Raw genomic sequence first — 115,343 nt, forward strand, 5'->3', positions numbered from 1 at the left:
CCTTAAGGTGGTTATTGCGGCGGGGCTCACCTCTTCCCATCCCGAACAGAGAAGTTAAGCCCGCCTGCGCAGATGGTACTGCAGTTATGTGGGAGAGTATGTCGTCGCCTTTCTTTTGAAAAACCCTATCCAAATCGGATGGGGTTTTTTGTTTTTGGACCTTTTCTGTTTTTTCGGATGCGCGCCGAATACCTTAATAGGCAGTCTTCTTCAAAGCCTTATTTTCTCCTAAATCTTGTTCTCAAAAATATATAACGTGAAACACTACAATTGTAAAAAGATCTTAGATTTTATAACTGTTAAATTATGGTCAATTGTTAAGCTTAAATATGGATACCTTAGAGTATTTGAATAGGATTAAGTATTTTTGTGTTCAAATTATTTATTTAAACATGAAGAAAAGTATTTTACTGTTGACGCTTTTTGTTATTACAAATTTAAGTGCACAGCAACGTCCCAAATTAGTCGTAGGTATAGTAGTTGATCAGATGAAAATGGAATATTTATATCGATTTTCAGATGATTTTTCGCCAAATGGCTTTAAAAGATTGATGAATGATGGATTTACTTTCCAGAATATGCATTACAATTATATGCCAACTTACACTGCTCCTGGACATGCTTCAATTTACACTGGTACAACGCCTGCTACTCATGGAATTGTAGGTAACGAATGGTTTAGCAGAACTCTTGGTAAAGAAATGTATTGTACTGATGACGCAGGCGTAAAAACTATTGGAGATGGTACAGTTGAAGAAGGGGCTATGTCTCCTAAGAATCTTCAAGCTACAACTATTACGGATGAAGTTAGAATGGCTACCAACTTTAATGGAAAAGTAATAGGAATGAGCCTTAAAGATCGTGGTGCGATTCTTCCAGCAGGTCATTTCGCCAACTGGGCATTTTGGTTCAGTAAAACAGGTTCATTTATTTCTAGTACCTTTTATGGAGAGAAATTGCCGGAATGGGTAACAGAATTCAATAATGAAAAAAACTATTTAAAATATATAAATAAAGGTTGGGATTTGTATAAGCCTGCCTCTACTTATAATGAAAGTCTTCCAGACAATAACCCATATGAAGGGAAGCTATTTGGAAGTGCTGCTCCAGTTTTTCCATACGATTTGAAAAGTATGTATGAGAAAAATGATGCGGGAATTATTCGTTCTACTCCTTATGGAAATGATTTACTAGCAGAATTTGCTAAAAGAGCAATAGAGAAGGAAGAATTAGGTAAAGACAATATTACCGATTTCCTTACAGTAAGTTTTTCTTCTACAGATTATGTTGGGCATTTGTTAGGTCCTAGATCTATGGAGCTTCAAGATACTTACTTAAGATTAGATCAAACTATTGCTGATTTTTTAGCTTATCTTGACAAAACAGTAGGAAAAGGAAATTATCTACTTTTCTTAACCGCTGATCATGCTGGTGCAGAAAATGTCATTTATTTAAAAGACCGTAAGTACAATGTAGATAATTATCCATCGAAAGAGGTTAGAAAAAGTTTACAGGATTTTTCAACGAAGACTTTTGGTGTTGATTTGATTCAAAATTATTCAAACTTTAATATTTTCTTCAATAAACAAATTATAAAAGATAAAGGACTTGAGTTAGCGAAAGTAAAGCAATCTTTCAAGGAATTTCTTATTTCGCGACCACAAGTTAAAAAAGTTTACACAGAGGAAGAAATATTAGCTAACGCTGGAAATGATTATTCTTTAAACTTTGTTGCGAAAGGTTATGATGTAACTCAAAATGGAGATTTAGTTGTTGTGGACAAACCTGGAGATATTGAGTATTCTACTACGGGAACATCTCATGGAACTATTTATTCTTATGATACCCATGTTCCGGCTATTTTTTATGGATGGCATATTAAAAAAGGAGAATCTTATGATAAAAAAGCCATAACAGAGATCGCTCCAACAATTGCTCAGAAAATTAAAGTTACTTTCCCAAATGGAACGGAAGCGAAAGTATTGACTGAAGTTCTTGATAATAAGAAATAATAAAATTTACTATTTTGAAACCTGTCTTCATGACAGGTTTTTTTTATGCAATAAAAAAAGGCTTTTCAATTAAGAAAAGCCTTTATAGTAGTGACTTAGTAAGCACTTATATAAGTATTAGCACTATGCGTTTGCTAATACTATTTCTTCGTTAAAAGGAAGATTCCAAGCTTCTGCAACTCCTTTGTAAAGGATTTTTCCATTCGCTACATTTAGTCCTTTTTTCAATTCTTCATTTTCAGCACAAGCTTTTTCCCATCCTTTGTTTGCTAATTGTACAGCATATGGCAAAGTTGCATTTGTTAATGCTAAGGTAGAAGTGTAAGGAACAGCTCCTGGCATATTAGCTACACAGTAGTGAACGATATCGTCAATAATGAAAGTTGGGTTTTCGTGAGTTGTAGGAGTACAAGTTTCTATACAACCACCTTGGTCTACTGCTACGTCAACAACAACAGTTCCCGGACGCATTAATTTAAGCATATCACGAGTAATTAAGTGAGGTGCTTTTGCTCCTGGAATTAAAACTGCTCCAACAATTAAGTCAGCCTCTTTAATTGCTCTTGTAATATTGTAGTGGTTAGACATCTCTGTATTTACGTTAGCAGGCATGATATCATCTAACTGACGTAAACGAGGCAAGCTTAAGTCCATGATAGTTACCTGAGCACCTAATCCAGCAGCCATTTTAGCAGCTTGAGTTCCTACGATTCCACCTCCTAAAACTAATACTTTTGCTGGTGGAACACCTGGAACACCTCCTAAAAGAATTCCTCTTCCTTTTAATGGTTTTTCAAGGTATTTTGCTCCTTGTTGAATTGCCATACGACCTGCAACTTCAGACATTGGTACTAATAATGGTAAACTTCTATCTGTTTTTTCTACAGTTTCGTAAGCTAAACAAATAGCTCCTTTTTCCAACATTGCGTGTGTTAGTTCTTCAGAAGAAGCAAAGTGGAAATAAGTAAATAATAATTGATCTTTTTTGATCAACGGGTATTCAGAAGCAATTGGCTCTTTTACTTTGATGATCATTTCTGCAATAGCATAAACTTCTTCAATAGTTGGTAGAACAATTGCACCAGCTTCTGCATATTCAGCATCAGCAAAACCACTTCCTAAACCAGCAGTAGATTGAACATAAACTGTATGTCCGTGTTTTTTCATTTCAGAAACACCTGCAGGAGTTAAAGCAACTCTGTTTTCGTTATTTTTTATTTCTTTAGGAACACCTATAATCATTTTGTTATATTTTTTTGTTTTTTGTTGAAATTGTTTTACAAATCTACAGATAGAGAATAAATTATGGTTTCGCGCTTAATAAATAAGAAAATATTATTTTATTTTTTATTTTTACAGAAAAATATTCTGTTTGAAGGTTGAAATTATTCTTCAAAAAGAAAAAATGACTAAATAGAGGTTATTTTAATCAAACGTTTTCGTTATGGCTTTAGATGAAATTGACAAAAAAATCTTACGGTTGTTGCAGGAAGATGCGCACTACACATTAAAAGACATTGCAAACAAAATAAATTTGTCTTTGACTCCTGTTCATGATCGTGTGAAACGTCTTGAAAAAGATGGAATTATAGAAAAATATGTAACCATTTTAGACAAGAAAAAGCTCGGAAATAATCTCACCGTTTATTGCCAAGTGACACTTACTAAACAAACTTATGATACTTCGGAAGGTTTTAATCAGTCAATTTTGAATTTGCCGGAGGTCGTGGAATGTAATTATGTTTCTGGAAATTTTGATTATATGTTGAAAATTATAATTCCAGACATGGAAAGCTATCATCATTTTCACCAAAAAAAATTATCAGTTTTACCTGAAGTCTCCTTGATTAATACCGTTTTTGTCATTTCTGAAGTAAAAAGTACTACAGTGCTACCAATTTAAAAATAAAAAAACCATCAAGATTCATCTTGATGGTTTAAAGAAAAAAGTTAGTTTGGTTGAATTAATAATAAGTATAACGTCTCACTTTGGCAATATATTTTGCTAAACGAATTACTTGATGACTGTATCCATATTCATTGTCGTACCAAATGTACAGTACAATGTTTTTTCCGTCTTTTGAAACAATTGTTGCATTGCTGTCATAAATCGAAGGGGCAGATGTTCCAACAATATCAGAAGAGACCAATTCATTATTTAGTGAATATTTAATCTGTTCGACTAACTCACCTTCCAGTGCATATTTCTTCATTGCCTTATTAACTCCGGCAATTGAAGTCGCTTTTTTAACTTCCAGATTTAAAACGGCTAAAGATCCATTTGGAACGGGAACTCTAATGGCATTTGAAGTTAATTTTCCTTCTAAAGATGGAATTGCTTTTGAAACGGCGCTTCCTGCTCCAGTCTCTGTAATAACCATATTTAAAGCAGCAGCTCTGCCACGACGGTATTTTTTATGCATATTATCAACCAAATTCTGGTCATTTGTATAAGCATGAATGGTTTCTAAATGCCCTTTGCTAACACCAAAAGTTTCCTCAATTACTTTTAAAACTGGAGTAATAGCGTTAGTTGTACAAGATGCTGCTGAAAAAATATCTAATTCATCCGGATTAAAATCATTTTGATTTACACCGTGAACAATATTTGGAACTCCTTTTCCAGGTGCTGTCAATAAGACTTTACTAACACCATTTGATTTCAGATGTCTTTTTAATGCTTCTTCTGTCGTAAATGCGCCTGTATTATCAATTACTAAAGCATCGTTGATTTCAAATTGTGTATAATCGATTTCTTCAGGTGAATTTGCCGTAATAACATGAACTGTTGTTCCATTAATTATTAATGCATTGTTTTTAGAATCAGCAATTACAGAACCATGAAAATCTCCGTGAATCGAATCATAACGCAATAGAGAAGCTCGTTTCTCTAAACTTGTTGCATCATTTTTATCACGGGTCACAATTGCTCTCAAGCGCAATTGACTTCCTTTTCCTGTTTTAGACATCAGCTCTCTTGCTAATAACCTGCCAATTCTTCCAAAACCATATAATACAACATCTTTTGGCTGAATTTCTTTGGAAGTTTTTGATTTCTTCAATTTTTCAATTACAAAATATCTTGCATCAGGATATTTTTCATCTTCTAAATGATATTCATAAGTTAGTTTTCCAAGATCTATTTTCGCAGGCGGAAGATCTAATGATAAAACTACTTTTGCGATTTCAACTGAATCAAAAATCGTGATTGGTTTTCCAACAAATTCTCCAGCGTATTGATGAAGATTAATAATGTCACTGACATTTTTATCCAATAATTGATTTTTAAATAAAACCATTTCAATGGATTTGTCATACCATAAATCACTTATGATTTTGATTAATTCGACTCCAGCTCTTCTTCGGTCGACTTGTAAGGATACCTCTTTTTGGTATAATGATTTGTTGTTCATAATTGAAAAAATAAAATGCTCACTATTTTAAAATTTTGGGCAAAAGTATCTATTTCAATCGATTTCGTAAACTATTTTAGCATTTATTTTTAAAATGAAAAAGCCACCTTTTTAAGATGGCTTTTTTTAGTTTTTAGTCGCAGTCTCAGTTTTCAGTTTTGGTAACTGTAAACAGAGACTGCAAACTGAGACTTATATAATAATTCTGAAAATCTCTCCGTTTCTGTTGATCATTTCAATTCGAACGCTTTGGCCTTCGTCTTTTTTACTTAAAAGTTTGGAAACTGTTTCAACGTTTGTTGCTTTTACATTATCAATGCTCAAAATGATGTTTCCTAGTAATTCGTTTTGATATTGCATTAAATTCTCATTAGTGATGTTTTTGATTTTAACACCATAATCAATTCTGAATTTCTTCTTGTCAGCAGCATCGATATTTTCTAATTCAATCCCTTTGACTTCAGCACTGTAAAATTCGTTTTTACTTAATGTTACAGGAACCGTTTTCGTTTTTCCGTCTTTTATGTAAGTCACTTTTACAACATCGTTTGGACGTTTGGTATTAATATAACCTGATAAATCTGCATAAGTTGAAATATTTTGCTCGTCCAATTTCACGATAATATCCCCTTTTGCTAAACCAGCTTTTTCTGCTCCAGAATTTTTAGAAACTCTATTAATATAGAATCCTTGAGTTTCTGTAATACCTAATTCTTTAGAAGCTGTGCTATTCAATTCGCCACCTTCAACGCCTAAAATTCCTCTTTGAACATTTCCATATTCCATAATATCCTCGATAATTTTTCGAGCAATATTAGAAGGAACCGCAAAAGAATATCCAACATAAGAACCAGTCATAGAAGAAATCATGGTATTGATTCCAATTAATTCGCCTCTTGCATTTACTAACGCTCCACCACTATTACCAGGGTTTACAGCAGCATCAGTTTGAATGAAAGATTGGATTCCGCTTTGGTCTAAATTTCTGGCTTTCGCCGAAACAATTCCAGCAGTTACAGTTGAAGTCAAATTATACGGATTCCCTACTGCCAATACCCATTCTCCAACTTTTACTGTGTCCGAATTTGCAAAGGCCGTATAAGGAAGTTTTTCGTCAGCATTGATTTTCAAAAGAGCAATGTCCATTTTAGAATCAGTACCAATTAACTTCGCTTTGTATGATTTTTTGTTGTTTAAAGTGATTTCAATATCTGTAGCATCTTTGATTACGTGATTATTCGTTACGATATATCCGTCTTCAGATATGATTACACCAGAACCAGTTCCTACTTGTTCTTGTTGTTGCTGTCCACCGTATCCGTAAAAAAACTCAAGCATTGGGTTGCTTACAGTTCTCCTTGAAACATTTTTAACGTGAACAACGGTATGAATTGTTTTGTCTGCGGCTTCGGTAAAATCGACTGTCTCAGCACCCAAACCAACATTTTTTCCATATGAGTTAGGGGCAAGAGTTACAACAGAATTTCCTTTTCCAAAAAAAGAATTGTTGCTTTCAAATAATAACTTGTAAGCACCAAGAGTAATAGCACCACTTAATAATGACACTAAAAATAAGGATGAAAATCTTTTCATATTAGAATTTGTAATTAAGTTATTAGAATTTATGTCATGTTATTTAACGTAAATTTACTTCAAAAAATTATTCGTAAAAATGGTTTAACGCTCTTTAACAATGATTAACATTTCATTAATTAATAGTTCGTACTTTTGTACTTCTAACAACTAAAAAATGCAAGTAGAATTTTATAAATATCAAGGTACCGGAAACGATTTTGTAATGATTGATAATCGTTCCAATTTTTTTCCAAAAGAAGATGTAAAACTTATTGAACGACTGTGCGACAGACGTTTCGGAATTGGAGCAGATGGATTAATTCTTTTAGAAAATGACTCTGAAACCGATTTTAGAATGGTGTATTATAACTCAGACGGAAACCAAAGTTCAATGTGCGGAAACGGCGGTCGTTGCCTTGTAGCCTTTGCCAATCAATTGGGAGTAATTGATGATAAAACGACTTTTATTGCTACAGACGGATTACATCACGCTTCTGTAAATGCAGATTCAATTGTTTCTTTGCAAATGATTGATGTTAATGAAATACAGAAAAAAGATTCTTATACTTTTTTAAATACAGGTTCTCCTCATCATGTTCAAATTGTAGACGATTTAGAACATTATAATGTAAAGGAAAATGGAGCAGCAATTCGTTACGGAGAATTGTATGGAGAAAAAGGTAGTAATATCAATTTTGTGAAAAAAGTGGATAATGATACTTTTTCTTTGAGAACTTACGAAAGAGGTGTTGAAGACGAAACTCTTGCTTGTGGAACCGGAGCTACTGCTGTTGCAATAGCTATGAATGCAATTGGAGAAACAGACAAAACTTCAATTAACTTAAATGTCGAAGGCGGAAAATTAGTAGTTTCTTTTGATAAAGATAATAATGGATATACCAATGTTTTCTTGACAGGACCTGCAAAATTCGTTTTTAAAGGAACAATTGAGATTTAATTTATATATCTCAATTTATAAATTCCAAATTCCAATTGATATTCTAAAATCTGAAATCAAAAATCTAAAATTGTAAATGATAACATTAAAAGGCGATTCTGTTTATTTGCGTGCACTCGAACCTCAAGATTTGGAGTTCATCTATTCTATAGAAAATGACGAAAATATCTGGGAAGTTAGTAATACGCAAACTCCGTATAGCCGTTTTTTGATTAAACAATATTTAGAAAATGCCCATCAAGATATTTATGAGGCAAAACAACTTCGTTTAGCTATTTGTCAAGACGAAGATTTTCCTGCTATCGGGTTGATAGATTTGTTTGAATTTGACCCTAGAAATAATAGGGCAGGGATTGGTATTGTAATTCAAAAAGAAGAAAATCAAGGAAAAAATATTGGTTCTGAGGCTTTAGAACTTTTAATTAAATATTCTTTTACCAATTTAAATCTCCATCAATTGTATGCAAATATTGGCGTACAAAATGTAGCGAGTATTGCACTTTTTACTAAATTTGGTTTTAAGAAAATAGGAATAAAAAAAGACTGGATTTTGTATCATAACCACTATCATGATGAAGCAATTTTTCAGCTAATTAATAAACAAATTTAAAACTTAAGCTTTGAGTCTAAAAAAAATAATCACAATAAGTGCCGTAGCTATAATTTCAGTTTTGCTGGTTTATGGTTTTATTTTAATCAGTAAAATTTTTAGTTCTAATACTAAATTTGAAGAGAAAGAAGTATATGTATATGTACCAACAGATGCAAATTACGCAGACGTAAAAAAGATTTTGACTCCTTATGTAAAGAATTTCGACAACTTCGAGATGGTTGCAGAAAAGAGAGATTATCCGCAAAATGTAAAATCAGGTCGTTTTCTTTTAAAGAAAGACATGAATAATATCGACTTAGTGCGAGCAATGCGTTCTAATATTCCCGTAAAATTGGTTTTTAATAATCAAGAACGTTTAGAAAATTTTGCAGGAAGAATTGGTGCAGAAATTGAAGCAGACAGTTTATCATTATTGAAAGCCATTAAAGACCCAGCTTTCTTACAAGCGAACGGTTTTAATGAAGACAATGTTTTTGCGATGTTTATTCCAAATACTTATGAAATTTATTGGAATACTTCAGCTGAAAAATTCCGTGATAAAATGATTAAGGAATATCATAATTTCTGGACAGCTGAAAGAATTGAAAAAGCAAAAGCACAAGGGTTAACTCCGGTTCAAGCAACAATCTTAGCATCGATTGTTCATAAAGAATCAGTTAAAAAAGACGAAAGACCTCGTATTGCGGGAGTTTATTTAAATCGTTTGCGTTTAGAAATGCCTTTACAAGCGGATCCAACGGTTATTTATGCTTTAAAATTAAGAGATAATGATTTTGACCAAGTTATTAAAAGAGTTTTTTATAATGATTTGGTAATGAGATCTCCATATAATACTTATGTAAACAAAGGACTTCCTCCAGGACCCATTGCAATGCCGGATATTACAGCTTTAGAAGCGGTTTTAAACCCAGAGAAAAACGATTACATCTATTTCTGTGCAAGTGTTGATCGTTTCGGATATCATGAGTTTGCAGCAACATTAGCAGAACATAATGTAAATGCAAAAAAATATTCTGACTGGATCGCTAGTCAGGGAGTAACGAGATAATTTATTTTAAAAATATAAAAGTGAAAACCGAAGTTAATTTTACTTCGGTTTTTTTGGATCTAAATTTTCAAGTAAAATTGACTTTCTTTTGAAAATTATTGAATTCGTATTTAGGTCATTTTTCGACTTCAAAGTTTTCAAAATTTAAACATTTTTTGACTTGAAATGTTATAAAATTCAAAAACTCATTTTCAAAATTGGCACAAAAATCACGATTTTATTGTAGTCTATTTCTTTCTTTTTTGATAAATTTGCTTAAAATTAATATAAAATTGATTTTTTTTTGACCCAAAATTTCCATTTTCAAGGTTAAAAAATCGTTACCAAATTCTTTCGGAATCCATTAGTATAGTTGGGATTATAGCGAATCTCACTTTTTCTCTAAAAATGTTAAAATGCTGGTTTTTAGCATATTTTGAAAATGTCTTATCTTTGCACCGTAGAAATTTCAAGAGGGTGACAGCGTTTTGAAGAAAAACAATTTATGATAAAGAAATGGTATTTTTATGCGAGTTTAGTCGTTATTATTACATTTTTAAGTTTGGGATTTATTCCCAATAAAGTAGAAACCAAACCTTGGTTTTTAGTTGAAAAAACAGATGGATCAGAATACATTTTTCCATCAAAAGAGAAGGATGATTATCCGAACACCAACGTCCCATACACAGGAAATCATCTTATAGGATTTAAAGAAGCAGTTGCTTTTAAAGAATCACAAGGGAAATACAGATTAGTTAATTCTCTTGGTTACATGGGTAAATATCAATTTGGTTCTAAAGCTTTAAGAGCAATCGGAATTAATGATAACAAAGCCTTTTTAAAAGATCCTGCTCTACAAGAAAAAGCTTTCATGGCCCTACTAGCCAAAAATAAATGGATTTTACGTAGCGAAATCCGAAAGTACGAAGGCAAAATCATTAGCGGTATTGAAATTACCGAATCTGGAATTTTAGCTGCAGCGCATTTAGGTGGTGCAGGTTCAGTAAAGAATTTTTTCAAAAACAAAGGAAGCAGACATTTTAGAGATGCTTTCGGAACTTCTTTGAAAAGCTATATGAGAGATTTTGCAGGTTACGATCTTTCTTTTATAGAAGCAGATAGTAACGCAACAGTAAACGACTAAATTAAAAGAGGTTGTTTCACAACAGTGAAACAACCTCTTTTTCTATTTTTTATTCTCTTTCATGAGTAGTAAATCTCAATCCACAACTTTTTTCTCATCATTAATAACTGAAAACCGAGACTGAGACTGTAAACGCTAATCTATTAAGGCTTCTAAGATTTTAATTGCGGCTTCGCTTATTTTAGTTCCTGGACCAAAAACTGCTGAAGCTCCGGCATCAAAAAGAAATTGATAGTCCTGAGACGGAATTACACCGCCCACAATTACCATTATATCATCTCGTCCATGTTTTTTTAATTCTTCGATAACTTGCGGAACTAAAGTTTTATGACCTGCTGCAAGAGATGAAACTCCTAAAATGTGAACATCGTTTTCTACAGCTTGTTTTGCTGCTTCAGCAGGAGTTTGAAATAATGGACCTATATCAACATCAAAACCTACATCGGCGTAGCCTGTTGCGACTACTTTTGCACCGCGATCATGACCATCTTGTCCCATTTTGGCAATCATAATTCTAGGGCGTCTTCCTTCTTGTTTGGCAAAAACATCTGCTAGTTGTTTTGCTCGCTCAAAATTCTCGTCATTTTTTATTGCTGCGCTATACACTCCGCTAAAAGATTTAATTTGTGCTTTAAAACGGCCAAAAACAGTTTCCAAGGCATTACTGATTTCGCCAAGTGTCGCTCTGTTTTTAGCAGCTTCAATTGCGATTTCTAATAGATTGCCTTGTCCCGTTTGTGCACAAAGGATTAATTTTTCTAGTGACTTACTTACTTTTTCAGAATCTCTGGTTTGTTTTATTTTTTCAAGACGGTCAATTTGCTGCTTACGTACCAATTGATTGTCTACATCTAAAATATCTAACGGATCTTCTTTTTCTAAACGGTATTTATTTACGCCGACAATAATATCTTGTCCGCTGTCAATTCTGGCTTGTTTTCTTGCAGCTGCTTCTTCAATTCGAAGTTTCGGAATTCCAGCTTCAATCGCTTTTGTCATTCCGCCCAATTCTTCTACTTCTTCAATTAGTTTCCAAGTTTTTTCAACGATTTCCTTGGTCAAACTTTCAACATAATAACTTCCTGCCCATGGATCTACTGTTTTAGTTATTTTGGTTTCTTCTTGAAGGAATATTTGAGTATTTCTGGCAATTCTAGCAGAGAAATCTGTTGGAAGTGCAATTGCCTCGTCTAATGCATTGGTATGCAAAGATTGTGTTCCCCCAAAAACTGCTGCCGAAGCTTCAATACAAGTTCTCGCTACATTATTAAAAGGATCTTGTTCAGTTAAACTCCATCCGCTAGTTTGGCAATGAGTTCTTAAAGTTAAAGATTTATCACTTTTTGGATTGAATTGTTTCAGCAACTTAGCCCAAATCATTCGTCCGGCTCTCATTTTGGCAATTTCCATAAAATGATTCATTCCAATTGCCCAAAAGAAAGATAATCTCGGAGCAAATTCATCAATCGTCATTCCGGTAGATAATCCGGTTCTAATGTATTCTAAACCATCTGCCAAAGTATATGCCAATTCGATATCTGCCGTTGCACCAGCTTCTTGCATATGATAACCCGAAATAGAGATCGAATTGAATTTCGGCATTTTTTTGCTCGTAAATTCAAAGATATCGGCAATAATTTTCATTGACGGAGTTGGAGGGTAGATATAAGTATTTCGTACCATAAACTCCTTTAAAATATCATTTTGGATTGTTCCTGCTAATTTTTCTGGGCTAACGCCTTGTTCTTCAGCGGCAACAATGTAAAAAGCCATAATGGGTAAAACAGCGCCATTCATGGTCATAGAAACTGACATTTCGTCTAATGGAATCTGATCGAAAAGCACTTTCATGTCTTCGACAGAATCTATCGCAACGCCAGCTTTTCCAACATCGCCAACAACTCTTTCGTGATCTGAATCGTAACCGCGATGCGTTGGAAGATCAAAAGCTATAGAAAGTCCTTTTTGACCCGCTGCTAAATTTTTTCTGTAAAAAGCGTTACTTTCTTCTGCCGTAGAAAATCCTGCATATTGACGAATCGTCCACGGACGTCTCACATACATTGTTGCGTAAGGTCCACGTAAATTTGGTGCAAAACCAGCTCCGAAATCCAGAAATTCTAAATCTTCGATATCTTGTTCAGAATAATTTCTTTTGATTTCAATTCCTTCAGCGGTCATAAAGTTATCTGCCAAGTTTTCTTGACTTTCAACTTCCGACTTTTGATTTTGAAGTGTAATATGTTTAAGGTCTTTTCTCAATTGTAAAAATTGTTGTTTAAAATTGGTTCAATTCACTGTTCCTAGATGTATGATAAATAGATTTGATAACTATTGTATCTTCATAAATAGTGTAGTGTATAGCGTAAGGAAAAGTTTTAAAAAAGATGATTCTAGTATTATCATATTTTATTTGAAATAGAAATGGATCTTTTGAAATAAATGCAATACTTCTCTTAAAAGAATCATTAAATCTGATAGCTAATTTTGGATTTAAATCTTTATAAAATAATAATGACTCTTTATAATCCGCTTTAGCTTCTTCAAGAATAACTATTTTATAACTCATCTTCAATTTCTTTTAAAAAATCATCAATGTCTGTAACATTCTTTGGATTTTTTAAATAGTTTTCCGTTCTTTCTCTAACTTGATCAATTTGCCATTGAGGAACTTGATATTCATCATTTTGAACTGGTAAGATAATTACTTCTACTTTATCTGCTGTAAAATCATCTGGCAAGACAACAGTTACAGAATGATTTTTAACGGATATAATTTGTCTAATGGCTTCCATAATTATTTAGTTTGTATTAAATATAGCAAATTGAAATTGGTTTTATTCCAATTCTAATCGTTCTTGCTCCATTTTTTCTGCCAATCTTTTTTCGATTATTGGCGTAATTAATGTTTTTCTTGGTTTGATTTTTACAAAAGGAAACAATTCTAAATCATGTTTCATTCTGTCTTCTTTATTCGGATATTTATTGGTGCCTAATAAAATTTCTTTTTTAGAATCGAATAATTCTTGCTCTTTATTGGCACTTTCTTGAATTTTCTTTTTGATAGTTCCATCATTCAAAAGTTTCAAGAAACCTCCGTTGGCTTCGATATCTTTAAATAAAGCCAAAGCTTTTTCAGCCAATTGCATGGTTAAACTTTCAATATAATAACTTCCGTCTGCTGGATTATTTACTTTATCAAAATAACTTTCGTGTTTTAAAATCAAAAGCTGGTTTCTGGCAATTCGATCTCCAAATTCATTGTCTTTATGATACAACGCGTCATAAGGTAAATTGGCAATTGCATCCGCACCTCCCAAAATTGCCGACATGCATTCTGTTGTGGTACGTAACATATTTACATTATAATCGTAAATGGTTTTATTTCGTTTGGTCGGCGTTGCTAATAAATGACATTCGATATTTGAATTGTATTCTGCAGCAATTAAATCAAAAAGCATTCTGAGTGCACGAAGTTTGGCAATTTCGAAGAAATAATTTGTTCCAACAGAAACTTGAAAAATAATTGATTTTGCATTTTCAGAGAAACGGTTTAAATATTCGTTTGCGTGGGCTAAACTATACCCAATCTGTTGGGTAATATTTGCTCCAGCATTTTGGTATAAACCTAAGTCTACACTTAATAGATTTAAATTGGTTGTATTTTTTAAAAGTAAATCTAAAGTTTCAAAGTTGTTTTTCTCTGAAGTTGTAAACCAATTTCCATCTTTTGCTAATTGTCCGATTGGATCAAAATTGCAATAAAAATTTGCTTTTTTCTGGATTGAAATAGTATCTAATTTTTTAACGAAATCGATTGAGATGAAATTGAAATTAAAGTAAACGGTTTTGTTTTCTAAAGGAAGATTGTTTAGTAATTTTTCAATATCAATTTTGTCATTTTCAATAGTAAAACGAAGACTTTCTGCACCTCTTTCTAAAGTGTTTAAAGCACGTTCGATAGATTTTTCTACATCGAAAACAAAGATATTCTGGCAGATTTTAAAATCTGAGGCTTGCGTATTTACATTGGCTGCTTTTGTAAATTCGTCAATATGATAAAAAGGTTTTACCTGAATGTCTTCTGGCGAATTCCAAATAACAGTCTGATTGTAATCGGCTCCATCTAATTCAAACTGAATTTTTTGTTTCCATTGTTTGGATGAAATCGGATTAAAATCGTCGAATAGGTTAGTGGCCATTGTATTTTGTTTGATTATTCTTTTTCCTGGATGGTGTCTCCTTCAAATTGTATGATATAAATATCTTCGCTGTCTTTTTTCATGAAATACTTTTCGCGAGCGTATTTCTCAATTTGTTCCGGATTTTTGAGCTGTTTGATCTGCTCTTGATCTTTTTTGATTTCTTCCTGATAATACTTTTTATTATCCTGAAGTTCATGAATTTGCTCATCTAAAAAACGATGATCAAAATAGGAGTAATTGTCTAGAAATAGCATCCAAACTATAAAAAACAGCAAAACCCAAACGTATTTGTTTCCTAGGTATTTGAACCATTTTTTGTCTTTGTATGGAATTTTAAATTTCATTTTAACGAATATTTCTTTTGAATTTGAGTGTTGTCTCTAGCCCCGATAGAGCCGGTATCCTTTTTATGGCTTTTTCTGCCATAAAAAGATAAAGGCGAAAGCGGGAATCAGCTCCTAATTATTATGGACTAAATTTACGATAAAAATTATGAAATCCTCTGATTAATTACAGCGCGAACAACATCAATTGCTACCGTATTGTATTTGTCATTTGGGATTATGATGTCTGCAAAAGCTTTAGACGGTTCGATAAACTGCTCATGCATAGGTTTTAAAGTCGTTTGATAACGGTTTAAAACTTCATCGATATCACGTCCGCGTTCTGAAATATCTCTTTTTAAACGACGAATTAATCTTTCGTCAGAATCTGCGTGAACGAAGATTTTAATGTCAAACATATCTCTTAATTCTGGATTTGTTAGAATTAAAATTCCTTCCACAATCATTACTTTTCTCGGGTGAGTTGAAACAGTGTCGTCTGTTCTATTGTGCTGTACAAATGAATAAACAGGCTGATCGATTGTTTCTCCTGCTTTTAAAGCTTTTAAATGACTTACCAATAAATCAAAATCAATCGCTCTTGGGTGATCAAAATTGATTAATGCTCTTTCGTCAAAAGATAAATTGCTTGTTTCTTTATAATAAGAATCTTGAGAAATTACCCCAACTTCTGTATGTGGCAATTCGTTCATGATTTGGTGTACTACTGTTGTTTTTCCACTTCCTGTTCCTCCGGCGATTCCTATAATGAGCATATAATTTTTGTTTGATATTTGTTTCGCAAAAATAATAATTTAACTGAATCGCTAAACATTTAAAATAATTTAACCATATAAGTAATGTAAGTAAATTTAAGCTAGAAAATATTTAAACAAAATGTTACTTAACTGAAATAATTGAAGTTAAATTGATAAAAGAGCGAATTATTTATTTTTTAAACCATTTAAGTAATATACGTTCATTTAAAAACATTCCAGAAAAACTTATAATCTCTTAAATGAACTTATATGGTGAAAAAACATAAAAAAATCCCGAAAGTAAACCTTCGGGATTTCGTGCAATCAGTATAGTTTTAAAAAAATATTCTGAATTTAGTAAGCACTTGTAATTATTTATTCTTTTTTGCTTTTATCATCATTTCAAGCTGATCCCAAAGTTCCTCTGGAATTGCTTCTAATAAATTGAATTGTCCAGCGCCTTTTAACCATTCACCCCCGTCAATCGTGATTACGTCACCGTTGATGTAAGATGAAAAATCAGAAACTAAATAAGCAGCTAAATTGGCTAATTCTTGGTGATCTCCAACTCTTTTTAATGGCACTTTTTTAGCCATATCAAATTTCTCAGAAAGATCTCCAGGCAATAATCTGTCCCAAGCTCCTTTTGTTGGGAATGGTCCTGGAGCAATCGCATTAGAACGAATTCCATATTTTGCCCATTCTACTGCAAGACTTCTTGTCATTGCTAAAACTCCTGCTTTTGCTGTTGCGCTAGGAACCACATAAGCAGATCCTGTCCAAGCATAAGTTGTCACAATATTTAAAATCGTTGCCGAAGTTTGTTTCGTATCAATCCAGTGTTTTCCAAAAGCTAGCGTACAATTTTTAGAACCTTTAAGTACGATATCTATCACAGTATCAAATGCATTTGCAGATAAACGCTCTGTTGGAGAAATGAAATTTCCTGCCGCATTATTTAAAAGAACATCCACTTTTCCGAAAACTTTTAACGTTTCCTGAAGCATATTTTCTACTTCTTCGTAATGACGAACATCACATTGAAGCGGTAAACATTTACCTCCAGTTTGGCTTTCCAGTTCGGCAGCTGTAGTTTTTAACTTCTCTAAATCTCTAGAAGTTATCGCTACTTGAGCTCCTAATTCGAGAAAATATTTGGTCATAGCTTTTCCTAGACCACTTCCGCCGCCTGTAACGACAATGACTTTGCCTTGTAAAGCATCGTCACGTAACATTTTATCTGTGTAGCTCATACTTTTTCTTTTTTTGCAATATTAGTTAAATAAAATAGGATGCGCGCATAATAATGTTATAAAATTTTGAAAAATTTTATATTTCAGATAATTTTTTTGCTGCAGACTCTAATGTAGCATCATCTTTTGCGAAGCAGAAACGGATTAATTTTTGATCTTTATGATCAGAATAAAAGGTAGATATCGGGATTGCAGCCACACCATGATCGATGATTAGATTTTTGCAGAAAGTAACATCGTCATCGTTTGAAATGTTGGCATAAGAAGCAACTTGGAAATAAGTTCCCTCGCAAGCTTTTAATTCAAAACGGCTATTTTGAAGAAGTTTCTGAAAATAATCCCTTTTTTCCTGATAGAATTTTCCAAGTAAATTGACATCAACAACATCAAGATATTCACTAATTGCAAATTGTGAAATACTATTTACACTAAAAACCAAAAACTGATGTACTTTCTTGATTTCTTTCATTAAATGTTCTGGTGCAATTGTGTAGCCAATTTTCCACCCAGTTATATGAAAAGATTTTCCGAAAGAAGAAACCATTACGCAACGGTCTAAAAGAAAATCTTTGGTATGTGCAGAAATATGTTTTTCTTCGAAAGTAATGTATTCGTAAACTTCGTCAGATAAAATAATAATGTCTGGATATTTTTCAAGAAGATTTTTTAATTGAATAAAATCATTTTCGGTTAAAATCTTGCCAGTAGGATTATGCGGATTATTGATAATCATCATTCTGGTTTTAGCAGAACAAGCTTTTTCAATTCGCTCCCAATTTGGCGTATAATCATCGTTTAAAGGAACTCGAACAGGTTTTGCTTTGCAAAGTAAAACAGGAGATTCATAAGAATCATAACTTGGATCTAGAATAATTACTTCATCATTTTCTTTTACTAAAGCCAAAATAGTGGTAAAAATTCCCTGTGTCGCTCCAGCTGTAACCAATAGTTCTGTGTCTGGATTGATTGTTCTATTATAAGAACTCTTGGTTAATGAAGTGATTTTATTCATCAATGGAGGATAACCAGCCATTGGTGTATATTGGTGAACATTTTCTTTTGATAATTTCGCTACAATATCAGTTAATCTTTCATCAACAGGAAAATTTGGAAATCCCTGAGAAAGATTTATGGCATTGTATTCGGCTGCCATTTTTGACATTACTGTAAAAATGCTTGTGGTTACGTTTGGTAGTTTGCTCATGAAATTGAATTAAGAAAAAGATGAATAATAGAAGGCTATTGCTGTACAGGCACAACAAGAGAATATAAAGTTCTTACTTCTTTACCATATAATTTTCCTGGATTCCATCTAGGGGATAATTTTAAAACTCTAACTACCTCCTCTCCAGTGCCATGTCCAATATCTCGGAGGATTTTTATATCACTTAAGGAACCATTTATTTCAACGATAAAAGTAGCAAATACTTTTCCTTGAAGAGTAGGTTTCTTGTTTGGTTTTTTATAGTTTTCATCTATGAATTGGTAAAGTTTTTGAATGCCACCAGGAAACTCTGGTTTTACGTCAATTGCACTAGAATAATAAATGTCGATTTCGTTAGGAGGAATAATATTTCCATTTAAATCTTTCTGAGGTTCAGGCGCTCTTCTACTTTCTTTTTGAGAGAATACACTTTGAGTAAAAACAATTAAAACTAAAATTAAAAGCTTTTTCATAGATGACGGATTTAAAGCCAATTTACATTTTATGAATAATAAAAATAGTCGGTCGCTTATCAATATCAATTTTTAATTTTTTCCAGTCAGCTACTTTCAAAGTTTTGATGAACTCTGTTGGCAAAGTAATATCTGTTGCAATGCAAAGATGCGTTGCAGGACTTAAGATCTGTAAAAGATCTTCAATCAGTTTATTGTTTCTGTATGGTGTTTCAATGAATAGTTGTGATTGATTTTTATCATAAGATAATTTCTCAAAATGACGAATTGCCGATTTTTTCTCGTCCTTATCTATTGGTAAATAGCCGTTGAAAGTAAAACTCTGGCCATTCATTCCAGAAGCCATCATTGCCAATAGGATAGAAGAAGGTCCAACTAAAGGCACAACTTGAATTCCTTTTTCATGAGCCAATTTTACAATTACTGCACCTGGATCTGCAACGCCTGGGCAACCTGCTTCGCTCATTAATCCCATATTTTTACCTTCTAATAAAGGTTGGATGAAATCTAAGTGTTCGCTGGTTTCAGTTCTTTTGTTTAAAGTGAAAAGCACTAATTCCGATTGTTTTTTTTCTGGATAAACTGCCTTAATAGATTTTCGAGCAGTTTTGTCATTTTCAACTATATAATGGTCAATAACTTCAATTGTTCTTCTTACAGTTTGCGGTAAAACATCCATCGGATCGCTTTCGCCCATTGTAGTTGGAATTAAATATAGTTTTCCGAGAAGTTTCATGTGTAAGTATTTAAAATTAAAAAATTCAATTATTTCAGTTTCTGAAACAATTGAATTATATTATGCGTGTTTTTTTATCAGTTTATCCGCGATGATATCGGTTACTTCATCCAGCATTTGATATACATTGTTGAATCCGTTTGATGCGCCGTAGTAAGGATCTGGTACATCGACATTTTCGTCTGGGAATAATTCATTCAAAATTAAATGAATTTTTTGTTTGTGTTCAGGAGTTTTAGCAAGATGGTTTACATCGTTGAAATTGGAATTATCCATAACATAGATGTAGTCAAACTCATCAAAATCAGAAGTTTTAATCTGTCTTCCTTTTTGTTCGCTAATATTGATTCCGTTTTTACGGGCTACTTCAATCGAACGTTTATCTGGACAATGGCCAACATGCCAAGAACCTGTACCTGCCGAATCGACAAAGAATTTATCTTTAGGTAATTTAGAAGCTAAAATTCCTTCTGCTAAAGGAGATCTACAGATATTCCCTAAACAAACCATTAAGATTTTTACAGGCATGGTGGGTCTTAAAGCGTTAGTTTTTTATTAATGTCTTCAACAAACTTTTTAAATTGTTTGTCTGTAGAAACTAAATTGTCAACTGTTTTACAAGCATGAAGAACCGTTGCATGATCGCGGTCTCCAATTTGTGAGCCAATATTAGCCAATGAAGCTTTGGTGAATTTCTTTGCAAAAAACATAGCCAATTGTCTAGCTTGTACAACATGCCTCTTTCTAGTCTTAGATTGAAGTGTTTCTATATCTAACTGGAAATAATCTGAAACGATTTTTTGAATATAATCGATTGAGATTTCTCTCTTTACGTTTTTAACAAATTTCTCTACAACGCTTTTTGCTAATTCGATCGTAACTTCTTTTTTGTTGAAAGAAGACTGAGCGATTAACGAAATAATAGCACCTTCCAATTCTCTAACATTAGATTTGATATTACGAGCGACATATTCTAAAATATCTTCTGGCATTTCTACACCATCACGGTACAAAATGTTTTTTAAGATCGAAATACGAGTTTCGTAATCAGGCTGATGCAATTCTGCAGATAATCCCCATTTAAAACGAGACAATAATCTTTGTTCGATATCCTGCATATCAACAGGAGCCTTGTCAGAAGTTAAGATTACTTGTTTTCCGTTTTGATGCAAATAGTTGAAGATGTGAAAGAATACATCCTGTGTTCCTGATTTTCCAGATAAAAACTGAACGTCATCAATAATTAAAACGTCAATCAATTGGTAAAAGTGAATAAAGTCATTACGATTATTCTTTTTTACTGAATCAATATATTGTTGTGTGAAAATCTCCGCTGAAATATATAAAACGGTCTTTTCAGGATATTTGTCTTTTACTTCTACGCCTATAGCATGCGCTAAGTGCGTTTTTCCTAAACCAACTCCTCCAAAAATCAATAATGGGTTAAATGAAGTTCCTCCCGGTTTGTTGGCAACAGCCATACCCGCAGAACGAGCCAAACGGTTAGAATCTCCTTCTAAGAAATTATCAAAACTGTAGTTCGGATTTAACTGAGATTCAATTTTTAAATTTCTGATTCCAGGAATTACAAACGGATTTTTTAATTCAGGATTTAAATTTTTAAATGGAGCATCAACTTCTTGCGGTTTCATCGGAACTCTATTAGAACTTGGCAGCTGCTCGGTAAACGGCTGTTTGTTTCCATAAGTGTTCTCCATTTTAATTTTATAGAGTAACTTTGCGTTTTTTCCCAGTTCTTTGGTAAGCGCAACTTTCAACAATTTTACATAGTGCTCTTCGAGCCACTCGTAGAAAAATTTACTTGGAACTTGAATATATAATGCGTTATCGGTTAGTTCAACTGATTTGATTGGTTCAAACCAAGTTTTGTATGCTTGATCTTGAATATTATCCTTAATAAAGGACAAACAGTTTTCCCATACCGATTGAGCAGTTTTAGACATAGATTCAGATAAATTTTTTATTATTGTTATAAAGATTCTCCTAATAAATAAGGAGCAATTTTATTCCGTATTTCGGGATAACAAATATGTGAACAAATTTCTGTAAAAAAAAATATTTTGGTATCTAATTTTATAAAAAAAAGTTGTAAAAGGACTTTTTAAATTCGAATTTTTTTAATATTTTATCAATGAAAAATCACCAGACTCAAGTACGAGTTCGTTACTCAGAAACCGACCAAATGGGAGTCGTTTATCACGGAAATTATGTTCCTTATTTTGAGATCGGACGCGTGGAATGGCTTAGAAATAAAGGAGTTTCCTATAAAAGTATGGAAGAAAGCGGAATTGGTCTTCCAATTGTGAATATGAATATTAATTACAAAAAGTCGGCACGATATGATGAACTTTTAACAATTCATACCACTTTTAAAAGTCACTCTTCTGTCAAGATTGAATTCGACTGTGCAATCTATAATGAGGCAAATGAGTTATTAACAACTGCGTCGTTTATTTTAGTATTTGTTGCGTTAAAAACTGGTCGTCCGACAGCTCCTCCAGATTATATTTTGGAAATATTTAAAACGCTTGAATAATTGTGAAAATGAATGAGATTTTGATGTTAATTTATACTAATTTAATATCAATTTCGAACATTAAATCAAAAATGCTGAACACGGTTTCGGCATTTTTTTTTCGCGTTTTTGTAATGATTTTTCCAATTGGGAGACCTGAAACCTCATCAATTTCCATTTCCTGAGAGATGATTTCTAGTTTTTTCTCCTTAATAACCCGCATTACTTTATTCATGTTTTTGTAATCAAAAGAGATTAAAAACGCTACATCAATTGTTTTTTCGACAATTTCGCAAACTTCCAAAGTCATTTGAGCAGTTGTTCGATAAGAAGAAATTAATCCTCCGACTCCTAATTTTACTCCACCAAAAATTCGGACTACCACAACTAAAACGTTCGTTAACCCGAAAGATTGTATCTGGCCATAAATTGGAGCACCGGCTGTATTGCTTGGTTCGCCGTCGTCGTTGGCGCGATACGAAATTTTATTTCCAACACCTATTTGATAGGCATAACAATAATGTACCGCATGAGGATGTTGCTTTTTTAAATCTTCAATAATGGGTTTTACTTCGTCTTCATGGTCTATCGGAAAAGCGTAACCAAAGAATTTACTGCCTTTTTCTTTAAACAGTATTTCTTCAGATGCAGATGCAATAGTTTGATAAGTATCGTTGATTTCCAAAAGCAGTAATCTTAATTGTAATTATTTTCAGCTACAGACTAAAAGGGCTTTAAAGGATTTCTTTTTTTTAAAATCTGTGTAAATCTATTAATCTGTAGCTTTTTGTTTTCTTAAAGTATGTTTTTTTTATAAAGATCAACCACATCTTCTTTTCCAACTTGAAGATTCCAAACTTTAATTCCTAAAGCTGCTGCACTATCTGTGTTTTCTGTTTTGTCATCAACAAATAATGTATTTGCAGGAATTAAATTATGTTCATCCAGTAAGGTTTGATAGATTTTAGGATCTGGTTTTCTGAGTCCCATATCAAATGAAAAATGAACTTTTTCAAAACAGTTATAGAAGTCCTGATAAAAAGAAGGATTGTTCTTCTCAAAAGTATTAATGTGAATAGAATCGGTATTGCTCAATAAAAACAAACGATATTTTTTAGATAGTTCCTGAAGAAATTCCAGACGATATTTTGGAAAATCGGCTAAAACGGCATTCCATGCTTTTAAAATTTCTTCTTTTGAAGTATTTGGAAGTCGTTTCTGAAAACCACCAATAAAATCTTCCGGAGATATAGATCCTGTTTCGAAAGAAAAATTTAATTGATCAAATTCAGAATTCCATTCCGTCATTCCTAATTTTTGTAAACCTGTAATTGTGGCAGCTTTATCTAAATTGATAAAAATATCTCCAAAGTCAAAAATTATAGCATCAATCATAATTTCTAAGTTGTATTAATTCGTCTGTTAGAATGTTGGTTTTAATTGTGTGTTTTTTAGAAATAAAGGGAGCTTTTGTTCCGTTTTCAAAATTTGCTTTTCCAATAAAAATTCGAGCTTCATCCCATATATTCTCATCTATAAAGGATTGTAAAGTTTGTCTTCCGCCTTCAATAATAATAGACTGAATTTGATTTTGATATAAAACATCCAAAATTTGTGGTATAATATTTTTTTCAAAATCAATAATTTCAAATTGAGTATTTTCTTTTGACGGTTTTTGTGTTTTAGAAAAAACAATCGTTTTTATAGTATTGTCAAAAATAAAACTGTTTTCCTCAATTCGATTATTTTGATCGATAACGACCCGTACAGGATTATTTCCGTCCCAATCTCTGGCATTTAATTTCGGATTGTCATCAACAACAGTTTGTGTTCCAACTAAAATTGCCTGCTCTTCTGTTCTCCATTTATGAACCAATTGTCGGGAGTATGGGTTGGTAATCCAAATTGGTTTACGTTCCTGGCCGGTTATTTTTTCAGGAGCTAAAAAGCCATCCAGACTTTCGGCCCATTTTAAAATAATATAAGGTCTCTTTTTTTTATGAAAGGTAAAAAAACGTTTATTTAGTTCGTTACATTGGTCTTCTAAAACGCCAACGGTAACATTTGCTCCAGCTTCAATTAATTTCAAAATCCCTTTTCCCGCTACTTTTTCATTCGGGTCAACCGTTCCGACAACTACGTTAGGAATTTTATTTGCAATAATTAAATCGCAGCAAGGCGGTGTTTTGCCAAAATGACTGCAAGGCTCTAGACTTACATATATAGTAGCTTTTTTTAGCAGTGATTTATCTTTTACGGAACGAACAGCATTGACTTCAGCATGTGGTTCTCCAGCTTTTTTGTGCCAGCCTTCGCCAATAATTTGATCTTCATAAACAATTACGCTTCCAACCATTGGGTTTGGATATGTTGTTCCAAGCCCATTTTGTGCCAGTTCGATACAGCGTTTTATGTATTTTTCATGTATATTCACGGTGCAAAAATAGTTAATTTTAAAGTTTTTGTCTAATGTTTGTTGTTAAGTTGTGAAACAATCCAAATAGTTGTAATACTATCAGAAAAGTATTTTTATTTTTGTGTAGATAAAGATGTAAAAGAAAAAATGGAAAATCGGATTATCAGGAAAATTAGAAAAGAAGACAATCAGGCTGTTGCAAGTTTAATAAGATCAGTTTTTGATGAGATGGAAATTCCTAAAGTCGGAACTGCCTACGAAGATCCTTACCTGGATTTAATGTTTGAAGAATATGGTAAACCAAAGTCGGCTTATTTTGTGGTGGAAAATGAAGGGGAAATTGTTGGATGTGCCGGGGTTGCACCTTTAGAAAATGGTGATCCGCAAATTTGTGAATTGCAGAAAATGTATTTTTTGCCCAAAACCAGAGGATTAGGAATCGGAACTGAAATGATGGAAAAATGCCTAGAACAGGGACGAGAATTTGGGTTTGAAAAATGTTATATAGAAACGATGCCTTTTATGCACGCTGCGCAAAAGTTGTATAAAAAATCAGGTTTTGAATATTTAGATAGACCACTAGGGTCAACTGGACATAGTTCGTGTCCGGTATGGATGTTGAAAGTTTTATAATTAAAGTTTGTAACAAATCTTTAGGATTAAGACTTATGGAGGATAAAATCAGTTTTGGGCTGACGAAATAATGTTCAAAAAATTAAAATGAAAATTAAACAATACCGCACTCAATTTATTAAAGAATTATCGCCTTTTTACGATGCGTACGAAGCGGAAAGTTTTTTTTATTTGATTTTGGAAGATAGACATAAACTTCGCCAGATTGATTTGGCTTTGAACCATGAATTGGCTTTTGAGGAAAACGATTTTGCCATGTGGGAAGAATTGGTAAATCATCTTAAAAATGAAGTTCCGATTCAGTATTTACTTGGAAAGACTCATTTTTATGGTTTGGATTTTGAAGTAAATGAAAATGTTCTGATTCCGAGACCTGAAACCGAAGAATTGGTGGAATGGATTATTAATGAAAATGCGTCTCAAGAAAAGTCAAAAAAAATAAAGATTCTAGATATTGGTACCGGAAGTGGTTGTATTGCTATTTCTTTGGCAAAAAATCTCCCAAATGCAGAAGTTTTCGGAATTGATGTTTCTAAAAAAGCAATTGAAACAGCCAAGAGAAATGCGGTAAGAAATAATGTTGACATGACTTTTATGTTTCTTGATATTTTACAAACGGAAGAATTTACATGTCAGTTTGATATTATTGTTTCTAATCCTCCTTATATTCGAAATCTAGAAAAAGTAGAAATCAAAAAAAATGTGCTGGACTACGAACCTCATTTGGCACTTTTTGTAGAAGATAACGATGCATTGATTTTTTATAGAAAAATAGCATCATTGGCAAAAGCAGGCCTTAAGAAAAATGGGAAATTATATTTCGAAATCAATCAATATCTTGGAAAAGAAATGATTGAGTTGCTTGAAAATATGGATTTTAAAAATATCGAACTCCGAAAAGATATTTACGACAACGATCGCATGTTGAAAGGGAATGTTTAGAGTTTTCAGTCTCAGTTTTCAGTCTCAGTCTCGGTCTTCAGTAACTAGATCGCTGAGACTGAGACTGAAAACTGAGACTAAAAATTATTCATAGCGCAAAGCTTCAATTGGATCTAGTTTTGAGGCTTTAATTGCTGGATACAGTCCAGATACCAATGCGACACAGAAACTTGTTGCAAAAGCGGCAAAAATTGCCATCCACGGAATCACAAAAGCAAAATTCATTACGCCTGCAAACGCAGCGCCGACCAGAATTCCCAGTACAATACCTACTAAACCGCCAATTTGTCCAATTAGTAAAGTTTCTATAAAAAACTGTACAGAAATAGTCGTTTTAGTTGCACCTAAAGCTTTTCTAACGCCAATTTCGCGAGTACGTTCAGTAACCGAAACAATCATTATATTCATTAAAGCGATTGAAGATCCTAAAATCGTGATAACACTGATAATCCATGCCGCCCATCCTAAGTATTGTGTAATTCCTAAAATACGATTTATTAAATCGTCACTTCTTCCAATTCCAAAATTGTTATCACGTACAGGACTCAATTTTCGAACCTTTCTCATCGTAATGGTCGCGTTGTCAACAGCTTCATCCAGAAGTTCCTTTTTGGCAACCATAACACTAATGGTGTAATTAATGTTTGGGGCCGTAAATAATGATCTTGCAACTTGAATCGGAATCAAAACTCTTAAATCCTGACTGTTTCCAAAAGTAGAACCTTTTTCTTTTAAAACACCAATTACTTTAAAACGCGCGCCGCGAATGGAAATTATTTTATCAATCGGATTGACATCTTTCAGTAGACCTTTTTCAAAGTCAGAACCTACAATGCAAGAATACGTATTGTTTTCAATGTCGAATTGATTAAATGAACGGCCTAAAGTAGTTTCTAAACCTGAGTTTGAAATAAAATGTTCATCAACTCCAACTATTTTGATTTCTGGATCTGTTTTACTGTCCAGATATTTAACTTCAGCTTTTGAAGTGGCTGTAAAAGACAGAGACGTTTCTGTAAAAGGATATTTGTATTTGTTTTTAAAAGCAACTGCTTCAGGGTAAGAAATAATCGGATTTATGATTTCACGTTCATTTCCACCACGATTTTTAAGGTTGTTTTCGTATTGATTGATGTTGAAAGTATTTGCTCCCATTGAAGCAAAATTGGTAGAAACAGTATTTTCAAGTGCAGTAACAACTGTCAAAATTCCAACCAAGGCCGTAATACCGATAGCAATAATTAAAACGGTAAGAATGGTACGCAGAAGTTGGGTTTTGATGGAACCAAACGCAATTCGGATATTTTCTTTAAGTAATTTTAGCATCATGACCAATTTGTCACGAAAATACGTTTTTTGTTACAAGTTTGTTTTCGAAGTGTTATTATTTATTTTAAAAAGTAAGATATTTGCAGACTTAATAAGTCGAAAGTTGGAAAGTTTTAAAGTCGAAAGCCAAAAGAACTAACAACCTAAAAAAATCTAGAAATAAATTAATATTATAAGATTTTTAGATAAAGATTGGAACAATCTAAAATCTAAAATCAGAAATCTAAAATAAAAAAGATGGCTTCAAAACCAAGTATTCCAAAAGGAACCAGAGATTTTTCACCTGCAGAGGTGTCAAAGCGTCAATATATTATTCAGACAATAAAAGCGAATTTCGAGAAATTTGGTTTTCAGCCAATCGAAACTCCTTCGTTTGAAAACTCAGATACTTTGATGGGGAAATATGGAGAAGAAGGAGATCGTTTGATTTTTAAAATTCTTAATTCTGGAAATTTTTTCTACAATAAAAGTAAAATTGAATTGCCAGCTTCAATTGAAGAATTACAACTTAATTCGGCTGAAAAAATCAGTTTAGAACAGAGAATTGAACTGAATAAATTCACGGGGAAAATTTCAGAAAAAGCGTTGCGTTACGATTTGACAGTTCCGTTTGCAAGATACGTGGTACAACACCAAAGCGAAATTGAATTTCCTTTCAAAAGATATCAAATCCAACCCGTTTGGAGAGCAGATAATCCACAAAAAGGACGTTTTAGAGAATTCTTTCAATGTGATGCCGATGTTGTAGGTTCAAAATCTCTTTGGCAGGAAGTTGAATTAGTTCAATTATACGATACTGTTTTTACCTCTTTAGGTTTAGAAGGCGTAACCATTAAAATTAATAATAGAAAAATTTTATCTGGAATTGCTGAAGTAATCGGCGCTTCAGATAAATTAATCGATTTTACCGTAGCGCTCGATAAATTGGATAAAATTGGAGAAGACGGCGTTAAAAAAGAAATGATCGAAAAAGGAATTGCTGAAGAAGCTTTGGTAAAAGTACAGCCACTATTTAGTTTTTCAGGAACTTTTTCAGATAAAATCAATCAGCTTTCAACATTATTGTCTTCTTCTGAAGAAGGAATGAAAGGTGTTGAAGAACTTAAATTTATCTGTGACAATGTTGCAGAATTAGGTCTTTCAACGGCGATTCTAGATTTAGATGTGACTCTGGCTCGTGGTTTAAATTATTACACCGGAGCTATTTTTGAAGTTGCAGCTCCAAAAACGGTTGCCATGGGATCTATCGGCGGTGGCGGAAGATACGACGATTTGACGGGTATTTTTGGTTTGAAAAATATGAGTGGTGTCGGAATTTCTTTTGGATTGGATAGAATCTATTTAGTTTTAGAAGAATTACAATTATTCCCAGAAACAGTTGCCGCAACTTCAAAAGCGATGTTTATTAATTATGGAGACAAAGAAGCGTTGTATGCTTCGAAAGCAATCCAGAAGTTAAGAAAAGAAAATATAAAAGTAGAATTATATCCTGACAATGTAAAAGTGGGGAAGCAATTTCAATATGCAGATAAACGACTTATTCCATTTGCAGTAATTGCTGGCGATCAGGAAATTGCGTCAAATACTTTTGCGCTTAAAAATTTAGTGACAGGAGAACAGGTTTCTGTTGATTTTGAAGGATTGAAGAATGCTTTGCTTTAAAAGCTAAAAAAAGTTTTTAAGCTATAGTTTTGATTTCTAATTAGATTCGTCTGTACTGATTTGAAACTTTAGAAATTGAATGCGAAATAGTTGCGGGTAAAGAAAAAAACCGTTTAATTTGCGACCTCAAGTTACGGGCGTAGTTCAAGGGTAGAATAGCGGTCTCCAAAACCGTTGATGGGGGTTCGAATCCCTCCGCCCGTGCAAAAAAGTCAAAAGGCTTTTGAGAAAATAAAAGAAAAAAGCAAAAAAAAAGCTTCGTCTCTATAGGCGAAGCTTTTTTTAATATAAGGTAAATTTGAATTAATAATTATTTTGAGGCCAAAGCCAACCCTTAAATTCAATTTTGGTGGTAATGATTTTTGTTTTACGCTATCAAAGATAAAATAACTATAACGTAATAGTCTTAAAATTGTATTAAATTTTTAAAGCCTAATTTTGGTTTTTAAAAGGCTCATAATTAATAAGGTGACAATTTGACATTTTATAAGATTTGGCAGTACTTTTGCAATCCAACAGAAAGAAATAAAAATGAAGTTTAAAAATATTTTTAAAAATAAAAGTAATATGACTACGGAAAATACAGAATTCGATCAGGAATTAGACGATGCAACGATAGAGACTAACGCTAATGGAGAGCAGTTAATTGTTGAAGAATTAAGTGTTGAGGAGCAATTAGCTCAAGACTTGGCTAAAGAAAAAGATAAGTTTTTGAGATTATTCGCCGAATTTGAAAATTACAAAAAAAGAACTTCAAAAGAGCGTCTTGAATTATTTAAAACAGCAAACCAAGAAGTTTTATTGGCAATGCTTCCAGTTTTAGATGATTTTGACAGAGCTGCGGTAGAAATTAACAAATCTGAAGACGAAAACCTTAAAAAAGGAGTGGAGTTGATTCATGAAAAACTAAAAAGTACTTTAGTTTCTAAAGGTTTAGAGCAAGTTGAAATTCAGGCAGGAGATGCTTTCAATGCAGATATCGCAGAAGCAATTACTCAAATTCCAGCTCCATCTGATAAGTTAAAAGGGAAAGTTGTTGATGTTATTGAAAAAGGATACAAATTAGGTGACAAAATTATTCGTTACCCTAAAGTTGTTGTTGGAAACTAAAATACAGTAAGGTTCAGGAATTCAGTTTTTTAAAATTGGAATTTGGAATTTTAGATTGGAATTTAATCTAGATTATGAAAAAAGATTTTTACGAAATACTAGGCATTTCAAAAAATGCTGATGCTGCTGAAATTAAAAAAGCATACAGAAAAAGTGCTTTAAAATACCACCCTGATAAAAATCCAGGCGACAAAGAGGCAGAAGAAAACTTCAAATTGGCAGCAGAAGCTTATGAAGTTTTAAGTGATCCGCAGAAAAAAGCGAAATACGATCAATATGGTCATCAAGCATTTGATGGTTCTGGCGGATTTGGCGGTGGTCATGGCGGTATGAATATGGATGACATTTTCAGCCAGTTTGGTGATATTTTCGGAGGCGGATTTGGAGGTTTCGGAGGCGGAGGCGGAGGTCCTCGCCGTGCTAAAGGAAGTAATCTTCGAATTAAAGTTAAATTGACTTTAGAAGAGATTGCAAATGGAGTGGAGAAAAAAGTAAAAGTAAAACGTAAAGTTCAAGCAAAAGGTGTTACGTATAAGACTTGTACGACTTGTAATGGTCAAGGACAAGTAATGCGTGTTACCAATACCATTTTAGGAAGAATGCAATCTGCGTCAACTTGTCCTACTTGTGGCGGTTCAGGTCAGATTTTAGATAAAAAACCTTCTGAGGCAGATTCACAAGGAATGGTTCAGGAAGATGAAACAGTATCAATCAAAATTCCTGCGGGAGTGGTTGACGGAATGCAGTTAAAAGTTTCTAATAAAGGAAACGATGCGCCAGGAAACAGTATTCCTGGAGATTTAATTGTTGCCATTGAAGAAATTGAGCACGAATTCCTGAAACGTGAAGGTGAAAACGTTCATTTCGATTTATACATCAGTTTTCCTGAGGCAGTTTTAGGAGCTTCAAAAGATATTGAAGCTATTAACGGAAAAGTACGTATTAAACTAGAAGAAGGAATCCAATCTGGAAAAATCTTAAGATTGAAAGGAAAAGGAATTCCAAGTTTAAATGGTTACGGAAGCGGAGATTTATTAGTTCACGTAAATGTTTGGACTCCAAAAACATTAAACAAAGAACAAAAACAATTCTTTGAAAACGCTCTAACTGACGAGCATTTTGCTCCAAGTCCAGAGAAATCGGAGAAATCATTCTTTGAAAAAGTAAAAGATATGTTTTCATAAAACAGAACTTTTTTTAAATAATATATTGAAAACCCATTCTAGCGTAAATTAGAATGGGTTTTTTGCGTTATATGACACAATTTTGCTTCGAATTATTTACTTTTACATTCGCTGAGCCGTTATAGGCGAAGTGACGCAGTAAATCCTTAAAAAAAACATGAGCAACTTACTTGAAGTACGTAACGTCGTAAAAAAATATGGCGATTATGTAGCGCTTAACGAAGTTTCATTAAATGTGCCGAAAGGTAGTATCTATGGACTTTTAGGTCCAAATGGAGCCGGAAAAACTTCCCTTATCAGAATCATAAACCAAATTACAATGCCCGATAGTGGCGAAATAATTTTGGATGGTGAAAAACTACAACCAAAACACGTACAGACTATCGGATATCTTCCGGAAGAAAGAGGTTTGTATAGTACTATGAAAGTGGGCGAGCAATGCTTGTATTTGGCTCAAATGAAAGGACTTTCTAAGGCCGAAGCCAAAAAACAACTGGATTATTGGTTTGATCGTTTAGGAATTCAGGGTTGGTGGAATAAAAAAATCCAAGAACTTTCTAAAGGAATGGCACAAAAAATTCAGTTTGTAGTTTGCGTACTGCATAAACCAAAACTTTTGATTTTGGATGAGCCTTTTTCAGGATTTGACCCCGTAAATGCAAATGTCATAAAAGACGAAATTTTAGCTTTGAAAGAACAAGGTTCGACGATTATTTTCTCGACACACAGAATGGAAAGTGTAGAAGAACTTTGCGAAAATATTGCTCTTATTCATAAATCAAATAAATTGATTGAAGGTAAAGTGAGTGATGTAAAACGCCAGTTTAGAACTCATAGTTTTGAAGTGGGAATTTTGACGAATAATGTAGAAGGTTTGATGTATGATATTACACAAAAATTCACTGTTTCACCTGCTAGTTTTAAATCTTTAAATGACGATTTGAAATTAAATATCGAAATTGGAAATGCATCGCCAAATGAGTTGCTTCATATTTTGACACAACGTGGACAAGTAACACATTTCGTGGAGAAAATTCCAAGCATAAACGATATTTTTATTCAAACTGTAACAGAAAACAAAAAATTAAATTCCAATAATTAAATTCCAAATTCCAAATTTTTGACGTCGAAGTTGGAATTTGGAATTTGTGATTTGAAATTTAAGATATAAATGAGTATAATTTCATTAATTATAAAAAGAGAATTTATTGCCAAAGTCCGCAATAAATCTTTTGTTGTCATGACTTTTTTGAGTCCGCTTTTGTTTGTAGCAATAGCCGTTTTTATTGGCTATTTGAGTTCAATGAAAGCTGAAACAAAATATATTGCAATTCATGATGAAACTGGACTTTTTGCTTCCGATTTTTTAAAAGAAAATAAAAAAGGAGCAGAGTTCAACTATCTTAATTTGTCTGAAGCCAATGTAAATGCTTTAAAAGACAGCATTACAAAAGAAAATTTCGATGGATTAATTCTAATTCCGAAAACGGAAAACGTTAACGATTTAAGTGGTAAAATAGAATTTATTTCAAATAATAGTCCAAGCATTTCTTTTATTGAAAATACTCAGGATGTTATTGCTTCAAAGATTACAAAGATAAATCTTGAAAAACTAAAGTTAGATACTTTGGCCATTCAGAAAGCACAATCAAATGTAAATATTCATTTAGTTAAAGCTTCTGGGGAAGAAAGTTTGAAAGGTTTAAACGAAATTAAAATCGGAATTGGCGGCGCATTCGGTTACTTGATTATGATGTTTATTATCATTTACGGAAACATGGTAATGCGAAGCGTAATCGAGGAAAAAACAAACCGAATTATCGAAATCATTATTTCATCTGTAAAACCATTTCAATTGATGATTGGAAAAATTATAGGAACTTCATTGGCAGGAATTCTACAATTTATGATTTGGGCGATTATTGGTTTAGGATTAATGTTTGCAGCTTCGGCATTTTTTGGTGTGAATGTTGGGCCAGGAACAAACATTCCTCCAGCAATGGCTCAATCGATGCAGCAGGATTTTTCAGGTATAGTACAAATGGGACTTAAAGAAGCATGGAATCTACCAATTGCCAGCATTCTAATTGGTTTTGTAATTTATTTTATCGGAGGATATTTTCTGTACAGTTCATTTTATGCCGCAATTGGAGCCGCAGTCGATAATCAAACAGATTCACAGCAATTTTTGTTGCCAATCATAATGCCGCTTATTCTAAGTGTTTATATTGGATTTTTTACTGTCGTAAATGATCCACACGGAACTGTTGCAGTTGCTTTTTCAATGATTCCGTTGACATCGCCAATCGTAATGTTAATGCGTATTCCGTTTGGAGTGCCGTGGTGGCAAATTGCAATTTCGGTATCATTATTGTTTGCTACATTTTTCCTTGTAGTTTGGTTCGCAGCCAAAATTTACCGAGTAGGTATTTTAATGTACGGCAAAAAACCAACGTGGAAGGAATTGTATAAGTGGCTTAAATATTAATTTTTTTGAAGCTGCTAAGTGGCTAAGATTCTGAGATGCTAAGTTTTTTAGCCATCAAAAGAAAAACTTAGAAACTTAGCATCTTAGAATCTCAGAAACTTAAAAAAGAATGAGTAAAATACTAATTATCGAAGACGAAGCAGCGATCAGAAGAGTTTTGGTAAAAATATTATCAGAAGAAAATGATTCGTATCAGGTTGATGAAGCGGAAGATGGCGTTGCGGGACTTGAAAAAATAAAAAATAACGATTACGATTTGGTTTTGTGCGATATCAAAATGCCAAAAATGGACGGTGTTGAGGTTTTAGAAGAAGTGAAAAAAATAAAGCCAGAAATTCCGATGGTGATGATTTCGGGTCATGGTGATATGGAAACAGCAATTCATACGATGCGTTTGGGTGCTTTTGATTATATTTCTAAACCGCCAGATTTAAATCGTTTATTGAATACCGTTCGTAATGCTTTGGATAAAAAGCAATTAGTTGTTGAGAATAAAATTCTAAAGAAAAAAGTCAGCAAGAATTACGAAATGATTGGAGACAGCGAATCAATTAATCATATTAAATTAATGATTGATAAAGTAGCTCCAACCGAAGCCAGAGTTTTAGTTACAGGTCCAAACGGAACAGGAAAAGAATTGGTAGCGCATCAATTACATGAAAAAAGCGAACGTGCAGGTTTTCCTCTAATTGAAGTAAACTGCGCAGCGATTCCAAGCGAATTGATTGAAAGCGAATTGTTCGGGCACGTAAAAGGCGCTTTTACATCTGCAGTTAAAGATCGTGCAGGAAAATTCGAAGCGGCAGATAAAGGAACTATTTTCTTAGATGAAATTGGAGACATGAGTCTTTCGGCGCAAGCCAAAGTTTTACGAGCTTTACAAGAAAGTATGATTACAAGAGTTGGAGCCGATAAAGACATTAAAGTTGATGTTCGTGTTGTAGCTGCAACAAATAAAGATCTGAAAACAGAAATTGCCGAAGGTCGTTTCCGTGAAGATTTATACCATCGTCTGGCTGTAATTTTAATCAAAGTACCGCCATTGAATGAAAGAAGAGATGATATTCCAGCGTTAATTAAACACTTTGCAGAAAAAATTGCTTCAGAACAAGGGAATGCTGTCAAAGTATTTTCAGCGCAAGCGATACAATTATTGCAGGAATACGATTGGACAGGAAATATTCGTGAACTTCGTAATGTAGTTGAAAGATTGATTATTTTGGGAGGAAACGAAATATCTGAAACAGATGTAAAGCTGTTTGCAAGTAAATAGATGCTGCGCGCTTTAGGCTATAAGCTTTAAGTAATGAGCTTTTAAAAAATCCTATAGCATATTGCCTAAATCTTACAGCATTTGAAAATATGAATAATTTTTGCTTATAGCGTAAAGCTTAAAGCTTAAAGCTAAATTGAAATGAAACTAAAAAAAATAAACGAGAAATTACAAGACGCCTTAATTGAAAACGGTTTAACAGAAGCAAATGCTTTACAGCTTGAAACTTTTTCAACCATAAAAAGTGGTGCCGATTGTGTCATTATTTCTCCAAAGGGAAGTGGAAAAACAACAACGATTGTTTTAAATGTAATTCAGCAATTGGCTGGTCAAACAGAAGAATCACCTCGTGCTTTAATCATTGTTGAAGATAAAGCGAAAGTGCTGGAAATGGTTGATCTTTTTGAGAAGTATGGAAAATATACCAACTTAGAGGTTTACGGTGTGAATGAGAAAGGCGATATGGATTACGATAAAAACTACGTTTCTACAGGAATCGATGTTTTAATTGGTACTCCAACCAAATTAAACGATATGTTTAGTACGGCAGGTTACAATGTAAACCGTCTTAAAATGTTTATTTTGGATGATGCAGATCCGATTTTGAAATTACGTCATGAACCTAAAATTATGCGTATTTCTAATAGTATTGCCAAAACACAGCGAATCATTTTTGCTGAGACACTGACAGAACGCATTGAAATTTTGGCAGACAAAATGCTAATTGAACCGTATTTGTTTGATATGGATGAAGAAGGCGAAGAGCTTTACGAAGAAGAAGAGGATATTGAAGAAGAATAAAAATCTGAAAATCATATTTTACAAATGATGAAAAAAATACTTTTGATTGCTTTGCTTGTTTTTTTGTATAATTCAACATATTCTCAAAACTTATATCCTGAAAAATATGAAAATTGTCATTTGTCTAATTTTTGTCTTGATTGTGGAGATACTAAAGCAAATCCGCCTAAGACATTTTTAGATGAATTGAAGAATAATTTAGACAAGAAAAAATTAAGTGAAATAAAAGGTATTATAGAGGTTCAAATTTTAATTGATGAAAATGGTAAATCATGTTTATTGAGTTCAGTCAATAAAACTAATGTTTCATCCAAAAAAATAAATTTGCAAAAGGCAATCAACAATATGTCTTTTTGGGAACCTGCTATTTCTAAAAATAAACCTCAAAATAGTTCAGTTTCTTTGATTTTTGAATTTGAAAATGGAATTGTTTCTGCAAAAAGAAGAGTGTTTGATTTTAAAAATCAAGGAAACATGAAATCTGTCGGAAATCCTGAAGTCAAAGGAAGTGATAAAAATAATCTTTCAGTAAAGTGGGGTGTTTTTACACAACAAAACTCAGAACTGCCTTGGGATATGACAAGAGCAATTAGTAAGGATCTGGATGATAATATCTGGATTGGAACTGATAATGGAATTGTTAAAATTGAAAATGGCAAATGGCATCATTTCAATTCGAAAAATACAACACTTCCGGGGCCACCTTATAACAAGGATCGGACACAATCGGTGAGGAATTTAGAAGTTGATAAAAAAAACAATAAATGGTTTCTAATCGGTTGGGATGCGTATAAATATGATAATAATACGTGGACTAAATATGATTCTGTAAACTCTCCTATTAACTGGGCAAGGGAAATTTTTGTTGATCATTCCAATAATGTTTGGTTTACTTCCTGGAGAGGTGTTTCAAAATTTAATGGTAAAGACTGGACAGTAATCAATAAACAAAATTCGAATCTTCCAAGTGATAAAATATTAGGGGTTTATGTTGATAAGAAAGATCAAATTTGGATTGGCTCTTCAGAGGGAAATGTTATAATTGAAAATGGAAAGACCAAATTATTAAACGATAAGAATTCTCCATTATCAAAAGCATTTATTTCAAAAATGTACGAAGACCAGAAAGGGAATCTTTGGTTTAGTTTATATAATGATAAATCAGACGATGCTGGAATGTATGTCTTAAATACTGTTGGGAAATGGACAAAAATTGAACATCCTAATTCTAAAATGTTTAGTGAACATACTATTAATGATTTTTACTTGGATGAAGATGGCAATTCTTTGTGGCTAACGCTGAATGCGGTTGGAGTTCTGAAATATGATTTAGGTACTAAAAAATGGGAAGTTTATACTAACGAAAATTCGAATGTACCAAGCATTCATTGTGAAAGAATAACAAAAGATAAAAACGGTTCTATTTGGATTGCAACTTATGCAGGTGTTATAAAAACAGAATAAAATAATTTATGGAAATTTTAAAAACACTTAAATTCTTGTCAATTGTGCTTTTGTGCTTTTTTCTAGTTATTTATGTTTTAATGATTTCCTATTTTTATTTCAATCAGGTTGAATTGGTTTTTCATGCGTCAAGACTTCCGAAGGATTTTAAATTCGATTACCAGCAAAAGTTTGAAGAAATAAATATTCCTTCTTTCGATGGTAATAACCTTAATGGATTGTTGTTTAAAGCAGAAAATTCTAAAGGGTTGGTTTTTTATCTTCATGGAAATGCTGGAACACTTGAAACTTGGGGTAAAATTGCCAAAATATACACTTCGTTAGATTACGATATTTTTATTTTAGATTATAGAAGCTTTGGAAAAAGTGAAGGCGAAATTGAAAATGAAGAGCAATTAAGCAAAGATATTTCGATCGTTTACAAAACAATTGCTAAAAGATATTCTGAAGACAAAATTGTTATAGCAGGCTATTCCATTGGTTCTGGTTTTGCAACAAAATTGGCTTTAGAAAATAAACCTAAAGCACTAATTCTTCAGGCACCTTATTACAATTTTTTAGAATTGTCAACTTCAAAAGCGCCATTTTTTCCTGACTTTATGAAAAAGTTTAGCTTGGAAACAAATCTATATCTTCCGCAAATAAAAGCGCCAGTTTATATCTTTCATGGAACAGATGATCAGTTAATTCCTTGTGAAAATTCGATTAGATTGAAAAAGCTTTTGAAATCTAATGCGTATTTTTATCCTTTGAAAAATCAGGGACATATTGGGATGAATGAGAATGATGACTTTCAAAAACAATTAAAAAGAATATTAGAATAAATTATAAGTCGCAGTCTCAGTTTTCAGCATGTAAACTGTAAACCACGACTGCGACTGAAAACTTTAAAAAAATAGATTAACATGGGATTAATGAAAGTGTTTTCAGGAAGTGAGGTTTTAGCAATTGCTTTGCAAGAAAGATTAGAAGAAGCAGGAGTAGAAACAGTAAAAAAAGATAATATTCAATCGGCTCGTTTGGGAGGTTTTGGTCAAACAGATTTGGCAATTGAAATATTTATTCAAGAAACAGATTTTGCAAAAGCAAACCCAGTTATCGAAGAATTTAGAATGAGCCTTTAAAAAAAGTGTTCAGTATTCAGTCTCAGTTTACAGTCTTAATGCTGTAAACTGAGACTGAGACTGAGACTGAAAACTGCGACTGAAAACTGCGACTAAATACCGCGACTGAAAACTAAAAATATGCAATACAAAATGTTAGTGCTCGACATGGATGATACTTTGTTGAGAGATGATCATGCAATTTCAGATTTAAATAAAAAAGCAATTCTAGAAGCGCAGGCAAAAGGCGTTTATGTTGTTTTGGCTTCTGGACGACCGACCATTGCCATGATAGAATATGCCAAAGAATTGCAACTCGATGTAAACGATTCCTATATTATTTCGTTTAACGGAGCTATAATTACCAAAGTGAAAGAAAATCTAGATTTTTTTGAGCAAAAACTGACTGTAGAACAAATTCACGATTTGTACGATTACAGCGTTAAAATGAATACGGATATCATTACGTATTTAGATAACGAAATTATCAGCGAGACAGACTCTGAGTATATCGAAGTAGAAAAAGAAATTACGAAAATGGTACATCGTAAAGTGGCTAATTTTAAAGAATATGTAAATCGACCATCTGTAAAATGTATTTTATTGCAAAATCCCGACTATTTAAAAACTGTCGAAGAAGATTTAAAAGCAACTATGCCGCATTTGAGTGTAGCTATGTCTAAACCATTTTTCTTAGAAGCAGCGCAGCAAGGAATTGATAAAGCAGCGAGTTTAAGTCTTCTGGCTGAAAAGCTAGGGATTCATCAAAATGAAATTATCGCGGTTGGAAATGCAGGAAATGACTTGACAATGATTCAATATGCTGGATTAGGCGTCTGGGTTAATAATGTAACTCCCGAATTGCGTGATAAAGCCGATGTAATCGTAGCTTCAAATAATAATGATGGCGTTGCTGAAGTTATTACTCGATATATTTTAAACTAAATTAAAAATGAAAAATCCAATTGAAACAGAGCGTTTGCTTTTAAGAGAATTAGAACTTTCTGATGCAGAAGGAATGTTCGAATTGGATTCTAACCCGAATGTGCATTTGTTTGTTGGGAATAGGCCAGTAAAACATATTGAAGAAAGTATTGAATATATCAAATTTGTTCAAAAACAATATAAAGACTTTGGTATTGGTCGTTGGGCGGTCATTCTTAAAGAAACCAACGAATTTATTGGCTGGTCAGGAATAAAATACATCACAGACGAAATCAATAATCATAAAAACTTTTACGAGTTAGGATATCGTTTCATCGAAAAACATTGGGGAAAAGGTTATGCCACTGAAGCAGGAAAAGCTTTTATTGATTACGCTTTTAAAGAAATGAAAGTAGAAACACTTTATGCCTATGCAGATGCGGGAAATGAAGGTTCTAGAAAGATTTTGGAGAAATTAGGCTTTCACTTTGTAAATTCTTTCGAATACAATGAAGAACTGGAAGTTTGGTATGAACTTAAAAATCCAAACTTGATATAAAAAACGAATTCCAAATCTTTACATACTTAAAAAGTCAGTAAAGATTTGGAATCAATTAAAGAATAAAATTCTTGAAATATTATTTTTTAGCTACAGAAACAAAATATTTATTTCCGTCACCCATTGTTAATTTTACACGTTCGTCGCAAAGATCGATTGCAAAATTTGCACTTTCGTAACAGCTGCAAGTTGTGTTTTTGTCTTTAGACATTTCTGTTTTACAGTTGTTGTTTTTGAAAGTTGTTAATTGAGGAGTGTATAAACTAACTAAATCTGTAGAAGCAGTTACCAAAGAAATGATACTAGCCGAATTGTTATTCGTAATTCTGTATACAATTCTGTCTGTATAGTTTACTTCGTTTACAGTTACTTTACGAATGTATGTGTAAGCTGTAGATCCTTCCCCTGGTTCTTTTACTTCAAACTTAAACCCAACAGCACGAATAGCAACATCAAATTGTTGTTGTGAGTTAAAGCTCGCCCAAGTTGTCAATGTACTGATAGTAGGAAATGGATTTGCATTGGCAGCTGGAGCGTTAGTTTGCGCTTGCGAACTAAAAAGGGTTAAGAACATCAAGCAGATCGTGGGTAAAAATGCTTTCATAAAGCGTGGTATTTGTAATTTAATTTTGCCTACTCTCTTTGGTTTTCGGCTTTCCCATTTCATTTTGTAACACAAAACAACAACATAACGACTAAAATTCAAAATTGTTATGTTCGAATTATTATTAAATTAATTAAAGCTTCCTAAAATTCTCAAATAACAATTTATTTTACCAAAGTAACATAACAAAGGTAAATGTAAGAAATTTTGAATTTAAAACATTAAAAAATGTATTTAATCGGTAAAAAATGCATTTAATCGATTATTTTGTCATTTAATTCTTATTGAAACGTTAAAAAAGTGACTTGCAGGATGTATTTTTGGTAGGTATTTGAAAGTTAAAAAATATGTTTTTGATATTTTAAAATTTACATTAACGCAAAATATTGATTCGAAGTAAATTAATCGCTTTCTTTTAATGAATATTGTTCGTAAATTTGCAGCCTTAAATTTTTTGACAACGATTTCATTAATTTAAGACAGATTATGGAAAATAGAAAGAAAGTTGCCTTTTATACGCTGGGTTGTAAACTGAATTTTTCAGAGACTTCTACAATTGCCAGAAATTTTAATGACGAAGGTTTTGATCGCGTCGATTTTGAAGAAATAGCAGATATTTATGTTATCAATACTTGCTCTGTAACCGAAAATGCAGATAAGCAGTTTAAGCAGGTAGTAAAGAAAGCAATGAAGCTAAATGAAAAAGCTTTTGTTGCTGCTGTTGGTTGTTATGCACAATTAAAACCAGAAGAATTGGCGTCTGTTGATGGAGTTGATTTGGTTTTGGGAGCAACAGAAAAATTCAAAATCACAGACTATATCCATGATTTGAGCAAAAACGATATGGGTGAAGTGCATTCGTGCGAAATTGCCGAAGCCGATTTTTACGTAGGAAGTTATTCTATCGGAGATCGTACAAGAGCCTTTTTGAAAGTACAAGATGGTTGCGATTATAAATGTACGTATTGTACAATTCCGTTGGCGAGAGGTATTTCTAGAAGTGATGCATTGGAAAATGTATTAAAAAATGCCAAAGAAATCTCAGCTCAAAATATCCGCGAAATTGTTTTAACGGGTGTTAATATCGGAGATTACGGAAAAGGGGAGTTCGGAAACAAAAAACACGAACATACTTTTCTAGATTTAGTTCAAGCTTTGGATAAAGTAGAAGGAATTGAACGTTTACGAATTTCTTCGATTGAACCGAATTTGTTGAAAAACGAAACTATCGAATTCGTTTCTAAAAGCCGCACTTTTGTACCGCATTTTCATATTCCGTTACAGTCTGGAAGCAATGATATCTTAAAATTAATGAAGCGTCGTTATTTGCGTGAAGTTTATATTGATCGTGTAAACAAAATTCGCGAAGTAATGCCTCATGCGTGTATTGGTGTTGACGTAATCGTTGGTTTCCCTGGAGAAACAGACGAACACTTTTTAGAAACATATCATTTCTTAAATGATTTAGATATATCTTATTTACACGTTTTTACGTATTCAGAAAGAGATAATACAGAAGCGGTAGATATGCCTGGAGTTGTTCCTTCAAATGTAAGAGCAAAACGTAGCAAAATGCTTCGTGGTTTATCGGTTAAAAAACGTCGTGCTTTTTACGAGAGCCAATTAGGAACCAACAGAACGGTTCTTTTTGAAGGAGAAAATAAAGAAGGTTATATTCACGGATTTACAGAAAACTACGTAAAAGTAAAAACACCTTGGAATCCGGAATTGGTAAATACATTGCAAGAAATCAACTTAACCAAAATCGACGAAGATGGAAGTGTTCGTTTGGAATTTTTGAATAAGCTTGCTGAGGTTTAAAAAATATAGATTTTCAGAACTTTGTCAAAGTTTCAAACTTTGACAAAGTTGACAAACAAAAAATATACACAAAGTATTGTCATTCTGAGGAACGAAGAATCACAATCGGGACTCTATAAAGATTGGCAATTATAGCATACGGAATTACTAATGTGATTCTTCGTTCCTCAGAATGACAAAACAAAAAAGCCTCTTTTTAAGAGGCTTTTTTTATAACAATTTCTGATCTTCAGAAACCACCAATTTCAAAGAATTAATATAATCCGTATCAAATTCAATCACTCGAATTTTTTCTGGATTAAAACTCAATTCACCTCCAAATTGTCCGCGTATGTCTATAAAATCAATTGTCAGTTCTTCATCATTCAATTCGATTAATTTTCCTAAATAAGCAGATTTTGAAGATTTTTTTGCAATTTGAAAAATACCATATTTTTCAGAAAGAAAACTGATAATTGAAGCTAAATCTTTAATCGGAATAATGTCTTCAGAATTTATTTTTAAACCTTTCATTCGGATTACTTTTTCTGTAAAAGCCAAATCTTGATCTCGGTTTACTGCTTCAATATTTTTATTTCTTAGAATAACAAAACCATCCAAAACAAAATCTACGGGATTGTTTCGAAGTAAAATCCAATCATCAGAATAATCAATTAAAAAGCCTGAAAAAATCTGCTTTTTGTCCTGAAATTCTATTTCGACCAATTGTCTTAAATATTGTTCCATTTTACAATTTTTGTGAGTTTAGATCTTTGTCAAAGTTTTAAACTTTGACAAAGATTATAAAGATGTTTTAAGGATTAGTAGACCAAATACTGCTGTTTTTAATAAACACTCTTCGGTTTAATTTTAACTGTGCAATGATCAAATCTGCCATATCTTCAGATTGCATAACTTTCTCTGGGTTTCCGTCAGTCAGATTTAAATCTTTTGCCATGTCAGTTGCAACCGTACTTGGAGTTAACGCTGTAACACGAATATTGTGTTTACGCATTTCCTGCATCAACGAGTCGGTTAAACCTAAAACCGCAAATTTAGACGCACTGTAAGCACTTGTCAAAGCATTTCCATTTAATCCAGCAGTCGAAGAAATGTTGATGATATCTCCAGATTGTCTTTCGATCATGCTTGGAATAATGGCTCGTGTTGTAAAATACGTTCCCATTAAATTTACCTGAATGATTCTTTCCCAGGCTTCTGGCTCTAATTCTAAGAATTTTCCAAAAGAGGCAATTCCGGCGCTGTTGATCAAAATATCGATATGTTTAAATTCGGCCAACGCTTTTTCTGCCGCTTTATTGATTGAATCAATATCAGAAACGTCTGCCGCTAATGCCAACGCTTTTACACCTAAATTAGAAGCTTCGTCAGCCAATTGTTCAATATCTTTTTGAGTTCTTGAAACCAAAATTAGATTTACGCCTTCTTTAGCCAAAGCAATGGCAACAGCTTTTCCAATTCCTTTTCCTGCGCCCGTAATAAAGGCGTTTTTATTTTTTAAGTCGGTCATGATTGTAATTTTATAAAATGCAGAAAGCATCATTTAAGACTTACAAAAATAAGCTTTTGCAAACTAAAATGATGCTTTAAAAAGTATTCTTAATCTAAGTTTAACAACTTTAGATTATTCTTTCAGAACCATGTCAATACACATTACAGCTCCTAAAATTAATTGTCTCAACGGACTGTCGGAAGCAACTGTATCTTCAATTTGAAGAACGTAATTGTCGGCACTCGTGAAAAACTCTTTTCCTAATCCTGCCCATTTTTTACTTACTTGAGCCAACTGTCTGTTTTCGTGAGAGAATTTAAAATCCCAGCCTGTCCATTTTCCTTGAAGCGTTGCAACTGGTTTTTCATTTTTGTCCAGAATATCAAATTTTCCTCCAATAGAAAAGAATTTTTGTTTGAATGTTCCAACCAAACGATCTTTTTCGTCCAATACTTCTACAGTTGATCTGAAAATCGCAACACCTCTTCGTACTGTAATTAATTTTTCGCCAGAAGCGGTTGTAATTTCGATATTAAATGGAGTCGCTCTTTTATAATCGGTAAAGCGAAGTATTTTAGTGAAAAAACCAAGATTGTTTTCTCGGCAGTTCATGATGATTTGATTGCTTTCTGGATTGTAAATGTCGTAATTGTTTGCGGCTTTAAACATTCCAACATGTTCTTTTACTAAAAATAGATTTTGGCTTAAAATAGGATTCATGAATTTTGCGTGTAATTATTTGAGTTTATTAAATTATTCTATGAGAAATTTAGCTTTCACAATACTTGTTATTTTTATCTTTTCAAATTCAATATTAGGTTCTTCAGGAGTACTTTCGGCTTCATATCTGTTTATGTTGCGACTAATTATCCTTGCATAAGTATTGTTTGTTTCGTCGTCATAACTAGTAATTTCCTGAACATTGCCAACTTTCTGATTTAATGCTTTTGTAAAACTTTCTGCCCTTTGTTTCGCATCTAAAATTGCTTTTGCATTAAGTGAAAATACAATTTTCTTTTTATCTGTATTTTCAATTTTTTCAATTCGTACATTCGAAACTCCGATTTTTTCTAATCCAACAAAGACTTTTGAAGTTTCGATTGCATTTTTAACTATGATGGAATACGATTTTGATTTAAAGATATCATTTTGTTTTAGTAGATAATTTTTAAAATTACTGGACATATCATTCACAGTAACATCTTTTTCGATATTGATTCCGATTTCCTTTAATTTTGAAAGCATTTCTTTCTCCAGATCTTCTACTGATTTTTTTCCTTTGGAATCTTTTTCACTTAGTAAAACATTAATCCAGATTTTATTAGGAACTACCAATGTATCTGCTTGACCAGAAACTTCTATAAAAGGTTTATCAATTGAATTTTTAGTTTGGGAAAAAGAATTTACAGTTGCAAATGCTAATAACGCGAATAGTAGTTGTTTCATTGTTTTAAATTGATTTTCAAATGTAATAAAATTTTGATTAATTGTACTGTTTAGAAGTTTCAACCAAACGAATAAACTCTGCCTTATAACCGTCGACATCATTTGAATTTCCTTGTTTTGCCAATTTTACAATTTCTTCAGAAGATTTGTCAGCGATTAATTTTGAAGCTCTCAATTTCAATCCAAACCAAGCAACGGCAGAACTAAATTTCATATCATCACTCGCTTTTTCTAAAGCAACCGATTTGTTTTCTATAACTTGAACCATTTCGATGCTTTTTTCTCCGTCAGGTTTTTTATAACGGAATTTGATTGTTGCCAATTCATTACTATAATTGTTTGAAGCAGTTTCTGTTTTGGTGTATTTTAAAGCATCTGGTTGTTCTGCTAAATAATTGCTTTTTACACCAGCTGGAATAATTTCGTACAAAGCCGTTACAGTATGATTACTTCCTAATTCGCCCGCATCAATTGCATCGTTTTTAAAATCTTCTGGACGCAATTTTCTGTTTTCATAACCAATCAAACGATAAGACTGAACTTGTTTTGGATTAAATTCAATCTGGATTTTTACATCTTTTGCAATAGCAAACATAGAACCTTTGAATTCTTTTCCTAAAAAACGATTTGCTTCCTGAATATTGTCGATATAAGCATAATTTCCGTTTCCTTTATCAGCCAAGATTTCCATTTTGCTGTCTTTGTAATTTCCCATTCCATAACCTAGACAAGTCAAGAAAACGCCTGTTTTTCTTTTTTCTTCGATTAATTTTTCCATATCATTATTCGAAGAACTTCCCACGTTGAAATCTCCGTCAGTCGCTAGAATTACGCGATTGTTTCCTCCTTTGATGAAATTTTCTGTAGCAGTTTTATAAGCCAATTCAATTCCTGCGCCGCCTGCAGTGCTTCCTCCAGATTGCAATTTGTCTAAGGCATCAATAATTGTCTTTTTCTCATCTCCAGAAGTTGGCGGTAAAACCATTCCTGCAGCGCCAGCATAAACAACAATGGCGACTTTGTCTTTTGCTCTTAATTCATTCACCAAAATCTTCATAGATTGTTTTAATAAAGGCAATTTGTTCATGTCGCCCATTGAACCCGAAACGTCAATTAAGAAAACAAGATTAGAAGCAGGTAAATCGTTTGTTGGAATGTTTTTTCCCTGTAAACCAATTTTAAGAATTTTATTGTTTGAATTCCAAGGCGAATCGCTCACTTCCGTATTTATAGAAAACGGATGTTCATTTTTTGGTTGCGGATAAGTGTATTTGAAAAAATTAACCATTTCTTCGACACGAACTGCATCTTTTGGAACTTGTTGTCCGTTGTTTAAAAAACGTCTGATATTCGTATAAGAAGCATTGTCAACATCAATAGAAAAAGTAGAAAGTGGTGCTGTTTTCGGACTTTCGAAAGCATTTTCTACAAAAGTGTCATAATCTTCTTGTGTTGGTTCATTCGGAATTGGAAGAATATTTAATTTTTTGTCCAGTTCTTTTTCGGTAAGATTTTTATAAATTTCATTTTTGGTTGAAATTACAACTACACCATTTGGATTGTTAACAAAAGTATTGTTTTGATCTTTTAAAACATGTACATCTTTAATGTCATTTGGGTTGATTTTTGCAATTTGATGTGCTTTAGCCACAACGCCATCCACAATATAGGAAGGTTCGTTTTTTGAAGAAATTGAGGAAGATTCTTTTGGCATCTGAAAATTTGAATTTGATAGATATCCAACATTATTTTGAACTTGAATTCCTGCAACTTTTCCTTGCATTGCAACTGGAGAAGCTTGTTTCGCTTCTTTTTTTTCTCTTCTTCTTTCAGCACGTTCGTAACTTCTGGAATTATAATCGGAAGTACTTTCACTTTGTCCATAACCAATAACTACAACTTCGCTTAAAGTTTGGTTGTATGCTTTAAGTCGTATATTAATGGTATTTGAGTTTTGAACTTTTTGCTTTTGCGTTTCATATCCAATAAAGCTGAAAACTAGCATATCTCCTGGTTTTGCCTGGATGCTATATTTTCCGTCGAAATCAGTTGCAGTGCCTGTTTTTGAAGTCTGATTAAAGATGTTTACCCCTGGAATAGGCTGTTTGTAGTCATCTGAAATAATTCCAGAAATAGTTCTTTCTTGTGCCATACTTACGAAACATATAAGCATAGCAATAGCTGATGAAATAAGTTTTAAACTTTTCATGATAATAAGTTTTAGAATTAATGTTGAGATTTAACTTTGTCAAAGCTGCAGACTTTGACAAAGTTTTATAGAAGTATGATTATTTTTTAGGAGTTGGTTTTCCGTTTTTTGTAGTGATAATGACAACACCTTTTTTACCTTTTTCGCCATATTTAGAAGTAGCTTCAAGATCTTGTAAAATGGTGATGGTTTTTATTTCCTGTTTGTCTAAAGGCGCATAAGGACTCGTCGGATTTTTTCCGAATAAATCATTTTCAGAGTAATAAATACCGTCGATAATGTATAAAGGTTCATCTAAAATAACGAGTGAATCTATATTTTCTGGCTCAAAATTCGGCATTTCGCTTTGCAACATTTTGTCTTTTTTAGCCTCGTCGCTATGTGCCATTGCATTTCCGTTTAGAATAATCAAAGGAGCATTTTTCTTCGCTTTTTGAGTTGGAGCAGAAGCCATTTTTGCAGATCGAAATCCATTTTCTCTTTTGTATTCCATTTCCGCAGAAACCTCTTTTTTAGAAATAAAGTCATTATCATTTTCGTCAGAAGCTTCACTTCTAACAGGTGCATTAGCAGAAACAACAACATCTGCAGCAATTTGTCCGACTGGAGCAGATGGAACAGCTTCGGCTTGTGGAACTGCTATTTCCTGAATTGCTACTCTTTCTTTATTTTTAGTTTGATTTTCTAAAATTTTAACGGCTTCTTCATTCGAAACAATTCCAGAATCTGAAGACGGATTTGATTTTTTTTGATCTAAAATTGGTTCTTGCGACTTTTTAGTTTCCTGAATCACCACTTTTTGAGTTTCTTTTACAACTTCTTTATCGGTATGTAAAAATTGAGATCCTAATGAAATTAATAATAGAAGAGAAGCGGCAAAGGCAATTTTTTTCCATAATGCAATGGTGTTTTTGTCTTCTTTTTTGTCCAGTTTTTCTTCAACTCGCGACCAGACTTTTTCCATTCCGGGAAAGTCTTTAAACTCCTCATTTAGCGAAGCTTGTTTTATTTTGTCAAATAATTTATCTTGATTGTCCATGACTATTTTGCTTTTTGATAATACAGTTTATTAACCAGTTCTTTCAGTTTGGTCTTAGCGGCATTCAATTGTGATTTTGAGGTGCCTTCGGAGATCTTCAGCATTTCGGCTATTTCTTTATGTCCGTAACCTTCTATCACAAAAAGGTTAAAAACAGTTTTACAGCCATCAGGAATGTGGTTTAATAAATTAAGTAAATCTTCTTCTTCTAATGTGTTTAGTTCGTCGACAGAAGGCTGAGAAATCAGCTTTACGTCGTCGAGATACATGTTGAAGTTGGTTGCTTTTCTGATTGTCGCCAAACAATGATTTACAGTTATTCTTTTGGCCCATGCTTCAAAAGCATAAGCTTCTTTTAACTGATCCAGTTTGGTGAAAATAGTAAAGAACGAATCGTCCAAAGCTTCTTCTATTTCTTCTTCCTTTTTTAAATATCTTTTGCAAAGGCGGTACAACTTCGGCGCCATGTATTCGTACACCTCGCGCTGCGCATCGCGGTGCATTTTTCTACAGTTTGCTATTTGAGTCTCGTTTATCACAATTGTTGTCTTTCTTATATAGAGAGATAAAAAGATAAAAAGGTTGGGACGGAGGTGAAAAAAAATATTAAAATATTTTTTTTAGGGGCAAAGGTACAGAGTTACAAAGTGACAAAGGTTTTTATTGTTGGGGCGGATATGAAAAAAGTTTATTTTTTTATTTTAATTGCATTAATTAATCTTTCCCCAAAAAAAGGAATACTTCCAAAATTATCGATGCAATCCTGCAGAGAGTTCAATTTTTCGAGTTTGGGTAATATGAAATTTTCAAAATCTGATTTTAATTCTTTATAGAAATCAGTCATATCTGTATGGTTTTCTAAAAGATAACCATTTTTGTTTCTAAATGAATGCATATTATTCTTATCGCTAACATATGAATTTTCTCTTTGATATATTATTGAATCATATATTTGAGGCTTTTTGGTAACATCTTTCATTTCTGATTTTAGAACTATTACTATATTGAAGCAAAAAATTAACTCTGTCTTTAGTGTTCCATGAAAAATTCTGTAAATTAATTAAAGTATAAAAATCCCCTTTGTCTTTCCACCAAGTTTGACCACTAGTTTTGTACTCCAAATTCTTTAGAGTTGGTTTTAAATAAGATTTTATAAACTCAAGCTGTTTTTCTTTTGCATTCATTCGGAATCTATTTAATCGGCAACGTCAATTTATAAATTTTGGTTTCTAAAGCTTCTGTATCATTGTCTTCGCAAAGTAAAAACTCAATTTTATTGTTTTCTTTTTTATAAAGAGTCAAACCTTCAAATTTGTTTGTGGAAGTTATTTTTTGAGTGAAATCTATTTTCATGGTTTTAACATCGATTCTTCCGATGAAACTTCCTAAGATTGCGCCGTCGTCGTAAGTCGATTTAGTGTCTTCTGCAGTTGAAAGGAAATAAATTTTATCATCGACCAAAATGGCATCTGTAAAACTGGAACGAACGCCTTTTATTTTTGGGAGTTTATAGTTAACAGAAATCAAAGCAAATTCTTCTCCGAGATTTTTAGCGTGAATCGTAAAAATCGTGTTTTTGTTCGAAATGCCATTTCCTCGATTGAATAAATACCAATTTTCTCCATCAAAAATAGCGCCTTCTAAATTGAAATCTTCTGGTTTTATTTCGCCAAAATTCTGCATTACAGCATATAAGTCTACTAAATTGTTTTTTTGTAAAACGGTTTTCGATTTAAGATCAAACTCAATCATTTTATTTCGGTTTTCTGTTGAACCAGAACCAAAAACATAAAGTGTATCGTTATGATGCGTTATAGATTCGAAATCGGGTTTTTGACTTTTCGGAATATTTGCCGTTGCATTGTCAATTAAAGCGTGTTGGTTTAATTGTTTGCTTTCGATATTGTATTCGTATAAGAATCCGCTATTATCGCCAATTACGTAAAGGGCGTCATTATTTAAGAATAATCCTGATGCCGAACCTATTCCGATAATTTGAAATAATATTTCTAAGGTGAATTTTTCCATGAATTGTTGTTTTGAAGTCTTTTTATTAACGTGACTTTATCTTTTTAAATGTATTGTTCTTTTCGGCTTCTGAGATTGTTTTTTCTAGAATATCAACGATTGCTTTGCTTTTTAAATTGTTGTTGTGTTCGTAATTAATATTTATATCTGAATTGTGTTCTTTCAATAAATTAAAATCATTAAAACGTTTTTCAATAATTTTATTATCATTTAAAATTTTGAAATTGCGATGACATGAATGATCTACCATCAAATGATAAATTTGATTATTAGATTTTTCATATGTAAATTTTTTAATCTCTTCTTCTTCAATACTGTTTTTATTTTTAAAGTAAATATGCCAGAAAATATTGTTATCATCTAAAGTCTCAGCGTATTTAGCACATATACTTATCTTTGTAAAATACTTTCGTCCTTTCTCAATCCAAAAAATATAAACTGGATCATTTGGAAAATCTTCAAAACAAAAATCATCCATTTCAGATGGATTTACATCATAAGCTTTAACACTACCAACACAATAATGTTCGTAAATACAAATTGTATCTATTTTTCTGGATTGAAGCTCTTTGATGTAATTAGAAACTAATTCATCAATTTTGACTTCGGGGTTTGTTTGGGCTTTTCCATTACAACTTAATAAAATGAAAAATATAAGAGCAATTTTATTTAGCATTTTGTTTTATTGCTTTATAATTATTTATTAATTCCATTGTTACTTTATTTACTTCCTCACTCAATTTTGCTACAGGTTGAAAAACGATACATTCTCCAACGCTTATGTAAACTAAATGATCATCATCTGTCAAAATTTCATTATCCAAATCAGCTTGAGCAGAACTATTCATACCGTAGGTTAAATATATTGGAGTGCCTTGGTTATAAAGTCTAATCGCTATTTCTTTAGCTCTTTTTAAAATCGCATTTTCAATATCTTTTTCTTCTTCAGCATATACTATTCTTGAGGCACATTGATAAAGGGAACAAAATCTCACATTTTTCTTTTCAGGGAGAATATTTATCGTTCCTTCAATTGGAGCTAAATCGTCAAAGCATTTTCCAAACACTTCAATGAAAGCCTTTTGTGGATTTGAGTATTCTTTATTTTGAAAGAAAACCTGATTGACGAAAAATAAAAAGAATACAATACAAATATTTTTCATTTTTGGTTTTATATTTTAATCAATAAAAATAAAATGTTCTTTTGAAAATAACTGCCTAGCCCTGATAGTAATGGAAATACTTTGAAAAGAAATTGTATTTTTTCTTGACAGAACAAAGCGACCAACGGAAGCTCTTGGAATGGCTTAGAAAAAAGCAATTTATTGAAAAGTATTGCAATGAATAGCAGGAATATGCTTCGTAAAATTAGTATATTTATAATTCAAAATTTGAAAATATGAAGTCAATAGATCCAAAAGATTTTAAAGTTGTAGAGAAAATTAAATTAAAAAAGATTCCAACTCTTTTAAATATCGACGCCGATGATGATGAAAAAGAAGATAAACTTGATAAGGTGAAAGATAAACTGAGCGATTTGCAGGATATTATGTATGCGCACAATAAATATTCGGTTTTAATTTGTCTTCAGGGAATGGATACTTCGGGAAAAGATAGTTTGATTCGAGAAGTTTTTAAAGAATTTAATCCACGTGGAGTAGTGGTGCACAGTTTTAAAACGCCAAATTCGACCGAATTGGAACACGATTATTTATGGCGTCATTATATTGCGCTTCCAGAAAAAGGAAAATTTGCCATTTTTAACAGAACGCATTACGAAAATGTTTTGGTGACCAGAGTGCATCCTGAATTTATTCTAGCAGAGAATTTACCTGGAATTAATTCTGTTGATGATATTAAACCTAAATTTTGGGAAAAGAGAATTGATCAAATTAATAATTTCGAAAAACACATTGCTGAAAACGGAACTGTTGTGATGAAATTCTTTTTGCATTTGAGTAAAGACGAACAAAAAAGCCGTTTATTACGTCGTTTGGAAGAAGGAAAGCACAATTGGAAATTTTCGCCTGGAGATTTGAAAGAACGTGCACATTGGGACGAATATCAGCAATATTATGAGGAAGCGATAAATCAGACCTCTAAAGAACATGCGCCATGGTACATAATTCCTGCTGACGATAAAGATATGGCCCGCTATATTGTAGCGAAGATTATTTGGGAAGAAATGAAACAATATACCGATATTCAGGTTCCGGCTTTGGACAAAGAGATTATGGATAATTTTGATGTTTACAAAAAGACTTTGGAGAATAGTTAATTGAGATAATTAGCCAATTAGATAATTAGATAATTTTTGATAACCCGATATTTTTTAACAAACTATCGGGTTCTTTTTTGTTGAAATTTAAACTTATATAAATTCAAAAACCCGACAGACTATTCGATCTGTCGGGTTTTTACCAAAAACAAAATAATAAATTTAAACCTATTTTTTATAGTTTAAAACCATAAGCAACACGCAATGCTACTTGATTGGTTCTAAAATCCTTGTAATCTTCGTAACGAACACTTAAGTCGATATACTTGTTAGCATATCCAATTCCTGGAGCCCATAAAAAGGTCGTTTTGTCATAACCATTAGTTACCGCAAATCCAGCACCTAGTTCTCCTAATACATAAAATTGATCTTTTAAAACAAATGCTTTAAAACCTGCTTTGGCTGGAATAAATCCAACGTCTTTTATGTTATTTCCAAGATCATCTTTTCCCATAAATAAATTTGTGAAACCTGTTGTTAAGGTCAATGATGTTTTCTTAGAAAGGTCATATTGTAAACGAACGTCTCCACCAAGAGCCCAGTCGTAATCGCCGTCGGTCGGTAATCCTCCATTTAATCCGACTCCTAATCTAAATCCTTGATCGTAATTTGTCGCTGCTGTATCTTGAGCGAAAGTCGTGTTGGCATATAAAAATGCGAAAGCAGCTAGGCATAACATTTGTAACTTTTTCATGGCTTATAATTTTGAATTATTAATATTGTAAAAGTAAAACGGAGGTATTTGCAGATTGTTATACAATTTTTAAAAATCTTTATATAATATTGAGTTCGTCTTATTTTTGTCTTAAAATTGGCATATATTTTTATTGATAGGATAGAATTCGAAGCTTCTGACTATCTTTGCCGACAAAATAGAATACAAGTGAATTTAAAGCAGTACACCAAAGAGTTTTCGTATAATTTAAGACTGGCATATCCCGTAATTTTGGGAATGGTCGGACATACTTTAATCGGTATTGTCGACAATATAATGGTTGGTAAAATCGGAAGTACAGAACTGGCGGCGGTTTCTCTTGGTAATAGCATGATTTTTATTGCAATGTCTCTCGGAATTGGTTTTTCTACAGCCATTACGCCAATTGTAGCCGAAGGTGATGCAGAAAAAAACGATACCAAAATTCGTTCGGCTTTTCATCACGGACTCTTTTTATGTACAATTTTGGGCTTGGTCCTTTTTACTGTAATTATGTTTGCTAAACCAATTATGGAATTATTGCAACAACCCGCAGATGTTATTGTATTGGCAAAACCGTATTTGGGTTGGGTTGCTTTTTCTTTGATTCCGTTGGTAATGTATCAAGGATATAAACAATTTGCAGACGGAATGTCGTTAACCAAATATTCGATGTATGCTATGGTTATGGCAAACGTTCTACATGTTGGTATTAACTACGTTTTAATTTACGGAATCTGGATTTTTCCAAAAATGGGAATTATAGGCGCCGCTTTAGGAACCGTAATTTCGAGAATATTTTTGGTCATGTTCATGCATATTATGCTTTCCAGAAGAGAAGATTTAAAGCGCTTCTTTAAAGGTTTTAGTTTTAATGAAATCCAAAAAGCAACTATAAAAAAGATTATCAGCATTGGGTTTCCTTCTGCAATGCAAATGCTTTTTGAAGTGGTTTTGTTTACCGCTTCGATCTGGCTTTGCGGAAACATCGGAAAAACAAGTCAAGCGGCCAATCAGATTGCTTTGAGTTTGGCATCTATGACATTTATGTTTGCAATGGGACTTAGCGTGACATCAATGGTGCGTGTAAGTAACCAAAGAGGTCTAATGGATTATAAAAAGCTGGTCGTTGTAGCGCGTTCTATTTTCTTGCTTGCCATAATTTTAGAAACCATTTTTGCCATTTTCTTTATCATTTTCCACGATTATCTCCCGTACATTTTCTTGAATATGGAAAATACAGGACAGATTTTAGATAATGAAGAAGTAATTGGCATTGCTTCAAAACTACTTTTAATTGCAGCGATTTTTCAAATTTCTGACGGAATTCAAGTTGTGGTTTTGGGCGCTTTACGCGGATTACAAGATGTGAAAATACCGATGTATATTACCTTTGTTGCCTATTGGGTTATCGGTTTCCCGATTTCTTATTATTTGGGAGAACATACCGAACTAAAAGCACAAGGAGTTTGGATCGGACTTTTGGCAGGTTTGACTGCGGCTGCAATTTGCTTGTATGTTCGTTTTCACTATTTAACAAAGAGATTAATAAAGAATTCAGACACAGAATAATTAAATTTGAAAAATATATTTTGCAGACTACGAAATAAAAATCCTTTTTAATCTGTAAAATCAGTGGCAAAAAAAATAAATAATCAATTAATAAAAAAATAGACACAAATGGAATTACCTAAATTTTTACTTGGAGACAATACTGATTTTCCAGACGATATTTTTATCATTCACCTTGATTACCCAAGATTTATCATCAATTTGAAAGATGATGAGGTAGAATTTTTAGAAGAAGCAGAAGATCTTGACGAAGCAGAATTAAACGCCGAAATGGAAGGTTTGATTGAAAAAGCAAATGATTTTTATGATCGTGAAATAAATCGTTACGAAGAGTAATTGTATTTATTGATTAGCACTTTTTTACGTTCTTAATATTTTATAATGAAGAATTTATCTTTTTTAAAACCTATATTTAATTTTATAGCAATCGGATTATTGATTACTACTTTAAGCCGAATCTTTTTGTTTTTTATTTTTAAAGAAAGAGTAGTACAGACACCCGATTTCTGGTATATTTTTCCAATCGGCCTTCGAATGGATTTGATATTATTGTGTTATTTGTCTTTTCTGCCGGCGCTATTGATTACTTTTTTACCTAATAAATGGATAAAATTCACCAATACATTTTTAGTCATCTACAGTTTTCTATTTCTGTTTTTAATTCTTTTTGTAGAATTAGCTTCTCCAGATTTTGTAAAACAATATGATACGCGTCCGAATAAGATTTTCTTAGATTATCTTATTTATCCAAAAGAAGTAGTCGGAATGCTTTTAAAAAGTTATCTCACTTCTATTATAGTAACATTCCTTATTTTGGGAGTTGTACTTTATTTTGCTTTTAAAAAAGGAAAAAAACTATTCTATACTTCAAATACAGATTATAAATTCAAATTAATGGTATTTCCATTATTGGCATTTTTACTGTTTTTTGGAGCACGTTCAAGTCTGACTTCAAAGCGACCAATTAATGCCAGTAATGCTGTTTTTTCTACAGATCAATTGACGAATACTCTAGGTTTAAATTCATTTTACACAGTTGCATTTGCGGCATATTCCATCAAAAACGAAGGAAATACAAAAATGTATGGTAAAATGGATGAGGCTGAGGCGATTGCTCGTGTCAAAAAATATATGATCGCTGGTCCAAATGATTTTACTGATGCTGAAATTCCGTTTTTACATGTACAGCAACCCGATTCTGTTATGAAAAAGCCATACAATTTGGTTATTTTTCTACAAGAAAGTTTAGGTGCAGAATACGTTGGAATTTTAGGTGGAAAACCATTAACGCCAGAATTTGATAAATTATCGAAAGAAGGAACTTTATTTACCAATCTATATTGCACAGGAACAAGAAGTGTCCGCGGAATTGAAGCGGTTGTAACAGGATTTTTGCCTTCGCCATCAGAAAGTGTAGTAAAACTTGGAAACTCACAACAAGGCTTTTTTACTTTAGCAGAAGCGTTAAAACAAAAAGGTTACGAAACAAGTTTCATTTATGGGGGAATGGCCAATTTTGACAATATGGCTTCGTTTTTCAACGGAAATGGTTTCAGCGATATTGTCGATCAAGAAGATTTTGATTCTGATGGAAAAAAATATGCCTTCAAAGGAACTTGGGGTTATTCTGATGAGGATTTGGTTACTAAAGCCAATCAGTATTTTAAATCAAAAGGAGACAAACCATTTTTCTCTTTGATGTTCTCAACTTCAAATCATGAACCTTTTGAATATCCAGCAGGAAGAATTAAATCTTACGATAAAAAGCCTAATACAGTAAATAATGCAATGAAATATGCAGATTTCTCTATTGGGAAATTCTTCGAAATGGCTAAAAAAGAAGCGTATTTTAAAAACACTATTTTTATTGTAATTGCAGATCATAACACAAGAACATACGGTAAGAATTTAGTTCCGATAAATAAATTCCATATTCCGGCATTTATTATGGGGCCTGGAGTTGCAAAAGGAGCCGTTTACGATCGATTGGCAAGTCAGATTGATATTCCGCCAACATTGTTAGGATATTTAGGAATGCCATTTGAAACGCCAATGGTTGGTAGAAACTTGACAAAATTAGATCCAAAAGTACAAGGAAGATCTATTATGCAGTTTAATGATATCAATGCTTTTAGAGTAGAAAACCAAGTGGTTATTATGCAGCCAAATTTGAAACCACTTCAATTCGAAATTAAAAACGATACCACTTTAATTCCTGTAAAACTAAACGAAAACTTAGCAAAAGATGCTTTGGCTCATGTTATTACAGCGGGGAATTTGTATAAAGAAAGTAAATATAAGTTGAGAAAAAAATAGGTCAAAGGGGCAAAGGCACAAAGCGAAAAAGGTTCAAAGTTTTTTACTTTGGACCTTTTCATTTTTTAGTGAAATATTGAAAACGCAAAGATTTGTCATTTCGACGAAGGAGAAATCACACTAGAAACTCGTCAAAGATTGGTGACTTACTTTATGGAATTTCGCGTGTGATTTCTCCTTCGTCGAAATGACAAGATTGTGTTTATGTTTAAGGAAAAATAGAAAGGTGAGCAAAGCGATATCTTTTTTTACTCTGAACCTTTGTCCCTTTGAGCCTTTGCACCTTTATCAAAATACAATTTTAATAACTGAGAAGCAGCTGCAAACGATGAAATTTCATTGTTTTGCACTGCTTTTTTGCTTTTTTCTAATAGTGAAACAATTTCAGGTTGATTGAAGAAATTTTGTTTCAACTCTTCATTGATGGTTTCCAGCATCCAGAAATGATTTTGTTCGTTTCTTTTTTCTTGGAAAAAGCCGCTTTCTTTTGTCAGTTCGAAATAATTAGAAATGGTATTCCAAACTTCTGGAATTCCGTCTTTTGTTAGCGAACTGCAAGTGGTAACTTTTGGTTGCCAATTTGATTTTTTGGAAGGAAACAAATGCAGCGCTCTATTAAATTCTACTTTCGCTTGATTTGCTTTTTTGATATTATCTCCGTCTGCTTTATTGATTACGATAGCATCTGCCATTTCCATAATGCCACGTTTGATGCCTTGAAGTTCATCGCCTGCGCCAGAAATTTTTAAAAGCAAAAAGAAATCGACCATGCTATGAACAGCCGTTTCACTTTGACCAACACCAACGGTTTCAATAATAATAGTATCAAAACCAGCAGCTTCGCAAAGAATAATTGTTTCTCGAGTTTTGCGAGCGACACCGCCCAAAGTTTCGCCAGAAGCGCTTGGTCGAATAAAAGCATTTTCGTCTTTAACCAATTCCTCCATTCGAGTTTTATCGCCGAGAATACTTCCATGAGAAAGCGAACTGCTCGGGTCAACTGCCAGAACGGCTACTTTTTTTCCAAGTTCTGTCAGATGTTTTCCAAAAGCTTCAATAAAAGTACTTTTTCCAACACCAGGAACACCCGTAATTCCAATACGAATTGATTTATTAGCATGAGTTAAACAACCTTGAACCACTTCACTAGCTTTTTCGAAATGATCTGGATTAGTACTTTCAATTAAAGTAATAGCTCGACTTAAAGAAGTTCTGTTGCCTTCTAAAATACCATTAATTAATTCCTGAGAAGTGGGTTGCTGTCTGCGTTTGTTTTTAATTTGATTGATAGCCGAAATGTTGGTGATTTCGGGTGGTGAAATTCCAGCTTTTTCAGATGTACTGCCGGCTTGTTGATTAGAATTTGACAAAACGCACTTTTTAGAAACGTAAAAGTACAGAAAACAAAAACAGTTTCAAAAAGTTAGTTCGCCATGAATTACACGAATTATCACTAATTTGTTATTATCAAAATGAGCTAAAAAAAAATAGCCACGAATTCACGAATTTTCTTTTGAAAAACTATATCTGATATTATCATTCGAATTAATTCGAAAAATAATCTCAAAGATTTTAAAAAGAAAATTCGTGAATTCGTGGCAAAAAAAACTTAGAATCTTAGCAACTTTTTAGTAGCCTGCTGTAAACCTAACTTGGTGATGTTTTGGATTTTCTGCTTCATCAGCGATAACAACAGCTAAATCTTCTACAGATAAAATACTTCTTTGCTCTTCGTTGAAAACTGGATTTTCTAATCCTAAACGATATTTTCCAGTTCTTCCAGTTTTAGTTCCAGCATGCATTTCGAAAGCAGGACTAAAGAATGCCCAGTCTAGATCTTTTTCTTCTTTGATGATATTTAGATAATGTCTTGCAGCGTTTGCACCAGGGAAAATTTCTTTTGGAAAATCTTGCGTATCAACCGCTTGTAAATCTGGAGCAACGTATAAACTTCCTGCACCACCGATCGTAATAAAACGTCTAACGCCCGATTTTTTAACCGCTTCTTGAATCGCTTTAGAACCTGCTAAAAAGTCATCGTAAATATTTGGGTTTGTCCATCCTGGATTATAAGCATTGATAACGGCATCGTGTCCTTTTAAGATTTCCGACAAAGCATCAACATTAAAAATATCTGCAGCAACCCAAGTTGCATTTGCTGTGTCTTTTGGAGTTCTTGCAATAGCAGTGATTTCGTGTTTTCTGTCTGCTAATTCGTTTAAAATTGCTGAGCCAACAAATCCTGTAGCTCCGATAAGTGCGATTTTCATAATATATAAATTTATTTAGTAATAAAAAATGTTACAGTTTAGGTTAAAAAAATAGTTTTAAAATTGATTCGAAAAATCTTCCAATGAAATTCCTTCCAGTTGTGCACCGACTTTTTGGTTCATTTCGCTATACAAATTCTCCAAATGCTGATTGATGTTTTTTCCAACAGGACAATCAGGATTCGGCTGATTTTTAGCAAAGCCTAAACCAATTGTTTCAAAGGTCATTTCGAATATTTGTTTTAAAGTCAGTTCAGCAGCGTTTACTGCTAATTTGGTACCGCCATTTTTTCCTTCTTTACTTTCTACAATATGATGTGCTTTTAAATTGGCAATTTCTTTTCGAACCAAAACAGGATTTAAATTCATACTTCCTGCAATAAACTCCGACGACAAATAATCGTTTGGAAATTTATGCAGCAGCGTAAGAATGTGAATCGTTATGGCAAATTTACCTGAAATCATACTGTAATAAAATATGTTACAAATTTACGTGTTTTTGCAACACAAAATACTAATTTAACTATTTTTTTTGAAATGAGTGAGTAGTAATTAGTGAAAAGTGATTGGTAGTTAGTTGTTTGTGATTAGTAAATAGTAAATAGTAAATAGTAAATAGTGAATAGTGAATAGTGAATAGTGAATAGTGAATAGTAAATCGGGATAAGCTATTTATAGATGTTACATTTTTAACAAAAGCAAAATACAAGTTATGGTTACCACAAAAGGCTAATTACTAATCACTTTTCACTAATCACTAAAATATAAATACCTATTTTTGTTATGATCTTACAATATGAACAACTTTATTCTAATATTTCTATTTCTTTCACTTGGATTGATTTTACAGCGAGTAAAACAATTTCCGACTCATATTTACAAGACACTAAATAAAATTGTCATTTATTTTTGCCTTCCAGCAATTACTTTATATCACATTCCGAAAATAAAATGGAGTAATGACTTATTGTTTCCAATAGGAGCGGGTTGGATTACTTATATTTTAGCTTTTGTCTTTTTTCATTTTTTAGGAAGAAGGAATGGCTGGTCGAATAAAATGATTGGATGTTTGATTTTGACAGCAGGATTAAGCAACAGTTCTTTTCTAGGTTATCCAATTATTGAGGCTCTGTTTGGAAAGAAAGGTTTAGAAACTGCTGTTTTGGTAGATCAACCGGGAACTTTTGTTGTGGTTTCTACTTTAGGAGTTTTTACAGCAGCATTTTATTCTAAAGGAAGTCCAGATGCTTTGGGAATCTTTAAAAAGATTATTTTCTTTCCGCCTTTTATAATGTTTGTTATTGCTTGTCTAATGAATGTTTTTCAAGTCGATTTAAGCGAAAATCTTCAATCTGCATTATTAAAAATTGGAAGTTTGGTAACTCCTCTTGCATTGCTTTCGGTTGGTTTACAATTAACTTTCGATAAAAAAAGTCAACACTGGAAATTTTTACGTCTGGGACTTTTCTTTAAATTGCTTTTGGTTCCTTTTGTAATTTTTGTGCTTTACGTTTTCATTTTCAACCAACATTCTGAAGTAATAAAAATAACCATAATGGAAACCGCAATGGCGCCCATGATTACAGGTGCAATTTTGGCTTCAACATACGGATTAAAACCAAAATTGAGCAGTATGATGATTGGTTTCGGAATACCAATTTCTTTTGTAACACTTGCTTTTTGGTACTTCATTCTTACTTTTATTTAGGAGTAAAATAGTAATTATATCGACAAAGTAGAATTTTAACTTTTTTTTACCTTTTGAATGTTTTCTACATGTATTTTTTAGTTAATTTTAGAGGAACTAAAAAAGATAAAATTATGTCAACATTAAGATTAGGCGATATAGCTCCAGATTTCCACGCAGAAACCACGCAGGGACCGATTAATTTTCATGAATGGTTAGGAGATTCTTGGGGTGTTTTATTTTCGCATCCAGCAGATTTTACTCCTGTTTGTACTACTGAATTAGGAACTGTAGCGAACTATGTTCCAGAATTTCAAAAGAGAAATACCAAGGTTATTGCTTTGAGTGTAGACGGTTTAGACTCACACAAAGAATGGATTAAAGACATCAACGAAACTCAAAATACAGAAGTAAATTTCCCAATTATTGCAGATGAGGATAAAAAAGTAGCAAATCTTTATGATATGTTGCATCCAAACGCAAGTGACAAATTTACAGTGCGTTCTGTTTTTGTGATCGGACCAGATAAAAAAATCAAATTGACTTTGACATATCCAGCTTCTACAGGAAGAAATTTTGACGAATTACTTCGTGTAATCGACAGTTTACAATTGACTGCAAATTACAGTGTTGCAACGCCAGCAAACTGGAAAGATGGAGAAGATGTGGTTATAGCTCCTGCAATTCCAGACAGCGATATTCCAGCAAAATTCCCGAAAGGACATACGCCAATTAAACCTTATTTGCGTTTGACGCCGCAGCCGAATAAGTAATTTAAAGGGACAAAGGTTCAAAGGGACAGAGGAACAAAGTTTAAAGGCTGCTATTTTTCCAAATGGAAAAATAGCAGCCTTTAATTTTTAACTAGGCCTTTGGACCTTTGTCCCTTTGAATCTTTGCACCTTCAAAAGTGAACAAAGCCGTCATTCTTTTTTTATCTCCTACAACCCAGAGAATATCATTTTTTTCTAGAATTAAACTAGATTCAGGATTAAGGATGCGATTTCCATTTCGTTCAATTCCGACAACCATTCCGTCTGTTTTGGCTCTGAATTGTCCGATGCTTTTTTGGATGAATTCCTCTTGTGAAACTTCTAGTTGACGCAATACAATATCTGTCTCTTGTATTTTTGTTGGAGCTTCAGTCTCATTTTGCGTTAGAAATTTTGTGAATTCAGCAATTTGGGCGTCGGTTCCAATTACACAAATTTCATCTCCAGGAAATAAACGTTCGTTTTTAGTAGGAATCGGAATAGTGACTTCACCTCGTTTAATGTAGGCAATATTGATTCCTAATTGCTCACGGATTTTAAGTTCCTGTAAAGTTTGTCCAACCAAATTGGATTCTTTTTTAATTTCAAAGAAAGACATGTGTCCGTCCCAAGGCATTAAATTGGCATATCTTCTATCGATCTTTTTGTTTTCGCGATCGTTAAGGTTTTTCAAAAAGTGATTTTCAATCTTATGATATTGTTCATTTAATTTTTTAGGGAATATCTGATAAGCTCCAATTGCAATAATAAGCGCAACAAAAGCAACTAAAGGAGAGAAGAAAATATTCAACAAAAATCCGACGAAGAACAATCCAAGGCTCATTCTAATTAATATTAACATTAATAATGCTCCACGATATTTACGCTCTTCCCATAAAATTTCAACTTCATCAACTTTAACACGACGAAGCGATAGTGCCCATAAAAAAGGTGCAATAATGACTAAAGTTAGCAAAGCAGCTAAAGTATTTCCAAATCTTGTATCGGCGACTAAAGGCGCAACAAATTTAGATGACAATAAAATTATAGCAGTAATGATAATAGTATGAAGAATAATCTGTGTAACCGATGAACGAAGTACAATTTGCCAAGTACTTACCGATTTGATAGCTTGCGCATTGACACTATATCGATTAATATTTTTAACCCATCTTTTTGGCATTTTCGATTCCAGAAACAAAGCAAAACGCTCTGAATATTTAATTAAAAAAGGGGTTGTAAAAGTGGTAATCGCTGAGACTGCTACAATTATCGGATATAAAAAATCACTCGTAACTTTCAAAGTCATTCCCAGAGTTGCAATAATAAAAGAGAACTCTCCAATTTGCGCTAAGCTCATTCCTGTTTGAACCGATTGTTTTAAAGGCTGTCCAGAAATTAATGCACCAATCGAAGAACTAAATGCTTTTCCGAAAATTGTGATAAGTGTAATTAACGCAACAGGAAGTGCATAAGTCAATAAAGTGTTCGGATTAATTAACATTCCTACAGATACGAAGAAAACGGCACCAAATAAATCTTTTACGGGCTGAATTAAGTGTTCGATTTTTTCTGCCATAGTAGTTTCAGCAATAATAGATCCCATGATAAAAGCTCCCAATGCAGGAGAGAAACCAACATTTGCCGCAAAAACTACCATCATCAAACATAATGCTAACGAAATAATTAGAAGCATTTCATCTGTCAAAAGATGTTTGGCCTTTTTTAGAATAGTTGGAATAATAAAGATTCCTCCCAAAAACCAAATAATTAAAAAGAAAACTAATTTTAAAACAGATTGCAATAATTCGCCTCCAGAAACCTGATCGCTAACTGCAATAGTTGATAATAAAACGAGCATTAAAATCGCTACAATGTCTTCAACGATTAAAGCTCCAAATACAATTCCGACGAACTTTTTTCCTTTTACTCCCAATTCATCAAAAGCTCTAATGATAATAGTTGTAGATGAAATCGAAAGTGTTGCGCCAAGAAAAATACTATCCATTTTTCCCCAGCCCATCCATTGTCCAACACAAAAACCGATCAAAGTCATAAACATGATCTGGGTTATGGCGGTGACAGATGAAGTTCCTCCAACTTTCATTAGTTTTTTAAAGCTGAATTCTAATCCCAAACTGAAAAGTAAAAATATAACCCCAATTTCGGCCCAGACTTCGACGCTTTTCATGTCAGTTATAGAAGGGAAAAAATCAAAATGGTTTCCGGCTAAAAATCCTGCAATCAGGTAACCTAGAACCAAAGGTTGTTTCATTCTTTTAAATAATAGGACGGCAATTCCGGCAGTCATCAGGATTAATCCCAAATCACTAATTAAAGGTTGTAAGTGGTGCGTACTTTCGGCTGCGGCATTTAGTGCAATCATATAAAAAAGTGGTATTTCTTTAAAGAGTTGATCCAGTTTTTTTCATTTGAAATGAAATTCACAAAACTTTATTTGCGTAAAATCTAAGTGAATAATCTGGGTAAATAACTCCAAATTAAATAAAAAAAGCTATCTCGATAAAGATAGCTTTTTTTGGGAAAATATTTAGGATTTTCTTTAAATTCCTGTGTAATTACTAGGAGTAATTGCTAATAATTCTGCTCTAACTGAATCAGAAACTTCCAATGTTGCAATAAAATTATGAATTGCATTTTTATCAATTGCTTCGTTAGTTCTTGTTAAACCTTTTAAAGCCTCATATGGATTTGGATAAGCTTCACGACGCAAAATAGTCTGAATTGCTTCTGCTACAACTGCCCAGTTTTTCTCTAAATCTTCAGCAAATTTACTTTCGTTTAAAAGCAGTTTGTTCAAACCTTTTAGAGTAGCTTCAAAAGCAATAATTGTATGCCCAAACGGAACTCCAACGTTACGTAAAACAGTACTGTCAGTTAAATCACGCTGTAATCTTGAAATAGGTAATTTAGCAGCTAAATGTTCGAAAATAGCATTTGCAATTCCTAAGTTTCCTTCAGAATTTTCAAAATCAATTGGGTTTACTTTATGTGGCATTGCAGAAGAACCAATTTCTCCAGCTTTGATTTTTTGTTTAAAATAATCCATCGAAACATACGTCCAGATATCGCGATCTAAATCGATAATAATCGTGTTGATTCTTTTTAAAGCATCAAAGAAAGCAGCAAAATGATCGTAATGTTCGATTTGAGTGGTCGGGAAAGAATGTTTTAAACCAAGATCGGTTTCAACAAATTTATTTCCGAATTGTTTCCAGTCAATTTGTGGATAGGCAACGTGATGCGCATTAAAGTTTCCTGTCGCTCCGCCAAATTTAGCAGCAAACGGAACATTAAATAACAAACGCATCTGTTCTTCTAAACGCTCAACAAATACCAAAATTTCTTTTCCTAAACGAGTAGGAGAGGCCGGTTGTCCGTGCGTACGTGCCAACATTGGAATGTCTTTCCACTCCACGCTTAATTCTTTTAATTTTGCAATTACAGAAATTAAAGTTGGCATATAAACTTGCTCAAACGCTTCTTTTGTAGAAAGCGGAATGGCAGTGTTGTTAATATCTTGAGATGTTAATCCGAAGTGAATGAACTCTTTGTATTGAGATAAACCTAATTTTTCAAAAGCATCTTTAATGAAGTATTCAACCGCTTTTACGTCGTGATTGGTTACTTTCTCTGTTTCTTTAATCCAAAGTGCATCTTCAGTCGAGAAGTTTTTGTAGATGTTTCTCAAGCTTTCAAATAAAGAAGCATCAATACCTTGTAATTGCGGTAATGGAATTTGGCATAAAGCAATGAAGTATTCCACTTCAACCAAAACACGGTATTTTATTAAAGCCTCTTCGGAGAAAAAAGGTGCTAAATTTTGAGTTTTATTTCTATATCGTCCATCAATTGGAGATATAGCATTCAATTCGTTTAGAGTAGTCATTGTTATGTTGTTTTTTCGAAAGGTGCAAATATAAGCTATTGTTAAAACTTCTGAAAGCTATATTAGTGCTTAAATTATGGTTTTGAAAATTTTATCCCAGATTGTGAAGTAAAAACCGTAATTGCGAGACTCATTTTTATGATGATCGTTATGAAATTTGGTCGTAGAAATCCATTTTGTGAAATAATTTCTGTACCAGAAAGCAGGAAAGATATCTCTTTTTAAATGTCCAAATATTCCATAAGACAAATTTAGAACTAGATAAATGATGATGCTCAAGTAATTAAACTTCAAAATCGTGATTAAAAACAGCCATATAAAACCAAAGCCTAGAGTTTCTATTGGATGCAAGACATACAAACTGTAAACATTGGTTTCGACATGAGTATGATGCAGTTTATGAATTGGATACATCCATTTTAAATGATGAACCAAAAAATGGAAAATGAACATGAAAAGATCCATTAAAACAATCAATAAAAGAGTATCAAAAAAGATAAGCTTTAAGGATCCTGAAAAATCTATTTTCATGATTCCGTAATGATACAATTCAAAACCTAGTAAAGTGATAAAAGTGTTGCAGATTAATGTTGAAAGCACCCATTTTCGATCTTTATTTTTTAAAATTGTGTTTTTTGGTTCCAGTATTTTTCCAATTAAAACAGATAAACCAACAAGCACTGCATTTTCTATTAAAAAGAAAATAAAGAGCCAGAAGATGTTAAATTGAGATAATTGCTGTAACCAGCTTTCAAAAATCATGTTGTTTTTTCTAAGTTCAATAATATTTCTCTCATTTCGGCAACTCCTTCTGAAGCAAATTTTGCGATGGTTTCGACTTTATTTCTAAGATTCGGAATTGAGATCGGTTTCGGATCAATATAAAAAACTGGCGTTGTGCTTGGTGTATAAGCAATTAAGCCAGCAGCAGGATAAACTTGCAAAGAAGTTCCAATTACAGCAAAATAATCTGCAGTTTCTGTTATGTCTATCGCTTCTTCGAGAGCAGGAACTTCTTCGCCAAACCAAACAATATGCGGACGCAATTGATAGCCGTTTGTGTCTAAATCTCCTGTAAACAAATCTTCTGTCCAGTCTAAAATTAGATTTTTATTTTGAGTACTTCTAACCTTTAGTAACTCTCCATGTAAATGTAAAACGTTTGTACTTCCGGCGCGTTCGTGTAAATCGTCAACGTTTTGAGTGATAATTTGTACATCAAAATCTTTTTCTAATTCAGCCAAAATAATATGACCAAGATTCGGTTTTACTTCTTTTAACTGCTGACGTCTTTTATTATAAAAATCCAGTACCAATTCTTGGTTTTTATGCCAGCCTTCTGGAGTTGCGACTTCCATTACATCATGACCTTCCCATAATCCATCGCTGTCACGAAAAGTTTTGATTCCGCTTTCAGCACTTATTCCCGCGCCGGTTAAAACTACAAGTTTCTTTTTCATATTTAGAATTGGTTTGTATTTTTTTAATTGTAAAATTAGTTTTTTCTTACTTTTATATTCTATTTTTATCAAATGAAAAAGCTATTTTTAATCGGATTTCTTTTAGTAAGTATTTCTTCTTTTGCACAATCAGTTTCTAAAAATAAAAATTTATTTATTGAAAATGATACCTTAAGTGCATTTTCATTTTTAAAAGAAAAACCTTTGATGAATCAATTTTATAAATACTATAATTCTCCTGCTGCGTTTTCAATTTATAATCCGAAACCTGGATTTAACCCAATTAGTATAAAATCACAAAAATATTATTCTTTTGCAAATACAAGTTCATTGCTAAGAAGGGAAATGAGTAATATAAAACCAGAACCCATTTTTCCTGAACCGACCGATAAAAAAACGTTTGGAGAAGCAGTTTTTGAAGGAGTTTTAGATGGTATTTTTAAGAAAAAATAAAAATAGAGCAGATAGATATTCTTTAGAAATGAAATAGTTATTTTCGCAAACTAAATTTAATTGATTTGAAAACGGAGCAGAGATTAACTATTAAAAGAAGTTTTCTGGATAATTACAAAAGAGAATTACACCTGCATTCTGATTTTATTAAATTTGAAGATAAAGATTTAGTAAATGATGGTTTTACTTCTTTTAAGGCAAATGAGATCAAAGAATTTAGTTACGGAATGACTTTGTATCAGCATTATTTTGTCTTCGGAAGAGAATACCAGATATTGATTCGGAATTTTGATGGTAAAACATTAAAAATAAAATTCACCAGCTATTTTGGGATAAAGAAGAATAAAGTTCATGAACTTTATTCTGAAATAATTAATTCAGTATGGGATTTGTATTTTAAAGAAAAAACAATGGCATTTATCAGGGATTTTGAAAAAGGTGAATCTTTTTATATTGGAGATGTTGTTGTTAATCCGGAAGGAGTGATTATTGAAGTTTCGAAACTTTTAAAACAAGAAAAAAAACTGATTTTGTGGAATGATGTCGGAATCAGAAAATTTACTACTTATATTTCTATTTATTCAATAGAAAATCCGCTAGATTTTAATCGTGGTTATTCCTATAAAGAAGATTGGAATACGTTTGTTTTATACAATGTGATTAAAAATATTATTGCCAATAAAAATATTAAAAATGATTGATTTAGATTACCTCGCATTCTTAGAAAACATATTAACTGAAAATAGAAAAGCTAATTTTTTAAAAGTATTAGAAAATCGAACAAAACATTTTACAGTTGCTGTAGAAGATGTTTATCAAATGCATAATACAAGTGCCGTAATGCGTAGTTGTGAAGTTTTTGGAATTCAAGAATTGAATGTGATTGAACAGCGTTTTGGAAAAAGAATTGACAAAGAAATTGCTTTGGGTGCACAAAAATGGGTTGATATTAACCGATTTGATTCGGTTTCAGGATGTCTTTCTGATTTGAAAAATAAAGGATATCAAATTATCGCAACAACTCCGCATGAAAAAGATTGTATGTTGGAAGATTTCGATATTACAAAACCAAGCGCATTATTTTTCGGAACAGAAAAAGAAGGGTTGTCACAAGAAATTATGGACAACGCCGATGGTTTCTTGAAAATTCCGATGGTTGGTTTTACAGAGAGTTTGAATATTTCTGTTTCAGCTGCAATTATTATTCAAAACCTAACAAACAGACTTCGCAGATCTGATATTGAATGGAAATTGACTGAAGAGGAAATTTTAGTTAAACGTTTGGATTGGGCTAAAAATTCTATTAAAGATATAAAACGAATAGAAGCGCGTTATTATCAAGATAATCCGAGGTAATTAAGTCGCAGTTTACTGTCTCAGTCTCAGTTTTGGGATTATAAACAGAATTTAAAAAGAAAAGACCGATAGTTTAAACTATCGGTCTTTTTTATGGATTTAAAATATCAGTTGGTAAACTGTGACTGAGTACCGAGACTGAATATTTAAAAAATTAGTTAATTAAAACCCAAGTTCCAGCAGCGATTAAAGCTTCTGCCTTTTTGTATTTCATTGTTTCTGTTTTACCAGTAGCAATTTCTTGAACTACAACAGTATCGTTTCTGTTGATTTTTGGCATATCTCTAACGATAGTTTCTGTAACTTGACGTTGTTGAGTTTCTCCAGCTTCGCGGTTCATGCTCTCGCTGTTTGGAATTTCGTCTTTACTTAGTTGTAAGTTTTCTTTTGGACGAACTACTTCTCTTGCTTCGTGAATTTCTGGAGCGTTTTGAGCAGGTAAATCACCTTTGAATAAGAATGAAATAACTTCTTTATTTACGTTGTCCAACATCGATCTAAACAAGTTGAAAGCTTCTAATTTATAGATAAGCAATGGATCTTTTTGCTCGTGAACTGCCAATTGAACAGATTGTTTCAATTCGTCCATTTTGCGTAAGTGTTTTTTCCAAGCTTCATCAACGATAGAAAGTGTGATGTTTTTCTCGAAATCAGCGATTAATTGAGCTCCTTGACTATCGTAAGCTTTTTGTAGATCTGTAACCACATTCAAAGTTTTGATTCCGTCTGTAAATGGAACTACAATTCTTTCGAAATGATTGTTTGGTTCTTCAAAAACACCTTTGATGATTGGGAAAGCTTCTCTAGCACTTCTTTCTGTTTTCTCCGTATAGAATGCTAAAGCTTCTTTGTATACTTTTCCAGTAACTTCGATATCATTTAATTTTGTAAAATCAGCTTCTGAGATTGGAGATGTGATTCCGAAATAACGAATTAAATCAAATTCAAATCCTTTGAAATCGTTAGTTACTTTATTATTGCTTACGATCAATTCGCAAGTATCATAAAGCATGTTTGCAATATCCAGTTTCAAACGTTCTCCAAACAATGCGTGACGACGACGTTTGTAAACTACTTCACGTTGAGAGTTCATCACGTCATCATATTCTAATAAACGTTTACGAACACCAAAGTTGTTTTCTTCTACTTTTTTCTGAGCACGTTCGATAGATTTAGTCATCATAGAATGCTGAATAACTTCACCTTCTTTCAATCCCATTCTGTCCATTACTTTTGCCACTCTTTCAGAACCGAATAAACGCATTAAGTTGTCTTCAAGAGAAACATAGAATTGAGAGCTTCCAGGATCTCCTTGACGACCAGAACGACCACGTAACTGTCTGTCTACACGACGAGAATCGTGACGCTCCGTACCAACGATTGCTAAACCTCCTGCAGCTTTTACTTCTGGAGATAATTTAATATCGGTACCACGACCAGCCATATTTGTTGCAATAGTTACAACTCCAGCTTTACCAGCTTCTTCAACGATTTGTGCCTCTTGCTTGTGCATTTTAGCATTCAATACGTTGTGTGTGATTCCTCTCATTTTAAGCATACGGCTTAATAATTCTGAAATCTCTACAGAAGTTGTTCCAATCAATACTGGTCTTCCAGCTTGAGATAATTCTGTTACATCTTCAATTACTGCATTGAATTTTTCACGTGTTGTTTTGTAGATGTAATCTTCTTTGTCAATTCTTGCAATTCCACGGTTTGTTGGAATTTCAACAACGTCCAATTTATAAATTTGCCATAACTCGCCAGCTTCTGTAACCGCTGTACCAGTCATACCACCCAATTTGTTGTACATTCTGAAATAATTCTGTAATGTAACTGTAGCAAATGTTTGTGTAGCAGCTTCGATTTTTACGTTTTCTTTTGCTTCGATCGCTTGGTGAAGACCGTCAGAATAACGACGTCCGTCCATGATACGACCTGTTTGCTCATCGACAATCATAATTTTGTTGTCCATGATCACATACTCCACATCTTTTTCGAATAAAGCATATGCTTTTAAAAGTTGAGTTAAAGTATGGATACGCTCGCTTTTTACACCAAAGTCTTGGAATAATCTCTCTTTAGCTTCAGCTTCAGCGTCTTTGTCTAATTTTTGTTTTTCAATCGCAGCGATTTCAGTTCCGATGTCTGGTAAAACGAAGAAATCAGAATCAGTATCTCCAGAAAGGTATTTAATACCATTGTCTGTCAATTCTACTTGATTGTTTTTTTCTTCAATCACAAAATACAAAGCTTCATCAACTTTGTGCATTTCGCGATTGTTATCCTGCATATATTGATTTTCAGTTTTTTGAAGCAATTGTTTAATTCCTTCTTCACTTAAAAATTTAATTAATGCTTTATTTTTAGGTAAACTTCTGTAAGCTCTCAATAATTGAAAACCTCCATCTTTAGTATTACCTTCTTTGATTAATTTTTTAGCTTCAGCTAAGAAACCATTCGCTAACTGACGTTGTTGTCCAACTAAGTTTTCGATTTTTGGTTTCAATTCGTTGAATTCGTGACGATCTCCTTGAGGAACTGGTCCAGAAATGATAAGCGGTGTTCTAGCATCATCAATTAATACCGAGTCAACCTCGTCGACAATAGCAAAATTGTGTTTTCTCTGCACTAAATCGCTTGGAGAATGCGCCATGTTATCTCTTAAATAATCGAAACCAAACTCATTGTTTGTTCCGTAAGTGATATCCGCATCGTACGCTTTTTTTCTTTGCTCTGTACTTGGCTGGTGGTTATCGATACAGTCAACAGATAAACCGTGGAATTCGAATAAAGGTGCTTTCCAAGTACTATCACGTTTTGCCAAGTAATCATTCACTGTTACTAAGTGAACTCCGTTTCCTGTCAAAGCGTTTAAGTAAAGTGGAAGAGTAGCAACCAAAGTTTTACCTTCTCCCGTTTGCATTTCGGCAACTTTACCTTCGTGCAATACCATACCACCAATTAACTGAACATCATAGTGAATCATGTCCCAAGTGATGTCTTTTCCAGCAGCATTCCATTTGTTGGCCCAAATAGCTTTGTCGCCTTCAATAGTAATGTATGGTTTTGCTGCTGAGAATTCGCGGTCTTTTGGAGTAGCAGTAACCTCAATATGAGAGTTTTCTTTAAAACGACGAGCCGTTTCTTTAACTACAGAAAACGCTTCTGGAAGAATTTCCAATAAAGTTTTTTCAGAGATTTCATAAGCCTCTTTTTCAAGAGCATCTATAGCATCATAAATGTCTTCTCTTTTATCGATGTCTTCGATGTTTTCTACTTCCGCTTTAAGCGAAGCAATTTTAGCATCTTTATCAGCTCTAGCTTCTTTTATTCTATCTTTAAAATAAACGGTTCTTCCTCTTAATTCGTCGTTTGATAGACTCATTAAAGGAGCTTCGAATGTTTTAATTTTGTTTAAGTAAGGTTGTAAAGCTTTGACATCTTTTTGCGACTTATCGCCGACAAAGACTTTAATAATACTGTTTATGAAACTCATGATTTATTGTATTTCTTTATTATATATATGTATTTGAACCAAAAAAAAAGCCTCTATGATGAGAGACTTTTTCCTTTGGTTTATTTTTTAATATTCATCCTCATTCCAAAGATAATCTTCGTCTGTTGGATAATCAGGCCAAATTTCTTCCATTGATTCATATATCTCGCCTTCATCCTCGATTGACTGAAGGTTTTCTACTACTTCTAATGGAGCACCAGCTCTAATGGCGTAGTCTATAAGTTCATCTTTGTTAGCAGGCCATGGCGCATCACTTAAATAAGATGCTAATTCTAATGTCCAATACATCTGTTATCTGTTTAGTTTGTGCAAAAATAAATTTTTTACTGAAAAAGACAAGTAAATTTTGATTTATTTTAATAAAATTTAAGAACGTCTTTGCTAGTACCCAGTTTTCAGTGCCAGTTTTCAGTTTTAAAACTTAAATTTGCTACTAAATTGCTGTGTTTTTTAGTAATCAGTTTTGAATGTTGATTTAGCAGTCTGAAAACTGAAAACAGCGACTGTTTACTTTCTCGGAATCCATTTCACTTCCTCCGCTTTTAAGTCAAACGACAACTTCCGTGCCAAGACAAAAAGGTAGTCAGAAAGTCGGTTTAAGTATGTAATTGCTATTTCTGGAACGTGCTCATTATGACTTAAATGCACCGCCAAACGTTCTGCTCTACGACAAATACAACGTGCTATATGACAATGTGACACGGTAGGATGACCTCCAGGCAAAACAAAATGAGTCATTGGCGGAAGGCTTTCGTCCATTTTATCTATTTCGTTTTCGAGCAATTCAATATCCGAATCAATTATTCCGAGATTTTCTAAGCGAAGTTTTCCGTTTTTCAACACTTCTTTTTCCTGTGGAGTTGCCAAAATGGCACCAACAGTAAAAAGACGATCCTGAACTTCAATCAAAATGGTTTTATAATGCGAATCCATTTCCTGATCACGGATTAATCCGATATAAGAATTCAATTCATCAACAGTTCCGTAACTGTCAATTCGAATATGGTCTTTGGGTACGCGAGTTCCTCCAAAAAGAGCTGTTGTACCTTTATCGCCTGTTTTGGTGTATACTTTCATTTTTTTTAAGATGCTAAGGTTCTAAGGTGCTGAGATGCTAAGTTTTTCTCTTTACAATTAAACGATTAACCAAATAAACGGTTAAACTTCTTTTCTGGTGTCACTTTCAATTAAACCATCTCGCAAACGGATGACACGGTGTGCATAAGCAGCAATATCTTCTTCGTGAGTTACAAGAATTACAGTATTTCCTTGTGCGTGAATATCGCCAAAAAGTTTCATGATTTCTACAGATGTTTTACTGTCTAGGTTTCCAGTTGGCTCATCTGCCAAAATAATAGAGGGTTTGTTGACTAAAGCTCTAGCAACGGCAACACGTTGGCGCTGACCTCCAGAAAGCTGATTCGGTTGGTGATCCATTCTGTCTGCAAGATTTACTTGTTGTAAAACTTCTGTTGCGCGGGCAATTCTATCCGATTTTCCGTAACCCGCATAAATCATAGGAAGTGCAACATTATCAAGTGCAGTTGTTCTTGGCAATAAATTAAAAGTCTGAAAAACGAAACCAATTTCTTTGTTTCTAATTTCTGCCAATTCATCATCTTTCATTTGGCTGACATCTTTTCCGTTTAAAACGTATCGACCAGAAGTAGGAGTGTCTAAACAGCCTAATAAGTTCATCAATGTTGACTTTCCTGATCCGGAAGGTCCCATTAAAGCAACATATTCTCCTTTTTTTATTTCTAGATTTATTCCTTTTAAAACATATACAATTTCGTTTCCTAAAACAAAATTACGTTTGATGTCAGTTATTTTAATTAATGGTTCAGCCATTTGCTTTTACAATTTTGGATTTAAAAGTACAAAACACTTTTCAATAAAACGATTAGTAGTTGAGAAATGACTTTTGTTACAAGTTTGCTGCGGATAACAGTTATTAATCAGAATAATAAAAAAGAAAAAAGAAAAACTGTTATATTGTTTTGATGAAATATTGCATAATTGTCATTATTAATTGGTTTTTATAGTTTTAATATGTTTGTATTCTTAAAAATGTGGCAATAATGTAATTTTTACGGCTTTTGTTTGGCTAAATTTGTTACTGTAATTAATTAAACAATCAAGATTATGAAAAATATCAAAATAGCTACAGGAATTGCATTATTAGCATTAAGCTTCACATCATGTAAAGATGAAAAACAAGAAAAAGCGCAGCGTACAATTGATTCATATGTAACCTACGTAGATTCGGTTAAAAATGTTAAAGCCGATGATTTGAAAGAAAATTGGACAGCTGTAGAATCAGAATACGATAGAAGAGCTGCAGAAGCAGATGCTGCATTAGCAGATATTAAAGATAATGCTGCTCAAACAGAAAAAATAAATACAAGTAAAGCAAAATACGAAAGCTTTAAAAATGAAATGACTACCCTTCTTGCCCCTCCGGCTCCAAGTCCTAAACAACAATTAAGAAATGCCTTATTTGGTGAAGGAAAAATTGGAGACGATATGAGTTTTGCTTGGGTAAATGCTCAAAATATTCATAGTGTTTACCAACAGTTTGTTCATACAGTTGAGAATAATAAAGATAAATATTCTCGTGAAGACTGGGATGAAATCAAAGTTTTGTATGAAGCATTAGACAGCAGAAAAAATACTGTAGAAAAAGAAGGTTTGACTGCTGAAGACAATAGAAAAATTGCTGGTTTGAAAATCAAATTTGCACCTATGTATACTGTAAACAGAATGGGAGCAAAAGCTGAAGAAAACAAAGAAGCTAAAAAATAAAACTTTAAGGTTTTGAATTAGAAAATAAAAAAGACGATCAGAGATGATCGTCTTTTTTTATGCTCGAATTATAAAATGCTCTTTTGGTTGTTCTCGTCTGAAGAAAACAAAACCCCATTGAAAAGTATCAATTGTCACTTTTACTTTTGGATGCTTTTTAATGATTTCCCAAGTTTCTTCCATTTCTTCTGACCAATGAATATCGTCAAAAATCCAGACCGAATCGTTGTCTATTGTTGGCAATAAAAGGTCGAAATAGGCTAAAGTTGCTTGTCTAGAATGGTTTCCGTCAAAATAGATTAGATTATAGTTTGTTGCCTGAATATTTTCGGAAATCAAAAAAGATTCGAATTCTGAAATTACATTTTCAACATTTTTACAATCAAATTCATTCAGTTGACTTTTTGCAATACCCGCTGTGTTCGGACAACCTTCAATAGTAATTACTTTCGCTTTCGGATTTCCAACCGCCAAAGCAGAAGTTGCCAAACCTAAAGATGTTCCGATTTCTAAAATAGTTTCTGGCTGAAAATAATGGGTTACACGAAACAGTAATTCTGCACGCTTTGGCGAAATTCCAGCTGTTTTTGCAATTTTAGAAATTTGCCTTCTATTTGATTTGAAAACTCTCGAACCTGCTCCAAAATCGGTTACATCGATGAAATTCTTATTTTTTAAAAGCGATTTTCGATAGTTTTTCAGAATCTGATATTCTGGTTTATTTTTCTTATCGTAAAAACATTTTGTCAATAAATTAAAAACAAAAGGAGAATGAACGGCATGCTCGTTTTTAGATTTCCAAAGAAATTTTAGATAAGATTTTATTTGAAAAAGCATTTTAATATTCAGTCTTGTTTTTCGGAATTATTTACTTACTGAAATTAACTTTACATCAAAAAGAAGTACTGAACCAGCTGGTATTCCGCCACGAGGATAACTTCCGTAACCTAAATGTGCTGGAATAAGCAGAACTCCGCTTCCGCCTTCTTTAAAATAAGTAATTCCTTCAGTCCAGCCCTTAATTACACCAGAAAGAGGAAATTCGATTCCTGCCGCCGTACTTTGATCAAAGACATTTCCGTTTGTGTAATAACCTTTGTAAGCTACTTTTACTGTTGAACTCGCTGTCGGTTGTGCACCTGTTCCTGGTTCGGTAATGATGTAATATAAACCAGTGCTGCTTTTGGTTGCAGTTAAATTGTTTTTCGTTAAATAATCTGTAATTTCTTTGTCATTTTCAGCCGTGTAATCTTTCGGAGGACTTAAAGTTTCTTTGTCTGAACTGGTACAAGAAATGAAAAGTGTTAATGCAAATAATCCAAATAATAATTTTTTCATGTGGTATTTTATTTTAGTAAAGTCGTAAATATAGGAAATTAGTTTTTAGTCTCGGTCTCAGTTCTCAGTCTCAGTTCTCAGTCTCAGTCTCAGTTCTCAGTCTCAGTCTCAGTCTCAGTTCTCAGTCTCAGTCTCAGTCTCAGTCTCAGTTCTCAGTCTCAGTTCTCGGTCTTGGTCTCAGTCTCAGTTTTCAGTCTCAGTTTTTAGTTTATATTTAATTACATCCAAACTTATCTGGATTGTTAATCATATAGTTGATTAATTTACCAATTTCAATACTTTCTATGTTTAATTGCTCGAACTTTTCTTTAGATATATAATCACATTTTAACGAAAATTCAAGCCAAGTGTTTGTTTCTGAGTTTTCAGCATCACTGTCGGTTAATTTGCTTATAAAATGATTTACATATCTTCTTTTTCTGTAAGATTCAGCAATATTTGCACTAACACTTCTTGAAGATCGTCGTATTTGATCTGTTAAAGAATATTTCTCTTCTTTTGGAAATGATTTTGATAATTCAAATATTTCCATTGCAAGAGCAAATGATTTTTTGTACGCTAATAATTCTTTGAAATCCATTCCTTTATTTTTTACAAGATTAATAAAATAATAAAGAAAAAGACTACTTTTTTAGAGAAAGTATTTGTCGATTTCCAATACTGAAAACTGACACTGCGACTGAAAACTAAATCTATCCTTCTATCTTAGCAGAAAGCTCAAACCAACGTTCTTCTTTTGCATCAATCTTATTGATGATATTTTGAAGTTCATTTGCTTTTTTCTCGATATCAGCGTCTGCAACTTTTCCGTCAGAGAATAATTGTTCGATTTTAGTTTTTTCGATTTCTAAATCTTTAATTTCTCTTTCAATTTTTTGATATTCTTTTTGTTCATTAAAACTCAAATTTCCGGTCGGATTATTTTGTTTCCAGTCTTTCTTTTCGGCTTTGTTTTCTTCTTTTTGTACAACATCGGCGCTGTCTTCGTAGGCGCGGAAATCAGAGTAGTTTCCAGGAAAATTTTCGATTTCACCTTGTCCTCTAAAGACAAATAAATGATCTACAATTTTATCCATAAAATAACGGTCGTGAGAAACCACCAGTAAACAGCCTGGATAATCAAGAAGGAAACTTTCTAAAACGTTAAGCGTTACAATATCCAAATCATTGGTTGGCTCATCGAGAATTAAAAAGTTTGGATTTTGAATTAAAACTGTACACAGATACAGACGTTTTAATTCACCACCGCTTAATTTTTCTACGTAATCATATTGTTTTTTAGCATCAAAAAGGAAACGCTCTAGCAATTGCGAAGCCGAAATGATCTTTCCTTTTGCAAGCGGAATATATTCTCCATATTCCTTAATAATATCAATAACACGCTGACCAGGTTTCGGATTAATCCCAGATTGTGTGTAGTATCCAACTTTTATAGTGTCACCTTTTACAACACGTCCACTATCTGGCGGAATTGTTCCAGTTAAAAGATTCAAAAAGGTCGATTTTCCTGTTCCGTTTTTACCAATAATTCCGATTCTTTCTCCACGTTGGAAATCGAAACTGAAATTATCCAAAATAACACGGTCTTTGAATTTTTTAGAAAGTTTGTGAAGCTCAATAATTTTGCTTCCCATTCTTTCCATATTAATTTCAAGCTCTACCTTATTTTCTTTACGACGGCTTTGTGCCTTTTCTTTAATAATGTAAAAATCATCCTGACGTGATTTAGATTTGGTTGTTCTCGCTTTTGGTTGGCGGCGCATCCATTCTAATTCTTTTACAAATAAGTTTTTTGCCTTGTCAATACTTGCATTTTCAGAAGTAATTCGTTCTTCTTTTTTCTGAAGATAATAAGAATAATTTCCTTTGTATTGGTATAATTTCCCGTTATCCAATTCGATAATTTCGTTACAAACACGTTCTAAAAAGAAACGGTCGTGCGTTACCATAAACAAAGTGATGTTTTCTTTTGCAAAATAACTCTCCAACCATTCGATCATTTCAAGATCTAAGTGGTTGGTTGGCTCATCTAGAATCAATAAATCTGGACGGTTGATCAAGATAATTGCCAATGAAAGACGTTTTTTCTGCCCTCCAGAAAGATTTTTTACTTTAAGTTTAAAATCTTCTAATTTCAGTTTAAATAAAATCTGTTTGTATTGTGTTTCGAAATCCCATGCATTATGCTGATCCATGGCGTCAAAGGCTTTTTGGTAAGCTTCTTCGTCATTTGGGTTTTCCAGCGCTTTTTCGTAAGCTTCAATGACTTTTAAGGTCTCATTGTCTGACGCGAAAATACTTTCTTCAATTGTAAGTTCGTCTTGTAAATTATTATCCTGCGAAAGAAACGCCATTCTAATTCCTTTTCTTAAAACAACTTGTCCAGTATCTGGTTCTTCCAAACCATTGATAATGCTCATGATAGTTGTTTTTCCGGAACCATTTTTTGCAATAAAAGCGATTTTTTGATCTTTATTGATTCCAAAAGAAATGTTGTCAAAAAGGACTCTTTCTCCAAATGACTTTGATATATTTTCGACTGATAAGTAATTCACAAGAATAAAATTTTTTGCAAAAGTAAACTATTATCTTGCTATTTGCGAATTATTTGTGGAGATACAAATTAAGTAAGGCATTCAAATCAAAATAATGAATCTGCTGCAAAACATTAATTATAGGTTTTCGAACCAAAGCTTCATTCGTTAAAAAATAATGTAGGCCATCTACGGTAGCAATTCCTTCAATTTGATGAAAAGGGAGTTTTAAATTAATTCGTCTTTTATAACCAGATAAAAAATCATGATTTTTGAAATCGTAAAGTAAATAAAGAAAAGGTTTTCCAACTTTGGTATAGCCACACAAAGTAACAAGTTTTTGGTCTTCTAAATAAGTTGCACCCGTAACCAAACCTTTTGTGTCAAGTGTCGATTTTAATTTGGCAATATGAGCCCCGATTTGATTTGGGAGAACATAAATATTTGTTTTCGAAGATTTCCATTGTTTGGAAAACAAATAAATACTGTCTTTTGAAACTATAAAGGCTTCGCAATCAAAATCGGTTTTATTGGGTTTAGAAGGAGAAAAATCGGTTTGATCTGAATAGGAAAATGAAATCGTCTCGATCTGTGGTTTTTCTTCTGAAAATGATTTTTTATCAATTTTAAAAATTTTCAAATCAGTTCTGTTTCCAGTATAATTATTGCCAAAATCGCCTATATAAATGTGTTTGCTGTCTTGCGTAATTTCTTCCCAATCGTTGTTTGTTAAGTCGCCGAGAATGATTTTTCGTTTAATTTTCCCTAAAGAATCCAAACCGTAAATAGTTTTGTCGTGATCGTCATTATGTGTCCATAATAGATTTTCAAAAGCAATCAATCCAGAAGTTTCTTTGAGAGTATCGCTTAAGCGAACAGAATATTGAGGCTTCAAGTTTAAAGCTTTGTATCTGCAGCCGCCGTCATTTTGCGTAGCCGTAGAATTGTAATTTGAAGCCTGCGGATCTGTGCAGCCTGAAATTTGTGCGTAAGCAGAACTTGTAATAGTAAGAAAGAAGAGGATAAGTTTTAACATGAGTGCAATATTAAATTTGCATACCTTAAAAGTAAAGTTTTAAATAATTAGAATAAAATATGTGTCAAAAAATATAATTTAAATGTTACTTTGCAGCACAAAATACCAAATGTTTTCTACTCTTTAGAAAAAGTTAAATTCATAATGAAGATTTTACAAAAACTTTCACATTACCGAATTTCACGTTATTTCAAACTTTTGTTTGTTATAGTAGATGTGATATTGCTCAATCTGGCAACGGTGCTTTCTTCATTGGCTAGATTTGGAAGTTTAGATAAATTATTGAGTAAAGAGGAACAGACTATCTCACTTCTCGCCATTTTTATATGGATTGTTTTGTTGTTTCAAAATGATTCTAATAGAAGTATTCGTGTTGAGCCTGTAGAGTCTATTTTATGGCGAACAATAAAAAAGATATCTATACATGCGGCTTTGATTGCTCTTACAGTTGTTTATCTAAAATATTCGGATATATCAAGGTTAAGAATGGTATATTTTTATTTGATATTTTTCGGATTGTTGATGATTACACGATCTCTGTCAATGACACTTCTAAAATACATTCGAGCTAAAGGATATAATTTTAAAACATTTGTAATTGTCGGAGCCAACGAGACAGGTGAAAGAATTCGAAAAGTACTGGGGAAAGATTTAACCTATGGATATAAATTTTTAGGTTTTTTTGATGAAAAACAAAATGAAAACAATGTTGATTCTGCTTTAGTTATTGGTCAGTTTGAAGACGTAAAGAAGTTTGTTGTCGATAATAATATTGACGAAATGTATGTTGCCCTGCACATTGATAATATTGAAATAATTAATGGATTGATTAAAATTTGCGAACAAAATATGATACGTATTAAGTTTATTCCAGATTTCCAGCTGTATACAAAAGCAAGTAAAGTAGAAGTGGCATTTTACGAAAACACACCTGTATTAATGTTTCGCCCGGAGCCAATGGAATTTGCTTCAAACAGAGTCCTGAAAAAAATGTTCGATGTTTGTTTTTCTGGACTTGTTATATTACTTGTTTTTCCATGGTTGTTTCCGATAATCATGCTTATTATAAAATTAGAATCGCCTGGACCTGTCTTTTTTAAGCAAGAAAGAGCAGGTAGAGATAACCGATCTTTTATGTGTTTGAAATTTAGAAGTATGCATGTTAATGTTTTGGCACACAATAAACAAGCCGAAAAAGGAGACAGTCGTATTACTAAATTTGGCGCTTTTATTCGTAAAACCAGTATAGACGAATTGCCACAGTTTTTTAATGTTTTCTGGGGAGACATGTCGGTTGTAGGGCCAAGGCCACATATGGTGAATCTTGCCAAAGAATATAGTGACTTAATTAGTAATTATTTGGTTCGTCAATATGTAAAACCAGGAATAACAGGTTGGGCGCAGGTAAACGGTTACAGAGGTGAAACCAAAGTTTTGAGCGATATGGAAAATCGAGTAGAATACGATATTTGGTATATCGAAAATTGGAGTTTTTTGCTTGATATAAAAATCGTAGTTAAAACGGTTATCAATATAATTAAAGGTGAAGAAAACGCCTATTAATCGTTTTTAAAATTTAAAAAATTGATTGTTTGCAATAACTTCTTTTAAGTTATCGATATGGTCAATTTTCATTTTTTGATCAAAAGCTTTGATGTGATTTTTGTGATGTGCATCGGTTCCGCAAAAGTCATACATTCCTTTCTTTAAAAGCTCGTCGGAGGCTTTTGCAATTTTTGATCCATAATATTCTACTGCAGCCAAAAGATTCAGCTGAAACAGACATCCTGCGTCTTTTAGCTTTTTGTATTCATCAAATTTTTTATGAAAGAAAGTATAGCGTTCAGGATGGGCCAAAACCGGAATGTAACCCGCAACTTGCAATTCGAATATTATTTTATAAAGATTTAAAGGAGCATTTATATACGACATTTCAATCAATACATAATTGTCTTTTAAGGTTAGAAGTTTTTCTTCTTTAATATGAGAAGCAAACCAATCGTCCATAAAATATTCTGCAGCCGCTTGGATTGGCATCTGCATCTTGTTTTCTATAAAAGCTTTTTGAGTTTCTTGAAGTTTAGATGTAATAATTTCAGGAGAATTATTCCAAACATAATGATTGATATGCGGTGTTGTGATAATTTGAGAAACTCCAATATTTTCTAATGATGTAGCAAGTTCAATTGATTTGGAAATAGTTTGCGCTCCATCATCAATTCCCGGCAAAACATGAGAATGTATATCTATAAAACTGCCGTCTAATAGATCCTTTAAGATGGGTTTAGATTTAAAGAAAGATAACATGGGGCGAAAAAAAAATTACAACTCAATTTTATAGATTACAAAATTAATGTAAGAAATTCTAATTAGTCGTTTTAGAATTATGTTATATTTGATTTTTAGTAAAATAGTAAAAAATTATGAAAATAAAAGAGAATTTGTTCAATCAGAGAATTATTTCTATTGATGCTTTACGTGGTATTACCATTTTTGTAATGATTTTTGTAAACGAATTGGCAAGTATTAAGAATGTTCCGCAATGGATGAAACATATGCCGGCAGATGCAGATGCCATGACTTTTGTCGATTTAGTTTTTCCTGCTTTTTTATTTATAGTCGGAATGTCAATTCCCTTTGCGTTTAATGCTAGATTACTAAAAGGCGATAGTGCAAAAACAATTTGGATACATACTTTAAAAAGAGCCGTTGCACTGATTATTATTGGCGTTTTCATGGTTAATGCGGAATATGGTTTTGATTCAGCAAAAATGATAATTAAGCCTGTATTTTGGGGACTTTTAGCATACTTTGTGCCCATTTTGATTTGGAATAAATATCCGAAAGATGTCTCTGTTTGGCTAAAAAATATACTTCAATATGGAGGAATGCTAGTCTTGGTGGCCTTGTACTTTTTGTATGTTCAGGAAGGAACAGGCGAAATAGGAATTACGCCAAAATGGTGGGGAATTCTAGGGCTGATTGGTTGGGCTTATCTTTTTACGGTGATATATTATTGGTTGGTTTCAGGAAATTTATGGGCAATGATCGGATTTTTAGTTTTGTGCATTATCATGAATTCGCTGAATCTAACCGAAAATTCTTTTGTACAAAATACTTCATGGCTTAGCTTCATTGCCGGACATTTAAGTCATGCTTCTTTGTCTTCAGCTGGAGTAGTAATCTCTTTATTATTCTTTGATCGAAAAATTACTTCTAAAATAAATTGGCCTGTAGTCGGTTTTATCGTTTTCTTTTTTGCTGTTGGATTTTTTCTAAGACCATTTTTCGGAATTTCGAAAATACAGGGAACACCGTCGTGGACTATGATATCGGCGGGAATTTGTACTATTTTGTTTTACTTTTTGTACTGGCTGATGGAAGTAAAAAAACAAACTAAATGGAGCGAGTTTTTCATGCCCGCAGCCGCAAATCCTTTATTGATCTACATTTTGCCGGGTGTTATTTATTATTTCAATAAAGCATTCAATATTCATATTTTACCTGAATTTTTAACCGAAGGAATTCCTGGAATTATTTGGTCTTTAGTGTTTTCTACAATCATGCTTTTTGTAATGAAAATTCTTAATAGATATAAAATTCAGATGCAGCTTTAGGTCTAGTATTCAGTCGCAGTCTCAGTATTCAGTCTCAGTCTCAGTATTCGGTTTTCAACCATAGCATTTGGTTTGATAACTGCGACTGAATACTGTGACTGAAAACTGTGACTGAAAACTGCGACTGAATACTGCGACTGAATACTGCGACTGAATACTGCGACTGAATACTGCGACTAAAAAAATCGCACAATATTTTTATGGATATTCTTAATAAAATTTTAAATTTGTAAGGGTGCGTTTTTAAAATATTGTAAATGAATGGTTTAAAAATAAGATTTACCTTGTTTTTGTTTTTGTCAATATCATTTTGTTGGGCTCAAAATGATAGTACGGCTATGGGAAATAAGGATATTTTAGATGTTATTCATAAAATTTTTGACAAACATGACACGATTCAAAAGAGAAATCAGAGAAAACTAGCTTTTTCTTTGTTGCCAGTTCCAGTTGGAGTCAATTCAAGTTCTGGTCTGGTAGTTTCTTTTTTAACGACATTTTATTTGGGTGAAGATCATAATAAAACCAAAATGTCTCAGATTACTTTTTCTCCTTATTTTAGTTTTACTAAACAATACGTTTTTCCCATTCAATCTTATATTTATACAAGCGAAAATAAATGGAATTTCATTGGCGATTATCGCTATATGATTTATCCGCAATTGACTTATGGTTTGGGAGAACGTGATTCGAATCAAGAAATGTCGACACTAGATTATCAGCAATGGCGTTTTTACCAATTTATAACCAGAAAGGTCGTGGGAAATTACCGTTTAGGAATCGGTTTTCTTTTAGATAATTATAAAAATATTTCTGAAGAATCTTATATTGATGGAGAAACAGATTATTACCAATATATGAATGGAGATTTTTCTAACCAAACTTCATTCGGATTTGCGGTTCAAGGTTTATATGATTCTAGAAAGAATATCATAAATCCCGAAGAAGGTTTGTATGTAGAAGCCGATTTTAGAATTAATACCAGCGGCGTCAACAACGACAAATGGCAGTCATTATACGTTGATGCCCGAAAATATCATTCCTTTAGTAAAACAAAACACAGAGTTTGGGCCTCGCGCGCATTTTACTGGTCAACATTTGGAGGAAAACCTCATTATTTAGACCTGCCAAGTATCGGATGGGATCGTGAAGGAAAAACGGGACGCGGATTTACTAAAAACAGATACAGAAGTAATGCGCTTATTTATTTTGAAACCGAATATAGAACCGATATTACTCGAAACGGATTCTTTGGCGCTGTATTTTTTACCAATGTTTCTTCGGTTTCCAAATTAGAAACCTATCAATTTAAAAAATGGAATCCCGCCGTTGGAACCGGAATTCGTATAAAATGGAACAAAAAAAATGGCAGTAATTTAGCCTTAGATTACGGAATTAGTAAAAACGACTGGTCATTGCGCTTGGGGTTATCAGAAAATTTTTAACTTTCGGCCAAAATTTACAGAATCAATTATTCATGCAATTATCGGTTATTATTCTGAATTATAATGTGCGTTACTTTCTGGAACAATGCGTTTTAAGTGTTCAGGAAGCAATAGCAGGGATTGATGCCGAAATTATTGTAATTGATAATAACTCATCAGACGAAAGTGTTTTGATGATGAAAGATCGATTTCCTGATATCAAACTGATAGAAAACAAAGAGAATTTTGGTTTTCCAAAAGGAAATAATATTGGTGTTCGTCAAGCGAAAGGGAAGTATGTCTGTATTTTAAATCCAGATACCGTTGTCGCTGAAGATACATTTCTTAGGATTCTGGCTTTCGCCGAAAGGCAAAATAATCTTGGAATTATCGGTTGCAAGTTGATTGACGGAACGGGCGAGTTTCTTCCAGAAAGCAAACGCGGTATTCCAACGCCTTGGGTCGCTTTCACAAAAATTTTCGGATTATATAAAGTATTTCCCAAAACAAAACTTTTCAATCAATATTATGCGCAACATTTAGGTGAAAACCAAACAGGAAAAGTAGAGATTCTTGTTGGGGCTTTTATGTTTTTGGAAAAAAGTCTGTATGAAAATTTAAAAGGTTTTGATGAAAACTGTTTTATGTATGCAGACGATATTGATTTGTCTTATCGTGCTTTACAATTCAAAAAGGACAACTACTATTTTCATGAAACCACAGTTTTACATTATAAAGGAGAGAGTACAATAAAAGATGAAAAATATATGATGCGTTTTAAGGAAGCTATGGATTTCTTCTACAAAAAGCATTTTAGAAAATCGCTTTTCTTTACTTTTTTCATCCAAATCGGAACATGGTTTTTCTCTTTTGTAAAAATGTTTCAGGGTAAAACCAAAATAAAATCGGATCCCGAATCTTATATTTTTTATTCTTTAAAGGAAGATTTGTCTCAGAAATTAGCCTTAACTTTAAAAAATAAAGTCCGGTTTTTAGAAATCCCGAAAGAAAAAATGGTAAATTCGTGCCTGATTTTTAAGGGAAAAAAGGTCGAAATCATTTTGGATAATCAATACATTTCATTCAAAAAATGTATCGAAATCATAGAAACTATTAAAGATAAGAGTATTACTTTTAAAATTTTACCCAAAAACACCCATTTTATAATTGGAAGTAATTCTAGAAATGACAGAGGGCAAATTGTAAAAATTGAGTAAAAAATTATATTAAATGAAATTTATGTTTAAAATATTCATTAATTTCGCAATCTGAAAATCAAAAACATCTTTTAGATTAACAATATGGCAAGATTTGAATTAAAACTTCCTAAAATGGGAGAAAGCGTCGCTGAAGCAACCATTACCAATTGGTTGAAAGAAGTTGGAGACAGAATTGAAGCTGATGAACCAGTACTAGAAATTGCAACTGACAAAGTTGACAGTGAAGTTCCTAGTGAAGTATCAGGAATCTTAGTTGAGCAATTGTTTGGTAAAGATGATTTAGTACAAGTAGGGCAAACTATCGCGATTATCGAAACAGAAGATGGCGATTCGCCAGTTACAGAAACTACTAAAGTAGAAGATGTTGCTGTTCCTGCAGAAGCTTTGGAAATTGAAAAATCAATTGAAGAAGTAAAAGAAACAGTTTCTTCTCAAGATTTCTCAGGATCAGATAAGTTCTTTTCTCCGTTAGTAAAAAATATTGCGAAGGAAGAAGGAATTTCTTTAAATGAATTAGAAAGTTTAGCTGGTTCAGGAAAAGACGGTCGCGTAACAAAAGAAGATATTTTAAAATATATAGAAGATCGTAAATCTGGTGTTGTCCAAACGCCAAAAGCGGTTCAGGAAGCACCAAAAGTAGTTGCTGAAACTCCTAAAGCAGTTGTTGAGCCAGTTGCTCAAAAAAGCCAGCAGGCAGTTCCTGTTTCTGTAAACGGAGCCGACGAAATTGTAGAAATGGACAGAATGCGTAAACTGATTTCAGGTTACATGGTAGCTTCAGTTCAGACTTCTGCTCACGTACAATCTTTTATCGAAGTAGATGTAACAAACATTGTAAAATGGAGAGATAAAGTAAAAGCGGCTTTCGAAAAAAGAGAAGGCGAGAAATTAACTTTTACTCCTATTATGATGGAAGCTGTTGCAAAAGCTTTAAAAGATTTCCCTGGAATGAATATTTCTGTTGAGGGAGATTATATCATTAAAAAGAAAAATATCAATTTAGGAATGGCTGCAGCATTGCCAAACGGAAATCTAATTGTTCCTGTAATTAAAAACGCAGATCAGTTGAATTTGGTTGGAATGGCAAAAGCGGTTAACGATTTAGGAAACCGTGCAAAAGCTGGAAAACTAAAGCCAGACGATACACAAGGCGGAACTTATACAGTAACAAATGTTGGTACTTTTGGAAGTGTTTTCGGAACGCCAATTATCAATCAGCCTCAAGTTGGAATTTTGGCTCTTGGTGCAATTCGTAAAGTGCCTGCGGTTATCGAAACTCCAGAAGGAGATTTTATCGGAATCCGCCAAAAAATGTTCTTGTCTCACTCTTACGATCATAGAGTTGTAGATGGAGCGCTTGGAGGAAGCTTCGTGAAAAGAGTAGCAGAATATTTAGAAGCTTTTGATGTAGATAGAGATTTCTAAAATGAATCATAAAAATAAAATCCAATCCGATAAGTTTTGAACTTGTCGGATTTTTTTTGTTTTGTAGGAAAAGGTTAAGAATCAAAGTGGAACTCATTTGTGACATGTTTTTAAAATGTTAAATTCTAGAAATTGAAAGCATTTTTAGACAAAAAAAAAATGAGAATAAAGGAGGATATTCGGCTTTAAAAATTACATTTGTAAACTTATAAAAATTAGAAATGGAATTAAAACTTAACAAACCAATTTGCTTTTTTGATCTCGAAACAACGGGAATTGATATCGGTAAAGATAGAATCGTAGAAATTTCAATATTCAAAGTTTTTCCTAACGGAAACAAAGAAAGTAAAACCTGGTTGGTTAATCCAACAATTCCAATTCCTCCGCAGACAACCGCTGTTCATGGTATTACTAATGAAAAAGTAGCCAATGAACCCACTTTTGCAGAATTAGCTCCGCAAGTCCACAATATGATCAAAGACAGCGATTTGGGTGGATTTAACTCTGATCGTTTTGATATTCCGCTTTTGGCCGAGGAATTACTTCGTGCCGGAGTTGATTTCGATATGAAAAACAAAGTTTCAGTAGATGTACAAACTATTTTTCATAAAATGGAAGAGCGTACTTTAAGTGCTGCTTTGAAATTTTATTGTGGAAAAAGTCTTGAAAATGCCCATTCCGCAGAAGCAGATACCATGGCAACATACGAAATTTTAAAAGCGCAATTAGACCGTTATCCAGAATTGGAAAATGATATGAAATCTTTGTCTGAGTTTACAACGCGTAAGAAAATAGCTGATTTTGCAGGAATGATTGCTTTTGATGCAGATAACGAGGAAATTTTTACTTTTGGAAAACATAAAGGTGCCAAAGTGGAAAAAGTTTTAGAAGCAGAGCCGGGTTATTTTAGCTGGATTCAAAATGCTGATTTTCCTCTATACACCAAAAAAGTGTTGACAGCAATTAAATTAAGAAAATTAAATACGAAATAAGTTTCTAAGATGCTGAGTTTCTGAGATTCTAAGTTTTTTAGTTTCTTAGTAACTTAGCATCTTAGTGTCTTAGAAACTTAAAAAAAGAAATGAAGATTATCTGTGTCGGCAGGAATTATGCCAATCATATAGAAGAGTTGCAAAACGAGCGTCCAAGCGAGCCTGTTGTTTTTATGAAACCCGATTCTGCGGTTTTGTTGAAGCAACATCCGTTTGTAATTCCAGAGTTTTCGGAAGATGTTCATCATGAAGTTGAAATAATCGTAAAGATCAATAAGGTTGGAAAATATATTGAACCGAAATTTGCTCATAAATATTATGATGAAATTAGTGTAGGAATCGATTTTACGGCCAGAGATCTACAAAGTAAGTTGAAAGAGAAAGGGCTTCCGTGGGAAAAAGCCAAGGCGTTCGACGGCTCTGCGGTGATTGGAGATTTTTTGCCAAAAACTGATTTTGTTTCTATGGAAAATCTTAATTTTGAATTGAAAAGCAATTCTGAAACAGTTCAAAAAGGAAATTCAAGTATGATGCTTTGGAAAATTGATGAATTAATTGCTTATGTATCTCAATTTTTTACATTAAAAATTGGAGATATTATTTTTACAGGAACGCCTGCTGGCGTTGCAGCTGTAAAACCAAATGATGTTTTAGAAGGCTTTTTAGAAGATAAAAAATTATTCAGAATACAAGTAAAATAATGGCTTTAAAGTACAACCTTTCGAAAGTATATGCGCTTTCAGATAACGATCCTGAATTTGTAAATCAGATTTTAACTTTGTTTGTAACAGAGGTTCCAGAAGATTTAAAACAAATCAAAGAAGGAATTAAGAAAAAGGATCATAAATATGCTTATTCTTATGCACATAAAATTAAGCCAACATTGGATTTGATGGGTTTGAATGTGGCTTTCGAAGAAATTTTGCAAGTTGAAGCTTGGACAAAGGCAGAAGGTAAGAAAAAAGATATTATCGAAACTTTTAAGAGTATTAAAATACAAGTAAAAGAAGCGATTAAAGAAATAAAAAAAGACTTTGATCTTTAAAATATAAAAACTGACTTAATTTCTTGTTTGTTGAAAAATGAGACTAAGTCAGTTTGTCATTTTTTAAATTTTGTGAAAGCGACTTACAGTTTGTAAGCTAAATACTTCCCTCCAAATACAAAATTTAATCATTCTACAGTAAATTATTGGCTTACTTTAAGTAAGGAACAAACATTTTAATGATATGAAAGCAGCAATCATAACCATTGGAGACGAAATCTTAATTGGTCAAATCGTTGATACAAATTCGGCATTTTTAGCTAAAGCACTTGATAGAATTGGTGTAGAAGTGTCCGAAATGTTGTCAATAAGTGATGATAAAAAACACATTTTAGATACTTTCGCACAGTTACAAAATAAGGTAGATGTTGTTATTGTGACAGGTGGATTAGGTCCAACAAAAGATGATGTTACCAAAAAAACATTCTGTGAATACTTTAATGATGAGTTGGTTGTAAATCCAGAAGTTTTGGCGCATGTAACGCAATTAATCGAAGGATTTTATAAGAGACCGATTTCGCAGTTGAATAAAGACCAAGCATTGGTTCCGTCAACTTGTACTGTTTTGCAGAACAAAATGGGAACCGCTCCCGGAATGTGGATGAAGAAAGAGGATACTGTTTATATTTCGCTTCCTGGAGTTCCTTATGAAATGAAATATCTGGTAGAAGAAGAGATAATTCCAAAAATTGTTCGCGAATACAAACGTCCTTATATTATTCACAAAACTATTTTGACATATGGACAAGGTGAAAGTTTGGTTGCAGAACGCATTGAACATTGGGAAAATAATCTTCCTGAATTTATAAAATTAGCGTATCTGCCAAATCCGGGAAGAGTTCGACTTCGTTTAACTGCCCGAGGAACAGATAAAGAAGAACTAGAAAAAGCAATTGAGTCGAATGTTCAGTCTTTGGATGCAATAATTCATGATATAATTGTGGGTTATGAAGAGAATGAAACTATTGAAACCGTAATAGGAAAATTGCTTTCTAAAGAAAATAAAACGATTTCAACAGCGGAAAGCTGTACAGGAGGGAGAATTGCTTCACTTTTGTCAGCTGTTCCAGGTTCGTCAAGTTATTTTAAAGGAAGTGTCGTTTCTTATGCGACCGAAGCAAAAGTAAATGTTCTTGGAGTGCCTCAAAATTTAATTGATCAGTTTACAGTAGTTAGTGCTGAGGTTGCGTCTGCTATGGCTTTGAGTGTTAAAGATTTAATGAAAACGGACTATGCGCTTGCTACGACAGGGAATGCGGGGCCTTCAAAAGGCGATTCTGATGCTGAAATTGGCACCGTTTTTATCGCTTTGGCAACGCCAAATGGGGTAATTGTCGAAGAATTTAACTTCGGACAACCTCGTGAAAAAGTGATAGATAGGGCATCAGTTAAGAGTTTGGAAATATTACAGAAAGAAATTTTAAAAATTGTGCAATAATTTTTTGCACCAATGGTTTATTTTTCTTTTCTTTGCACCCTGATTTTGAATAACGATAAAAGATAAGTATAATGTCAAGAGTTTGTGACCTTACAGGTAAAAGAGCGATGGTAGGAAATAACGTTTCTCACGCTATGAACAAAACTAAGAGAAAGTTTTCTGTAAACTTAGTTAAAAAGCGTTTTTATCTTCCAGAAGAAGATAGATGGATTACTCTTAGAGTAGCAGCATCTACGATAAAAACAATTAATAAAAATGGAATCACTGCAGTTTTGAAAAAAGCGCAGTCAGAAGGATTTATCAAATAATCTTTTCCTAAATAAATATATAGCAAGATGGCAAAGAAAGGTAATAGAATCCAAGTAATTTTAGAATGTACTGAGCACAAAACTTCTGGTGTTCCAGGAACTTCTAGATATATTACAACTAAGAACAAAAAAAATACTCCAGACAGATTAGAGATTAAAAAATTCAATCCAATCTTAAAAAGAGTAACTGTTCACAAAGAAATTAAGTAATAACTAGAGATTTTGTAAATCTCAATGGTGGTTTGCCATTTGAGTTTTATAAAAACTTCAAATAACATTTGAATCATGGCAAAGAAAACCGTAGCATCGTTACAAACAGCTTCTAAGAGATTGTCAAAAGCCATTAAAATGGTAAAATCTCCTAAAACTGGTGCATATACATTCGTAGAATCTATTATGGCTCCTGAAGAAGTTGATGAATTCTTGAAAAAGAAATAATTAACAATTACAATATATAGAAAAGCTACTTTCATTCGGAAGTAGCTTTTTTATTACCTATATTTGTCTATAAATTTAAAGAAGTGCAATAATTTGCCTTTTTTGAAGCTTTAGATTTCTGATAATCGATAATTCAGAGATCTGACAATCAAATAATCTAAAAAAAAATGAGTTTTTTTAAAAAATTATTCTCTACCGATAAAAAAGAGACTTTAGACAAAGGTCTTGAAAAATCTAAAACTAGTTTTTTCTCAAAATTAAGTAAAGCCGTAGCCGGAAAATCTAAAGTCGATGATGATGTCTTAGATGATTTGGAAGAGGTTCTTGTAGCTTCAGATGTTGGGGTAAATACAACATTAAAAATTATTTCAAGAATTGAAAAACGTGTTGCCGAAGATAAATATTTAGGAACGGAGGAGTTAAATCAAATTCTTCGTGATGAAATTGGAGCATTATTATCTGAAACCAATACAGGTGAAGCGACAGAGTTTGAAGTTCCTAAGGATAAAAAGCCTTACGTTTTAATGGTAGTTGGTGTTAATGGTGTTGGAAAAACGACAACAATTGGGAAATTAGCTTATCAGTTTAAGAAAGCTGGACATAAAGTAGTTTTAGGAGCTGCAGATACTTTCCGTGCTGCTGCAATTGATCAATTACAAGTTTGGGCTGATAGAGTAGATGTTCCAATTGTAAGACAAAATATGGGAAGTGATCCTGCGTCTGTAGCTTTTGATACTTTGCAATCTGCAGTAGCTCAAAATGCTGATGTTGTAATTATTGATACGGCTGGTCGTCTTCATAATAAAATAAACTTAATGAATGAGTTGACCAAAGTAAAGCGTGTAATGCAAAAGGTGGTTGCTGATGCGCCTCACGATGTGCTTTTGGTTTTAGATGGTTCTACAGGTCAAAATGCTTTTGAGCAGGCAAAACAATTTACAGCTGCTACAGAAGTTACTTCATTAGCCGTAACAAAATTAGACGGAACTGCAAAAGGTGGAGTTGTAATTGGAATTTCAGATCAATTTCAAATTCCTGTAAAATATATTGGTGTTGGCGAAGGAATTGAAGACTTACAAGTTTTCAATAAATATGAATTTGTTGACAGCTTCTTTAAATAATTTATAATGAAAAATATATCGGCTTTAACTTTTTACTTTGCTAGCGTAATAGCTTTTGTTTTGGCAAATGTTTTAAAAGACAATAATCTTTCAGTTTACTACGCTTTGCTAGTGGTTGGAATAATTTTGTTTTTTTTAGGAGTTCTTAAGAGAATAAAAACGAATCGCTAAAAAGTAAATTAAAAATAAAATATTGAGCTTTTAAATAAAATGTCTGTAATGGCTTTATTTAAAAGCTCTTTCTTTATTGGTACAAAGCGCTAATTTTTTCCCATAAAGTTTTATCAAAATCGGATAAGGCCAGATTGACATTGTCGGCAGCATCTCCCATTCTGATAACCACCATTTTTTTGCTTGGTATCACATATATTTTTTGGTCATTCTTACCTAGAGCCATGAACATGTCGCTTGGTGCTGTAGGGATTATGTTTCCTTGGAAGGTAAGTTGCGATTGTGGTAAATGATAAGAAGCTTTTCCGTTTAACCACCATAAATATCCGTATCCTAAATTGATGTTTTGCGAAGTTGTAGTTGCTTCGTTAAAGAAGGTTTCGTTTAGAATTGTATTATTTTCCCATTTTCCCTTGTTGAGCATTAGCAATCCGAAACGTGCCATGCTTCTTGTTGTACTGGTATAAACGCTGTTCACGCCAAGTTGAACCCAGTTTCCGTTCATGCCTATTTTGTCTCGTAATTTGGCGTTGAAATAATTTTCCCAGCTTTGTTTGCTTGCTTTTGCTACAACATCTTGAAGTTTTACATAAACATTATGATATGCCCATCTTTTTCCGGCGTCGGCTTTGTAGATTAAATTCTCAGGATTTACATCGTCTGTGCTGTCGTCAAGACCGGAAGTCATCGTTAATAAATGTTTGCAGGTAATTTGACTTTCTTGAGCAAGAGTTTCACTTGTCCATTCCGTTCCAAGATAATCAGAAACTTTATTATTGATGTTTAATAGTCCTTCTTGTTGTGCAATTCCAGTTATGGTTGAGGTTAATGTTTTTCCAGCACTTGCCCAATACCAGTTTGCAGAAGCGTTATGGTTGTTAAAGTAATTTTCTAAAACAATTCGGCCATTTACTAGTATTATAAGCGATTTAGAATTTTTGAGTTCGAGATAATCTAAAAGCGGTTGTACTGCATTCTGGTTCCATTTAAGATCAGAAATAGATTTTGTTTCCCAAGTTGTTGCTGTTAATGGTGGGAAATACATAGTTTCCTCAGGGATTGGAACAGGATCTGGATCTATCGTATCTTTGCTGCATGAAGAAAATAGCAAGATGATAAGGATTGCATTAAGAAATCGGTTCATTGTTCTTTTGGGTTTAGGTTTGTGGTTTGACCAAAAATAACAATAATGGTTTAATTTGTAGGGCGGTATAAATTTTTAATGTGACAGATTATAAAGGAATCTTGCTATCATTGAGTTCCCATTTTGTACCATCGATATAAACAATGTAATAGGCATTTATTTTAATGACCTTGTCTGCATCTGTTGAAAAATCTTCCCAGATTTCTGTTTTTGTTTGCCCGGGTTTTATTACTTCGGTAATGTCTTTTTTGAAATTTCCTTCGCCGTAAAAATAATGACCACTTGCAGGTTTTTCAAATGCATTAATACAATACCATTCAAATTTAATTGCTTTTATAATTTTTTTTCCAGAATTTTTATAAACTACTTTAAGGTCTTTATGGTTAGAATAACCGTTTAGTAATATAGTTGTCTTGGTGATTTTTATTGGGCAGTTTTCGGCGACATTGTTTATTCGGGAAATAGTGTCATTTTTTAGGCTACTATCCGTTATATGTGGATATTCTTCTTTATTTAAAGCAACGTTTTTTTTTGGTTTCGGTTGATGACAACTCGAAAATAGAAGTAAAGTGCTGAATAATAATAGAAAAATGTTTTTCATTTTGGTGGTTGAAACAGTGTTTTTAGTTTTTATTCCAATTTTTTTGCAAAGTAGCGACTTAATATTTTAGATTTTTGCCTGTATAAGTTTTATTATAAACAGAATAAGATGTTTTTGCTTAGTAAAATAAATTAATGTTCAAAATATTTCTTTTGATGATTATAAGATTATCTTTGTAGTCCGGTAAAAATTTCTTTTGAAAACTGAAGCCCTAGCCCTGATGGGAGCGGCATCCCTTTGCTTTTTTCTTTAAAAAGCAAAAGATACAGCGGACAGCAGGTATCAGCTTCTAATATAGACACTTTATATGAAAAACACTTTTATGATTCTGGTTCTATCACTTTTGTTTGTAAGCTGCAAACAAGAAGTTAAACCTGCTGACATTAATAAATTAAATGGCTATTGGGAGATTGAAAAGGTGGTTTTTGAGAAAGGTGAAGAAAAAGAATATAAAATGAACGAGACATTTGATTTTTTTGAGATTAAAAATAACAAAGGTGTTCGAACGAAAGTGATGCCGCAGTTTGATGGTACATTCCTGACTACTGATACTTTTGAAAATGTAGCGGTTCGTTTTGCTGGAGAAAAGGTTTTTCTGGATTACAAAACAGATTATGCGAAATGGAGCGAAGAAATTGTTTCGCTTTCGGATGAAAAATTAGTGACTAAAAATCAACAGAAAATAGAATATCATTATAAAAAAGCAGGACCAATTAATCTCTTGAATGATGGCGAAAAGACTAAATAACGAAACGAGTATCAGTGCTGTTTTGCAACAGATTATTCAAGTGAATAAATTACAGCCCGGAATGGATCAAATTGACGTTCGCGAGGCTTGGAAAAATCTTATGGGAAGTGGCGTGAATACCTATACTCGAAATGTTGTTCTTAAGGGCAGTACTTTGTATGTGGAATTAGGCTCATCGGTTCTTCGAGAAGAATTAAGTCATGGAAAATACAAAATAGTAAAAATGATTAATGAGGAGCTAGGTCGAGAGGTGGTAAAGGATGTAGTTCTGAGATAATTTGTGATAAATATGAAATCTAAATTTAAAATTTTACCGATTTTACTCATTTCGTACCTTTCGGTTTTGCCGTTGCTAGTTGTTTATTTTGCTTACACGTCTCCTGTTGCAGGTATGGTTTTGCCAATTTTATTTTTGTTGTTTGTAGCTTTTTTTTGGTTGACAGTGATAAGAACCAGAGCGTATCGTATTGAAATTGATAATCAGAGTATAACCACTAAACGGTATTTTGGAATTGGAAAAGCTCAAATTTATAATTGGAATGAGTTAGACGGTTTTATAACTTTATTTGAATCTGCAAAAGGAGGGCTTACAGAATCCATTTTTATTCTTGAAAAAGATAAAAGAGTGGGGAGTATTTCCAGTTTTTATCATAGCAATTTTTATGAATTAAAGACACAACTTCAAAATAATCTGGTTGATTTGGGAGAAAGGAAATCAACTTTTAAAAATGAATATTTAGAATTGTTTCAATAAAAAAAATCCTGTTTGCTCTAACAAACAGGATTTTTTTATAAATATACAATCACTAAAAATGGTGATCGTGCGTGAAATCAATTATTAGAATTGCTCTCTTCCAGCGAAGTGGAATGCACCTTCAATAGCTGCATTTTCGTCACTATCAGATCCGTGCACTGCATTTTCTCCTATAGAAGTAGCGTATGCTTTACGGATAGTTCCTTCTGCAGCTTCAGCTGGGTTTGTAGCTCCGATTAAAGTTCTGAAATCTTCTACCGCGTTTTCTTTTTCTAAAATAGCAGCAACAATTGGTCCGCGAGACATGAATTCAACTAATTCTCCGTAGAAAGGTCTTTCTGCGTGAACTGCGTAAAATGCTTTTGCATCTGCTACAGTTAATTGAGTTAATTTCAATGAAACGATTTTGAAACCACCATTAGTAATCATTGCTAAGATATTCCCGATGTGTCCGTTTGCAACAGCATCTGGCTTGATCATTGTAAAAGTTCTATTTGTTGCCATTTTTATATTTTATTAAATTTTGTGCAAAAGTATACTTTTTTTATGAATTGATTTTAATAAATTCTTAATTATAACGTTTGAGAAATGGTGTTTTGACCAAAAAAAGATTTTTAAACCATATAAGTCATATAAGTTCATTTAAAAAAAGCGGAAAATAAATTTGAGTTGCGTAATTAAATGAACTTATATGATTTATATGGTGAAAAAATTACACTTTAAAAATTAACTTGTTTCTGTAGAATATCCATAAGATAAATGTCCAAATGGCAACATAAGTTAATGCACCAGCGAGAGAGGCTGTCATTGGATTACTAAAAAATGGTGCAATTCCAGAATAGTATAAATAACTTAGAAGATTGGTTTGTTCTTCTGGATTACTCGGATTTTGGAATTGAATCATGGTTAATGCCTGCGGAATAATCTGCGAAGCAAAGAAAACAATCATCGGATTGACTCCCCAAATTACGAAAAGTTTAAAGCCTTTTTTAAATTCTTTAATGTCTATTAAATAATATAAAACCGTAAAAAATACAGTTGCTAGTCCTGTTGTATACAAAACATAACTGCTTGTCCAGATGGATTTGTTTATTGGAAAAACCAAATCCCATAATAATCCAAAAAAGATAAGCGAGGTGCCTATCATTCCCATTCTTTGGGCTTTTTGAATTTTGGTTACACTTAAAAGTAAAATTTGTCCGATGAATAAACCGATAATTCCGTTTACGATTGATGGCAAAGTACTCAAAATCCCTTCTGGATCCCAGGTATTCGTTTCATGATAATTATGGCCTTTTAAAAGAATACTATCAACCCACGCTGCTAAATTAGTGCCTCTTTCTAGATTTGCTTCTCCAACTCCTGGAACAGGAATTAAAGTCATAATGCCCCAATATCCTAAAAGTAAAAGAACTCCGGTAATGATTTGAGTTTTTCGGGATGTCTTTAAATATAAAAGAGAAACAACAAAATAAACGATTGCAATACGTTGCAAAACTCCAGGAAGTCTGACGTCCTGATAATTTTCAAATCCGCCGTAAGCTAAAATTAGATAAACCAATAAGATACCAACGGCAAAAATATTTTTTAAGCGATTGTTGAAATTACCCATCAAAGCATAACCAACTGCAATGGTAATAGCTAAACGCCCAATTAGAAGTGGAATTCCGTCTAGTCCAAATAATTGAATTTTTCCAAAAAAATTAAAGAAGATCCCTAGACAGAACATTCTTAAAGAACGAATTAATATTTTATTGAAAGTGGTGCTGTCATATGTTTTTTCGGGCATTGCCAACGGCACGGCAACTCCCATTATAAAAACGAAGAAAGGAAATACTAAATCGGTTGGCGTACAACCGTTCCAATGCGCGTGTAAAAGCGGCGGATAAACATTTCCCCAGTCACCGGGATTGTTTACAATTGTCATCAATAGAATAGTCAGTCCGCGAAAGACATCGAGCGAAATTAAACGTTCTCTTACCATTTGGTTAGTTAGTTAATAGGTTATAAAATATAATTCTATTTGGTTTGAGAGAGTAATAATTTCGGAGATGAGCTGGTTATTTGTTCCTACATTATCACTTTGAATTTCTAAAGATAATTATTTTAGATTATTATGATATCAAAATTGTGTTCCAGAGGTTTTAATTTTTGAATTAAAAGCGGAATCAATTGTTCTCCGTTTTCTAAATAAAATTCAGAAAAATTAGTCTGACGTTCTTGGAGACCGAAATTCGGAAACAATTCGCATTGTAAATCTGTCACGCGCTGTAATTGGTCCTGAAGTTTTCTTTTTTGGGCTTTTAATAAACGTTTTTCTAAATTTTCTAAACCTTTCTTTTGTTTTACTTCTTGCGCTTTTACAGCGCCAGAAAACGATTTATCTGTTTTTTCGGCCAATTCAAAAAGATATTCAAATTGTTTTTGAAGCGCTTCTTTCTGTTCGGTTAAATTAATTGGAAATGGAGAAAGTTTATGAGTGATTTCATTGATCAAATTCTCCGATTTATTAAATAGATCTTTCCATGTTAAATTTAAATTGTCCGCTTTTTTAACTTGTTTTTCTGTTGCCAAAAGAACCGAATTGCGGACTAATAAAATTGGGAAAGTAATATTTACGGCATCAAAGAAAGCTTTTAATTCCAGCCAGTAAGCAATTTCTCCGCCTCCGCCAATATAGCAAAGATTTGGAAGAATAATTTCCTGATATAACGGACGCATAATTACATTTGGACTGAATTTTTCTGGATTACTTTCTAATAGATTGAAAATTTCTTCTTTAGAAAATGAGATTCTGGTATTGTTAACGATGTATTTGTCATTTTCAAAAATGATTCTTTCACGAAGTTTATCTTCAATATAAAATAAATTAATCTCACGCGGATTAACTTGAACGTTATAATCTGAAAGTGATTCAATTGATTTTTGAACTTCTTTAAACGAAGTTTGATTTTCTAATTCGTTTTTTACAAACGGAATAAAGGCACGTTTTAAATCGGAATCATCTGCATCTATGATTACCAAACCATAACTTGAGAAAAGTGCATTAGCTAAATAACGAGTGGCATCGGCCAGATTTTCGTGTTTTAAATAGGCGTCTTCAAAAAGTTTTTTCAGGGTATTGGCGTTTGTACTTGAACCTAATTCTTTCGAGTAAATTTCAAATAAATCTTCTAAGCCGTTAGTTGATAATCTTCCAACGGGACCGGTACTTTCGGCATTCCAACGGATTTTCTTCCCTTTAAAATTAAAATAATTGATTTCTTCAAAATCATGATCTTCGGTCGCCATCCAATAAACCGGAATGAAGTTGTATGAAGGATATTTCGATTTTAATTCTTTGGTTAAATTAATCGTTGAAATAATTTTATATAAAAAATACAACGGTCCGCTAAATAAATTTAGTTGGTGACCTGTTGTAATGGTAAACGTATTTTCGAGTGCTAAAAGCGAAATGTTTTGTTTGGTAGCATCAGATATTTCGATATTTTGATATTGCTTTTGCAGAGTATTAACCAATGTAATTCGGTTGTTGTTATCAAAATTGGCTGCTTTTTCAGCAATTTGTTTTTCGAAATTTTCTAAGGTTGGAAAATTGTTGTACAGCGGTTTTAATTCTGTTTTCTGGTCTAAATAATCTTGCATTAGTTTAGAAAAATATCCAGAAGATTGAAAGCTGATACAGTCGGTAGGCATAATTTTAAATTTATTTTTGACAGCTGTAAATTTAATGAAAATATACAGTTAAAAACGCTATTAACAATTGCTTAAGAATTGATATTTTCATTTTTATTTTAAAGTTCCGATAATCAGATTTTTAATTTTGATTGCAATAGATGTTTTTGAAATGGAAAATACATGAATTTTGTTAAAAAATGATAAGTGTTCTAAAACAAATTCTTGTAGAGGTGAATTATTAATAATGAAACTATATTTTTGTAATCAAAAAAAAGTTATATCTATTTTACATGAAAAATGACCCAAATAAAAAGAACTCCTTGAAACATGTTCTTTTTGGAAGCCTTATCGGTACCACAATCGAATTTTTTGATTTTTATATTTATGCCAATGCAGCCGTATTGGTTTTTCCTCAACTGTTTTTTCCTAGTTCAGATTCGACAATGGCGACATTAGAATCTCTAGCAACTTTTTCTATCGCGTTTTTATCGCGACCTTTAGGTTCGGCCTTTTTTGGGCATTACGGAGATAAAATTGGGCGTAAATTTACTTTGGTTGCTGCGTTATTGACAATGGGAATTTCGACAGTAACTATAGGATTTTTACCGAGTTATGAAAGTATTGGTGTAGCTGCGCCTTTATTGTTAATGCTTTGCCGATTCGGACAAGGTGTTGGTTTAGGAGGAGAATGGGGAGGAGCTGTTTTGCTTGCAATCGAAAATGCTCCGCCAAATAAACGTGCTTGGTACGGAATGTTTCCGCAATTAGGAGCGCCAATCGGATTGTTGCTTTCAGGTGGAACTTTTCTATTGTTAACCGATTCAATGAGCAATGAAGATTTTATGAATTATGGCTGGAGAATTCCTTTTATTGCAAGCGCATTTCTGGTTATTGTTGGGTTTTACATTAGAACTAAAATTACAGAAACACCTTCATTTGAAACTGCTAAAAAACAGGAGGAAGAAGTAAAAGTACCGTTCTTGACTTTGGTGAAATCATACAAAAATCAATTGATTTTCGGCACATTCGCTGCAATTACTACTTTTCTTGTGTTTTATTTAATGACAGTTTTTACATTAAGCTGGGCTACATCAGATTTAGGAATTGTTAAAAGAGACGGATTACTGATTCAATTATTTTCAGTATTGTTTTTTGCACTTTTTATACCGGTTTCAGCAGTTGTAGCAGATAAAATAGGTCGTCGTAAAATGCTTATTTCAGCGACGGCAGCAATTGCGGTTTTCGGATTTTTCTTTTCGTATTTTTTAAGTACTGGAAATATTGCTTTGATTACTGTTTTCGCGTGTATCGGAATGTCTTTAATGGGATTTACTTACGGGCCTCTTGGAACATTTTTATCTGAATTATTTCCAACAACGGTTCGTTATTCCGGAGCGTCTTTAACCTTTAATATGGCAGGGATTCTTGGTGCTGCTTTTGCACCTATGATTGCTATTTGGTTGGCTAAAACCTATAGTGTGAGCTATGTTGGTTTCTATTTAGTTGCTGCGGCACTTGTGTCTTTGATTTCGTTTTTGGTAATCAGTAAAGACGAACATAAGTTTTAAAACAAAAAAAATATTTATGGAAAGTCCGCAAGGTAAAATTTTACTTTGCGGACTTTTTAATTTTATCTTTTAAGAGTAAAATGCCCTCTAAATTCTGCTCCATTTATTTTGGTCGCAGTAAACCAATAATCGGTTGCAGGTTGCAGTTGGCCAACATACGTCCCATCCCAATTGCCATTTATAGACAATTCTTTAAGTAATTTTCCGTAGCGGTTAAATATTCTGATAGACGAATTGGGTGCCAAATAAGCTGGATCGAGTGTCCAAGTATCATTAAAGCCATCATCATTTGGTGTAAAGAATTGGGGATAAGGGATTTCTAAGGCCAAATTAATACAATTTAAGTTTGTTACTTCGAGAATATTTATGGTAAGAGGAATACGATCACTTTCACAATTGTCAATCGTTTGTGTAGCATAATAAGTGATTCCGTTTTCAAGAGAAGTTGATTCAGATAAAGTATTTATAGTTGAAGAGCTTTCATACCATTTTATACTTTGCCCTCTAATTGCAATATCACTGATTTTAGCGCTTTCTTGAATGCAAAACTGTTGTGGAGAATCTGCAATTGGAATTGGAGTGTCTTGTATTTTGATCTTAATTGCTAATCTTTCGCTTTCGCAATTGTTTAAAGTTTGAGTAACATAATAAACACCATTTTGCAATAAAGCCGTTTCGGACAAAAGATTTCCATTTGCAGCTGAATCATACCATTTTAAAGCGGTTCCACTTATATTAAGATCTTCAATACTGGCAATTTTATCAATACAAAACTGTTGATTATTATTTCCTATTGGTAAAGGAGTATCATAAACATGAACTAAAATCGGTGTTCTATCGCTTTCGCATCCAATTGTTTGAGAAGCGTAGTAAGTTCTGTTGTTTTCCAACAAAGTTGTGTTTGGTAAAGCTGCAGCCGAAAAGCTAGTATCAAACCACATTATATTTTGACCAGTAATCTGAATGTCATTAAGCGTTTTATTTTCTTTTTTACAGAATGATTGTTCTGGTGTGCCTGTTGGAATAGTAGGTGTATTTACAATTGAAACCGTAACTCCAAATCGTGGTCCTTCGCAGTTATTTAGGGTTTGAGACGCATAATACGTTTTTCCGTTTTCTAGTGTAGTTGTTTCTGTTAATAATGAACCGTTATTTGGTGCATCGTACCATTTTATGGAACTTCCATTAATTTCAATATTTGAAATAGTCGAATTGTTGACTGTACAAAAAGATTGATTTGCATTTCCTGTTGGAGGAGATGTAACCTGAATATTAATTGTAACAGGGACTCTTTCACTTTCACATCCGTTTATGGTTTGCGACGCATAATAGGTTGTCTTATCTTGGGCAACGGTTGTAGGCGAAACGAGTGTTCCGTTAGTTAAGTTGCTGTACCATTTAATATTTTGTCCTGTAATCTGAATATCGTTTAAAGTTGCATTTTGCTCAACACAGAAAGTTTGAGGGGAATTTGCTGTTGGTAACGGTTGACTTGTAATGGTAACAGTTTGGTTTTGCGTAGATGAGTTCCCGTTTCCATCATTATAATTCCATACAATTGTGTAAGTTCCTGGTAAAGCATATGACAACGGATTTGTGGTCGTTGCAATAATTACTCCCGCACACGCGTCATTAGCCGTTGGAATTGTCGTTACAGTTGTATTGCAATCTCCAGTTATTGTTGGAAGAGTTGCTAAGACAGGAATTGGGGCTTCATTATCTCCAATTATAACATTGATTTTTTTAGTATCATCACAACCACCGGTTCCAGTAATTAAACAGCTATATTCTCCGGAATTAATTGTTGAAGCATTAACGATTGTTGGATTTTGATCTGTTGATGTAAAGCCATTTGGACCGCTCCAAGAATAATTGGTTCCGCCAGATGCTTTTAGTTCTAGTGTTTTTCCGATGCAAATTGGTGAATTACTTGAAGCGTTTGCGCTATACGATTGACAATCTCTAAATTTAACTAGAAAAGCATCGCCAATATTTGGTTGATAGCTACTAGGGTCTGGAGTAAGATTTTCTTGAAATGTTCCCGGCGTAGCAATATTTGTCTTACTGTTGGTAGTTCCAGCTAAGTAAATGTTAAGGTTGTTGTCAATACAAGTTAAAAGTGCATTATCGGCCATTTCGCCACCAAAATAGGTTGCCCATTCTCTTTGTCCATTTGTGTTGAATTTTACTAAATAAGATTCAGTTCCAGAGTTTGGAGTTTCTTGAAAAACATTGGGAGTTGGTTGAAAGCTATGTTCAGTTCTACCTGTAAAATAAATAAAACCATCCTTAGAAACAGATCCTCCTAAAGTTTCGGGAAAAAAATAAGACCCCCATATTTTTTGACCATTAGAATCAAACTTAAAGATACAGCCACTACTATAGTTCCTTGAATTTGGAATATAAGTTCTTTGGAAAACATCGGGGCTGCTGATATTATTTTGGCTATCCGTTCTTCCAAAACAATAAATATTGTCATTTGAATCTAAACCTAAGTAGAAAAAGTAATCATTATTATCACCTCCGAAATACGTTGCCCATAATCGACTACCATTTGGAGTAAATTTTACTAGGAAACCGTCATCTTTGGTGTTGGTTTGTTGAAAAGAATTTTGTGTAGCTATGTTATTTGTGCTTCGTGAGTATCCAAGAAAGATAAGATCTCCATTTGAATCAAACTCAGAATCATTGATGACATCAAAATTGCTGCCTCCATAGTAGCTAGCCCATTGACGCATGCCATTGGAATCAAATTTTGCTATAAAACCATCAGTTGAACTGTCGGTTAAATTTCCTGCCGTAACTTGATGTGATCCAATACTAGAGATATTCTCTTTACTACTTGTATCTCCCGAAATATAAAAGTTCTCATTGTTATCGATGCTAATACTGTTTATGGCATCATTAAATAAGCCTCCATAATAAGTTCCCCATTCTCTTGCACCGTCGGAATCAAATTTTGCTATAAATCCATCATAATAACCACTTTTTACAGGTTGATGAGTAAGTGCAGTAGCAATGTTTGTGGGACTTAACGTTTTCCCTACAATGAATACTTTATTATTATTTGAAACTTTAATTTTTAGAATTTCATCTATGCTGTTGCCACCGTAGTAAGTGCCCCAAATTCTAGTACCGTCAGAAGTGAATTTTGTAAAAAAGGCATCATAAGCCCCTCCAACGGTAAATGTGTTTTGAAAAGCACCAGTTGAAGCGATATTGTTTTTACTGTAGGTAACTCCAGCCATGTAAACGAAATCGCCTTTTGTAAAAATTGAAGTTGCATAATCGAATTCTTCCCCTCCATAATAAGTTCCCCATAATCTAACTGGAACAGGATCAATTATTACTGTTTTTTCGGTGGAGAAATGTGAAGAAGAAAAACCGTAAATATTCTTTTTCAATTTCTTGTATCCAACTGTAATCTCTTTTTTATATCCATCTTCTTCGATCCAGCTTGCAGGAAGTGTCTCTTCCATTTTTCCAAAACGGACATTCATTTGAATTTTATTATCAACAAGATCTGTTTCTGCACCGTTAAATTTTAATTTGATGTCAGAAATTTTTCCTTTCGGATGGATAATGAAATTGTATTCAACGGTTTTTTGAGGATCTTTTGGAATTGTAAATACAATATCAATATTCGGATAAATATTCTTGTACGTTATTTGTTTGTACTGATAAACTTTGGTTGTTCCTTCAGGATTGTTTGGCGTATTGTAATAATTATCAAAATCAATTGATTTCTGATCTGCTATAAGTTCAACTTTCGAATTCGAGTCAATAAAGTCAATATCTATTCGATGAAAAATATATTCTAAATGGTATTCAGGTTTTTGTTCTTCGTCTTTCCCCGGAATTGAGTAGGGAATTTTTCTGGCTGTTTTGGAATAATCAACTGCTGTTTTCTTTAGCTCGTATACATCATAAGAGAATCCATTTTTCTTCAATTGCACATTTAAACCATTTGAGTTCAAAAGGTATTTTACAGCATCATTTTTTTCTCCATTCTGATCAATAATTTGACCTTTATTTTCTTTAAAACCAATAGATTGTTTTGGATTCTGAGAAACAAGTTGTGCTGTAATTAATAAAAATAAAAAAAGTAATTTTTGCCTCATGTATATAAATTGAACTAAAGCAAATGTAATTAAATATCTACAAAAGAAAATTAAATTTTATAATGCGAAACCGCTTAAAATCTTTTGCTAAAAAAGTCCATAATAACCCGTATTTTTGCAAAAAAAAATAATTCCCTTTTGAAAACGAAACTTTTTGTAATTACGCCGCCTTTTACACAACTGAATACCCCGTATCCGGCAACGGCGTATATAAAAGGTTTTCTGAATACTAAAAACATCGAGTCGGTTCAGGCAGATTTGGGTATTGATGTGATTTTGGAATTGTTTTCGAAGAAAGGACTTATTGATTTGTTTCAGGTTTCAAGTTTCAAGTTTGAAGTTTCAGGCTCTGAAATCTCAGATAATTCGAAACGAATTTTTGCGCTTCAAGATGAATACATTAAAACGATCGATTCTGTAATTCAGTTTTTGCAAGGAAAAAATCCGACTTTGGCTTTGCAGATTTGTCAGGAAGATTTCTTGCCAGAAGCTTCTCGTTTTGCACAATTGGAAGAACTCGATTGGGCTTTTGGAACAATGGGAACTCAGGATAAAGCAAAGCATTTAGCAACTTTATATCTGGAAGATATTTCGGATTTTATTGTAGAATGTGTTGATGAAAATTTTGGCTTTAGCCGATATGCCGAACGTTTAGGACGAAGTGCCAATTCTTTTGATGAATTATACGATGCTTTACAGCAAAAACCAACCTATATCGATTCGATTTTAATTTCGCTTTTAAAAGCTAAAATTGAAACTGTAAAACCAACTCTTTTTTTAATTTCTGTTCCCTTTCCAGGGAATTTATATAGTGCTTTCAGATGTGCACAATGGGTAAAAGAAAATCATCCTGAGATTAAAATTTCAATGGGAGGTGGTTTTCCGAATACTGAATTGCGTTCGCTTTCGGATAAACGTGTTTTCGAGTTTTTCGATTTCATTACTTTAGATGATGGAGAAGTTCCAATTGAAGAATTAATTTTCCATTTAGAAAACCCAGATTCAGATTCTTTTAAAAGAACATTTTTATTAGAAAATGGAGAAGTAGTTTATAAAAATAATTCACTCAAACACGATTATAAACAAGCTTATGTAGGAACTCCTGATTATTCAGATTTGCCTTTGGATAAATATATTTCGGTTATCGAAATTGTAAATCCGATGCACAGAATGTGGAGCGATGGAAGGTGGAACAAACTCACCATGGCACACGGATGTTACTGGGGAAAATGCACTTTCTGCGATATTTCTTTAGATTATATAAAAGTCTACGAGCCTGTTGCGGCAAGTCTGCTTTGTGATCGAATAGAAGAATTGATCGAAAAAACTGGTCAAAATGGATTCCATTTTGTTGATGAAGCCGCACCGCCTGCTTTAATGCGTGCTTTGGCGCTCGAAATTCTAAAAAGAAAACTCGCGGTAACGTGGTGGACCAACATTCGTTTTGAAAAAAGCTTTTCTAAAGATTTATGTTTGTTATTAAAAGCTTCTGGTTGCATTGCCGTTTCTGGTGGTTTAGAAGTTGCTTCAGACCGATTATTGAAATTAATTGACAAAGGAGTTACGGTTGAACAAGTGGCAAAAGTGACTCGAAATTTTACCGAAGCCGGAATCATGGTTCATGCGTATTTAATGTACGGATATCCAACACAAACGATTCAGGAAACGGTGGATAGTTTAGAAATGGTGCGTCAATTGTTTGAAGCCGGAGTTTTACAATCTGGATTTTGGCATCAATTTGCGTTGACAGCCCACAGTCCAGTTGGATTGTATCCAGAGCAGTTTGGAGTGACGAAAAAAACGGAAGCAATCGGGACATTTGCTAATAATGATATTGAATACACTGATTCTACAGGAATCAATCATGATAAATTTAGTTTTGGATTAAAGAAATCGCTTTTCAATTTCATGCACGGAATTTGTTTTGATTACGAACTACAAGATTGGTTCGATTTTAAAATTCCGAAAACTAAAATTCATCCTGATTTTATTTTTAATGCTTTAGAAGAACAAAACGATTTCAATACAAAACCAAATGCAAAAGTAGTTTGGCTAGGCGGAAAACCTTCGGCATCAATCTTTACAAAATCAAAAAAAGGAAGAAGTTGGGAAATGATGTCTTTAACTTTTCACGACAAAAAAGAAAGTTTCGATATTCAAACAAGCAAAGAAGAAGGCGAGTGGCTAGTTTCTATTTTATCGAAAATAGCGGTTTCTGGCTCGAAAAGTTATACTTTTCAGGAAGTCAAAAATGATTTTGAAACTTCCTTAGAAGATTTTGAATTGTTTTGGTATTCTAAACCAGTCAATGCTTTACGAGAATTTGGATTATTGGTGCTTTAATATTCAATACATTCTCCATCATTCGGAATAGAAGTTTTGTTTAAAAGGCCGTGATCTGAAAGAGCAGTTTTTAATTGCAATCTTGTTGTCGGACAATGATTTAGAGCTTCTAAATGATTCGCAAGAACTTTTCCTGGAGCAAGTGTTGTAAATTTCAAAATATCATCCATTCGCATTAATAAAGGCTGTCCGATATCTAATCTTGCTGTACCGCACGCAACAACCGAGATGTCTGGTTTAAGCTGCGTTAAAACCTTTTCTACATGTTCTGTAAAAATAGTATCAGAACTTATGTAAACCGATTTTTCGTTAGCCAATTCAATAAGAAATCCCATCACATTTCCCATCAATTTGGCGACAAAACCATAACCGTGAATGGCTGGGATTCCGGTTATTTTTCCATCTAAAAATAATTGCGGTTCCCAATATTCTAAAGTTTGTATGACACTTAATCCTCTTTGAACCAATGCTTTTTCATCTTTAGAACTACAGATTACCGGAATGCTTTTTCGTCTTAAAAAAACTTCACCCGCTTTATCGATATGATCAGGATGCAAATGTGTAATCAGACAATGTGTTACGCGACTTAAAATGTCACGACTGTTTTTAGGCAACGCAACAAGCGGATTTCTTTTCGGTTTGTATCTGAAAATAGTAAAAGGTGGAATTGTTTTTCTTTTACCTAACATTGGGTCAACTAAAATGACATGCTTTTCTGTTTCAATTACCAAAGTGGCATTTCGCAAATGATGTAATTTCATATCCAAGAAAATTAAATATTAAAAATACAAAGTTTTTCGAAAAACTGCTTACAGATTTTTCTTTATTTTTAACAGAATTGTGATTTACCCAATCGAAAACCTAAACCCAATTCCATGCAGGTTTTCAATCGAAATGCCTTGTTCATTGGCTAAGATTTTACGTAGACGCGAAATAAAAACGTCCAAACTTCTTCCCATAAAATAGTCATCTGTTCCCCACAAAGAGGTTAAGATTTGTTCTCTTTTTAAAACAGAATTTTTATGATCTAGAAAAAGTTTCAATAATTCGGCTTCACGCTGAGTTAGACCAACTTTTTCCTCGTCATTAAAAAGAATAAAGTTTTTGGTGTCAAATTGATATTTTCCTACTTCATAAATTGTTTTTGCAGGAGGAATATTTTTCTGCGAACGCTTCAAGAAAATTTCAATTTTTAACAGTAATTCCTCAATACTGAAAGGCTTTACCAAATAATCATCAGCACCAAGGCGAAGACCTTTAATACGATCTTCTTTTAAAGTTTTAGCCGAAAGGAAAATAATCGGAACTTCAATATCAATTTTTCGAACAGCTTCAGCAAGTTCAAAACCGTCCATTTTTGGCATCATAATATCAAAAATACAGATGTCGAATTCTTCTTCCTCGAAAATCTTCAGTGCCGATTTTCCATCAGAACAATGAATCACTTCATAATTGTTTTGCTCCAAATTGTCTTTGGTTAAAAATGCAAGTGTTTCGTCGTCTTCGGCATATAATATTTTGAAATTTCTCATTTTTTGTACGGAATTGATAAAGTTAAAGTAACACCTTTTTCTGGATTATTTTCGGCTTTTATTTTCCAGTTTTGCAAACTGCAGATTTCTTTTACATAGTATAAACCAAGTCCAAATCCATTAACTTCGTTACTTTTTTCATTCTGAACGCGGTAAAACTTATCAAAGATAAAAGATATTTTCTTAGGATTTATACCAATTCCATTATCGGTAAACTCGAGTTTTAAGCAGTTGTTATCTTCAGTGATTTTTATTGTGACCTCTGGTTTTTCATTGCAATATTTTATGGCATTATCTAATAAATTATAAACTAAATTGCCAAAATGAAAAATATCTGTTTCTATTAAATATTCGTTTGAAACGGCTTCAATATTAATCGAAGCTTCAGGATATTTCAGTTTTATGTTTTCAATCGCTTCTTCAATAATCGGAACAATTAAAATGCTTTCTTTTTTGAGTTCCAAAGGCGTATAATCTGATTTTGCAATATCTAGAATCTTTTCGATGTGACCGTTTAGCTTATTTCCTTGATTGATAATAATATCGGTATAAGTATAGAGTTTTTTATCTTCTTTAATTGGTTTTTGTTCAATCAAATATTTCGAAGCAATCAGAATAGAAGCCAACGGAGTTTTAAATTCATGCGTCATATTATTAATGAAATCACGCTGCAATTCTGAATATTTTTTATGCTGTAAAAGTGTAAAAATCGAATAAACGTAAATCAATAAAATCAAAATCAATGCAGTTGAAAGTATAAACCAAAAACGCATTGAACTGAATAAATAAGTCGTTTCATTCGGAAAACGAACGGCAAAATAATAAACTAGATTTTTATGCTTTGGAAAATAAACGGTCTTTTTGCATTCTGCTTTTTTCTTTGAAAGCGAAATATAATCACCATAAATCATTTCGTCGCTTTGGCAATTGTACATCGCGTATTCGAAATCGGTCGTGATATTCATTTTTTTGAATTCCGTTTTTAGATAAAATTCTAAAATATCAGGTTCAAATTCGTTATCGACATTTACGATGTAATAGTCGTTTGCAATTTTCTGAACAGGATTCTGAACAGGCAATTCGTGATTGGTTCCTTCGTATAATTTTTTAGCCACTTCAAGCAAAGCAATATGTGCTTTTTGGCTTAGTTTTTTTTGTTCAATTGTAAAAGCCTCTTTTGTCCATAACAATTGTGCCACCAAAATGCTGATAATGGCTACCAATCCTAAGATAATGATGCTGTTGAGTTTATTAATTTTCAAGAATAACGGATTTTGAGAGTGTAATATTAATCAATTTTAGCCTGAAAATAAGCGATTAACAAGTCATTAACAAACGTTTGAAAGCGGTTAACAGCGATTTGTTTTTGTCTGAATTACCTTTGTAATATCAAAATGAACTACAAACCATTTTAAATATATTAGTTATGAAAATGATCAAAATTTCGATGTTAGCTTTGGCTTTAGGCTTAATGTCTTTTTCAGCAATTGCACCAGTACAATCTTTAGTTTCAGAAACTGAAGTTTTAGAAGCTACAGCTTCTACAATTGTTTGGAAAGCCGAAACAATTGATGTTGGACAAATTCCACAAGGAACTCCAAAAGCAATTGTTTACGAATTTAAAAATACAGGAAAAACAGCTGTAGTTATTACAAACGTTCAAGGATCTTGCGGATGTACAGCTACAGATTATACAAAAGAGCCGATTCAGCCAGGTAAATCTGCAAAAGTTACTGCAACTTACAACGCTGCAAACAAAGGTGCTTTTACAAAAACAGTTACTGTAACTACAAGTGCAGAAACAACACCCAAAGTACTTACTTTAAAAGGTACGGTTATCTAAAATTTTAATAGGTTGGTTATATGGCGAAAGCTCTGGATAAGAAATTATCTGGAGCTTTTTATTTGCAGTAATACGATTTTTATTTAATAGAATTTTTTTTACTTTTAATAAAAATTCCTACTTATGAAAATTTGGTATACGCCCTTAATCGCAGTTGTCTTTTTTGCTGTTTTTTCGTGTAATTCGAAAGGAGATAAGAAAGAAGAAAACACAATAAAAAAAGTTGAAAAAGTTCCAGAATTAAAACTGACTATTGATACTATACGCATCGCAAAGTTTTATGAAAGTTACCCGAAGCTGGCAAAATTTAAAACAGATGTAACTTCTTTGTATCAAAAAAACAAATCGACACAATTATGGCAAGATAATAAAGGAGTTGTCGAGTTTGGAAACACCTTATTCAATCAATACAAAAATTTGGATCAGGAAGGATTAAAAGCGAATTATCCTTATAAAGAAGAATTGAATTCGGTTTTTGAAAATAATCCAACAAAAAAATTATCAAAAGAAGACACCGATTTGCTGCTTTCTAACTTGTATTACTATTATGCAGAGAAGGTATACGCAGGTTTTGATGAGAAAACTAGTATTTCGCTAGAATGGCTTTTACCAAGAAAGAAATTCAATTATCAAGTGCTTTCAGATTCTATTTTTAAAAAATCAACCATTTTGGATGATAAGAAAAAGAAGATGTTCAGTCAGTATTACAAACTTCGTGATGCTTTAAAAGAGTATAGAGAAATAGAAAAAAACGGTGGCTGGAAAACTATTGAAGCTGGAGAAGATTATAAAGCTCTAAAAGTTGGCGATTCATCAGGTGTCGTGGCTCAGATTAGAGAAAGGCTTTTTGTTACCAAAGATCTTAAGGAAGATACTAAAAGTGCAGTTTGCGATACGACTTTATTGAAAGCAATGAAGAACTACGAAATTCGTCACGGTTATACTCCAAAAAATACTATTTTATTAGAACATATTAATGACTTGAATATTCCAGTTTCGGAGCGTATTAAAACCATTATTGTTAACATGGAACGCTGCCGTTGGATTGATCCTGAATTGGAAAAAGGACAGAAATATATTGAAGTCAATATTCCTGAATTTAAACTCTATATAGTTGAAGATGGAAAAATTGCTTTTATCTCTCCAGTTGTGGTTGGAAGAGCGATGACAAAAACCGTTATTTTCAGCGGAATGATGAGCAATATTGTTTTTAGTCCGTATTGGAATGTGCCGCCGAGTATTATCAAATCGGAGATTAAACCCGGAATGGCAAGAGACAAAAATTATTTGCAAAAGAAAAACTTGGAATGGAATAATGGTGCAGTTCGTCAGCTTCCTGGTAAAAATAATTCTTTAGGATTAGTGAAGTTTTTATTTCCAAATTCAAGCAATATTTACCTTCATGATACGCCTTCAAAAAGTTTGTTCGAAAGAGAAAGTCGAGCTTTCAGCCACGGTTGCGTTCGTGTAGCAAAACCACGTGAATTGGCAATAGAGTTATTAAAAGTTGATCCGACTTGGAATCCAGCCAGAATCGATAAAGCAATGCATGCCGGAAAAGAAAGCTGGTACACGCTTAAGAAAAAAGTTCCTGTTTATATTGGCTATTTTACCGCTTGGGTAGACCGCGAAGGAAACCTAAACTTCTATAAAGATATTTATGGTAGAGATGAAAGTCTAATCAAATTACTGACTGAAGAATAGTTTAAAGTTTGCCACGAATTACACAAATTTCCACCAATTTAAATTCGTGTTAAAAAAATAAAGCCACAGATTAAAGGATTAAAAATGATTATAAAAAAATCTGTGCTAATCCCTTTAATCTGTGGCTAAAATCAATTTGTGAAAATTTGTGCAATTTGTGGTTAAAAAAATAGAGCCACAAATTAAAAGATTACAATGATTCAAAAAAATCTGTGCTAATCCATCTAATCTTTAGCTAAAAAATAAATTCGCGAAAATTCGTGTAATTAGTGGCAAAAAAATTATTCCGATAAAACATCAACACATTTATAAAAACGTTTGGTATAATGTTCTGTATCAAGTGCAGTTATTGTGACTTGTTGCGCTTTTCCAGACGAAGCATGAATAAATTTCGATTGCATTCCGTTGGCTTCGCAGATAATTCCAAGGTGACCAATTATGGTTCTGTCTTTATAACCATAAAAAACCAAAATATCTCCCACTTTAAATTCTTCTGGTTTTAAAGTTTTACCAATATTCTTATAACCGCTTGAACTTCGCGGAAGCGTCATTCCAAAATTTTTAAAGACATAACTCACAAATCCCGAACAGTCAAAACCTTTCTGCGGATTACTACTGGCATATACATAAGGAGTTCCTAGATATTTTTTTGCAAAAACAATAAGAGAGTCGCGATTTATTTCACTTTGTATTTTAGTGTTTTGAACCACTATTTGAGCTTCTTTCTTTTTTAGGTTAAAAGAAGAAAGTAAAATAACAGGAAGTAGAAATAATAATAAATGCGATCTCATTTTTTATAGTCTTATGTAAATTGAAACGCTAAATATAAACCGTTATTTCATTTTAAAAAGAACAAAAACACCCTGAAAAGTACGATTAGCCACTTTTTATCTCCAAATGATATGTTTTTGTGGTGTTTTTTTATTGCTTTTTGACATTTTAGTATCTTTATCGATAGGCTCTTTCCAATATATTTGTGAATCGTATTTATGTTTTAACAAATAATTTATGTTTCCCAAAAAAATAGCACTTTTAATTTCGTTTTTGCTGATTTCGATTATTTCGAATTCGCAAACTCTAAATTCAAATAAAACTTTCTTGTATCAGGGCAGAGTAGAAAAACTACAAAATGATAATGTCATTTTGATTGGAACGGCTGCTTCGGTTTCATTTAATTTTACTGGAAACGAATGTTCGATTAAACTTCAAAGTGTAGATTCTTATGAACATCATAATTATGTTCAGCTGGTTTTGGACGGTAAATATATAGGAAAGCTTAGAATTGAAAAAGGAGCGATCCAATCATTTCCAATAAAGGTGACTTCCAACCAAAAAGCACATCATTTAGAAATCTATAAAAATACAGAAGCGCA

Annotated in this window: 114 protein-coding genes, 1 tRNA gene and 1 rRNA gene (1 of these 116 running past the window's edge); 56 read left to right on the forward strand and 60 right to left on the reverse strand. The window is 32.9% G+C overall.

Annotation, left to right across the window (positions count from 1 at the left end; translation table 11 throughout):
- Nucleotides 1–3 precede the first annotated feature (3 nt).
- Nucleotides 4–113 (forward strand): 5S ribosomal RNA (gene rrf, locus K6T82_RS00005).
- A gap of 279 nt (nt 114–392) precedes the next feature.
- Nucleotides 393–2,012, forward strand: a complete 1,620-nt coding sequence (gene pafA / locus K6T82_RS00010; RefSeq protein ID WP_223703981.1) for an alkaline phosphatase PafA — start codon at nt 393–395, stop codon at nt 2,010–2,012.
- 123 nt (nt 2,013–2,135) lie between these two features.
- Here pafA and ald read toward each other — a convergent pair whose 3' ends face one another.
- A complete protein-coding gene (gene ald, locus K6T82_RS00015) occupies nt 2,136–3,254 on the reverse strand; it encodes an alanine dehydrogenase (protein WP_223703982.1) in 1,119 nt (372 codons plus the stop codon).
- A 202-nt stretch (nt 3,255–3,456) separates the two neighbouring features.
- Here ald and K6T82_RS00020 point away from each other — a divergent pair, with 202 nt between their 5' ends.
- On the forward strand, nt 3,457–3,915 hold the full coding sequence (locus tag K6T82_RS00020) for an Lrp/AsnC family transcriptional regulator (protein ID WP_053474073.1): 459 nt from the start codon (nt 3,457–3,459) through the stop codon (nt 3,913–3,915).
- A gap of 61 nt (nt 3,916–3,976) precedes the next feature.
- Here the strand turns inward: K6T82_RS00020 and K6T82_RS00025 are convergent, their stop codons facing one another.
- Together K6T82_RS00025 and K6T82_RS00030 are read right to left on the reverse strand one after the other, a co-directional pair.
- The gene (locus K6T82_RS00025) at nt 3,977–5,425 is read right to left on the reverse strand and encodes a glyceraldehyde-3-phosphate dehydrogenase (RefSeq protein WP_223703983.1); all 1,449 of its coding nucleotides are present in this window, start codon (nt 5,423–5,425) and stop codon (nt 3,977–3,979) included.
- 192 nt (nt 5,426–5,617) lie between these two features.
- Entirely contained in the window at nt 5,618–7,018 is a 1,401-nt protein-coding gene (locus K6T82_RS00030) for a trypsin-like peptidase domain-containing protein (RefSeq protein ID WP_223703984.1), read from the reverse strand.
- 157 nt (nt 7,019–7,175) lie between these two features.
- Here K6T82_RS00030 and dapF point away from each other — a divergent pair, with 157 nt between their 5' ends.
- From dapF to K6T82_RS00050, 4 genes are all read left to right on the forward strand, one after another.
- A complete protein-coding gene (gene dapF, locus K6T82_RS00035) occupies nt 7,176–7,958 on the forward strand; it encodes a diaminopimelate epimerase (RefSeq protein WP_223703985.1) in 783 nt (260 codons plus the stop codon).
- 76 nt (nt 7,959–8,034) lie between these two features.
- On the forward strand, nt 8,035–8,568 hold the full coding sequence (locus K6T82_RS00040) for a GNAT family N-acetyltransferase (protein WP_223703986.1): 534 nt from the start codon (nt 8,035–8,037) through the stop codon (nt 8,566–8,568).
- 10 nt (nt 8,569–8,578) lie between these two features.
- A complete protein-coding gene (gene mltG, locus K6T82_RS00045) occupies nt 8,579–9,619 on the forward strand; it encodes an endolytic transglycosylase MltG (protein WP_223703987.1) in 1,041 nt (346 codons plus the stop codon).
- Nucleotides 9,620–10,103: 484 nt separating this feature from the next.
- Complete coding sequence (locus tag K6T82_RS00050; protein ID WP_223703988.1) at nt 10,104–10,742, forward strand: peptidoglycan-binding protein LysM; 639 nt, start codon at nt 10,104–10,106, stop codon at nt 10,740–10,742.
- A 135-nt stretch (nt 10,743–10,877) separates the two neighbouring features.
- On the opposite strand, the gene scpA is transcribed toward K6T82_RS00050, so the two are convergent.
- From scpA to dnaA, 12 genes are all read right to left on the reverse strand, one after another.
- A complete protein-coding gene (scpA, locus tag K6T82_RS00055) occupies nt 10,878–13,004 on the reverse strand; it encodes a methylmalonyl-CoA mutase (RefSeq protein ID WP_223703989.1) in 2,127 nt (708 codons plus the stop codon).
- Between the two features lie 16 nt (nt 13,005–13,020).
- Nucleotides 13,021–13,311 carry a type II toxin-antitoxin system RelE/ParE family toxin gene (locus K6T82_RS00060; protein ID WP_223703990.1) on the reverse strand — a complete coding sequence of 97 codons (291 nt, stop codon included), beginning with the start codon at nt 13,309–13,311 and terminating at the stop codon, nt 13,021–13,023.
- Entirely contained in the window at nt 13,301–13,537 is a 237-nt protein-coding gene (locus tag K6T82_RS00065; protein ID WP_223703991.1) for a hypothetical protein, read from the reverse strand. Before K6T82_RS00065 ends, K6T82_RS00060 begins: the two co-directional genes overlap by 11 nt.
- A gap of 42 nt (nt 13,538–13,579) precedes the next feature.
- Complete coding sequence (locus tag K6T82_RS00070) at nt 13,580–14,944, reverse strand: methylmalonyl-CoA mutase subunit beta (protein ID WP_223703992.1); 1,365 nt, start codon at nt 14,942–14,944, stop codon at nt 13,580–13,582.
- Nucleotides 14,945–14,958: 14 nt separating this feature from the next.
- Nucleotides 14,959–15,291: an FtsB family cell division protein gene (locus K6T82_RS00075; protein ID WP_223703993.1), complete on the reverse strand. Its 333-nt coding sequence runs from the start codon at nt 15,289–15,291 to the stop codon at nt 14,959–14,961.
- A 146-nt stretch (nt 15,292–15,437) separates the two neighbouring features.
- Nucleotides 15,438–16,046 carry a uridine kinase gene (udk, locus tag K6T82_RS00080; protein WP_223703994.1) on the reverse strand — a complete coding sequence of 203 codons (609 nt, stop codon included), beginning with the start codon at nt 16,044–16,046 and terminating at the stop codon, nt 15,438–15,440.
- A gap of 353 nt (nt 16,047–16,399) precedes the next feature.
- Entirely contained in the window at nt 16,400–17,281 is an 882-nt protein-coding gene (locus tag K6T82_RS00085; RefSeq protein ID WP_198858279.1) for an SDR family oxidoreductase, read from the reverse strand.
- 76 nt (nt 17,282–17,357) lie between these two features.
- Nucleotides 17,358–18,485: a methionine aminotransferase gene (locus K6T82_RS00090; RefSeq protein ID WP_223703995.1), complete on the reverse strand. Its 1,128-nt coding sequence runs from the start codon at nt 18,483–18,485 to the stop codon at nt 17,358–17,360.
- A gap of 35 nt (nt 18,486–18,520) precedes the next feature.
- Nucleotides 18,521–18,958, reverse strand: a complete 438-nt coding sequence (locus K6T82_RS00095; RefSeq protein WP_223703996.1) for an energy transducer TonB — start codon at nt 18,956–18,958, stop codon at nt 18,521–18,523.
- 22 nt (nt 18,959–18,980) lie between these two features.
- The gene (locus K6T82_RS00100; protein WP_223703997.1) at nt 18,981–19,694 is read right to left on the reverse strand and encodes an SAM-dependent methyltransferase; all 714 of its coding nucleotides are present in this window, start codon (nt 19,692–19,694) and stop codon (nt 18,981–18,983) included.
- Nucleotides 19,695–19,754: 60 nt separating this feature from the next.
- Complete coding sequence (locus tag K6T82_RS00105) at nt 19,755–20,222, reverse strand: low molecular weight protein-tyrosine-phosphatase (RefSeq protein ID WP_223703998.1); 468 nt, start codon at nt 20,220–20,222, stop codon at nt 19,755–19,757.
- An 8-nt stretch (nt 20,223–20,230) separates the two neighbouring features.
- The gene (gene dnaA / locus K6T82_RS00110) at nt 20,231–21,658 is read right to left on the reverse strand and encodes a chromosomal replication initiator protein DnaA (protein WP_223703999.1); all 1,428 of its coding nucleotides are present in this window, start codon (nt 21,656–21,658) and stop codon (nt 20,231–20,233) included.
- Nucleotides 21,659–21,846: 188 nt separating this feature from the next.
- On the opposite strand from dnaA, the gene K6T82_RS00115 reads away from it, so the two are divergent.
- Nucleotides 21,847–22,251: an acyl-CoA thioesterase gene (locus K6T82_RS00115; protein ID WP_223704000.1), complete on the forward strand. Its 405-nt coding sequence runs from the start codon at nt 21,847–21,849 to the stop codon at nt 22,249–22,251.
- Between the two features lie 31 nt (nt 22,252–22,282).
- On the opposite strand, the gene K6T82_RS00120 is transcribed toward K6T82_RS00115, so the two are convergent.
- The 3 genes from K6T82_RS00120 to ribD form a co-directional block, all read right to left on the reverse strand.
- Entirely contained in the window at nt 22,283–22,915 is a 633-nt protein-coding gene (locus K6T82_RS00120; RefSeq protein ID WP_223704001.1) for an IMPACT family protein, read from the reverse strand.
- Nucleotides 22,916–23,025: 110 nt separating this feature from the next.
- Nucleotides 23,026–23,625 carry an HAD family hydrolase gene (locus K6T82_RS00125; protein WP_223704002.1) on the reverse strand — a complete coding sequence of 200 codons (600 nt, stop codon included), beginning with the start codon at nt 23,623–23,625 and terminating at the stop codon, nt 23,026–23,028.
- Nucleotides 23,618–24,664, reverse strand: coding sequence for a bifunctional diaminohydroxyphosphoribosylaminopyrimidine deaminase/5-amino-6-(5-phosphoribosylamino)uracil reductase RibD (ribD, locus tag K6T82_RS00130; RefSeq protein WP_223704003.1), 1,047 nt, complete (start codon nt 24,662–24,664; stop codon nt 23,618–23,620). The genes K6T82_RS00125 and ribD overlap by 8 nt, the downstream gene beginning before the upstream one ends.
- A gap of 129 nt (nt 24,665–24,793) precedes the next feature.
- Here ribD and K6T82_RS00135 point away from each other — a divergent pair, with 129 nt between their 5' ends.
- Both K6T82_RS00135 and prmC read left to right on the forward strand, forming a co-directional pair.
- The gene (locus K6T82_RS00135; RefSeq protein WP_223704004.1) at nt 24,794–25,279 is read left to right on the forward strand and encodes a GNAT family N-acetyltransferase; all 486 of its coding nucleotides are present in this window, start codon (nt 24,794–24,796) and stop codon (nt 25,277–25,279) included.
- Between the two features lie 87 nt (nt 25,280–25,366).
- Nucleotides 25,367–26,221, forward strand: a complete 855-nt coding sequence (prmC, locus tag K6T82_RS00140) for a peptide chain release factor N(5)-glutamine methyltransferase (RefSeq protein WP_223704005.1) — start codon at nt 25,367–25,369, stop codon at nt 26,219–26,221.
- Nucleotides 26,222–26,305: 84 nt separating this feature from the next.
- Here the strand turns inward: prmC and K6T82_RS00145 are convergent, their stop codons facing one another.
- The gene (locus K6T82_RS00145; RefSeq protein WP_223704006.1) at nt 26,306–27,550 is read right to left on the reverse strand and encodes an ABC transporter permease; all 1,245 of its coding nucleotides are present in this window, start codon (nt 27,548–27,550) and stop codon (nt 26,306–26,308) included.
- A gap of 237 nt (nt 27,551–27,787) precedes the next feature.
- On the opposite strand from K6T82_RS00145, the gene hisS reads away from it, so the two are divergent.
- From hisS to K6T82_RS00210, 13 genes are all read left to right on the forward strand, one after another.
- Nucleotides 27,788–29,212, forward strand: coding sequence for a histidine--tRNA ligase (hisS, locus tag K6T82_RS00150; RefSeq protein WP_223704007.1), 1,425 nt, complete (start codon nt 27,788–27,790; stop codon nt 29,210–29,212).
- Nucleotides 29,213–29,345: 133 nt separating this feature from the next.
- Nucleotides 29,346–29,416, forward strand: a tRNA-Trp gene (locus K6T82_RS00155).
- Between the two features lie 327 nt (nt 29,417–29,743).
- Nucleotides 29,744–30,322 (forward strand): nucleotide exchange factor GrpE, encoded by a 579-nt coding sequence (locus K6T82_RS00160; protein ID WP_223704008.1) that lies wholly within the window; start codon nt 29,744–29,746, stop codon nt 30,320–30,322.
- 74 nt (nt 30,323–30,396) lie between these two features.
- Nucleotides 30,397–31,506 (forward strand): molecular chaperone DnaJ, encoded by a 1,110-nt coding sequence (dnaJ, locus tag K6T82_RS00165; RefSeq protein WP_255596511.1) that lies wholly within the window; start codon nt 30,397–30,399, stop codon nt 31,504–31,506.
- 157 nt (nt 31,507–31,663) lie between these two features.
- On the forward strand, nt 31,664–32,608 hold the full coding sequence (locus K6T82_RS00170) for an ABC transporter ATP-binding protein (RefSeq protein WP_223704009.1): 945 nt from the start codon (nt 31,664–31,666) through the stop codon (nt 32,606–32,608).
- A 69-nt stretch (nt 32,609–32,677) separates the two neighbouring features.
- Nucleotides 32,678–33,994 carry an ABC transporter permease gene (locus K6T82_RS00175; protein ID WP_223704010.1) on the forward strand — a complete coding sequence of 439 codons (1,317 nt, stop codon included), beginning with the start codon at nt 32,678–32,680 and terminating at the stop codon, nt 33,992–33,994.
- Between the two features lie 109 nt (nt 33,995–34,103).
- Nucleotides 34,104–35,267, forward strand: coding sequence for a sigma-54-dependent transcriptional regulator (locus tag K6T82_RS00180; protein ID WP_223704011.1), 1,164 nt, complete (start codon nt 34,104–34,106; stop codon nt 35,265–35,267).
- Nucleotides 35,268–35,408: 141 nt separating this feature from the next.
- Nucleotides 35,409–36,068: a DEAD/DEAH box helicase gene (locus K6T82_RS00185; RefSeq protein ID WP_223704012.1), complete on the forward strand. Its 660-nt coding sequence runs from the start codon at nt 35,409–35,411 to the stop codon at nt 36,066–36,068.
- A 24-nt stretch (nt 36,069–36,092) separates the two neighbouring features.
- Nucleotides 36,093–37,532 (forward strand): ligand-binding sensor domain-containing protein, encoded by a 1,440-nt coding sequence (locus K6T82_RS00190; RefSeq protein ID WP_223704013.1) that lies wholly within the window; start codon nt 36,093–36,095, stop codon nt 37,530–37,532.
- A gap of 8 nt (nt 37,533–37,540) precedes the next feature.
- Nucleotides 37,541–38,356 (forward strand): alpha/beta hydrolase, encoded by an 816-nt coding sequence (locus K6T82_RS00195; RefSeq protein WP_223704014.1) that lies wholly within the window; start codon nt 37,541–37,543, stop codon nt 38,354–38,356.
- An 81-nt stretch (nt 38,357–38,437) separates the two neighbouring features.
- Nucleotides 38,438–38,656: a putative signal transducing protein gene (locus tag K6T82_RS00200; RefSeq protein WP_223704015.1), complete on the forward strand. Its 219-nt coding sequence runs from the start codon at nt 38,438–38,440 to the stop codon at nt 38,654–38,656.
- A 120-nt stretch (nt 38,657–38,776) separates the two neighbouring features.
- Entirely contained in the window at nt 38,777–39,580 is an 804-nt protein-coding gene (locus tag K6T82_RS00205; protein ID WP_223704016.1) for a Cof-type HAD-IIB family hydrolase, read from the forward strand.
- A 7-nt stretch (nt 39,581–39,587) separates the two neighbouring features.
- A complete protein-coding gene (locus tag K6T82_RS00210) occupies nt 39,588–40,118 on the forward strand; it encodes a GNAT family N-acetyltransferase (RefSeq protein WP_223704017.1) in 531 nt (176 codons plus the stop codon).
- A 79-nt stretch (nt 40,119–40,197) separates the two neighbouring features.
- Here K6T82_RS00210 and K6T82_RS00215 read toward each other — a convergent pair whose 3' ends face one another.
- The gene (locus K6T82_RS00215; RefSeq protein ID WP_223704018.1) at nt 40,198–40,722 is read right to left on the reverse strand and encodes a hypothetical protein; all 525 of its coding nucleotides are present in this window, start codon (nt 40,720–40,722) and stop codon (nt 40,198–40,200) included.
- A gap of 486 nt (nt 40,723–41,208) precedes the next feature.
- On the opposite strand from K6T82_RS00215, the gene mtaB reads away from it, so the two are divergent.
- Nucleotides 41,209–42,543, forward strand: coding sequence for a tRNA (N(6)-L-threonylcarbamoyladenosine(37)-C(2))-methylthiotransferase MtaB (gene mtaB / locus K6T82_RS00220; RefSeq protein WP_223704019.1), 1,335 nt, complete (start codon nt 41,209–41,211; stop codon nt 42,541–42,543).
- A 210-nt stretch (nt 42,544–42,753) separates the two neighbouring features.
- Here the strand turns inward: mtaB and K6T82_RS00225 are convergent, their stop codons facing one another.
- The 12 genes from K6T82_RS00225 to K6T82_RS00280 form a co-directional block, all read right to left on the reverse strand.
- Nucleotides 42,754–43,269: a hypothetical protein gene (locus K6T82_RS00225; protein WP_223704020.1), complete on the reverse strand. Its 516-nt coding sequence runs from the start codon at nt 43,267–43,269 to the stop codon at nt 42,754–42,756.
- 67 nt (nt 43,270–43,336) lie between these two features.
- Nucleotides 43,337–44,053 (reverse strand): 3-ketoacyl-ACP reductase, encoded by a 717-nt coding sequence (locus K6T82_RS00230; RefSeq protein WP_223704021.1) that lies wholly within the window; start codon nt 44,051–44,053, stop codon nt 43,337–43,339.
- 114 nt (nt 44,054–44,167) lie between these two features.
- On the reverse strand, nt 44,168–44,755 hold the full coding sequence (locus tag K6T82_RS00235; protein ID WP_223704022.1) for an LURP-one-related family protein: 588 nt from the start codon (nt 44,753–44,755) through the stop codon (nt 44,168–44,170).
- Nucleotides 44,756–44,788: 33 nt separating this feature from the next.
- Nucleotides 44,789–45,481, reverse strand: a complete 693-nt coding sequence (locus K6T82_RS00240) for an SIMPL domain-containing protein (RefSeq protein WP_223704023.1) — start codon at nt 45,479–45,481, stop codon at nt 44,789–44,791.
- 37 nt (nt 45,482–45,518) lie between these two features.
- Entirely contained in the window at nt 45,519–47,690 is a 2,172-nt protein-coding gene (locus tag K6T82_RS00245) for a VWA domain-containing protein (protein ID WP_223704024.1), read from the reverse strand.
- Between the two features lie 79 nt (nt 47,691–47,769).
- Nucleotides 47,770–48,729 (reverse strand): hypothetical protein, encoded by a 960-nt coding sequence (locus K6T82_RS00250; protein ID WP_223704025.1) that lies wholly within the window; start codon nt 48,727–48,729, stop codon nt 47,770–47,772.
- Nucleotides 48,730–48,731: 2 nt separating this feature from the next.
- Nucleotides 48,732–49,232, reverse strand: coding sequence for an RNA polymerase sigma factor (locus tag K6T82_RS00255; protein ID WP_223704026.1), 501 nt, complete (start codon nt 49,230–49,232; stop codon nt 48,732–48,734).
- A 185-nt stretch (nt 49,233–49,417) separates the two neighbouring features.
- Nucleotides 49,418–49,708, reverse strand: a complete 291-nt coding sequence (locus K6T82_RS00260) for a hypothetical protein (RefSeq protein WP_223704027.1) — start codon at nt 49,706–49,708, stop codon at nt 49,418–49,420.
- Nucleotides 49,674–49,913, reverse strand: a complete 240-nt coding sequence (locus K6T82_RS00265) for a DUF4304 domain-containing protein (protein ID WP_223704028.1) — start codon at nt 49,911–49,913, stop codon at nt 49,674–49,676. The genes K6T82_RS00260 and K6T82_RS00265 overlap by 35 nt, the downstream gene beginning before the upstream one ends.
- Before the next feature lie 7 nt (nt 49,914–49,920).
- Nucleotides 49,921–50,757, reverse strand: coding sequence for a DUF6929 family protein (locus K6T82_RS00270; protein WP_223704029.1), 837 nt, complete (start codon nt 50,755–50,757; stop codon nt 49,921–49,923).
- A 25-nt stretch (nt 50,758–50,782) separates the two neighbouring features.
- Nucleotides 50,783–51,433 carry a hypothetical protein gene (locus K6T82_RS00275; protein WP_223704030.1) on the reverse strand — a complete coding sequence of 217 codons (651 nt, stop codon included), beginning with the start codon at nt 51,431–51,433 and terminating at the stop codon, nt 50,783–50,785.
- On the reverse strand, nt 51,423–51,920 hold the full coding sequence (locus K6T82_RS00280) for a hypothetical protein (RefSeq protein WP_223704031.1): 498 nt from the start codon (nt 51,918–51,920) through the stop codon (nt 51,423–51,425). The genes K6T82_RS00275 and K6T82_RS00280 overlap by 11 nt, the downstream gene beginning before the upstream one ends.
- Nucleotides 51,921–52,156: 236 nt before the next feature.
- On the opposite strand from K6T82_RS00280, the gene K6T82_RS00285 reads away from it, so the two are divergent.
- Nucleotides 52,157–53,035 (forward strand): PPK2 family polyphosphate kinase, encoded by an 879-nt coding sequence (locus K6T82_RS00285; RefSeq protein ID WP_223704032.1) that lies wholly within the window; start codon nt 52,157–52,159, stop codon nt 53,033–53,035.
- Between the two features lie 175 nt (nt 53,036–53,210).
- On the opposite strand, the gene K6T82_RS00290 is transcribed toward K6T82_RS00285, so the two are convergent.
- The gene (locus K6T82_RS00290; protein ID WP_223704033.1) at nt 53,211–53,729 is read right to left on the reverse strand and encodes a hypothetical protein; all 519 of its coding nucleotides are present in this window, start codon (nt 53,727–53,729) and stop codon (nt 53,211–53,213) included.
- 189 nt (nt 53,730–53,918) lie between these two features.
- Here K6T82_RS00290 and K6T82_RS00295 point away from each other — a divergent pair, with 189 nt between their 5' ends.
- The 3 genes from K6T82_RS00295 to K6T82_RS00305 all read left to right on the forward strand — a co-directional run bounded on the left by K6T82_RS00295 (nt 53,919) and on the right by K6T82_RS00305 (nt 57,617).
- Nucleotides 53,919–55,301: an MATE family efflux transporter gene (locus K6T82_RS00295; RefSeq protein ID WP_223704034.1), complete on the forward strand. Its 1,383-nt coding sequence runs from the start codon at nt 53,919–53,921 to the stop codon at nt 55,299–55,301.
- 108 nt (nt 55,302–55,409) lie between these two features.
- Nucleotides 55,410–55,637 (forward strand): hypothetical protein, encoded by a 228-nt coding sequence (locus tag K6T82_RS00300; protein WP_026984926.1) that lies wholly within the window; start codon nt 55,410–55,412, stop codon nt 55,635–55,637.
- Nucleotides 55,638–55,682: 45 nt separating this feature from the next.
- Nucleotides 55,683–57,617, forward strand: a complete 1,935-nt coding sequence (locus K6T82_RS00305) for an LTA synthase family protein (RefSeq protein ID WP_223704035.1) — start codon at nt 55,683–55,685, stop codon at nt 57,615–57,617.
- A gap of 248 nt (nt 57,618–57,865) precedes the next feature.
- On the opposite strand, the gene meaB is transcribed toward K6T82_RS00305, so the two are convergent.
- From meaB to K6T82_RS00320, 3 genes are all read right to left on the reverse strand, one after another.
- On the reverse strand, nt 57,866–58,987 hold the full coding sequence (gene meaB / locus K6T82_RS00310) for a methylmalonyl Co-A mutase-associated GTPase MeaB (protein WP_223704036.1): 1,122 nt from the start codon (nt 58,985–58,987) through the stop codon (nt 57,866–57,868).
- A 258-nt stretch (nt 58,988–59,245) separates the two neighbouring features.
- Nucleotides 59,246–59,887: an NAD(P)-dependent oxidoreductase gene (locus K6T82_RS00315; RefSeq protein ID WP_223704037.1), complete on the reverse strand. Its 642-nt coding sequence runs from the start codon at nt 59,885–59,887 to the stop codon at nt 59,246–59,248.
- A 57-nt stretch (nt 59,888–59,944) separates the two neighbouring features.
- The gene (locus tag K6T82_RS00320; protein ID WP_223704038.1) at nt 59,945–60,352 is read right to left on the reverse strand and encodes an RrF2 family transcriptional regulator; all 408 of its coding nucleotides are present in this window, start codon (nt 60,350–60,352) and stop codon (nt 59,945–59,947) included.
- 331 nt (nt 60,353–60,683) lie between these two features.
- Between K6T82_RS00320 and K6T82_RS00325 the strand changes: the two genes are divergently transcribed.
- Nucleotides 60,684–61,595, forward strand: a complete 912-nt coding sequence (locus K6T82_RS00325; RefSeq protein WP_223704039.1) for an AEC family transporter — start codon at nt 60,684–60,686, stop codon at nt 61,593–61,595.
- A gap of 113 nt (nt 61,596–61,708) precedes the next feature.
- Nucleotides 61,709–62,347 (forward strand): peroxiredoxin, encoded by a 639-nt coding sequence (locus K6T82_RS00330; RefSeq protein WP_207295014.1) that lies wholly within the window; start codon nt 61,709–61,711, stop codon nt 62,345–62,347.
- A 91-nt stretch (nt 62,348–62,438) separates the two neighbouring features.
- Here K6T82_RS00330 and K6T82_RS00335 read toward each other — a convergent pair whose 3' ends face one another.
- From K6T82_RS00335 to K6T82_RS00350, 4 genes are all read right to left on the reverse strand, one after another.
- Nucleotides 62,439–64,712 (reverse strand): cation:proton antiporter domain-containing protein, encoded by a 2,274-nt coding sequence (locus K6T82_RS00335; RefSeq protein WP_223704040.1) that lies wholly within the window; start codon nt 64,710–64,712, stop codon nt 62,439–62,441.
- Between the two features lie 177 nt (nt 64,713–64,889).
- Nucleotides 64,890–66,236 (reverse strand): adenylosuccinate lyase, encoded by a 1,347-nt coding sequence (purB, locus tag K6T82_RS00340; RefSeq protein WP_223704041.1) that lies wholly within the window; start codon nt 66,234–66,236, stop codon nt 64,890–64,892.
- Nucleotides 66,237–66,305: 69 nt separating this feature from the next.
- Complete coding sequence (locus K6T82_RS00345; protein ID WP_223704042.1) at nt 66,306–66,998, reverse strand: sterol desaturase family protein; 693 nt, start codon at nt 66,996–66,998, stop codon at nt 66,306–66,308.
- Nucleotides 66,995–67,696: an SIR2 family NAD-dependent protein deacylase gene (locus tag K6T82_RS00350; RefSeq protein WP_223704043.1), complete on the reverse strand. Its 702-nt coding sequence runs from the start codon at nt 67,694–67,696 to the stop codon at nt 66,995–66,997. Before K6T82_RS00350 ends, K6T82_RS00345 begins: the two co-directional genes overlap by 4 nt.
- A gap of 72 nt (nt 67,697–67,768) precedes the next feature.
- On the opposite strand from K6T82_RS00350, the gene K6T82_RS00355 reads away from it, so the two are divergent.
- The 3 genes from K6T82_RS00355 to K6T82_RS00365 all read left to right on the forward strand — a co-directional run bounded on the left by K6T82_RS00355 (nt 67,769) and on the right by K6T82_RS00365 (nt 69,505).
- Nucleotides 67,769–68,149, forward strand: a complete 381-nt coding sequence (locus tag K6T82_RS00355) for a hypothetical protein (protein WP_223704044.1) — start codon at nt 67,769–67,771, stop codon at nt 68,147–68,149.
- Nucleotides 68,150–68,214: 65 nt separating this feature from the next.
- Nucleotides 68,215–68,850, forward strand: coding sequence for a hypothetical protein (locus K6T82_RS00360; protein WP_223704045.1), 636 nt, complete (start codon nt 68,215–68,217; stop codon nt 68,848–68,850).
- On the forward strand, nt 68,843–69,505 hold the full coding sequence (locus K6T82_RS00365) for a TrmH family RNA methyltransferase (RefSeq protein ID WP_223704046.1): 663 nt from the start codon (nt 68,843–68,845) through the stop codon (nt 69,503–69,505). The genes K6T82_RS00360 and K6T82_RS00365 overlap by 8 nt, the downstream gene beginning before the upstream one ends.
- Nucleotides 69,506–69,659: 154 nt before the next feature.
- Here the strand turns inward: K6T82_RS00365 and secA are convergent, their stop codons facing one another.
- The 4 genes from secA to K6T82_RS00385 form a co-directional block, all read right to left on the reverse strand.
- Complete coding sequence (secA, locus tag K6T82_RS00370) at nt 69,660–73,004, reverse strand: preprotein translocase subunit SecA (protein WP_223704047.1); 3,345 nt, start codon at nt 73,002–73,004, stop codon at nt 69,660–69,662.
- Between the two features lie 87 nt (nt 73,005–73,091).
- On the reverse strand, nt 73,092–73,313 hold the full coding sequence (locus tag K6T82_RS00375; protein ID WP_007138072.1) for a DUF2795 domain-containing protein: 222 nt from the start codon (nt 73,311–73,313) through the stop codon (nt 73,092–73,094).
- A gap of 219 nt (nt 73,314–73,532) precedes the next feature.
- Nucleotides 73,533–74,102 (reverse strand): cob(I)yrinic acid a,c-diamide adenosyltransferase, encoded by a 570-nt coding sequence (locus K6T82_RS00380; RefSeq protein WP_223704048.1) that lies wholly within the window; start codon nt 74,100–74,102, stop codon nt 73,533–73,535.
- A gap of 81 nt (nt 74,103–74,183) precedes the next feature.
- The gene (locus K6T82_RS00385) at nt 74,184–74,876 is read right to left on the reverse strand and encodes an ABC transporter ATP-binding protein (RefSeq protein ID WP_223704049.1); all 693 of its coding nucleotides are present in this window, start codon (nt 74,874–74,876) and stop codon (nt 74,184–74,186) included.
- Between the two features lie 294 nt (nt 74,877–75,170).
- On the opposite strand from K6T82_RS00385, the gene K6T82_RS00390 reads away from it, so the two are divergent.
- Nucleotides 75,171–75,830: a DUF6565 domain-containing protein gene (locus K6T82_RS00390; protein WP_223704050.1), complete on the forward strand. Its 660-nt coding sequence runs from the start codon at nt 75,171–75,173 to the stop codon at nt 75,828–75,830.
- Between the two features lie 57 nt (nt 75,831–75,887).
- Here K6T82_RS00390 and K6T82_RS00395 read toward each other — a convergent pair whose 3' ends face one another.
- From K6T82_RS00395 to K6T82_RS00415, 5 genes are all read right to left on the reverse strand, one after another.
- The gene (locus tag K6T82_RS00395) at nt 75,888–76,667 is read right to left on the reverse strand and encodes an O-methyltransferase (protein ID WP_223704051.1); all 780 of its coding nucleotides are present in this window, start codon (nt 76,665–76,667) and stop codon (nt 75,888–75,890) included.
- Nucleotides 76,668–76,694: 27 nt separating this feature from the next.
- Nucleotides 76,695–77,168: an FKBP-type peptidyl-prolyl cis-trans isomerase gene (locus tag K6T82_RS00400; RefSeq protein ID WP_223704052.1), complete on the reverse strand. Its 474-nt coding sequence runs from the start codon at nt 77,166–77,168 to the stop codon at nt 76,695–76,697.
- A 214-nt stretch (nt 77,169–77,382) separates the two neighbouring features.
- Entirely contained in the window at nt 77,383–77,748 is a 366-nt protein-coding gene (locus K6T82_RS00405) for a four helix bundle protein (RefSeq protein ID WP_223704053.1), read from the reverse strand.
- A 112-nt stretch (nt 77,749–77,860) separates the two neighbouring features.
- Nucleotides 77,861–79,723: an ABC-F family ATP-binding cassette domain-containing protein gene (locus K6T82_RS00410; RefSeq protein ID WP_223704054.1), complete on the reverse strand. Its 1,863-nt coding sequence runs from the start codon at nt 79,721–79,723 to the stop codon at nt 77,861–77,863.
- Nucleotides 79,724–79,772: 49 nt separating this feature from the next.
- Complete coding sequence (locus K6T82_RS00415) at nt 79,773–80,738, reverse strand: T9SS C-terminal target domain-containing protein (RefSeq protein ID WP_223704055.1); 966 nt, start codon at nt 80,736–80,738, stop codon at nt 79,773–79,775.
- 144 nt (nt 80,739–80,882) lie between these two features.
- Between K6T82_RS00415 and K6T82_RS00420 the strand changes: the two genes are divergently transcribed.
- A complete protein-coding gene (locus tag K6T82_RS00420) occupies nt 80,883–82,301 on the forward strand; it encodes an undecaprenyl-phosphate glucose phosphotransferase (protein WP_223704056.1) in 1,419 nt (472 codons plus the stop codon).
- Nucleotides 82,302–82,307: 6 nt separating this feature from the next.
- Here the strand turns inward: K6T82_RS00420 and K6T82_RS00425 are convergent, their stop codons facing one another.
- Nucleotides 82,308–83,045 (reverse strand): tyrosine-protein phosphatase, encoded by a 738-nt coding sequence (locus K6T82_RS00425; protein ID WP_223704057.1) that lies wholly within the window; start codon nt 83,043–83,045, stop codon nt 82,308–82,310.
- A gap of 116 nt (nt 83,046–83,161) precedes the next feature.
- Here K6T82_RS00425 and K6T82_RS00430 point away from each other — a divergent pair, with 116 nt between their 5' ends.
- The 13 genes from K6T82_RS00430 to K6T82_RS00490 all read left to right on the forward strand — a co-directional run bounded on the left by K6T82_RS00430 (nt 83,162) and on the right by K6T82_RS00490 (nt 93,934).
- Nucleotides 83,162–84,355, forward strand: coding sequence for a DUF5009 domain-containing protein (locus K6T82_RS00430; RefSeq protein WP_223704058.1), 1,194 nt, complete (start codon nt 83,162–83,164; stop codon nt 84,353–84,355).
- 257 nt (nt 84,356–84,612) lie between these two features.
- Nucleotides 84,613–85,797 (forward strand): BamA/TamA family outer membrane protein, encoded by a 1,185-nt coding sequence (locus K6T82_RS00435; RefSeq protein WP_223704059.1) that lies wholly within the window; start codon nt 84,613–84,615, stop codon nt 85,795–85,797.
- A 32-nt stretch (nt 85,798–85,829) separates the two neighbouring features.
- Nucleotides 85,830–86,993 carry a glycosyltransferase family 2 protein gene (locus K6T82_RS00440; protein ID WP_223704060.1) on the forward strand — a complete coding sequence of 388 codons (1,164 nt, stop codon included), beginning with the start codon at nt 85,830–85,832 and terminating at the stop codon, nt 86,991–86,993.
- A gap of 84 nt (nt 86,994–87,077) precedes the next feature.
- Nucleotides 87,078–88,421, forward strand: coding sequence for a dihydrolipoamide acetyltransferase family protein (locus tag K6T82_RS00445; RefSeq protein WP_223704061.1), 1,344 nt, complete (start codon nt 87,078–87,080; stop codon nt 88,419–88,421).
- 221 nt (nt 88,422–88,642) lie between these two features.
- A complete protein-coding gene (locus K6T82_RS00450) occupies nt 88,643–89,413 on the forward strand; it encodes a 3'-5' exonuclease (protein WP_223704062.1) in 771 nt (256 codons plus the stop codon).
- Nucleotides 89,414–89,502: 89 nt separating this feature from the next.
- Nucleotides 89,503–90,114: a fumarylacetoacetate hydrolase family protein gene (locus K6T82_RS00455; protein ID WP_223704063.1), complete on the forward strand. Its 612-nt coding sequence runs from the start codon at nt 89,503–89,505 to the stop codon at nt 90,112–90,114.
- Entirely contained in the window at nt 90,114–90,458 is a 345-nt protein-coding gene (locus tag K6T82_RS00460) for an Hpt domain-containing protein (protein ID WP_184159882.1), read from the forward strand. The genes K6T82_RS00455 and K6T82_RS00460 overlap by 1 nt, the downstream gene beginning before the upstream one ends.
- A gap of 184 nt (nt 90,459–90,642) precedes the next feature.
- The gene (locus K6T82_RS00465) at nt 90,643–91,896 is read left to right on the forward strand and encodes a competence/damage-inducible protein A (RefSeq protein WP_223704064.1); all 1,254 of its coding nucleotides are present in this window, start codon (nt 90,643–90,645) and stop codon (nt 91,894–91,896) included.
- A gap of 71 nt (nt 91,897–91,967) precedes the next feature.
- Complete coding sequence (gene rpmB, locus K6T82_RS00470) at nt 91,968–92,204, forward strand: 50S ribosomal protein L28 (RefSeq protein ID WP_008468080.1); 237 nt, start codon at nt 91,968–91,970, stop codon at nt 92,202–92,204.
- Nucleotides 92,205–92,231: 27 nt separating this feature from the next.
- Nucleotides 92,232–92,414 (forward strand): 50S ribosomal protein L33, encoded by a 183-nt coding sequence (gene rpmG / locus K6T82_RS00475; protein ID WP_008253902.1) that lies wholly within the window; start codon nt 92,232–92,234, stop codon nt 92,412–92,414.
- 75 nt (nt 92,415–92,489) lie between these two features.
- Nucleotides 92,490–92,642: a DUF4295 domain-containing protein gene (locus K6T82_RS00480; protein ID WP_070261881.1), complete on the forward strand. Its 153-nt coding sequence runs from the start codon at nt 92,490–92,492 to the stop codon at nt 92,640–92,642.
- Between the two features lie 167 nt (nt 92,643–92,809).
- Entirely contained in the window at nt 92,810–93,763 is a 954-nt protein-coding gene (gene ftsY, locus K6T82_RS00485; protein ID WP_223704065.1) for a signal recognition particle-docking protein FtsY, read from the forward strand.
- 6 nt (nt 93,764–93,769) lie between these two features.
- Nucleotides 93,770–93,934, forward strand: coding sequence for a hypothetical protein (locus K6T82_RS00490; RefSeq protein ID WP_223704066.1), 165 nt, complete (start codon nt 93,770–93,772; stop codon nt 93,932–93,934).
- A 73-nt stretch (nt 93,935–94,007) separates the two neighbouring features.
- Here the strand turns inward: K6T82_RS00490 and K6T82_RS00495 are convergent, their stop codons facing one another.
- Nucleotides 94,008–95,078 carry a serine hydrolase domain-containing protein gene (locus K6T82_RS00495; protein WP_223704067.1) on the reverse strand — a complete coding sequence of 357 codons (1,071 nt, stop codon included), beginning with the start codon at nt 95,076–95,078 and terminating at the stop codon, nt 94,008–94,010.
- A gap of 88 nt (nt 95,079–95,166) precedes the next feature.
- Complete coding sequence (locus K6T82_RS00500) at nt 95,167–95,679, reverse strand: hypothetical protein (protein ID WP_223704068.1); 513 nt, start codon at nt 95,677–95,679, stop codon at nt 95,167–95,169.
- Nucleotides 95,680–95,986: 307 nt separating this feature from the next.
- On the opposite strand from K6T82_RS00500, the gene K6T82_RS00505 reads away from it, so the two are divergent.
- The 3 genes from K6T82_RS00505 to K6T82_RS00515 are packed head-to-tail and all read left to right on the forward strand — an operon-like array spanning nt 95,987 to nt 97,181.
- Nucleotides 95,987–96,427, forward strand: coding sequence for a lipocalin family protein (locus K6T82_RS00505; protein WP_223704069.1), 441 nt, complete (start codon nt 95,987–95,989; stop codon nt 96,425–96,427).
- Nucleotides 96,408–96,704, forward strand: coding sequence for a DciA family protein (locus K6T82_RS00510; protein ID WP_223704070.1), 297 nt, complete (start codon nt 96,408–96,410; stop codon nt 96,702–96,704). The genes K6T82_RS00505 and K6T82_RS00510 overlap by 20 nt, the downstream gene beginning before the upstream one ends.
- Nucleotides 96,705–96,716: 12 nt before the next feature.
- Nucleotides 96,717–97,181 carry a hypothetical protein gene (locus K6T82_RS00515; RefSeq protein ID WP_223704071.1) on the forward strand — a complete coding sequence of 155 codons (465 nt, stop codon included), beginning with the start codon at nt 96,717–96,719 and terminating at the stop codon, nt 97,179–97,181.
- An 84-nt stretch (nt 97,182–97,265) separates the two neighbouring features.
- Here K6T82_RS00515 and K6T82_RS00520 read toward each other — a convergent pair whose 3' ends face one another.
- The 3 genes from K6T82_RS00520 to bshC all read right to left on the reverse strand — a co-directional run bounded on the left by K6T82_RS00520 (nt 97,266) and on the right by bshC (nt 100,877).
- Nucleotides 97,266–97,685, reverse strand: coding sequence for a nucleoside-diphosphate kinase (locus tag K6T82_RS00520; protein WP_223704072.1), 420 nt, complete (start codon nt 97,683–97,685; stop codon nt 97,266–97,268).
- A gap of 208 nt (nt 97,686–97,893) precedes the next feature.
- Entirely contained in the window at nt 97,894–99,165 is a 1,272-nt protein-coding gene (locus K6T82_RS00525; RefSeq protein WP_223704073.1) for an acyltransferase family protein, read from the reverse strand.
- Between the two features lie 122 nt (nt 99,166–99,287).
- The gene (gene bshC / locus K6T82_RS00530) at nt 99,288–100,877 is read right to left on the reverse strand and encodes a bacillithiol biosynthesis cysteine-adding enzyme BshC (RefSeq protein ID WP_223704074.1); all 1,590 of its coding nucleotides are present in this window, start codon (nt 100,875–100,877) and stop codon (nt 99,288–99,290) included.
- A 272-nt stretch (nt 100,878–101,149) separates the two neighbouring features.
- Here bshC and K6T82_RS00535 point away from each other — a divergent pair, with 272 nt between their 5' ends.
- A complete protein-coding gene (locus tag K6T82_RS00535; RefSeq protein WP_223704075.1) occupies nt 101,150–102,427 on the forward strand; it encodes an MFS transporter in 1,278 nt (425 codons plus the stop codon).
- Between the two features lie 62 nt (nt 102,428–102,489).
- On the opposite strand, the gene K6T82_RS00540 is transcribed toward K6T82_RS00535, so the two are convergent.
- The gene (locus tag K6T82_RS00540; protein WP_223704076.1) at nt 102,490–106,548 is read right to left on the reverse strand and encodes a DUF7948 domain-containing protein; all 4,059 of its coding nucleotides are present in this window, start codon (nt 106,546–106,548) and stop codon (nt 102,490–102,492) included.
- A 138-nt stretch (nt 106,549–106,686) separates the two neighbouring features.
- Between K6T82_RS00540 and K6T82_RS00545 the strand changes: the two genes are divergently transcribed.
- Nucleotides 106,687–108,891: a B12-binding domain-containing radical SAM protein gene (locus tag K6T82_RS00545; RefSeq protein ID WP_223704077.1), complete on the forward strand. Its 2,205-nt coding sequence runs from the start codon at nt 106,687–106,689 to the stop codon at nt 108,889–108,891.
- On the opposite strand, the gene K6T82_RS00550 is transcribed toward K6T82_RS00545, so the two are convergent.
- The 3 genes from K6T82_RS00550 to K6T82_RS00560 form a co-directional block, all read right to left on the reverse strand.
- Nucleotides 108,888–109,652, reverse strand: coding sequence for an MBL fold metallo-hydrolase (locus K6T82_RS00550; protein WP_223704078.1), 765 nt, complete (start codon nt 109,650–109,652; stop codon nt 108,888–108,890). The two genes, K6T82_RS00545 and K6T82_RS00550, sit on opposite strands and share 4 nt — an antisense overlap.
- A gap of 84 nt (nt 109,653–109,736) precedes the next feature.
- Complete coding sequence (locus tag K6T82_RS00555; protein ID WP_223704079.1) at nt 109,737–110,423, reverse strand: response regulator transcription factor; 687 nt, start codon at nt 110,421–110,423, stop codon at nt 109,737–109,739.
- Complete coding sequence (locus K6T82_RS00560; RefSeq protein WP_223704080.1) at nt 110,420–111,685, reverse strand: sensor histidine kinase; 1,266 nt, start codon at nt 111,683–111,685, stop codon at nt 110,420–110,422. The genes K6T82_RS00555 and K6T82_RS00560 overlap by 4 nt, the downstream gene beginning before the upstream one ends.
- Before the next feature lie 164 nt (nt 111,686–111,849).
- Between K6T82_RS00560 and K6T82_RS00565 the strand changes: the two genes are divergently transcribed.
- Both K6T82_RS00565 and K6T82_RS00570 read left to right on the forward strand, forming a co-directional pair.
- The gene (locus K6T82_RS00565; RefSeq protein WP_223704081.1) at nt 111,850–112,266 is read left to right on the forward strand and encodes a DUF1573 domain-containing protein; all 417 of its coding nucleotides are present in this window, start codon (nt 111,850–111,852) and stop codon (nt 112,264–112,266) included.
- Between the two features lie 123 nt (nt 112,267–112,389).
- Complete coding sequence (locus K6T82_RS00570; RefSeq protein WP_223704082.1) at nt 112,390–113,970, forward strand: L,D-transpeptidase family protein; 1,581 nt, start codon at nt 112,390–112,392, stop codon at nt 113,968–113,970.
- Between the two features lie 281 nt (nt 113,971–114,251).
- Here K6T82_RS00570 and K6T82_RS00575 read toward each other — a convergent pair whose 3' ends face one another.
- Entirely contained in the window at nt 114,252–114,761 is a 510-nt protein-coding gene (locus K6T82_RS00575; protein ID WP_223704083.1) for a C40 family peptidase, read from the reverse strand.
- Nucleotides 114,762–114,978: 217 nt separating this feature from the next.
- Here K6T82_RS00575 and K6T82_RS00580 point away from each other — a divergent pair, with 217 nt between their 5' ends.
- Nucleotides 114,979–115,343, forward strand: partial view of an SGNH/GDSL hydrolase family protein gene (locus tag K6T82_RS00580; RefSeq protein ID WP_223704084.1) — the beginning only. Its footprint extends 736 nt past the window's final position; only the first 365 of its 1,101 coding nucleotides appear in the window; its start codon is at nt 114,979–114,981; the stop codon falls past the right edge of the window.

Source organism: Flavobacterium potami, from assembly GCF_020026915.1.
Taxonomy (GTDB): domain Bacteria; phylum Bacteroidota; class Bacteroidia; order Flavobacteriales; family Flavobacteriaceae; genus Flavobacterium; species Flavobacterium potami.

Coding starts and splice junctions, on each gene's coding strand:
- prmC (WP_223704005.1), top strand. CDS start 25,367: ATGAAAATTAAACAATACCGCACTCAATTTATTAAAGAATTATCGCCT.
- K6T82_RS00400 (WP_223704052.1), bottom strand. CDS start 77,168: ATGAAAAAATTATTATTTGGATTATTTGCATTAACACTTTTCATTTCT.
- K6T82_RS00375 (WP_007138072.1), bottom strand. CDS start 73,313: ATGTATTGGACATTAGAATTAGCATCTTATTTAAGTGATGCGCCATGG.
- ald (WP_223703982.1), bottom strand. CDS start 3,254: ATGATTATAGGTGTTCCTAAAGAAATAAAAAATAACGAAAACAGAGTT.
- K6T82_RS00365 (WP_223704046.1), top strand. CDS start 68,843: ATGATTGATTTAGATTACCTCGCATTCTTAGAAAACATATTAACTGAA.
- K6T82_RS00405 (WP_223704053.1), bottom strand. CDS start 77,748: ATGGATTTCAAAGAATTATTAGCGTACAAAAAATCATTTGCTCTTGCA.
- K6T82_RS00195 (WP_223704014.1), top strand. CDS start 37,541: ATGGAAATTTTAAAAACACTTAAATTCTTGTCAATTGTGCTTTTGTGC.
- K6T82_RS00275 (WP_223704030.1), bottom strand. CDS start 51,433: ATGCTAAATAAAATTGCTCTTATATTTTTCATTTTATTAAGTTGTAAT.
- dnaA (WP_223703999.1), bottom strand. CDS start 21,658: ATGTCTAAAACTGCTCAATCGGTATGGGAAAACTGTTTGTCCTTTATT.
- K6T82_RS00305 (WP_223704035.1), top strand. CDS start 55,683: ATGAAGAATTTATCTTTTTTAAAACCTATATTTAATTTTATAGCAATC.
- bshC (WP_223704074.1), bottom strand. CDS start 100,877: ATGCCTACCGACTGTATCAGCTTTCAATCTTCTGGATATTTTTCTAAA.
- K6T82_RS00135 (WP_223704004.1), top strand. CDS start 24,794: ATGGAAAATCGGATTATCAGGAAAATTAGAAAAGAAGACAATCAGGCT.
- K6T82_RS00445 (WP_223704061.1), top strand. CDS start 87,078: ATGGCAAGATTTGAATTAAAACTTCCTAAAATGGGAGAAAGCGTCGCT.
- K6T82_RS00480 (WP_070261881.1), top strand. CDS start 92,490: ATGGCAAAGAAAACCGTAGCATCGTTACAAACAGCTTCTAAGAGATTG.
- K6T82_RS00260 (WP_223704027.1), bottom strand. CDS start 49,708: ATGAAAGATGTTACCAAAAAGCCTCAAATATATGATTCAATAATATAT.
- K6T82_RS00100 (WP_223703997.1), bottom strand. CDS start 19,694: ATGAAACTTCTCGGAAAACTATATTTAATTCCAACTACAATGGGCGAA.
- K6T82_RS00335 (WP_223704040.1), bottom strand. CDS start 64,712: ATGATTGCACTAAATGCCGCAGCCGAAAGTACGCACCACTTACAACCT.
- K6T82_RS00225 (WP_223704020.1), bottom strand. CDS start 43,269: ATGGAACAATATTTAAGACAATTGGTCGAAATAGAATTTCAGGACAAA.
- K6T82_RS00065 (WP_223703991.1), bottom strand. CDS start 13,537: ATGGAAGCCATTAGACAAATTATATCCGTTAAAAATCATTCTGTAACT.
- K6T82_RS00235 (WP_223704022.1), bottom strand. CDS start 44,755: ATGAATCCTATTTTAAGCCAAAATCTATTTTTAGTAAAAGAACATGTT.
- K6T82_RS00535 (WP_223704075.1), top strand. CDS start 101,150: ATGAAAAATGACCCAAATAAAAAGAACTCCTTGAAACATGTTCTTTTT.
- K6T82_RS00040 (WP_223703986.1), top strand. CDS start 8,035: ATGATAACATTAAAAGGCGATTCTGTTTATTTGCGTGCACTCGAACCT.
- dnaJ (WP_255596511.1), top strand. CDS start 30,397: ATGAAAAAAGATTTTTACGAAATACTAGGCATTTCAAAAAATGCTGAT.
- purB (WP_223704041.1), bottom strand. CDS start 66,236: ATGACTACTCTAAACGAATTGAATGCTATATCTCCAATTGATGGACGA.
- K6T82_RS00175 (WP_223704010.1), top strand. CDS start 32,678: ATGAGTATAATTTCATTAATTATAAAAAGAGAATTTATTGCCAAAGTC.
- K6T82_RS00285 (WP_223704032.1), top strand. CDS start 52,157: ATGAAGTCAATAGATCCAAAAGATTTTAAAGTTGTAGAGAAAATTAAA.
- K6T82_RS00425 (WP_223704057.1), bottom strand. CDS start 83,045: ATGTTATCTTTCTTTAAATCTAAACCCATCTTAAAGGATCTATTAGAC.
- rpmB (WP_008468080.1), top strand. CDS start 91,968: ATGTCAAGAGTTTGTGACCTTACAGGTAAAAGAGCGATGGTAGGAAAT.
- K6T82_RS00450 (WP_223704062.1), top strand. CDS start 88,643: ATGGAATTAAAACTTAACAAACCAATTTGCTTTTTTGATCTCGAAACA.
- K6T82_RS00025 (WP_223703983.1), bottom strand. CDS start 5,425: ATGAACAACAAATCATTATACCAAAAAGAGGTATCCTTACAAGTCGAC.
- K6T82_RS00315 (WP_223704037.1), bottom strand. CDS start 59,887: ATGAAAATCGCACTTATCGGAGCTACAGGATTTGTTGGCTCAGCAATT.
- K6T82_RS00030 (WP_223703984.1), bottom strand. CDS start 7,018: ATGAAAAGATTTTCATCCTTATTTTTAGTGTCATTATTAAGTGGTGCT.
- K6T82_RS00105 (WP_223703998.1), bottom strand. CDS start 20,222: ATGCCTGTAAAAATCTTAATGGTTTGTTTAGGGAATATCTGTAGATCT.
- K6T82_RS00455 (WP_223704063.1), top strand. CDS start 89,503: ATGAAGATTATCTGTGTCGGCAGGAATTATGCCAATCATATAGAAGAG.
- K6T82_RS00390 (WP_223704050.1), top strand. CDS start 75,171: ATGAAAAATATCAAAATAGCTACAGGAATTGCATTATTAGCATTAAGC.
- K6T82_RS00330 (WP_207295014.1), top strand. CDS start 61,709: ATGTCAACATTAAGATTAGGCGATATAGCTCCAGATTTCCACGCAGAA.
- K6T82_RS00180 (WP_223704011.1), top strand. CDS start 34,104: ATGAGTAAAATACTAATTATCGAAGACGAAGCAGCGATCAGAAGAGTT.
- K6T82_RS00420 (WP_223704056.1), top strand. CDS start 80,883: ATGAAGATTTTACAAAAACTTTCACATTACCGAATTTCACGTTATTTC.
- K6T82_RS00515 (WP_223704071.1), top strand. CDS start 96,717: ATGAAATCTAAATTTAAAATTTTACCGATTTTACTCATTTCGTACCTT.
- K6T82_RS00540 (WP_223704076.1), bottom strand. CDS start 106,548: ATGAGGCAAAAATTACTTTTTTTATTTTTATTAATTACAGCACAACTT.
- K6T82_RS00265 (WP_223704028.1), bottom strand. CDS start 49,913: ATGAATGCAAAAGAAAAACAGCTTGAGTTTATAAAATCTTATTTAAAA.
- K6T82_RS00145 (WP_223704006.1), bottom strand. CDS start 27,550: ATGATGCTAAAATTACTTAAAGAAAATATCCGAATTGCGTTTGGTTCC.
- K6T82_RS00070 (WP_223703992.1), bottom strand. CDS start 14,944: ATGGCCACTAACCTATTCGACGATTTTAATCCGATTTCATCCAAACAA.
- K6T82_RS00230 (WP_223704021.1), bottom strand. CDS start 44,053: ATGACCGACTTAAAAAATAAAAACGCCTTTATTACGGGCGCAGGAAAA.
- K6T82_RS00200 (WP_223704015.1), top strand. CDS start 38,438: ATGGGATTAATGAAAGTGTTTTCAGGAAGTGAGGTTTTAGCAATTGCT.
- K6T82_RS00550 (WP_223704078.1), bottom strand. CDS start 109,652: ATGAAATTACATCATTTGCGAAATGCCACTTTGGTAATTGAAACAGAA.
- K6T82_RS00490 (WP_223704066.1), top strand. CDS start 93,770: ATGAAAAATATATCGGCTTTAACTTTTTACTTTGCTAGCGTAATAGCT.
- K6T82_RS00250 (WP_223704025.1), bottom strand. CDS start 48,729: ATGGACAATCAAGATAAATTATTTGACAAAATAAAACAAGCTTCGCTA.
- K6T82_RS00435 (WP_223704059.1), top strand. CDS start 84,613: ATGAATGGTTTAAAAATAAGATTTACCTTGTTTTTGTTTTTGTCAATA.
- K6T82_RS00465 (WP_223704064.1), top strand. CDS start 90,643: ATGAAAGCAGCAATCATAACCATTGGAGACGAAATCTTAATTGGTCAA.
- K6T82_RS00160 (WP_223704008.1), top strand. CDS start 29,744: ATGAAGTTTAAAAATATTTTTAAAAATAAAAGTAATATGACTACGGAA.
- K6T82_RS00575 (WP_223704083.1), bottom strand. CDS start 114,761: ATGAGATCGCATTTATTATTATTTCTACTTCCTGTTATTTTACTTTCT.
- K6T82_RS00300 (WP_026984926.1), top strand. CDS start 55,410: ATGGAATTACCTAAATTTTTACTTGGAGACAATACTGATTTTCCAGAC.
- K6T82_RS00430 (WP_223704058.1), top strand. CDS start 83,162: ATGAAAATAAAAGAGAATTTGTTCAATCAGAGAATTATTTCTATTGAT.
- K6T82_RS00350 (WP_223704043.1), bottom strand. CDS start 67,696: ATGAAAAAGAAACTTGTAGTTTTAACCGGCGCGGGAATAAGTGCTGAA.
- K6T82_RS00170 (WP_223704009.1), top strand. CDS start 31,664: ATGAGCAACTTACTTGAAGTACGTAACGTCGTAAAAAAATATGGCGAT.
- K6T82_RS00395 (WP_223704051.1), bottom strand. CDS start 76,667: ATGCTTTTTCAAATAAAATCTTATCTAAAATTTCTTTGGAAATCTAAA.
- K6T82_RS00245 (WP_223704024.1), bottom strand. CDS start 47,690: ATGAAAAGTTTAAAACTTATTTCATCAGCTATTGCTATGCTTATATGT.
- K6T82_RS00325 (WP_223704039.1), top strand. CDS start 60,684: ATGAACAACTTTATTCTAATATTTCTATTTCTTTCACTTGGATTGATT.
- K6T82_RS00280 (WP_223704031.1), bottom strand. CDS start 51,920: ATGAAAAATATTTGTATTGTATTCTTTTTATTTTTCGTCAATCAGGTT.
- K6T82_RS00505 (WP_223704069.1), top strand. CDS start 95,987: ATGAAAAACACTTTTATGATTCTGGTTCTATCACTTTTGTTTGTAAGC.
- mtaB (WP_223704019.1), top strand. CDS start 41,209: ATGGAAAATAGAAAGAAAGTTGCCTTTTATACGCTGGGTTGTAAACTG.
- K6T82_RS00415 (WP_223704055.1), bottom strand. CDS start 80,738: ATGTTAAAACTTATCCTCTTCTTTCTTACTATTACAAGTTCTGCTTAC.
- K6T82_RS00050 (WP_223703988.1), top strand. CDS start 10,104: ATGATAAAGAAATGGTATTTTTATGCGAGTTTAGTCGTTATTATTACA.
- K6T82_RS00510 (WP_223704070.1), top strand. CDS start 96,408: ATGGCGAAAAGACTAAATAACGAAACGAGTATCAGTGCTGTTTTGCAA.
- secA (WP_223704047.1), bottom strand. CDS start 73,004: ATGAGTTTCATAAACAGTATTATTAAAGTCTTTGTCGGCGATAAGTCG.
- K6T82_RS00240 (WP_223704023.1), bottom strand. CDS start 45,481: ATGAAACAACTACTATTCGCGTTATTAGCATTTGCAACTGTAAATTCT.
- K6T82_RS00460 (WP_184159882.1), top strand. CDS start 90,114: ATGGCTTTAAAGTACAACCTTTCGAAAGTATATGCGCTTTCAGATAAC.
- K6T82_RS00520 (WP_223704072.1), bottom strand. CDS start 97,685: ATGGCAACAAATAGAACTTTTACAATGATCAAGCCAGATGCTGTTGCA.
- K6T82_RS00090 (WP_223703995.1), bottom strand. CDS start 18,485: ATGAGCAAACTACCAAACGTAACCACAAGCATTTTTACAGTAATGTCA.
- K6T82_RS00345 (WP_223704042.1), bottom strand. CDS start 66,998: ATGATTTTTGAAAGCTGGTTACAGCAATTATCTCAATTTAACATCTTC.
- K6T82_RS00210 (WP_223704017.1), top strand. CDS start 39,588: ATGAAAAATCCAATTGAAACAGAGCGTTTGCTTTTAAGAGAATTAGAA.
- K6T82_RS00570 (WP_223704082.1), top strand. CDS start 112,390: ATGAAAATTTGGTATACGCCCTTAATCGCAGTTGTCTTTTTTGCTGTT.
- K6T82_RS00020 (WP_053474073.1), top strand. CDS start 3,457: ATGGCTTTAGATGAAATTGACAAAAAAATCTTACGGTTGTTGCAGGAA.
- udk (WP_223703994.1), bottom strand. CDS start 16,046: ATGCTCATTATAGGAATCGCCGGAGGAACAGGAAGTGGAAAAACAACA.
- K6T82_RS00190 (WP_223704013.1), top strand. CDS start 36,093: ATGATGAAAAAAATACTTTTGATTGCTTTGCTTGTTTTTTTGTATAAT.
- K6T82_RS00380 (WP_223704048.1), bottom strand. CDS start 74,102: ATGAAAGTATACACCAAAACAGGCGATAAAGGTACAACAGCTCTTTTT.
- K6T82_RS00095 (WP_223703996.1), bottom strand. CDS start 18,958: ATGAAAAAGCTTTTAATTTTAGTTTTAATTGTTTTTACTCAAAGTGTA.
- K6T82_RS00060 (WP_223703990.1), bottom strand. CDS start 13,311: ATGAGTTATAAAATAGTTATTCTTGAAGAAGCTAAAGCGGATTATAAA.
- K6T82_RS00385 (WP_223704049.1), bottom strand. CDS start 74,876: ATGGCTGAACCATTAATTAAAATAACTGACATCAAACGTAATTTTGTT.
- K6T82_RS00075 (WP_223703993.1), bottom strand. CDS start 15,291: ATGAAATTTAAAATTCCATACAAAGACAAAAAATGGTTCAAATACCTA.
- K6T82_RS00320 (WP_223704038.1), bottom strand. CDS start 60,352: ATGATTTCAGGTAAATTTGCCATAACGATTCACATTCTTACGCTGCTG.
- K6T82_RS00125 (WP_223704002.1), bottom strand. CDS start 23,625: ATGATTGATGCTATAATTTTTGACTTTGGAGATATTTTTATCAATTTA.
- K6T82_RS00565 (WP_223704081.1), top strand. CDS start 111,850: ATGAAAATGATCAAAATTTCGATGTTAGCTTTGGCTTTAGGCTTAATG.
- K6T82_RS00355 (WP_223704044.1), top strand. CDS start 67,769: ATGAAAAAGCTATTTTTAATCGGATTTCTTTTAGTAAGTATTTCTTCT.
- K6T82_RS00555 (WP_223704079.1), bottom strand. CDS start 110,423: ATGAGAAATTTCAAAATATTATATGCCGAAGACGACGAAACACTTGCA.
- K6T82_RS00440 (WP_223704060.1), top strand. CDS start 85,830: ATGCAATTATCGGTTATTATTCTGAATTATAATGTGCGTTACTTTCTG.
- hisS (WP_223704007.1), top strand. CDS start 27,788: ATGGCTTCAAAACCAAGTATTCCAAAAGGAACCAGAGATTTTTCACCT.
- K6T82_RS00525 (WP_223704073.1), bottom strand. CDS start 99,165: ATGGTAAGAGAACGTTTAATTTCGCTCGATGTCTTTCGCGGACTGACT.
- pafA (WP_223703981.1), top strand. CDS start 393: ATGAAGAAAAGTATTTTACTGTTGACGCTTTTTGTTATTACAAATTTA.
- K6T82_RS00495 (WP_223704067.1), bottom strand. CDS start 95,078: ATGAACCGATTTCTTAATGCAATCCTTATCATCTTGCTATTTTCTTCA.
- ftsY (WP_223704065.1), top strand. CDS start 92,810: ATGAGTTTTTTTAAAAAATTATTCTCTACCGATAAAAAAGAGACTTTA.
- K6T82_RS00290 (WP_223704033.1), bottom strand. CDS start 53,729: ATGAAAAAGTTACAAATGTTATGCCTAGCTGCTTTCGCATTTTTATAT.
- K6T82_RS00270 (WP_223704029.1), bottom strand. CDS start 50,757: ATGGAAAAATTCACCTTAGAAATATTATTTCAAATTATCGGAATAGGT.
- K6T82_RS00500 (WP_223704068.1), bottom strand. CDS start 95,679: ATGAAAAACATTTTTCTATTATTATTCAGCACTTTACTTCTATTTTCG.
- K6T82_RS00115 (WP_223704000.1), top strand. CDS start 21,847: ATGAAAAATCACCAGACTCAAGTACGAGTTCGTTACTCAGAAACCGAC.
- K6T82_RS00255 (WP_223704026.1), bottom strand. CDS start 49,232: ATGCACCGCGATGCGCAGCGCGAGGTGTACGAATACATGGCGCCGAAG.
- K6T82_RS00085 (WP_198858279.1), bottom strand. CDS start 17,281: ATGAGCTACACAGATAAAATGTTACGTGACGATGCTTTACAAGGCAAA.
- dapF (WP_223703985.1), top strand. CDS start 7,176: ATGCAAGTAGAATTTTATAAATATCAAGGTACCGGAAACGATTTTGTA.
- K6T82_RS00185 (WP_223704012.1), top strand. CDS start 35,409: ATGAAACTAAAAAAAATAAACGAGAAATTACAAGACGCCTTAATTGAA.
- K6T82_RS00205 (WP_223704016.1), top strand. CDS start 38,777: ATGCAATACAAAATGTTAGTGCTCGACATGGATGATACTTTGTTGAGA.
- rpmG (WP_008253902.1), top strand. CDS start 92,232: ATGGCAAAGAAAGGTAATAGAATCCAAGTAATTTTAGAATGTACTGAG.
- K6T82_RS00215 (WP_223704018.1), bottom strand. CDS start 40,722: ATGAAAGCATTTTTACCCACGATCTGCTTGATGTTCTTAACCCTTTTT.